104 protein-coding genes and 6 pseudogenes (1 of these 110 running past the window's edge) are annotated in these 115,343 nt (G+C 46.0%); 43 read left to right on the top strand and 67 right to left on the bottom strand.

The window, feature by feature from the left end; genetic code table 11:
• Nucleotides 1-67: the beginning of a GNAT family N-acetyltransferase gene (locus tag BBG47_RS00545; protein ID WP_065290082.1), read on the bottom strand. 824 nt of this gene lie to the left of the window's left edge; only the first 67 of its 891 coding nucleotides appear in the window; its start codon is at nt 65-67; its stop codon lies off the left edge, out of view.
• A gap of 166 nt (nt 68-233) precedes the next feature.
• Nucleotides 234-989, bottom strand: a complete 756-nt coding sequence (locus tag BBG47_RS00540; protein ID WP_094183109.1) for a cyclase family protein — start codon at nt 987-989, stop codon at nt 234-236.
• A 272-nt stretch (nt 990-1,261) separates the two neighbouring features.
• On the opposite strand from BBG47_RS00540, the gene BBG47_RS00535 reads away from it, so the two are divergent.
• Nucleotides 1,262-1,735: a GNAT family N-acetyltransferase gene (locus tag BBG47_RS00535; protein WP_021254129.1), complete on the top strand. Its 474-nt coding sequence runs from the start codon at nt 1,262-1,264 to the stop codon at nt 1,733-1,735.
• 451 nt (nt 1,736-2,186) lie between these two features.
• Nucleotides 2,187-4,229: an ATP-binding protein gene (locus BBG47_RS00530; RefSeq protein WP_065290080.1), complete on the top strand. Its 2,043-nt coding sequence runs from the start codon at nt 2,187-2,189 to the stop codon at nt 4,227-4,229.
• Between the two features lie 28 nt (nt 4,230-4,257).
• Here the strand turns inward: BBG47_RS00530 and BBG47_RS29365 are convergent, their stop codons facing one another.
• On the bottom strand, nt 4,258-4,455 hold the full coding sequence (locus tag BBG47_RS29365) for a hypothetical protein (protein ID WP_139070660.1): 198 nt from the start codon (nt 4,453-4,455) through the stop codon (nt 4,258-4,260).
• Nucleotides 4,456-4,668: 213 nt separating this feature from the next.
• Here BBG47_RS29365 and BBG47_RS00525 point away from each other — a divergent pair, with 213 nt between their 5' ends.
• From BBG47_RS00525 to BBG47_RS00510, 4 genes are read left to right on the top strand one after another with little or no spacing between them, the layout of a single operon-like run.
• Nucleotides 4,669-5,586 (top strand): ABC transporter ATP-binding protein, encoded by a 918-nt coding sequence (locus tag BBG47_RS00525; protein ID WP_065290079.1) that lies wholly within the window; start codon nt 4,669-4,671, stop codon nt 5,584-5,586.
• The gene (locus BBG47_RS00520; RefSeq protein ID WP_065290078.1) at nt 5,583-6,332 is read left to right on the top strand and encodes an ABC transporter permease; all 750 of its coding nucleotides are present in this window, start codon (nt 5,583-5,585) and stop codon (nt 6,330-6,332) included. The genes BBG47_RS00525 and BBG47_RS00520 overlap by 4 nt, the downstream gene beginning before the upstream one ends.
• Before the next feature lie 13 nt (nt 6,333-6,345).
• Nucleotides 6,346-7,077: an ABC transporter permease gene (locus tag BBG47_RS00515; RefSeq protein WP_065290077.1), complete on the top strand. Its 732-nt coding sequence runs from the start codon at nt 6,346-6,348 to the stop codon at nt 7,075-7,077.
• A gap of 24 nt (nt 7,078-7,101) precedes the next feature.
• Nucleotides 7,102-7,455: a YxeA family protein gene (locus BBG47_RS00510; protein ID WP_065290076.1), complete on the top strand. Its 354-nt coding sequence runs from the start codon at nt 7,102-7,104 to the stop codon at nt 7,453-7,455.
• Between the two features lie 200 nt (nt 7,456-7,655).
• Here BBG47_RS00510 and BBG47_RS00505 read toward each other — a convergent pair whose 3' ends face one another.
• From BBG47_RS00505 to BBG47_RS00490, 4 genes are all read right to left on the bottom strand, one after another.
• Nucleotides 7,656-9,056: a sensor histidine kinase gene (locus tag BBG47_RS00505; RefSeq protein WP_065290075.1), complete on the bottom strand. Its 1,401-nt coding sequence runs from the start codon at nt 9,054-9,056 to the stop codon at nt 7,656-7,658.
• Nucleotides 9,057-9,060: 4 nt separating this feature from the next.
• A complete protein-coding gene (locus BBG47_RS00500; protein WP_065290074.1) occupies nt 9,061-9,786 on the bottom strand; it encodes a response regulator transcription factor in 726 nt (241 codons plus the stop codon).
• Between the two features lie 220 nt (nt 9,787-10,006).
• On the bottom strand, nt 10,007-11,479 hold the full coding sequence (locus tag BBG47_RS00495; protein ID WP_083189010.1) for a stalk domain-containing protein: 1,473 nt from the start codon (nt 11,477-11,479) through the stop codon (nt 10,007-10,009).
• Between the two features lie 194 nt (nt 11,480-11,673).
• Complete coding sequence (locus BBG47_RS00490) at nt 11,674-12,060, bottom strand: winged helix-turn-helix transcriptional regulator (protein ID WP_065290073.1); 387 nt, start codon at nt 12,058-12,060, stop codon at nt 11,674-11,676.
• 147 nt (nt 12,061-12,207) lie between these two features.
• Here BBG47_RS00490 and BBG47_RS00485 point away from each other — a divergent pair, with 147 nt between their 5' ends.
• Nucleotides 12,208-13,020, top strand: a complete 813-nt coding sequence (locus BBG47_RS00485) for an alpha/beta fold hydrolase (protein WP_065290072.1) — start codon at nt 12,208-12,210, stop codon at nt 13,018-13,020.
• A gap of 87 nt (nt 13,021-13,107) precedes the next feature.
• Here BBG47_RS00485 and BBG47_RS00480 read toward each other — a convergent pair whose 3' ends face one another.
• The 4 genes and pseudogenes from BBG47_RS00480 to BBG47_RS00465 form a co-directional block, all read right to left on the bottom strand.
• Nucleotides 13,108-15,471 carry a fibronectin type III domain-containing protein gene (locus BBG47_RS00480; protein WP_254659708.1) on the bottom strand — a complete coding sequence of 788 codons (2,364 nt, stop codon included), beginning with the start codon at nt 15,469-15,471 and terminating at the stop codon, nt 13,108-13,110.
• A 217-nt stretch (nt 15,472-15,688) separates the two neighbouring features.
• Nucleotides 15,689-18,209, bottom strand: a pseudogene (locus BBG47_RS00475) (AAA family ATPase).
• Nucleotides 18,210-18,213: 4 nt separating this feature from the next.
• Nucleotides 18,214-19,485, bottom strand: coding sequence for a class I SAM-dependent methyltransferase (locus tag BBG47_RS00470; RefSeq protein WP_065290070.1), 1,272 nt, complete (start codon nt 19,483-19,485; stop codon nt 18,214-18,216).
• A complete protein-coding gene (locus BBG47_RS00465) occupies nt 19,485-20,282 on the bottom strand; it encodes a nucleotidyltransferase domain-containing protein (RefSeq protein WP_065290069.1) in 798 nt (265 codons plus the stop codon). Before BBG47_RS00465 ends, BBG47_RS00470 begins: the two co-directional genes overlap by 1 nt.
• 303 nt (nt 20,283-20,585) lie before the next feature.
• On the opposite strand from BBG47_RS00465, the gene BBG47_RS00460 reads away from it, so the two are divergent.
• On the top strand, nt 20,586-21,896 hold the full coding sequence (locus BBG47_RS00460; RefSeq protein WP_065290068.1) for a helix-turn-helix transcriptional regulator: 1,311 nt from the start codon (nt 20,586-20,588) through the stop codon (nt 21,894-21,896).
• Nucleotides 21,883-22,689 carry a WYL domain-containing protein gene (locus BBG47_RS00455; RefSeq protein ID WP_065290067.1) on the top strand — a complete coding sequence of 269 codons (807 nt, stop codon included), beginning with the start codon at nt 21,883-21,885 and terminating at the stop codon, nt 22,687-22,689. The genes BBG47_RS00460 and BBG47_RS00455 overlap by 14 nt, the downstream gene beginning before the upstream one ends.
• 112 nt (nt 22,690-22,801) lie before the next feature.
• On the opposite strand, the gene BBG47_RS00450 is transcribed toward BBG47_RS00455, so the two are convergent.
• The 5 genes from BBG47_RS00450 to BBG47_RS00425 all read right to left on the bottom strand — a co-directional run bounded on the left by BBG47_RS00450 (nt 22,802) and on the right by BBG47_RS00425 (nt 26,250).
• Entirely contained in the window at nt 22,802-23,626 is an 825-nt protein-coding gene (locus tag BBG47_RS00450; protein WP_065290066.1) for an ABC transporter permease subunit, read from the bottom strand.
• Nucleotides 23,619-24,524: an ABC transporter ATP-binding protein gene (locus tag BBG47_RS00445; RefSeq protein ID WP_065290065.1), complete on the bottom strand. Its 906-nt coding sequence runs from the start codon at nt 24,522-24,524 to the stop codon at nt 23,619-23,621. Before BBG47_RS00445 ends, BBG47_RS00450 begins: the two co-directional genes overlap by 8 nt.
• Before the next feature lie 38 nt (nt 24,525-24,562).
• Nucleotides 24,563-24,889 (bottom strand): LytTR family DNA-binding domain-containing protein, encoded by a 327-nt coding sequence (locus BBG47_RS00440; RefSeq protein ID WP_065290064.1) that lies wholly within the window; start codon nt 24,887-24,889, stop codon nt 24,563-24,565.
• Between the two features lie 40 nt (nt 24,890-24,929).
• Entirely contained in the window at nt 24,930-25,454 is a 525-nt protein-coding gene (locus tag BBG47_RS00435; RefSeq protein WP_065290063.1) for a tubby C-terminal domain-like protein, read from the bottom strand.
• Between the two features lie 565 nt (nt 25,455-26,019).
• Nucleotides 26,020-26,250, bottom strand: coding sequence for a TM2 domain-containing protein (locus BBG47_RS00425; protein ID WP_065290061.1), 231 nt, complete (start codon nt 26,248-26,250; stop codon nt 26,020-26,022).
• A 302-nt stretch (nt 26,251-26,552) separates the two neighbouring features.
• Here BBG47_RS00425 and BBG47_RS00420 point away from each other — a divergent pair, with 302 nt between their 5' ends.
• Nucleotides 26,553-26,837, top strand: a complete 285-nt coding sequence (locus tag BBG47_RS00420; RefSeq protein WP_065290060.1) for a hypothetical protein — start codon at nt 26,553-26,555, stop codon at nt 26,835-26,837.
• 635 nt (nt 26,838-27,472) lie between these two features.
• On the opposite strand, the gene BBG47_RS00415 is transcribed toward BBG47_RS00420, so the two are convergent.
• Both BBG47_RS00415 and BBG47_RS00410 read right to left on the bottom strand, forming a co-directional pair.
• Entirely contained in the window at nt 27,473-28,855 is a 1,383-nt protein-coding gene (locus tag BBG47_RS00415; RefSeq protein ID WP_065290059.1) for a methyl-accepting chemotaxis protein, read from the bottom strand.
• Between the two features lie 18 nt (nt 28,856-28,873).
• Nucleotides 28,874-29,464 carry a cache domain-containing protein gene (locus BBG47_RS00410; protein WP_065290058.1) on the bottom strand — a complete coding sequence of 197 codons (591 nt, stop codon included), beginning with the start codon at nt 29,462-29,464 and terminating at the stop codon, nt 28,874-28,876.
• Nucleotides 29,465-29,999: 535 nt separating this feature from the next.
• On the opposite strand from BBG47_RS00410, the gene BBG47_RS00405 reads away from it, so the two are divergent.
• From BBG47_RS00405 to BBG47_RS00385, 5 genes are read left to right on the top strand one after another with little or no spacing between them, the layout of a single operon-like run.
• Nucleotides 30,000-31,262, top strand: coding sequence for a threonine synthase (locus tag BBG47_RS00405; RefSeq protein WP_065290057.1), 1,263 nt, complete (start codon nt 30,000-30,002; stop codon nt 31,260-31,262).
• Nucleotide 31,263: 1 nt separating this feature from the next.
• On the top strand, nt 31,264-31,929 hold the full coding sequence (locus BBG47_RS00400) for an amino acid ABC transporter permease (RefSeq protein WP_065290056.1): 666 nt from the start codon (nt 31,264-31,266) through the stop codon (nt 31,927-31,929).
• Nucleotides 31,910-32,566, top strand: a complete 657-nt coding sequence (locus tag BBG47_RS00395) for an amino acid ABC transporter permease (RefSeq protein WP_065290055.1) — start codon at nt 31,910-31,912, stop codon at nt 32,564-32,566. The genes BBG47_RS00400 and BBG47_RS00395 overlap by 20 nt, the downstream gene beginning before the upstream one ends.
• A gap of 50 nt (nt 32,567-32,616) precedes the next feature.
• Nucleotides 32,617-33,384, top strand: coding sequence for an amino acid ABC transporter ATP-binding protein (locus BBG47_RS00390; RefSeq protein ID WP_065290054.1), 768 nt, complete (start codon nt 32,617-32,619; stop codon nt 33,382-33,384).
• Entirely contained in the window at nt 33,381-34,304 is a 924-nt protein-coding gene (locus BBG47_RS00385; protein WP_065290053.1) for a transporter substrate-binding domain-containing protein, read from the top strand. Before BBG47_RS00390 ends, BBG47_RS00385 begins: the two co-directional genes overlap by 4 nt.
• Before the next feature lie 93 nt (nt 34,305-34,397).
• Here BBG47_RS00385 and BBG47_RS00380 read toward each other — a convergent pair whose 3' ends face one another.
• The 5 genes from BBG47_RS00380 to BBG47_RS00360 form a co-directional block, all read right to left on the bottom strand.
• Complete coding sequence (locus BBG47_RS00380; protein WP_083189007.1) at nt 34,398-35,144, bottom strand: Fic family protein; 747 nt, start codon at nt 35,142-35,144, stop codon at nt 34,398-34,400.
• Between the two features lie 75 nt (nt 35,145-35,219).
• Complete coding sequence (locus BBG47_RS00375; protein ID WP_065290052.1) at nt 35,220-35,912, bottom strand: YjjG family noncanonical pyrimidine nucleotidase; 693 nt, start codon at nt 35,910-35,912, stop codon at nt 35,220-35,222.
• Between the two features lie 105 nt (nt 35,913-36,017).
• A complete protein-coding gene (locus BBG47_RS00370; protein WP_065290051.1) occupies nt 36,018-36,509 on the bottom strand; it encodes a DMT family transporter in 492 nt (163 codons plus the stop codon).
• A 13-nt stretch (nt 36,510-36,522) separates the two neighbouring features.
• A complete protein-coding gene (locus BBG47_RS00365; RefSeq protein WP_065290050.1) occupies nt 36,523-37,224 on the bottom strand; it encodes a Crp/Fnr family transcriptional regulator in 702 nt (233 codons plus the stop codon).
• 28 nt (nt 37,225-37,252) lie between these two features.
• Complete coding sequence (locus BBG47_RS00360) at nt 37,253-37,678, bottom strand: DMT family transporter (RefSeq protein ID WP_065290049.1); 426 nt, start codon at nt 37,676-37,678, stop codon at nt 37,253-37,255.
• Between the two features lie 397 nt (nt 37,679-38,075).
• Here BBG47_RS00360 and BBG47_RS00355 point away from each other — a divergent pair, with 397 nt between their 5' ends.
• Together BBG47_RS00355 and BBG47_RS00350 are read left to right on the top strand one after the other, a co-directional pair.
• Nucleotides 38,076-38,789: a winged helix-turn-helix domain-containing protein gene (locus BBG47_RS00355; RefSeq protein ID WP_139070659.1), complete on the top strand. Its 714-nt coding sequence runs from the start codon at nt 38,076-38,078 to the stop codon at nt 38,787-38,789.
• Between the two features lie 31 nt (nt 38,790-38,820).
• Nucleotides 38,821-39,654 carry an MBL fold metallo-hydrolase gene (locus tag BBG47_RS00350; protein WP_065290048.1) on the top strand — a complete coding sequence of 278 codons (834 nt, stop codon included), beginning with the start codon at nt 38,821-38,823 and terminating at the stop codon, nt 39,652-39,654.
• Nucleotides 39,655-39,718: 64 nt separating this feature from the next.
• Here the strand turns inward: BBG47_RS00350 and BBG47_RS00345 are convergent, their stop codons facing one another.
• From BBG47_RS00345 to BBG47_RS00335, 3 genes and pseudogenes are all read right to left on the bottom strand, one after another.
• The gene (locus BBG47_RS00345) at nt 39,719-40,144 is read right to left on the bottom strand and encodes a GNAT family N-acetyltransferase (protein ID WP_065290047.1); all 426 of its coding nucleotides are present in this window, start codon (nt 40,142-40,144) and stop codon (nt 39,719-39,721) included.
• Between the two features lie 168 nt (nt 40,145-40,312).
• A pseudogene (locus BBG47_RS00340) lies at nt 40,313-40,588 on the bottom strand (pentapeptide repeat-containing protein); the annotation flags it as partial.
• 231 nt (nt 40,589-40,819) lie between these two features.
• Complete coding sequence (locus tag BBG47_RS00335) at nt 40,820-41,470, bottom strand: MBL fold metallo-hydrolase (RefSeq protein ID WP_065290045.1); 651 nt, start codon at nt 41,468-41,470, stop codon at nt 40,820-40,822.
• Nucleotides 41,471-41,901: 431 nt separating this feature from the next.
• Here BBG47_RS00335 and BBG47_RS00330 point away from each other — a divergent pair, with 431 nt between their 5' ends.
• A complete protein-coding gene (locus BBG47_RS00330; protein WP_065290044.1) occupies nt 41,902-43,038 on the top strand; it encodes an amidohydrolase family protein in 1,137 nt (378 codons plus the stop codon).
• Nucleotides 43,039-43,288: 250 nt separating this feature from the next.
• Here the strand turns inward: BBG47_RS00330 and BBG47_RS00325 are convergent, their stop codons facing one another.
• The 7 genes and pseudogenes from BBG47_RS00325 to BBG47_RS00295 all read right to left on the bottom strand — a co-directional run bounded on the left by BBG47_RS00325 (nt 43,289) and on the right by BBG47_RS00295 (nt 47,933).
• Nucleotides 43,289-44,203, bottom strand: a complete 915-nt coding sequence (locus tag BBG47_RS00325; protein WP_065290043.1) for a DMT family transporter — start codon at nt 44,201-44,203, stop codon at nt 43,289-43,291.
• A gap of 299 nt (nt 44,204-44,502) precedes the next feature.
• A complete protein-coding gene (locus tag BBG47_RS00320; protein WP_065290042.1) occupies nt 44,503-44,964 on the bottom strand; it encodes a hypothetical protein in 462 nt (153 codons plus the stop codon).
• Between the two features lie 234 nt (nt 44,965-45,198).
• Entirely contained in the window at nt 45,199-45,426 is a 228-nt protein-coding gene (locus tag BBG47_RS30560; RefSeq protein ID WP_065290041.1) for a hypothetical protein, read from the bottom strand.
• A 131-nt stretch (nt 45,427-45,557) separates the two neighbouring features.
• Nucleotides 45,558-46,285: pseudogene (locus BBG47_RS00310) on the bottom strand (ABC transporter permease).
• A gap of 11 nt (nt 46,286-46,296) precedes the next feature.
• Nucleotides 46,297-47,010 carry an ABC transporter ATP-binding protein gene (locus BBG47_RS00305; protein ID WP_065290040.1) on the bottom strand — a complete coding sequence of 238 codons (714 nt, stop codon included), beginning with the start codon at nt 47,008-47,010 and terminating at the stop codon, nt 46,297-46,299.
• Entirely contained in the window at nt 47,011-47,481 is a 471-nt protein-coding gene (locus tag BBG47_RS00300) for a DUF3021 domain-containing protein (protein ID WP_083189006.1), read from the bottom strand.
• 11 nt (nt 47,482-47,492) lie between these two features.
• Nucleotides 47,493-47,933, bottom strand: coding sequence for a LytTR family DNA-binding domain-containing protein (locus BBG47_RS00295; protein ID WP_065290038.1), 441 nt, complete (start codon nt 47,931-47,933; stop codon nt 47,493-47,495).
• Nucleotides 47,934-48,521: 588 nt separating this feature from the next.
• Here BBG47_RS00295 and BBG47_RS00290 point away from each other — a divergent pair.
• Nucleotides 48,522-48,923: a RidA family protein gene (locus tag BBG47_RS00290; protein ID WP_021254084.1), complete on the top strand. Its 402-nt coding sequence runs from the start codon at nt 48,522-48,524 to the stop codon at nt 48,921-48,923.
• Between the two features lie 172 nt (nt 48,924-49,095).
• Here BBG47_RS00290 and BBG47_RS00285 read toward each other — a convergent pair whose 3' ends face one another.
• The 10 genes and pseudogenes from BBG47_RS00285 to BBG47_RS00240 form a co-directional block, all read right to left on the bottom strand.
• Nucleotides 49,096-49,719 (bottom strand): response regulator transcription factor, encoded by a 624-nt coding sequence (locus tag BBG47_RS00285; RefSeq protein WP_065290037.1) that lies wholly within the window; start codon nt 49,717-49,719, stop codon nt 49,096-49,098.
• A complete protein-coding gene (locus BBG47_RS00280) occupies nt 49,709-50,167 on the bottom strand; it encodes a sensor histidine kinase (RefSeq protein ID WP_065290036.1) in 459 nt (152 codons plus the stop codon). Before BBG47_RS00280 ends, BBG47_RS00285 begins: the two co-directional genes overlap by 11 nt.
• The gene (locus BBG47_RS00275) at nt 50,139-51,860 is read right to left on the bottom strand and encodes a PDZ domain-containing protein (RefSeq protein WP_175400456.1); all 1,722 of its coding nucleotides are present in this window, start codon (nt 51,858-51,860) and stop codon (nt 50,139-50,141) included. The genes BBG47_RS00280 and BBG47_RS00275 overlap by 29 nt, the downstream gene beginning before the upstream one ends.
• Nucleotides 51,861-52,043: 183 nt before the next feature.
• A complete protein-coding gene (locus tag BBG47_RS00270) occupies nt 52,044-52,844 on the bottom strand; it encodes a CPBP family intramembrane glutamic endopeptidase (RefSeq protein ID WP_065290034.1) in 801 nt (266 codons plus the stop codon).
• A 404-nt stretch (nt 52,845-53,248) separates the two neighbouring features.
• Nucleotides 53,249-54,535: an imidazolonepropionase gene (gene hutI / locus BBG47_RS00265; protein ID WP_065290033.1), complete on the bottom strand. Its 1,287-nt coding sequence runs from the start codon at nt 54,533-54,535 to the stop codon at nt 53,249-53,251.
• A 124-nt stretch (nt 54,536-54,659) separates the two neighbouring features.
• Nucleotides 54,660-56,324 (bottom strand): urocanate hydratase, encoded by a 1,665-nt coding sequence (hutU, locus tag BBG47_RS00260; protein ID WP_065290032.1) that lies wholly within the window; start codon nt 56,322-56,324, stop codon nt 54,660-54,662.
• Nucleotides 56,325-56,377: 53 nt separating this feature from the next.
• Nucleotides 56,378-57,945, bottom strand: a pseudogene (gene hutH, locus BBG47_RS00255) (histidine ammonia-lyase).
• 220 nt (nt 57,946-58,165) lie between these two features.
• The gene (locus tag BBG47_RS00250) at nt 58,166-59,113 is read right to left on the bottom strand and encodes an alpha/beta hydrolase (protein WP_065290031.1); all 948 of its coding nucleotides are present in this window, start codon (nt 59,111-59,113) and stop codon (nt 58,166-58,168) included.
• Between the two features lie 66 nt (nt 59,114-59,179).
• Nucleotides 59,180-60,241: pseudogene (locus BBG47_RS00245) on the bottom strand (LLM class flavin-dependent oxidoreductase).
• 171 nt (nt 60,242-60,412) lie between these two features.
• Nucleotides 60,413-61,675: an MFS transporter gene (locus tag BBG47_RS00240; RefSeq protein ID WP_065290132.1), complete on the bottom strand. Its 1,263-nt coding sequence runs from the start codon at nt 61,673-61,675 to the stop codon at nt 60,413-60,415.
• 250 nt (nt 61,676-61,925) lie between these two features.
• Between BBG47_RS00240 and BBG47_RS00235 the strand changes: the two genes are divergently transcribed.
• Complete coding sequence (locus tag BBG47_RS00235) at nt 61,926-62,507, top strand: TetR/AcrR family transcriptional regulator (protein WP_065290030.1); 582 nt, start codon at nt 61,926-61,928, stop codon at nt 62,505-62,507.
• Between the two features lie 145 nt (nt 62,508-62,652).
• Here BBG47_RS00235 and BBG47_RS00230 read toward each other — a convergent pair whose 3' ends face one another.
• The 4 genes from BBG47_RS00230 to nadB all read right to left on the bottom strand — a co-directional run bounded on the left by BBG47_RS00230 (nt 62,653) and on the right by nadB (nt 67,144).
• Nucleotides 62,653-63,309: a DJ-1/PfpI family protein gene (locus BBG47_RS00230; RefSeq protein WP_065290029.1), complete on the bottom strand. Its 657-nt coding sequence runs from the start codon at nt 63,307-63,309 to the stop codon at nt 62,653-62,655.
• 202 nt (nt 63,310-63,511) lie between these two features.
• On the bottom strand, nt 63,512-64,609 hold the full coding sequence (gene nadA / locus BBG47_RS00225; RefSeq protein ID WP_065290028.1) for a quinolinate synthase NadA: 1,098 nt from the start codon (nt 64,607-64,609) through the stop codon (nt 63,512-63,514).
• Between the two features lie 22 nt (nt 64,610-64,631).
• A complete protein-coding gene (nadC, locus tag BBG47_RS00220; protein ID WP_065290027.1) occupies nt 64,632-65,465 on the bottom strand; it encodes a carboxylating nicotinate-nucleotide diphosphorylase in 834 nt (277 codons plus the stop codon).
• Entirely contained in the window at nt 65,447-67,144 is a 1,698-nt protein-coding gene (gene nadB / locus BBG47_RS00215) for an L-aspartate oxidase (protein ID WP_065290026.1), read from the bottom strand. Before nadB ends, nadC begins: the two co-directional genes overlap by 19 nt.
• Nucleotides 67,145-67,380: 236 nt before the next feature.
• On the opposite strand from nadB, the gene BBG47_RS00210 reads away from it, so the two are divergent.
• Nucleotides 67,381-68,526 (top strand): IscS subfamily cysteine desulfurase, encoded by a 1,146-nt coding sequence (locus BBG47_RS00210; protein ID WP_065290025.1) that lies wholly within the window; start codon nt 67,381-67,383, stop codon nt 68,524-68,526.
• The gene (locus BBG47_RS00205; protein ID WP_021259883.1) at nt 68,516-69,058 is read left to right on the top strand and encodes a transcription repressor NadR; all 543 of its coding nucleotides are present in this window, start codon (nt 68,516-68,518) and stop codon (nt 69,056-69,058) included. The genes BBG47_RS00210 and BBG47_RS00205 overlap by 11 nt, the downstream gene beginning before the upstream one ends.
• 243 nt (nt 69,059-69,301) lie before the next feature.
• Here BBG47_RS00205 and BBG47_RS00200 read toward each other — a convergent pair whose 3' ends face one another.
• From BBG47_RS00200 to BBG47_RS00155, 11 genes are all read right to left on the bottom strand, one after another.
• Nucleotides 69,302-70,465, bottom strand: a complete 1,164-nt coding sequence (locus BBG47_RS00200) for an Ig-like domain-containing protein (protein ID WP_065290024.1) — start codon at nt 70,463-70,465, stop codon at nt 69,302-69,304.
• A gap of 312 nt (nt 70,466-70,777) precedes the next feature.
• On the bottom strand, nt 70,778-71,377 hold the full coding sequence (locus tag BBG47_RS00195) for a nitroreductase family protein (RefSeq protein ID WP_065290023.1): 600 nt from the start codon (nt 71,375-71,377) through the stop codon (nt 70,778-70,780).
• A 344-nt stretch (nt 71,378-71,721) separates the two neighbouring features.
• Nucleotides 71,722-72,189, bottom strand: a complete 468-nt coding sequence (locus BBG47_RS00190; RefSeq protein ID WP_065290022.1) for a hypothetical protein — start codon at nt 72,187-72,189, stop codon at nt 71,722-71,724.
• A gap of 164 nt (nt 72,190-72,353) precedes the next feature.
• On the bottom strand, nt 72,354-72,524 hold the full coding sequence (locus BBG47_RS31165; RefSeq protein WP_175400455.1) for a hypothetical protein: 171 nt from the start codon (nt 72,522-72,524) through the stop codon (nt 72,354-72,356).
• 98 nt (nt 72,525-72,622) lie between these two features.
• Nucleotides 72,623-72,877 (bottom strand): hypothetical protein, encoded by a 255-nt coding sequence (locus BBG47_RS29360; RefSeq protein WP_065290021.1) that lies wholly within the window; start codon nt 72,875-72,877, stop codon nt 72,623-72,625.
• Nucleotides 72,878-73,115: 238 nt separating this feature from the next.
• Complete coding sequence (locus BBG47_RS00180; RefSeq protein ID WP_065290020.1) at nt 73,116-74,570, bottom strand: alpha/beta hydrolase family protein; 1,455 nt, start codon at nt 74,568-74,570, stop codon at nt 73,116-73,118.
• Between the two features lie 94 nt (nt 74,571-74,664).
• The gene (locus tag BBG47_RS00175; RefSeq protein ID WP_065290019.1) at nt 74,665-75,645 is read right to left on the bottom strand and encodes an alpha/beta hydrolase; all 981 of its coding nucleotides are present in this window, start codon (nt 75,643-75,645) and stop codon (nt 74,665-74,667) included.
• Nucleotides 75,646-75,858: 213 nt separating this feature from the next.
• The gene (locus tag BBG47_RS00170; RefSeq protein WP_021259891.1) at nt 75,859-77,226 is read right to left on the bottom strand and encodes a sensor histidine kinase; all 1,368 of its coding nucleotides are present in this window, start codon (nt 77,224-77,226) and stop codon (nt 75,859-75,861) included.
• A complete protein-coding gene (locus tag BBG47_RS00165; RefSeq protein ID WP_065290018.1) occupies nt 77,223-77,897 on the bottom strand; it encodes a response regulator transcription factor in 675 nt (224 codons plus the stop codon). Before BBG47_RS00165 ends, BBG47_RS00170 begins: the two co-directional genes overlap by 4 nt.
• 147 nt (nt 77,898-78,044) lie before the next feature.
• Entirely contained in the window at nt 78,045-79,853 is a 1,809-nt protein-coding gene (locus tag BBG47_RS00160; RefSeq protein WP_065290017.1) for a helix-turn-helix transcriptional regulator, read from the bottom strand.
• 157 nt (nt 79,854-80,010) lie between these two features.
• On the bottom strand, nt 80,011-81,369 hold the full coding sequence (locus tag BBG47_RS00155; protein WP_065290016.1) for an erythromycin esterase family protein: 1,359 nt from the start codon (nt 81,367-81,369) through the stop codon (nt 80,011-80,013).
• A gap of 263 nt (nt 81,370-81,632) precedes the next feature.
• On the opposite strand from BBG47_RS00155, the gene BBG47_RS00150 reads away from it, so the two are divergent.
• From BBG47_RS00150 to BBG47_RS00110, 9 genes are all read left to right on the top strand, one after another.
• Nucleotides 81,633-82,526, top strand: coding sequence for a CPBP family intramembrane glutamic endopeptidase (locus tag BBG47_RS00150; RefSeq protein WP_065290015.1), 894 nt, complete (start codon nt 81,633-81,635; stop codon nt 82,524-82,526).
• 262 nt (nt 82,527-82,788) lie between these two features.
• Nucleotides 82,789-84,150: an FAD-dependent oxidoreductase gene (locus tag BBG47_RS00145; RefSeq protein ID WP_065290014.1), complete on the top strand. Its 1,362-nt coding sequence runs from the start codon at nt 82,789-82,791 to the stop codon at nt 84,148-84,150.
• A gap of 543 nt (nt 84,151-84,693) precedes the next feature.
• A complete protein-coding gene (locus BBG47_RS00140) occupies nt 84,694-85,689 on the top strand; it encodes a beta-ketoacyl-ACP synthase III (RefSeq protein WP_065290013.1) in 996 nt (331 codons plus the stop codon).
• Nucleotides 85,679-86,992, top strand: a complete 1,314-nt coding sequence (locus tag BBG47_RS00135) for an ATP-grasp domain-containing protein (protein ID WP_065290012.1) — start codon at nt 85,679-85,681, stop codon at nt 86,990-86,992. The genes BBG47_RS00140 and BBG47_RS00135 overlap by 11 nt, the downstream gene beginning before the upstream one ends.
• The gene (locus BBG47_RS00130; RefSeq protein ID WP_065290011.1) at nt 86,989-88,005 is read left to right on the top strand and encodes an NAD-dependent epimerase/dehydratase family protein; all 1,017 of its coding nucleotides are present in this window, start codon (nt 86,989-86,991) and stop codon (nt 88,003-88,005) included. The genes BBG47_RS00135 and BBG47_RS00130 overlap by 4 nt, the downstream gene beginning before the upstream one ends.
• The gene (locus BBG47_RS00125) at nt 87,996-88,886 is read left to right on the top strand and encodes an MBL fold metallo-hydrolase (RefSeq protein ID WP_065290010.1); all 891 of its coding nucleotides are present in this window, start codon (nt 87,996-87,998) and stop codon (nt 88,884-88,886) included. Before BBG47_RS00130 ends, BBG47_RS00125 begins: the two co-directional genes overlap by 10 nt.
• On the top strand, nt 88,879-90,198 hold the full coding sequence (locus BBG47_RS00120; protein ID WP_094183108.1) for a F390 synthetase-related protein: 1,320 nt from the start codon (nt 88,879-88,881) through the stop codon (nt 90,196-90,198). Before BBG47_RS00125 ends, BBG47_RS00120 begins: the two co-directional genes overlap by 8 nt.
• A complete protein-coding gene (locus BBG47_RS00115) occupies nt 90,195-91,352 on the top strand; it encodes a hypothetical protein (RefSeq protein WP_065290009.1) in 1,158 nt (385 codons plus the stop codon). The genes BBG47_RS00120 and BBG47_RS00115 overlap by 4 nt, the downstream gene beginning before the upstream one ends.
• A 25-nt stretch (nt 91,353-91,377) precedes the next feature.
• Nucleotides 91,378-92,259 carry an SDR family oxidoreductase gene (locus tag BBG47_RS00110; protein WP_065290008.1) on the top strand — a complete coding sequence of 294 codons (882 nt, stop codon included), beginning with the start codon at nt 91,378-91,380 and terminating at the stop codon, nt 92,257-92,259.
• Between the two features lie 88 nt (nt 92,260-92,347).
• Here the strand turns inward: BBG47_RS00110 and BBG47_RS00105 are convergent, their stop codons facing one another.
• Nucleotides 92,348-93,214 (bottom strand): AraC family transcriptional regulator, encoded by an 867-nt coding sequence (locus BBG47_RS00105; RefSeq protein ID WP_065290007.1) that lies wholly within the window; start codon nt 93,212-93,214, stop codon nt 92,348-92,350.
• 192 nt (nt 93,215-93,406) lie between these two features.
• The gene (locus tag BBG47_RS00100; RefSeq protein WP_065290006.1) at nt 93,407-94,435 is read right to left on the bottom strand and encodes an alpha/beta fold hydrolase; all 1,029 of its coding nucleotides are present in this window, start codon (nt 94,433-94,435) and stop codon (nt 93,407-93,409) included.
• A 553-nt stretch (nt 94,436-94,988) separates the two neighbouring features.
• Between BBG47_RS00100 and BBG47_RS00095 the strand changes: the two genes are divergently transcribed.
• Together BBG47_RS00095 and BBG47_RS00090 are read left to right on the top strand one after the other, a co-directional pair.
• Nucleotides 94,989-96,068: an LLM class flavin-dependent oxidoreductase gene (locus tag BBG47_RS00095; RefSeq protein ID WP_065290005.1), complete on the top strand. Its 1,080-nt coding sequence runs from the start codon at nt 94,989-94,991 to the stop codon at nt 96,066-96,068.
• A gap of 756 nt (nt 96,069-96,824) precedes the next feature.
• Nucleotides 96,825-97,727, top strand: coding sequence for an MBL fold metallo-hydrolase (locus tag BBG47_RS00090; protein WP_254659714.1), 903 nt, complete (start codon nt 96,825-96,827; stop codon nt 97,725-97,727).
• 113 nt (nt 97,728-97,840) lie between these two features.
• On the opposite strand, the gene BBG47_RS00085 is transcribed toward BBG47_RS00090, so the two are convergent.
• Nucleotides 97,841-98,284, bottom strand: coding sequence for a hypothetical protein (locus tag BBG47_RS00085; RefSeq protein WP_065290004.1), 444 nt, complete (start codon nt 98,282-98,284; stop codon nt 97,841-97,843).
• 207 nt (nt 98,285-98,491) lie between these two features.
• Between BBG47_RS00085 and BBG47_RS00080 the strand changes: the two genes are divergently transcribed.
• Both BBG47_RS00080 and BBG47_RS00075 read left to right on the top strand, forming a co-directional pair.
• A complete protein-coding gene (locus BBG47_RS00080; RefSeq protein ID WP_044354195.1) occupies nt 98,492-99,007 on the top strand; it encodes an RNA polymerase sigma factor in 516 nt (171 codons plus the stop codon).
• Nucleotides 98,988-100,028, top strand: a complete 1,041-nt coding sequence (locus BBG47_RS00075) for a DUF4179 domain-containing protein (protein WP_065290003.1) — start codon at nt 98,988-98,990, stop codon at nt 100,026-100,028. Before BBG47_RS00080 ends, BBG47_RS00075 begins: the two co-directional genes overlap by 20 nt.
• A gap of 121 nt (nt 100,029-100,149) precedes the next feature.
• Here the strand turns inward: BBG47_RS00075 and BBG47_RS00070 are convergent, their stop codons facing one another.
• Both BBG47_RS00070 and BBG47_RS00065 read right to left on the bottom strand, forming a co-directional pair.
• The gene (locus BBG47_RS00070) at nt 100,150-101,745 is read right to left on the bottom strand and encodes a basic secretory protein-like protein (protein ID WP_065290002.1); all 1,596 of its coding nucleotides are present in this window, start codon (nt 101,743-101,745) and stop codon (nt 100,150-100,152) included.
• A gap of 258 nt (nt 101,746-102,003) precedes the next feature.
• A complete protein-coding gene (locus tag BBG47_RS00065) occupies nt 102,004-102,525 on the bottom strand; it encodes a GNAT family N-acetyltransferase (RefSeq protein ID WP_065290001.1) in 522 nt (173 codons plus the stop codon).
• 131 nt (nt 102,526-102,656) lie between these two features.
• On the opposite strand from BBG47_RS00065, the gene BBG47_RS00060 reads away from it, so the two are divergent.
• Nucleotides 102,657-103,514: a LysR family transcriptional regulator gene (locus BBG47_RS00060; protein WP_065290000.1), complete on the top strand. Its 858-nt coding sequence runs from the start codon at nt 102,657-102,659 to the stop codon at nt 103,512-103,514.
• 62 nt (nt 103,515-103,576) lie between these two features.
• On the opposite strand, the gene BBG47_RS00055 is transcribed toward BBG47_RS00060, so the two are convergent.
• Complete coding sequence (locus BBG47_RS00055) at nt 103,577-103,948, bottom strand: iron chaperone (protein ID WP_065289999.1); 372 nt, start codon at nt 103,946-103,948, stop codon at nt 103,577-103,579.
• A 259-nt stretch (nt 103,949-104,207) separates the two neighbouring features.
• Here BBG47_RS00055 and BBG47_RS00050 point away from each other — a divergent pair, with 259 nt between their 5' ends.
• The 5 genes from BBG47_RS00050 to BBG47_RS00030 all read left to right on the top strand — a co-directional run bounded on the left by BBG47_RS00050 (nt 104,208) and on the right by BBG47_RS00030 (nt 110,050).
• Entirely contained in the window at nt 104,208-104,705 is a 498-nt protein-coding gene (locus BBG47_RS00050; RefSeq protein ID WP_065289998.1) for a DinB family protein, read from the top strand.
• 271 nt (nt 104,706-104,976) lie between these two features.
• A complete protein-coding gene (locus BBG47_RS00045) occupies nt 104,977-105,207 on the top strand; it encodes a hypothetical protein (RefSeq protein WP_021254037.1) in 231 nt (76 codons plus the stop codon).
• A gap of 6 nt (nt 105,208-105,213) precedes the next feature.
• Nucleotides 105,214-106,821, top strand: coding sequence for a malate synthase A (aceB, locus tag BBG47_RS00040; RefSeq protein WP_483310689.1), 1,608 nt, complete (start codon nt 105,214-105,216; stop codon nt 106,819-106,821).
• A gap of 19 nt (nt 106,822-106,840) precedes the next feature.
• Nucleotides 106,841-108,124: an isocitrate lyase gene (gene aceA / locus BBG47_RS00035; RefSeq protein WP_065290128.1), complete on the top strand. Its 1,284-nt coding sequence runs from the start codon at nt 106,841-106,843 to the stop codon at nt 108,122-108,124.
• A 636-nt stretch (nt 108,125-108,760) separates the two neighbouring features.
• Nucleotides 108,761-110,050, top strand: coding sequence for an esterase/lipase family protein (locus BBG47_RS00030; protein ID WP_065289997.1), 1,290 nt, complete (start codon nt 108,761-108,763; stop codon nt 110,048-110,050).
• Nucleotides 110,051-110,346: 296 nt separating this feature from the next.
• Here the strand turns inward: BBG47_RS00030 and mle are convergent, their stop codons facing one another.
• The 3 genes from mle to BBG47_RS00015 form a co-directional block, all read right to left on the bottom strand.
• Nucleotides 110,347-111,201 carry an alpha/beta fold macrolide esterase gene (mle, locus tag BBG47_RS00025; RefSeq protein ID WP_065290127.1) on the bottom strand — a complete coding sequence of 285 codons (855 nt, stop codon included), beginning with the start codon at nt 111,199-111,201 and terminating at the stop codon, nt 110,347-110,349.
• A gap of 29 nt (nt 111,202-111,230) precedes the next feature.
• Entirely contained in the window at nt 111,231-112,676 is a 1,446-nt protein-coding gene (locus BBG47_RS00020) for a PQQ-dependent sugar dehydrogenase (RefSeq protein ID WP_065289996.1), read from the bottom strand.
• A 185-nt stretch (nt 112,677-112,861) separates the two neighbouring features.
• The gene (locus BBG47_RS00015) at nt 112,862-113,233 is read right to left on the bottom strand and encodes a winged helix-turn-helix transcriptional regulator (RefSeq protein ID WP_065289995.1); all 372 of its coding nucleotides are present in this window, start codon (nt 113,231-113,233) and stop codon (nt 112,862-112,864) included.
• A 241-nt stretch (nt 113,234-113,474) separates the two neighbouring features.
• Between BBG47_RS00015 and BBG47_RS00010 the strand changes: the two genes are divergently transcribed.
• Entirely contained in the window at nt 113,475-114,668 is a 1,194-nt protein-coding gene (locus BBG47_RS00010) for an MFS transporter (RefSeq protein ID WP_065289994.1), read from the top strand.
• A gap of 24 nt (nt 114,669-114,692) precedes the next feature.
• Nucleotides 114,693-115,079 (top strand): annotated as a pseudogene (locus BBG47_RS00005) (aldo/keto reductase); the annotation flags it as partial.
• Between the last annotated feature and the right edge of the window lie 264 nt (nt 115,080-115,343).

Raw genomic sequence — 115,343 nt, 5'->3', positions numbered from 1 at the left:
ATCGAGCGATAAAGACAGCTAATTCTTTGATACGTTCATATGAAATGGTATGAATTATGATCGACATGAAGTAATATTCTCCTTATCATCTATCGTAATGCTCCAGCACCGTGCCCATTCCCCACGCGACATAATATCGGTCGGTAAGGTCTGTATTCAAAAGCCCAGTAGTGGAATGAAACTGCGATCTCCTGAACCTCTTATATGTAATCCGATTCTAGTCTCGTTGCCGTTCATTCGAAAATAGCAACCGGACGCGCCCAGCCTGCGCTCGCCTTTTCAACTTTTACCGGGAAGCAGCACACCTTAAAACCGAACGGCTTCGGCAGCTGTTCCAGATTCGCCAGCTTCTCAATCTGGCAATATTCCTGTTCTTGGCCGACAAAGTGAGCCGCCCATAACACTCCATCCTTCGGTTCACGCTTATACGCCTCAGCTTGAAGGTTCAATGGAATATCCCAGCCCCAGCCATCTGTACCTACTACCTTAATGCCCTGCTCAATCAGCCAACGAGTCGCTTCCGCAGATACCCCAGCGTGCAGAAAGGCATAATGCTCCTCATAGAGGCGCTTGTCCGCATCGGTACGAATAAGCACAATGTCATAAGGTTTCAGCGTGTAGCCGATCCGTGCCAGCTGAGCAACCAAATCATCCGTCGTAATCTCATAGCCGGTCGGCTTCTTGCTGAAATCAAACAGCACACCATCAGAGAAGAACCATTCCAGCGGGAGCTCGTCGATCGTTCTTGCCGGCTTGCCCTCCGAGGTTGGCCAGTAGTGCCACGGCGCGTCAACATGTGTACCGGCATGCGTGTTCAAGGTCACCGTTTCGGTAGCCCAGGCTTGGCTCTCTGGGAAATCATCTGGCTTAAGTCCAAGAATGGCGGCTGCCTGCTGAGCGCCTTCCTTGTGACTGGAATATTCAATCTTAGCCGGGAGCGGCTCGCAAATGCGCGGACTAATCGATACGCTTAAGTCTATCATCTTCATCTTCATTCCATCTCCTTCGAATGATCGGATATATCGAATGTTAGATGCAGCACGACTCGCAACGAGACGGAGCTCTATAACCAACAACTCTTGTCCTTACATTCAACAGAATGGGAATAGTATCCTCCATATATCAAAAAGGTTCATATTTCATCGGAGATGAATAGCTTCCTTGATTCAGGTTTTTATTGATAACACACATCCTAATTGCTACACTATTCCAAAAAGGGTTCTATCCCCATTCTTGTAAAAACAGAGGTGAAATCGAGAAGATGAACCAGCTTACAGTAGAACTGCAATTTTACAAGCCTGCATATTTGGAGGCACTCCAATCCTATCAACTCCCTGCGGAGCAAAAACAGTTTGCTGCAATGCCGAATCAACGATTGGATACCTCTGATGGTCAGCACCCTATCGTCATAACAGCTGGCAATCAGCCGGTAGGTTTTTTTGTATTGAATAAGAATGCAAGAGTTCAGGAATATTCCGAGAATCCACATGCGCTGCTGCTTACGTCCTTCTCTATCGATTATGCGAAGCAGGGGCAGGGATATGCTTCAACAGGGCTAGAGCTTTTGAAGAGCTTTATACCTGAACATTTTCCGGATTGCAACGAAATTGTACTGGCTGTGAATCATAAAAATATCCCTGCACAACGGTTGTACATCAAAACCGGATTCACCGACACTGGACAAAGATGCGAGGTCACCATTGACGAGCAATACATTTTCTGTTTATCAATATAATCTCCTCCTTCCCTAGCACGCGATCCGCGGCATGCAGTATGCTCGAACGCGTGCAGTTACTTTCATGTGGCATCTTCTTCTAATCTCCGAATATAACGATGAGTTTGCTAAGCAAAAAAGAGGTAAACAGGATAATTCCCGTTCACCTCTCGATTCATTAAAAAGGGAGACTATTCTTGAATACTCGTTACTACACCGTCATCCAGATAAATATATTTAAAACCATTATAGACCCACTGTTCATGAATATAATAAAAAGAACCGAGGATGCTCAGGAAATACTCCTGATACCGCTCGGTTCTACACAGTTATGATGTTAAAGCTAATCGATAATATACTCCTCAAGTATGCTCTCTACACAAGCAGTCTGTTGTCTTATCAATATTGCCAGATGAGAAGGGAATCGTTAACATGAGATATAAATGAATCACAAGGAGGCGCAGCCGATACCGTGCAGCTCCATTGGTTGGAACATACCAAACCATTCATCGGGCGCAGCAAAGAAATGAGTCACGTCATCGACTGGCTCGACGATCCCCAAGCCCCTTCCCGTATTCTATACATATCTGGCATGGGCGGCATAGGCAAGAGCTCGCTCATGACGGAGATGATGCTTGCCGTTCAGCAACGACATTGGACGAGCATCTGGCTGGACGGACGCTCATGCTTGACAACGCCCGTAGGATTTTTCGAATACTTAGCGTCCGCCATTCAATTAGAACGATATAATCGTCAGCCTGTCGATCCGCTCGAAGTACTTATTTCTGCTCACGCTTCCCATCGCATCGCTATCTTTATTGACAATTCCGAGCATATATCACTGCTGGAAGGCTGGATTATGAATGCATTTTGGCCAAAGATGTCGTCACAGGGTGTCCTCCTCGTATTCGCCTCACGCTCCCCTATCCCACTTGTATGGAAAACGAATCCGCACAGGGGGAGACACATTACCGAATTGCCGCTGGCCCATTTTTCGTTTGCGGAGACGATGGACTATATTTCACACACAGGTGCATTCTCGAAGGAGATAAGCGGGGAAATTGCTCGGAGCTCAGATGGCCACCCGCTCGGTCTGGCACTTGCAGTAGAAGCTGTTCAAAAGAAACAAGTGCTGTCGAACAAGGATACGAGTATTGTCTCCCAGACGATCAGCGCCCATTTACTGCGTGAACTCACAACCGATGAAGTTCAGCCATGCGTCGATGCATTGATCGTGCTGCAGCAAGCCAACCAAGAGATGCTCTCGAAGTTCCTGGGGCGCCCTGTCACGATTCAGCAATATCGGCTGCTGCAGAGCATGTCTTTTATTCGAACCGTTCCTGATGGCATTGCTCTGCATGATATTGCCCGTATGCATCTGCATCGGGATTTCCGAGCAAGAGAGCCCGAGCGATTGGAAGAGCTTCGAACGAAGGCAGCCAAGCTTCTCTATCAGCAATTTCGCCATGTAGATCTTCATCATAGGCGCGAAATAGCGGCTAAGCTGCTCTATTTGTGCAAGGATACCCTCCAATCTGATCGCCTGTATGCAGACTGGACGGTAGACTCGCCTGACTCGCCGCTCGAAATTGTGACCGAAGCCGATCTGCCTGTGCTGTATGAACTGCTGGATCAGTGGTGCGACTACAGCATCGATCCATGGCAGCGTAGCATCTACCATCAATTTATGGATGAACTCGTTGAACAATTTCCAGAGAGTATTGTGGTTCTGCGCGAAGCGGATGGCAAGCCTATCGGCATGTTCATGTTGCTGCTTATGCATCGGGATACAAGCCGACTGATGGAACAATACATACCTTCCGAACTTCATGAATGCTTCACGCAAGAGGAACTAGCCTACAGCGCAGATCAGGCGGATACGTACTACGCTGTCTTAGCAGCAGCTACAGACAAGCATCCCATGTTCACTCGAGAAGAGATCGTCGGCCTGCTTACCCGAGATCGGCTCTCCTTACTTGGTCAAGGCTCACGCGCAGTGCTGGTTGCCACCAATCCGAATTTGAAGACATTCCTGCAGCAGGTTGGGTTCCAGCTTCGTCCCACACGTACAAGGAATTGTGATACTTCATACGCAAGAGCGGATATTTTGGAGCTTGATCTAAGACAAGAACGATTCGGGGAATGGATCATGTCCTTCTTCACGGAGCAGACAAGCAATTCCAGCGAGCAAGGAAGCACGATCACCGTACAAGATGTTCGGAAAATGCTATCCTGCCTGCACGAGCCCGGCAAACTAAATCACTATACCCGCTTCTTTCCTACAATTGCGAACGGAGTCGCTCTGCAAGCACGCTTGCTATCTATCCTTGAGCACAACACATACCGCCTTCAAGAGCAGGATCTGCTTCTCCTAAATACGGCCTACAACTTGCATCCTCATAATCACATCGCTGCTTCGCTTGCCTGCAATATGAGCCGCGCCACCTATTATCGCTATTTAAACAAGGCTGTTCAAAATATGACCGAGATGATGAAAAGCAAGGGACTTCATTAACAGCACAGCAGGGCCTTGGGCTGATGATTCAATACATCTCAGCCTTAAGGCCCTCCTTATGTATCTTGACCTCTTCCCGCAATTCCTGCAGAACGGCCTCCTCATCTAACCCTAACTGCTCGATAATGTCCTCGACACGAACGACCACTTGTTTTATCGACATTGAACTCATATCTACTCCTCCATCTCCCATATCTGTTCCATCTGTTCCATCTGTTCCTCTCATCTTCAACCTCGTACATTCGAGAGTACTTTCTTGTTGCCTTTACTATAATTCAGAAGCCCGGTTCCTTCGTCTCAACTTTTTCTCATCTTTCTTACATACACCATCATTTAAGGTTGGCGTAAGGTAAATTTCAGCCTTATGAAAGGTTCGGGACTTACAGTTGAAGCATGAAATCATAATTTGAATGATACGAAATGGAGTTGAAGATACTCGATGAATACCCAACCCGTCGTTGCTACTTGCGGCCTTTCGAAATTTTATAACCATGTATGTCGGGTGAACAAAATTGACCTTGAGGTTCCTGAAGGCGAAATATACGGCTTCCTCGGCCCGAATGGGGCGGGAAAATCCACAACCTTGAAGATGCTGCTTGGTCTTGCCAAGCCCACCGATGGCCGCATTACCCTATTCGGTCAGGAGCTCGGCAAACATCGGCGTTCTATCCTTAATCAGATCGGTTCCTTGATTGAATCTCCTTCTTATTACAGTCATTTGACTGGACTTGAAAATATGAGGGTCATGCAGACATTACGCGGGGTTCCAAGAAAAAATATAGATGAGGCACTGAAGATTGTCCGACTTGAAAACCAGAAAAACAAAAAAGTAGAGCATTACTCACTCGGCATGAAGCAACGGCTGGGTATAGCTATGGCTCTTATCTCCTACCCCAAGCTGCTCATATTGGATGAGCCTACAAACGGGTTAGACCCTGCAGGCATCGGGGAGATTCGCGAGCTGATCAAATCAATGCCGCAGCAGTACGGAATCACCGTGCTTCTGTCCAGTCACCTGCTCTCTGAAATTGAGCAGATCGCCACCTCCGTTGGCATTATTAATGACGGCAATCTACTCTTCCAAGCGAAAATGGAGACGCTGCAGGAGCGAAATAGATCGTCACTCGCAATTCGAACGGGCAATAATGCCGCAGCCGCAGCATGGATGCAAACTCAGGGCTATATGGCCAGCCTGCAGGACGAATGCTTACAGATCGAGCATATGAGCGATCAACAAGTGGCGAGACTGAATAAGGAACTCGTGCTGAACGGTATTGATGTTCTTCGTATCGAAGAACGCAAAAGAACACTGGAGGATATATTCTTGGAGCTTACCGGAAGGGAGAGGAGCTTATGATTAGAGCTTTGTCCCTAGAATATTTCAAGCTTCGCCGCAAGCGTATCTTCGCAATGGCAGCCTTATTTCTGGGTGCTCAAATGCTATGGGCGTTGGTATCAACAACGATGTCGATCGCTCGTAATCCCAGCAGCGCGGACTGGAAAACGATAATTGCAACAACATCTTCCATGAACGGCTTATTTCTCCCGATTATCTCGGCTATCGTCGTATCGCGCTTGTGCGACATGGAGCACAAAGGAAACACATGGAAGCTGCTAATGGCAACGCATATGAATCGGAACAGCATCTATGCTGCCAAATTCATATGCGCTGCATCGATTCTCTTCCTTTACCTCGTCCTGCAGGCTGGCATTATTTTCGCGTTCGGCATGATGAACGGTTTCGATTCGATCCCGCTGCGGCTGCTCATTTTGCATATTGGAGGAGCACTTCTGACAAGCATAGCCATCATTGCCTTGCAGCAATGGATTTCCCTTATCGTAAAGAATCAATCCTTTGCCCTGTGCCTAGGCATGATTGGCGGTTTTATTGGCATGACAGCGGATCTATTTCCTGCATTCGTACGCCGGATATTTATATGGTCTTACTATTCCGGACTGTCTCCTGTCTCCTATCTATATACAGAGAAAACCGCAACATACGTGATGCAGCCGCCAAGTCCCATTCTGATAGCTGCGGTGCTGCTCATCGCTGCCGCATGTTACGCGGCAGGCAATATACATGTTTCTCGCAAGGAAGTATAGGAGGTTAATCGATATGTTACGAAGCGTTTCCGCCGAAGTTCTGAAGCTGCGGCATTCTCGAATTTGGATCATTCTTGTTGTTCTTCCCGTTATTAGTCTTGTAATTGGCTGTGCGAATTATTATTTCAATCGAGAGGTTCTGCAGCAGGAATGGTACAGCTTGTGGACGCAAGCTGCTCTCTTTTATGGCATGTTCTTCCTCCCTGTGCTAATCGCTATCTGTTGTGCCTATGCATGCAGATTAGAGCATATGAACCGGAACTGGAATGCTGTACTGACGGCCCCTGTATCCATTGCCAGCGTCATCATAGCCAAGCTGATTGTTGTTGGAGCGCTCCTGTTTTTTGTTCAGTTGATATTTTTCACTCTATATTTCGGTACGGGGTATTTGCTTGGTATCTCCTCGGCCTTTCCTCCCGATGCGATAGGATGGATATTTCGAGGATGGATATCCTCTCTCGCGATAGCTGCCATCCAGCTTGTGCTCTCGCTGCGAATCCGCAGCTTTGCGGCGCCGATCGGCATCTGCTTATGCGCTGTTTTCCTTGGGTTGGGGCTGTATGTCGCGAAGTTCGGCATGCTGCTGCCGTATTCCATGCTGACGATTGGTATGGGTGTAATCAGTCAGGAAAGTCTAAATAGTGCGGAGCTTATCCAATTCTATATGATCAGTGGCATTTATATTGTTCTATTCACTAGTCTCGCCATTCGCAGCCTGCAGAGGAATGATGTCATACAAGCCTAATTCGCTCCAGAAAGGGAATCTGAAATGAAAAAAATAATTCTTATCGCCGTGCTGTTGTTCGCAGCCGTCGTAGCATTCGGTATATTCTTCCTTGCTCCGGAAAGACTAGCGCCGGACAACCCGGAAGGGAAGACGATATATTATGTACAAATCAACAGTAACGAAGCGATGAAAAACAAGAACGGCAGATATGAATACAGCCTCCTCGCTTTTGATAGCCAAGGGAGTCAAAAACAACTGGACTTTACCACCAGCAAGCAATTACGTGAAGGAGCTTATCTGGAGCTGTATACGACAAGGCTTCGAGGTGTTACCTATTGGCATGAAGTTCCCTATGACACTCTTCCCGAGAACATAAGGAGAACCTATAAGCCATAGTAGTTTTATTCAACCAAGGGCCGCTCTCTGGATCATACGCTGATCAGAGAACGGCCCTTTTCGTGATTGCTTAACTGAGTAGCATATTAGCATATTCATTGATCAAGAACGTTGAACGTCATGATGTATATTCCATAAATACTAGAACACCATTATACAATTCTACTAACTGTCTATGTTCGTCTTTATGTTAGCTTAGATTAGCTACTAGCTGCCTTAGCCGAACAGCTTGGCAGCTCAATTGTAGCGCACATGCCCTGCCCCGTGTCACTCTCCAGCAGCAGCTGTCCGCGATGTGCTTCGGCAATTCTAGCCACCATAGGAAGTCCCAAGCCATGTCCGTTCTGTCGCAAGTTCTGCCTCTCCGAGGAGTATGGCAGCTTCAACAGATCCTCCAGCGCTTCACGCTGAACTCCTACTCCGTTATCCATTACCGTAAACTGACAAGCCGAACCATCAGCTGATTGATTGACAAGGAGCGAAATGCCGCAGCCATCGGGATTATGGTCGATGCAATTCTGCACCAGATTCGTGATGGCACGAAGCATCAGCTTGCGATCGACTTCAGCCTGAATATGCTCTTCCTTGATCTGCAATTCAATCGCATACCGCTCATCCAGCCCTTGATTCAGAAAGTCCACAGCAACCTGTCTGGCTAGTGCCGCCAATCGCATAGGCGCCATGTTCAAGGGCTGCATCTCATACTCCAGCTTAGAGACCAGATTCAAGTCACTGACGAGAGACCGCAGCTTCTCGCCCTGCTTGCGAATGATCGCCGCCTGCTGCCTCTGCTCCTCAGGCATCTCAGCATGTTCTTCCAAAGCACTTGCATACCCAAGAATCATGGACAGAGGCGTGCGAATGTCATGGGAAATTCCCGCAATCCAATTCGACCGCGCCTCATTGCGAGTACGAAGAGCCGCCTGCCTTACTCGCAGCATCTCAGAGGTATCATTGATGCTTCGCGCAAGATTGCCGAATATCCCCTTCTCTTCTGCACGGACGGCCTCTTCCTTGCCTAGCGCGTTAACAACGCCTGTGAGCGGCTTCAATGATCGGGCAAGCCGAGTACCAATTATGATAGCCAGCACGCAGCCGAGTACGATGTTTGCTAGCAACAGGAATAAGGCTTTCTGGGGTAAAGAACGTATCCATGGCACGAGAAAGTCGAAATGATACTTCGCATAGCTATCCTTCGGATAACCAAGTACGACCAGTCCATCTGTATGTTCCCATACGTATACCGGATGCTCCTGCAAAAAATGACGGGTGAACTTGGCAACCTCGGTTAAGGAATACGCACGCGGGACGTCTTCAGGCAGCTTGTAATCCCATATGACTTGGCCGCCTTCATCAAGCAGCATCGCCCATGCCTCGGTATCCTCCAGCATCTGGCGGGAGGATATGTCTAATACATGTGACTGTCCATTCCGCTGCAAATGATTCGCAACATACTCCACGGCATGCTGTGGAGATTGTCCGGCGTTAATCTCTTTGAACACGAAGAAACCGAGCATAACCAAATTCAAAGTAATAATTCCGGCAAAAATGACAAACGTAACGCCCGTAAACCGGCGAATAAGTCGGATAATATTATCCATCGTCCTATGGCTCCTTCACCATAAGCTTATATCCGAGCCCTCTAACCGTTAGAAGACTACAAGGCTTGGAAGGATCCACCTCGATCTTCTCCCGAATTCGCCGGATATGCACCATTAACGTATTTTCATAACTGGCGCCATCATCGCCCCAACCGGCCTGGAACAATGCATCAGTCGTCACAATACGTCCTCTATTCTCATATAGCTTCATAAGAATGGCATGCTCCTTGGCCGTAAGCGGCTGCTCGCGTTCTCTATCCCCATCAGTCTCTCGATACACTACAGCGCTCTCTAAATCCACTGTACATCCTTCCAAGTGGAAGGTCGGCAACCTCTCCTCCTGATGCGTCTGGTACACTCGCTTCAAAATGCCGTTCAGACGAAGAATCAGCTCCCTTGGCAAAAAAGGCTTCACAATATAATCATCGGCTCCTAGACCTAATCCGAGCAGCCGATCCTCATCCTCGCCCCTCGCAGACAAGAACAGCGCCGGCATGCTGGAGAATTGGCGGATGGCCGTCAGTAGCGCGAAGCCGTCCTGATCTGGAAGCATTACATCCAAGATGGCTATGTCAGGCTTGTCCCTGCGGCACGCGGCTAGTGCAGATTTGCTGTCGGATGCCGTATAAATTCGATAATATCCCTCTTTGCGCAGCAGCATATCGATCATGGTTCGAATATCAGGTTCATCGTCCACAATAAGTATTTTTTTGCTCTTTAGATTGTCCACACTGCTCCCCTGCCTTTTCTTACGATAAGTAGTTCGTTAAGCATATCATTGGGTTGGAATCGACCGAGGGAAAATAATATCTTCGACAAGAAGATGTATATAACCTGCATAACAGAGACTACTCCAAGGGATCGAGATGAAGCTTGAGAACACTCATTTTATTAAAAAAGAGCCTTGCCCGGTATTTGTCATAACCGGAGCAAGACTCTATTCATACTCCCTATTTCATCGTAATCGAAATTTTATCTTCCTTTTGCACCCATTCTGCCTTCGCTCCCAGCTTCTCGCTAATGAAGCGAAGCGGCAAATAAGAGGTTCCTTTAATCGCAAAAGGCTTGTTGTCCAACTGAACTTCCTTGCCGTTCAGCGTCATTGTCCCCGACTTATAGTTGACATCAATGGTCAATTCCGCGCTGCCAGTACCCGCATTGGAGCGGCTGACCGTGACAACCTTGCTTAGTATATCAAACTTGATCGTGGCACCCAGCTTCTCGAATATCGAACGAATCGGCACGAAGGCTTGACCGTTGCGAATAACAACGCCGTTGTTCATCTTAACAGTCTCTCCATTCAACACAAGCGATACCGCACGGTGTACCGGCACGGCCTGCGCATGCATAAACTCATAGTCCCCGTTTCCCAAATCCGCATCATTGTTAACGCCCCAGCCCCATAGAGAGCCGTCTGCCTTCTGCATGATGATATGTCTCCAGCCAGCCTTTACCGAGCTGATATTCGAAGCAATAAGTTCAAACTTGGCGCCGCTTGACATCGATTCGGTTTCAATAGACGCTTGATATACGTTTCCGCCATTCGTGAGCGCAATGATTGAACGTTCCACAACATACGCTTCTTTCACATCAGAGATATTCTTCAACTGAATCGGCTTCGGATTGTCATGAACCGTCGTTACGTCGGACACCCCCGTCCACGTACCACCCCAAAACCAGAGGCGAGATGCAGAGTCGATTGCCAGATTCGCTTCTCTATTTGAATAGATGGATCGGATCGCAGCCAAACCATCAACTTGCGAAGGAGCTGGGGTGCTTCCCGCCGGAAATTGAAGCGGCCAGCTCCACACCGTGCCGTCCTTTTTAAGCACCAGCCCGCTCGCCACGGACTTCACCTGAGGTAAGGAAGCAACCTTCTCAAACGAAGTTAATTTATTCGTTCCCTCCCATACAGTACCGTCCTTCTTCAGGAAAAACCATCGTTCCGGGTTCGGATGTTCAGGGGAGTACGCAGCTATTTTTTCAACCTGATCGATGCCGGACAGCTCCTTGAATTGAGCATTGTCTTCGTCTGCAACAATATAAACTTTTCCATCTGCATCAATAGCTAAATCGCCATTCCAGAAAACCATATCATTTATGCCGCTTACGGGGTGAATCTTAATTTCTGGCGATATCGCGCTACCTTTCAAATACCATACCTTCTTGTCATCCGTCACCACATAAGGGCCAACGATCCGTGTTACTGGGCCAACTCCATGCAATTGAGTCGGCACAGCCTGATAATTTCCCCACACCCAATAGGTTTTGTCTTTCTTAATTAACGAGTTCGATCCATATTCTTGAATTGCGTTGCTTGATTTCTGCTCTGCCGATACGACGGATGCATTGGATACTCCAATTATCCCTAAGCTCAATACCGCCGCCAGCATCCATTTTCCCGCATTTATAACGTTTTTCATGTATACGATTCCTTTCTCTATGAAATTGAAAGTTCTCTATCCATCACTAGACCATATTCTACCATCACCTCGGCGTGATTTTCCACAGACTTTATGGCACAATTTCATGAAGCTCCGCCTACTATATCTGTAAAGGAGCCAAAGTATCCTGGCATTCTTACATTTTGCCTCTCTCTCTCGATCGCCACATGGCACTAAAGGTCAGTTACCATGTTATTCTCTGCTGGGATCCCCTCTCGCGGATTGGACAGCTGGAATAGCTCCCCCCACTCCTGCAATTGATCGATGATTGGCTTTAATTTCATCCCAAGCTCAGTTAATTCGTACTCTACCTTAGGCGGAACTTCAGGATACGCATGACGATGGATGATTCCCGCAGACTCTAACTCCTTAAGCTGTTCCGCAAGCATTTTATGATTAATGCCAACAATCCCTTTCTTCAGTTCCCCATAACGATGCTTGCCTGCAAACAGTTTGCAAATAATAGTCGGCTTCCAGCGCCCCGAAATGATAGAGACTGCCAACTCGATTGCACACTGGTACTGCTTTCCGTTCATTTCATACATAGACGGACTTGTCATCTCATACTCTCCTTACGGTAAGTATTTCACCAAAAAGTGCGTACTTACATTAATTACGTTCATAAATTATGATTAGCATCGAAAAGATAAGCGCCAATCAAAATGATCAGTCGACAGTCTCAATATATCATATGGGCGGTGGATGAAATGGATAAAATTGTGAAGAAGGATTCTGTAGAGGTGTTATATTCCGTTGAAGGCAGCGGATCAGGCTTATTGCTCATCCATGGGACAGGAGCAACCCATCAATTGTGGGAAGAATTAAGTCATACCCTGTCCTCCCACTTCACCGTCATGTCACCCAACTACGGTCAGTTGGGAACAAACTCACGCCTGGAGCTGGACGATGTGGTGGAACAGCATCTTGCCGTCGCTTCCCAGGAAGGATTCGAGCAATTTCATGTCATTGGCTACTCGCTAGGAGCAGAGATTGCCGCAGCTCTGGCAGCCAAATACCCAATGCGCATACAGTCGCTTACGCTGGTTGCAGGATGGGTAGAGTCAGACGTGTCGGTACATTTCCAATTCGATTTATGGCACAAACTACTCAATTCCGATCGTACCGCATTCGCACAATTCCTAATGCATACCGGCTACAGCTCCGATTATTTGCATCGGTATACCATTCATGAGTTGCTGGCGATGGCGGATGATCTTGCTCAAAATCTTGCGCCGGAGATGAACCATCACATCGAACTTGATACCCGCATCAATCTGCGTCCGCTCCTAGGCAGTATTACCGCTCCAACTCTCGTTATTGGATTGACCCATGACCGCATGGTGCCTGTTGAGCAGACGAAAGAACTTGCTGCCCTGATCTCCGGTTCACAGTACCGTGAAATTGCTTCTGGACATTTGATCGTCACGGAGAATGGCGTCGCTTTGCTAGAAGAACTGCTGCTCTTCCTCGCTCAAGTAGATGGGCGGCTTAGATCAGTGCTTGACGGTATTGTGCATTAAAACAACCCACTTCTAACAAAAACGATAATGGAATGAAAAAAGATGACCTCTGAGTAAATTCAGAAGTCATCTCTGTTTTGAGTGTGATTAATATTCTTCTTTTGGATTAGAGTGGTTCTCATCTCCACTATTACTAGTAGAGCCACCATCCGCATCATATCCATTCACTTCGAAGGTAATGATTTTGTCAAAGAATACATATTCCTTACGGTTCTTAAATGGCCCTTTATTATTATTATGCTTGTCAAATGCAAACATCACGGAGCCATTTCCAGAAGCTCGACCTTCATACCATGCAATAAATGCGTTTACTTCCTTCATAGAAAGATCGAATTCTTTTGATATCCCATTGTTTAAAACAATATTTAATAGAGCGCGATTCCCATACTGATCTTCGTCAGTCCCTGGTGGTGTAACTTCAACTGAGTTCGGAGTAGCAGATGCTTCATTGGACTGCCCAATCTCACCTTGTGGACTAACAGCAGTTACTACATAATAGTATATAGTACCGTTGGTTACTAATGAATCGACGTAGTCATAAGTGCTCCCTGTAACAGTTGCAATTGTCTTGTATGAGCCTCCTGCAACAGTGCTCCGCATGATGTTATAACTAGGTGCACTATTAGTGCTATTCCAATGTAGTGATACTTTTTTATTACCACCCGTCGCAGTTAATTGAATGGAAGCAGGATTTGGTTGTTCTGCTGATTCTCCAAACACATTCCATTCCATAATTCGCGTACCGGACGAGTACTTCAATACTACTGTTGTAACATTTTTAATTTTTTCAGGAAGTGTTTCCACTTTATCATTTACTAAAGGTTTATACGAATACAACAAATTATTATTTACATCATAAAATTCCATATTACCTAGAGCATTTGCATGTAAAATAACAGCCGAAACTTCTACCGGTGAAGCAAAGGAGTACCATGCCATCTCTCCATTAGCGATGTACGATCCAGTTGAGGGGTCATTATCCGTATACTCGCGAACCGTCTTTTTGGGTTTAGTTAGTACATCGCCAACATTGATGTGGACTCCGTCCAATAACCCACCCGTATACTTCGTTGCATTCGGCGTGACGCTTATTTCTTTAGAATCCCCACTTTCCCCTACTTCATTAACTGCAGATACAACGTAATAATAGGTTGTGCCGTTATCTACTGTTCTGTCAGTAAATGATGTACCAGATACCCCCGAAGCAATCGTGAAATACTTACCTCCTGAAGAGTTGGATCGTTTTACATTATATGATTTCGCCCCAGATTGAACCCACTCTATTAAAACGAGTTTGTCCCTGCCTTCTTTCCATGTAATGGATGTAGGAGAGGGAGCGGCAGAAGGAACGGAATAGACATTCCATTCTTTTACTTGTTTGACCCCACTACTATTAGGCCCCGGTTTCAGAACAACTGTGGAAACATTTTGAATCACGGATGGAAGTGACTGAATGCCATCGTTATTTGCCAATGGAACAGACTTCAATAGCTTGTTGTTGGCATCATAAAACTCCACCACGTTATTTAACCCTCCGTCCACAAGAACGGATGATATCTCCTCCGGAGATGCAAACGTATACCATGCTGTGCTCTCAGTTCTAAAATATTTACTCGTTGAAGCATTATTATCCGTCATACTGCGTTCAGTTGATGTAGGACTAGCTAGTGAATTCCCCACACTAATCGGTAAACCGTCCAACAATCCGCCCGTATACTTCGTTGCATTCGGCGTGGCGCTACTTTTATCGGCGGAATTTACGCTTTCCCCCGCTTCGTTTACAGATGACACGGCATAATAATATGTAGTTCCGTTGTTAACCGATTTATCTGTATAAAAAGTATCCGTAACATTAGAAGCAATTACCTCAAAGGAGCCACTTGGAGACGGTGAACGTTTAACAGTGTATGTCTTTGCTCCAGTAGAAGCCCACTCCAAATATACAAATTTATCACCGCCCTGAATCCAAGTGATATTTGTAGGTGAAGGTGCAGCAGAAGGCTTAGTAAATACATTCCATTCCTTTATACCGCTGCCTTTTTCCGGTTTCAATACTACAGTGGATACGTTATGAATGACTGATGGTAGAGACTGAATTCCATTATTGTTTACGGCGTTGTATGTAAGTAATAATTGGTTGCTGGAATCGTAAAATTCCATAGTATTATTTTTTTGGGTGCTGTAGACGACAACAGCTGAAATTTCTTGTGGCGTTGAGAAAGTATACCAAGCCACACTCTCATTTCTAAAATATGTTGTTGACGATGTATCATTATCCGTCATTTTTGAGTCGGCTGTTCCTGAAGATGGTCCAACAATCGTACCGATTTGAATAGGTACATCGTCCAATAATCCACCTCTAAACGGGCTTGATGCAGCATTTGCCGGACTAATTGCAATCATGCCCAACATAATCATAAGCATCATAAAAGATAGACCTAATTTTTTCACTTTTTAGTTCCCCCTAGAATATTCTTTACTTTTCGAGCTGCTCTAGAGGTTAAATTATCATCAAATTGCATTTATGTCTAAACATAAAATTGAAAATATTGTAAGTATACACATTTAATTTAATTTATTTTTATGTGACAAACTAAACTGGCAAATAGGCAAACCGTCCAGTTCCTCCAATGAGACTGAACGGCGATCACCTAATCAAATATGCGACTTACAATCTTGGATCAAGCTCTTTCTCTCTGCCTACTTCAAATAATAGGTTTGCAACCAGTTCCTTATACTCCGCATGCTGAGGTGTTATCTCATCAAGCTTTACAGCAAGCATTCGCTGTCCCAGACGATACTCATTGAGCGATGTCTTCAGCTTCTGGCGCACGTTTTTCTGCTTGATCAGCTTATTGTACTTATGCGGAAATTGATAATCATAGCCGTAAACAAGAGACAAATAATCTGCGTTTCTGACCTTCATATAAGGTACGGCATTGTTTACCGTACACTCTGGTTTCATGACGACACCCTCCATATGTTTCTCCGTTGTCAGCTTAGAGAAATAGCGCTCTGCTTGCTCAACACAATCTGGCTGTGTTAGATCCACAATTACGTATTCGTCGTCAGACAAGAAGCTAAAGATCGCAGATGTATTCTCAGTTGGAATCCGTTCCTCGCCCGACTCATCAATCACTTTAAGCAGGCCAAACGGTTTATATTCCAATTCCCCGTCCTCCGCGTACAGTCCCAGCTGCTTCTGATAAGTCTCGTATGCTTCCTCATGCTCGCTCAGCGTGACATGCGTCTTGAGCGCATCGTGAACATGCTTATAGCTCTGATAGATAGGACTGCCGTACTTTTCACTAAGAACCGCTTTCGACATATGATACTGGTCTTTTTCAAATTCCGTACTCCGATACGTCTCCGCAAGCTTCCCCCATGCAGTTTCAAAACCTTGCTGCTGTAAAAACTCAAGCTCGCTCTCCAAGGCAGCAGCTCACCGTCCAACAGAAGCATCGCGATCTGGTTCTCTTCCATAAAAGCCCGGAATCTGTGAAGCAGTTGCTCGTATACGTCTGTTAGATCCACTTGCTTGACTCTATATCCGTTCCGGCTCACTGCGAAACATTGCTCAACGTCACGATACAGATAAATATTACATCTCGATCCCATATATTTAGGCTGCAACACTACCTTCTCTACTTGATGTTCTGCAAAATAATCCAATCCCCGCTTCAACGATTCCAGCTCATGCGCATCTACATCTTTATCCGAAGGCGACATCGTTCCAGATATGAAATTAATCTGATTCCGTGTACAGTAATGCAGCCTCCGTACTTCCTCATCGTTTAGATCCTGCAGAGATACTTTCCGCTGAACTTCGAACAGTGTCGACAGCTCATCTTCCATAATCGCTTGCTTGGCAGGATGCGATTTGTAGAATGGCTTGTAGGAGATACTTACAGCGGTCAATCGATTGCCATGCACACTGCCCGTGTCTACGTGAATTTTGTTCTTGATTCGGAAGGCTGTCTTGGCCGCCACATGGCCGAATATATGATAGGGCTGATTGCTAACCGCTTCTTCTTGAATAAAGCGCAGCTGTTCTTCGAGCGGTGCATCCCGATCAATGCGGAAATTACGCTGACGACGAACGGCCTTCCCATCCAGCTTCCCAATATACTTGTTCCTGCAAGGTGCGTGGGTCACATAGAACGATGGCGCATGAGGTGAACGATATTGATAGAACGGCTGCGATAGGGACACCAAGTGATTAAATTTATCCGACAGTTCTCGATCCCCCATTAACACCTGAATCGAATCAAAATACGTGCGTACCAGCTCCTGTTCAACACCACTAACCTCCCCCTGCAAGTACTTGTATACGAAGTTCTCATGGTTTCCGAGCACGAACCGGAAGTGCTCCCGATTGTCATATAAAAAGTCGATGGTTGCTTTGGTCGCTTTGCCTTTATCAATCCAGTCTCCTACCAAAATGATGTCCATATCCTGCACCCGCTCCGTGGCGCTGAGCTTGCCGTCCTCAATTCGGTAGCCGCAGCTGCGCAGCAGCCCTTGCAAGTCATGAATGCATTCATGCACATCGCCGACAATCGTATAATTGCGTTCATTCGGCAGGAATGTAGCTGCATATTCGCCGCGATTTTGAACAGTGACGCGGTATTCCGGATGAGCAGCCCCCTGTTCAAGTAAGTAAAAGTCCTTGCTGCGCACCCGATGGATATTGGCATATCCTTCACGCGCAAGAGAACCGAGCACATCCTTTTTCAACCGATTCATATGGTTCGTGATCAGTCTCTTCGAACGCTCTGATGCATAATAGTCCTCGCGCTTGCGGTAGTCGAAGAGGATGACCTCTACGTGGTAGTGATTGCGGTCAGCAATCTCTCGAACCTTGGCCCTGAAATCCTCGGCTAGTCCGGTCGTATCCAAAATCACGAACTCGGCATTCACCGGAAAAGAAGTGACCATGTCCAGCTTCGTATATAGCAGATTGAAAGCTTGGGCGCTGGCCTCCAGCATTGATCATATTTATCATAGTCGTGACCGAGTATTTCTTGCCGCATGCTGTCCGAGGACAAATATTGCACATTCATTTGCATGGCCCCTGATGCATCTCCACTTAACTGCGGCATCAGCACTTCCTTGGCAAACGTCGTCTTGCCGCACTCCGTCGGCCCAATCATCATATAGATCGTATGAACGTTAGTGACAAGCTCCACATTCTTACCCTCCCTTCCTGATAACGACGCCTTGTGTTGTCGGTATTCCATTCACGCGATCCCCGATCGCTACGAACTCGTATGTGTATGCCGCTCCATAAGCGCTCATCGCTTCAGCAAACCAAGCTTCGAATTCCTCTCTTCCCATTTCCCAGCGGTGGTCAAGGTGCCGGAACTCCGTCAGTTCGTAGTAGACGTTAAAGTCTGCATTCGGCGTCGTAATGACGAAATGTTCAAAATCAATATTCGTGCAAATCGACTGAATCAGATGCTTCGCTTCTTCCTTACTCATATGCTCAATCACTTCTGTCAACATCACATCGACCTGCTCCCCGTTGTAATGCTCCATGAAGTGCTCAAGCGACGGATAGGTTACAATGTTATCCCGCTCCTTGGACTCGGCCTTCCGTTGTACAACCGCAAGCAAATCTTCATTAATATCGATAGCGTAGTAGCTGCTGCTCTCCACTTTCGAAGCGTATGGTATTGCATAGAATCCCTCGCCGCAGCCAACATCGAGAATCGATTTGTTGAAGGGCAGCATGCCTGCAATGAAATTTCTCCGCTGCATTGCAGTTCCGCCGTACTCGAACTGGATCGCATAACGATCGTTGCGTTCCAGTTCCACTTTATGTTTGCGGAAATCCTGCTTCGAGGACAAGAAGATGCGTGCGAACAGACTGCGAATATAGTACGGGGCATCGATAATGTTCATGCTCTTCACATATTTCACGATCATACTGTCCGAAATATCAAGACTCTCATTGCCGAACATAGACAAGAATAAGCACAGCACACTCACGACATGAAGCAGTTCGTGCAGGCTTCGCTGTGTCGTTATCTTGATAGAATAGCTCTTATCCGTCCTGTGATATAGGTCGAAGGTATATGCTGTTACATGTTTTTGAAAAAAGTGAATGTACTGCATGCGATCCACATGAATCATGTTGATGGTAAAGGAGTGCTTATAACCCGCAACATCCTCTTCACTCTGCGCCTTGAAGGGTGCCGAGAAAAATTCGCCAATCGCATGCAGCGGGAAAATCGGCGTATTATAGCGGGATACGTTCAAATATTCAAAAACTTCATCCTTATGCTGCTTATAGGAAACCTCATTGTCCGCATCCTTGAAATAAACGTTATACTTCGCTGCATCGCTGTACCAGCCGTATGCCATCCCCTTGCGAATCTGTCGCAAGATCATTCCGTTATGCGGATTTTTCCGAATGAGAAATGAAAACTGTGGATGCGTTGACGATAATTGCACGATTGCCATTATGCTTCTTCTCTCCTTACATCTGCGGTTGTAATCGACCTGCGGAATAATTCATCAAGCCGTGCATCATATCCGCCTGCTGCAACAGGCTGTTGTGCGGCAATCCGTTCATAGTATCCGATGGATTGTTCGATAAAGGCATTGATGACTTCGATTCTAGGCTCCATATTCAACTCTTCTCCCGCGATCTTGCGTGCAAGCAATTGTTGAATAGCGGCATGAAGTTCGCTGTTCGCCGGCACAAGCCGATCTACCAGCACTGGGAATTCAATAGGTGGCATCTCGTGATAACGCTCAATCCACTGGCAGGCCAGCAGCGGGCGCAGCACGTAAAAGTACTTTTTGATCTTCACGGACTCCCTCTGCAAATACTCCCTGTAGTTTCCTGTGGCCATGTGCAAATAGTGATACATACAGGCTCTCGGAGAAAAGGTATAGGAAGATAGAACACGTATCTGCTCCACTACATCCGATTCTTCCGCATATACAATTGGAGATTGCAGCCATTCAAGCAACGGCGGATTCGACTTGCGGAATAAGGATAATGCTTTCTTCATATCCCAACCATTGATATCCAACATATTGCTGATCGGCCGCTCAATCACGTCTCGTTTTTCGAATAAGGATAGATAGCTGTCCATAGGCCTTACATAGATGAATCGAACATCATAATCGCTATCCCTCGATGGAAATCCCCAAGCCCTGCTGCCTGATTCGCAAGCATATACTATTCGTACCTGTTCTTCTGTCTCGATATTTCGTAACGCATCTATAATTTGCTGCCGTATATTTTCCATATAGGTTTGACTCCTTCCCTATCAAAACTATCCCTTTGCAAGCTGCTCTTTTCGGTGTATCACTGCTTCGATTGATTTCCATCCTTCAACGCATGGTACTTAGGGTTTCCAGCATTTTAGCCATTCCCTAACCGTTGAACGGATACGCATTGCTTTGTGCATTCATCATCTCTTATTTCCGGTTTTGCGAACATGGCGAAAGTATTACGACCTACCGAGATTATTTCGTGCTTCCGCAAATGTTTACCTGATACAATAAAAGAGAACTGCATGGGTTACTTGGGAGAAGGAAGGAGATTCGACGTGGCTAAGGAGAGTTTCGATAAGGAGATTCAGTATTTGCGCACGCTCATGCTGATGAGAGGGGCGTTCAATAGACAGCAGCTTGCAGATCGGCTGGGCATTTCCGTACATACATTGGACAAAACGGCTCGACGCTTGAAAGAAGTTGCCGCTGCCTCAGAGGTGCAATCTAAGCATGCCTCAGAAATGGAGCTGGCAGAAGCTGTTCATCAACGTAATGACGATTCATCCGATCCTGCCCTATTGTTCTTGTTTCGAGCCAAGTCATTGAAGGAATCCGAATCGGTTCGGATATCGACTATTTTGGAGGCGCTTCAGGAGCAATCTATGTCCGCTATGGAGCTTATGGATGAATGCTGCGGCAGAACGCCGGAAGAGCTGCCGATGCCCGATGAGAAGACAATTCGAAGCGACCTGAAATATTTGGAGTCGGTTGGCGTCATACGCAAAGCGAATGCATCCCGTCCATATCGCTATCGCTTGAACGATGAGCTCATACAGCAACTATCGGATGAGGAGCTGCTTGATTTATACGATTTCGTGGATGTAATGGCGAACACGCAAGTGCCTTCTGTCCATGGCTATTTGCTGCGGGACAGCTTGAAGAAGCAATTGCTGCTTGATCATGAGGGGCAATATCTTACTGACACCTTTTTATATAAATATCACTATCATTTTCGCATATTGGATGAGGCCCATCTGTTTACCTTATTAGGCGCGATCAACAAGCGATGCAGAGTGCAATTCCAATACTTCACGCCCAAGGCAGAGAAGAGCTATGCCGCGCAGCAGACGAATCCGCGCTTCGAGAGGGAAGGCGTAGGAACTTGGCATAAGGCTCTGCCCTTAAAGATTGTATATGACCATCAATATGGAAGATGGTATATGCTTAGCAGCGATAGAGAGGGTATCCGCAAGTTCCGCATGGAGGGCATGACCCACATTGAAGAAGTGGAGGATGTATCCGAGGACGTATTTCAGATGAAGACAGCGGCGCTCATGGAGAAGCTTCAGTACAGCTGGCTTATCGATACCGGACGGCCCGTGAAGGTGCGTGCCCGCTTCTTCAGTCCTCGCCCAGGAGAACCGGACTTCATTAAGCAGCGGGTACTGCTGCAAGGGCAGTGGGGGGAAATTGTTGAGGAAGATGATCAATCCTTCCTATACGAAATTACGGTGAATGGAATTATGGAGATTAAGCCTTGGCTGCGCAGCTTCGGATCGAGCTGCGAAGTGCTTGAACCCAGACATCTACGCCGTGAGCTGATAGAGGAATGGAAGGAGATTGCTGCTTACTATGAACCCATTTGAGAAAATCTTTGGCTATCAAATTCTATCCCGACTCGAAGATGCAGGTACATTCGTGGTCACCTCCCATGAACGGGCATGGTTGAAGACGATGCTCGCGCATCCAGCAGCGAGCGAGGCCTTCTCGGAAGATACGATAACCAAATTACATGAAATCCTGTCTTCAGAGAACCTCATGGATACCTCCCATAATCTTATTGAGAAGGCCAAAAGCAAGGAAAAGCATGTCTATCATCCGATGCTGCGGCCGCTCCGCAGGTACATCTCTTCCGGAACAGGGATACGCATCAGCTACGCAATCAAGGGCGGTCGCATCAACGAGGAGCATGAGGGCCTTCCATATAAATTAGAGTATTCCATTATTAAGCGAGAATGGTACCTGCTCTGGTACCATCGTCAGCACCGTGGTCTCATGAACACCAAGCTGCGCAATATTACATCATTGACGGCAGAATCGATCCCGCCTGCGGAAGCGGAGTACATTCTAACGAAGCTTGCCCGCTTGCGCGATCGTCGCAAATCTGAGGTTGTGATTGAGGTCATCCGTGAATATAACCGCGAGCTGTCGCGCATCTTGTATGCCTTCTCCTGCTTCGAGACGGAGGTGATGTACGATGAGGAACAGCGCAGCTACCAGATTCGAATCCGACTGCCGTGGAATGAGCATGAGTTCCTCTTGTCCAAGATACGCTTTCTCGGCAAGCGCGTCCGTGTGAAGGATAGCGCATACCTGCAGAAGCGCATGCGCGAGACGGCCGCCATGGCACTGGCGAGGTATGAAGAAAACAGTGTATAGACCTAAGATGGTGTGGGGTGGGCTCTCGCCAATCCTACACCAGAAGGTGTTCGTTTGTATAAATAAGCTGTTCTACTGTTGGATATAATGCTGGAAAGCCACCTTTAAATACTTAGATGCTTCTTTTTTTAAAAATATATAGAGAAATTATTAGAAAAAAGAAACTATAAACGAATATAATCATAACAGAAAAAAATTCGTTCCCCCCTATTGTTGGAGCACCACCTTGCACATATTTAGCTAAGTCTGTGTTGGTAAAAAGTATGTATTTTGCATAAGGATACTTATTGATAACAGAAGCTATCATTCCGCCTAAAATAGAGGTGATGATTGACAAAGTAGAAGCTAATCCACCGGACTTTAATAAGGTAGATACCATAATAGATAAAGAAATATAGGGAATATTCGAGATAAAATGGTATAGATAAAGCTTCAGTGTAATGTAATATAGTTTTTCCCCCGCTACTTGAGTTTCAAAGCCATGAATGATTATACCAACTAAATAAGAATAACTTATTATAATCATATAAAACAAAATATTAAGAATAATAATTGTGGAAAATTTAGCAATTAAAATTTTCTCTCGTTTAAACGGTCGTACAGCTAAATATTTTATAGTCCCCCAAGAATATTCGTTGGAAATGATACTACTGGCCATAATAATCATTACGATATTAATAACCCAAGTTATGGATATACTTTTTTTTACAAACCCCAAGACTGAATGTATTTCCGGGGATGAAATACTATTATGCATAAAATCCTGATATACTGCTGTTGAACTACGTAGAACCTGTTGTTGTGTTTCCAGATCCCCCAAAGTCTTTGCTCCTGAAATCGTCACTAGGCATATAATAAATATAAAAAAAAACCACAGTTTTCTATTCTTGATGGTTTTATATAACTCACCCTTTACAAGAAGACCTACATTACTCAATGATATTCCCTCCAACCACCGCCATGAACCTCTCTTCTAAAGAATTTCTTTCCCGTTTCACCTCGAACACCTTAATTTGGTTTTTCAATAGATATGCTAATAAATTTGGAACGGAGTCTCGTTTCATCAGTACTGTAAGTTTACGATCATGGGGATTAATTAATATATTATGATTCTCCGGAGGAAGAAGTCTTAGCACATTATCAATACTATCTACGTAGAAACTTGTTCTAACAGGCGCATCCTCTATTCCGCTCAAGTTAAAGTCGTCTTTCACTTCTCCGTTTTTCATGATAACTACTCTGTCACAAAATAATTCAATTTCAGAAATCAAATGGCTAGAAATTAGAATGGCTACTCCTGTATGTGTAGAAAGTTCTCGCAACAATACCCTAACTGATTTTATCCCTTCCGGATCCAAACCATTAAAAGGTTCATCTAAAATAAGTATGGATGGTTTATGCATTAATGCTTGAGCGATTCCCAATCGTTGTTTCATACCAAGTGAATAGTGTTTCACTTTTTTTTGCAGCACCTGAGTTAATCCTAATTTGGAGGCAACTTCCTCAACATCTTTAATTGGAATCTTAGATAGTTGGGCAAAATATATTAAATTTTCTTTTGCTGTAAGTGAGGGGTAAAAACATGGGGTTTCGATAACGCATCCGATATTTTTTATAGAGTCTTCAAAATAAGAAGTGATAGGTTTACCATGTATCGTTACTTCGCCGCTCTGAAAAGAAGTTAATCCTACAATCATTTTCATCGTGGTCGTCTTTCCTGCACCGTTCGGACCTAATAAACCAACAATTTCTCCGGACATTACTTGAAAGGAAACGTCTTTGACTATATCTTTGGATTTTATTGATTTTGTTAGATGATTTACTTTTAAAGTCATGAAAACCTCCCTGCAGTAAATAATAAAGTGTATTTTCCTTATAAAAAGCTCTCTAAATGCTCCTTTACAACCAATGCCTGTTTATCATTTGGAAAATTTGCCTCATAAGTTTTTTCGTTTAATAGTTTTAACCCTTCAAGATAATCTTTATTTATGATAAAGGAACGATGTGATCTTATGAAATTTGGAGGGAGTAAAGATTCAAGTTTACTAAGAGGTATGTTTGTAATGATTTCATCTTTATCGTTAATAATAATATACGTTCTATTATTAAATCGCTCAATAAAGAGTACTTTGGACAAGTCAATTATTTTGATAGTTCTCTTTTTTCTTATCACCAGTTTCCCATTATTTATTCGAAACATTTTGGTTTAACCTCCCTTCTATTATCATTTGAATAATTTTTCAATCCCTCAGCGAAAATAAATAGTAGATACATGACAAAGTATAGACATCAATTTCATCATCTAAAAGGTCGATCGTAATCGTCCGAGGTGGAACAACCTTATCGTAAGTAATCAAAGCTATATCTTTGTCAGATGAATTTTTTAACTTAGTTGTGCGATCCATAAAGTCCTTTTTTAACGAGTAAACCCTGTTATGGATAACGAACTCCATGCAAGGATTTGTTTTAACCATTGTTTTATCTTTCAGTACAAATTCTCCGTAATTTTTAGAATCTACGTTCCATTCCGACCTAATCATCGTCTTGAGTGACCAAACTTCAACAGCCTTGCTCATAGACATTCCTTCCTTATTAAAAACTTCAACATTAACTAAATAATCACTAAAAATATTATCTGCAAAATAATGAAACGTACTATTATAGTGTCTTTGAATATCACCTACTCGATTGCCACTAGCATCAGTTAAAGCGAATTTTTTCCTACTCTTACGATAAATCGGGGTTACATAATGAAAACGAGTCATTAGATCACCACTTTATAGGTTTATGTATATCTGCAACTCATAACAATATCTGGATTAAAAAATTCGATATGTACACTTCAAGAAATGCACTAATTAGAAGAAACAGGATTACAGTTGGAATTACGTATTGAAGGGTTCTCTTATAGAAATACAATAAATGAATTTTCGTGGCTCTACCAGTAACGTATTTAACATATAAACTTACGTGACTTATCGTATAGCTCAGAAGAATACAGCCGATGAGCATTTCACAGAATCCATGAGTGAAGGAAGAAAAATAATATACGATAGGGGAAATTCCTGCTGATGCTGGCCCCATTGCAATGATGATCGGAATTTTAATAATGAATATAATGGACAGTCCGACGCACGACAACATGAAGCCCAAAAGAGTATAAAGCAAGTTGTTGAGGAAAATAAATACAAACTCTTGCGCCCCCATATTTACTATTTGATGCGACATCGACGAAGAAGTAAGGGGCGTAAAATAATTATATCCGACAATAAAAATACAGGAGAACATCGCATAAATGAAAATGAAATTTCTGTCATGTCTCATAATCTATTACACCGGAAAGTTATTTGCATTAATTCGATCTGCTGTCTTAAGAGCATCAATAATAGCATACATCCAGACAAAAACCATAGCGAATAAACCAATAATAATGGACGACAACATAATAGCAATACCATTCAACAGTAAAAGAATGATTCCCTTCTGTACTCTCCCCAAATATAAATGACCTAGGCCAGGAAGAATAAAAGACAGCACACCTGCCAACCATTTCTTCTTCATAACTACTCTATCATCTCCTTTAGATAAATTTTCAGAGACTAGTACTTAAATTGACTTGACTCTAGTTTATTATACCCAAAATATAACTTATTTGTTAATAGTACTAAAGTAACATTTCAAATATTAACCATTTTAATTATAATCATCCTTTTTCATAAGTTGAATCTTGTCGTTCATCATCAGTTTCCTTACTTTTAGACATGTAAACCGTACTTTAAGTGCTTAAATGATTTTTTCTAAAATTCCCATATTACAATTTGTTTTGACGACGTCAACTACCATTTGTGAGAGGAGTCTTTTGAATGCTGTATAACTTTTTCGTTTCTGGAACAGGTGAAGTAGGTGTTGCACAATCTATCATTGGTGTCCTCAAGAAGCGTTTTGATATCGCAGGAGATGTAACTCGTCTTCTTGATAATCTGATTTGGAAACTCAAAACAATTTATCGTTCTTTTGACGGCAATTTCTCTTGGGCCGATCTTGGTGGTGCACTTCTTGATTTGGGTCAATTAATTTTGACCTTTGTTCCTTCTACTAAAGTTTGGAATATCGTTCAGGCCCTCTGGGATATTTCCTCAATTTTGTAAGCAGAACAATATGTAGCTGAATTCGATTGACGTCGTCGTTTCCTGACAAATTGCGGTAAGTAACAATAGTAAAGCGACTCTGACAATAGAGTCGCTTTTTTATGTATTGTCTTTACAAAGTACAGTTCATTTTATTACTTATCCATATTCCCAATCAATTTGACATAGACATATATGAACTGATTTGATGTAAATATAGCTACGCAATTACAAATCATACTTTAGAGAAGGGATTTATTTACTCTGTCACTACTCAAGGCTTGATGTCAAGAAACGTAGGTTGATATGGTTGATACCGCTCTATGGCATCGAGTTGGACTTAGGTGTGTCGTTAGAGATATTATACGGAGCTAGCTCATTTCATAACTGCGATGAATGAGCTTCTTTGCCCGCTCCAACTGATCATCATGATAGTGCCTTTAATATCCCCTACTCGATTCCTGTTTGCATCTGTTAATGTGAATTTTTTTCAGATAATGACCTTTTCAAATCACTAACCATGTTCCTTCTCGTAATTCTCTAATCATCTCCATTCAACGAATTGACAGGCCTAAGACTGCTGCCCCAATAAAAAACGGCGGCAGCCGAGTCCATAAGGATCCCAGCATACCGCCGCGTAACACCACAATGATAGCTTATATTTTGAATCTCTTCACTAGCAATTCCAATTCGCTGCTGGACCGGCTTAAATCTTCCGCCGACTGCGAGACCGTATCGATTGCTTTCAACTGATCCTGCGTCGAAGCGCTGACTTCTTCCGCGGCGGCTGCGGATTCCTCCGAGATCGCGGACAGATTTACGATGGACTGAACCACATTTTCTTTCAGCTCGGACGCCGTCTGTATTTTGTCCGACATTTCCTTAATCGCCTCGATCACTTGCTGCATCAAGCTTTGAATGCTTGTAAATGCAATCTCTGTCGACTGCACGGCCTCATTTTGTTCCGAGGTGATTTCCTTTGTCCGGCTCATCGCGCGGGTGGCATTCGCAGCCTCTTCTATAATGCCCTGAATGGTGCTGCTAATTTGCTCTGTCGAACTAGCGGATTGTTCTGCAAGCTTACGCACTTCTGTGGCGACGACTGAAAATCCCTTGCCAGCCTCTCCCGCTCTGGCCGCTTCGATCGACGCATTTAAAGCAAGCAGATTGGTTTGAGCTGAAATCGCTTTGATCATTTCGGCCACAGCCTGAATGTCGTTGATTTTGGTCACGAGCAGGTTCAATACTTGTTCGATCGATTGAATTTCACGGAACGATTCATCGGAACGCGCTTGCAGCACAGCCAACGTCTCTCTTCCATCGATGCTTGCCTGCTGCGTCTGGTTTGACTTCGCCTGCATGGAGGACATCGTTTCTTCCACCGATCTAAACTGCGAGTCCAGCTTGCTTGTGACCTCCTGCATATGATCCAGATTTGTTGCGCTTTCGGCAGAACCTTGCGCGACATCCGACATGGCGTGGGCAATTTCTTCGCTTGCCGCTTTTGTTTCTTCCGATACGGCACTCAGATTTTCAGCCGACTCCGTGAGCTGTTCAGAGGAACCAATCACGCGGGACAAGACTTCCCGCATGCTTTGTACCATATGATTAAAGTGGCCTGTTAATTGGCCAATCTCGTCCTTCGAACTTACCTTCCCTTCCACGGTCAAGTCTCCATCAGCCATTAGCTGCACCTGCTTCGTCAATTGAACGATCGGCTTCGTAAAGAAGCGGGCGACAAAGTAGACAATAATATTTGAAACAACGATGGCACACAAGGTTATGATGATGTTCATGTATTTAATATGATTCGTGAGCTTTAACAGTTCGTCTTCTTGATAGACAGCACCGATTTTCCACCCTGTAAGACCGGACGTCCTATAATACAGAACTTCCGCTTCGCCTTTATCCGTGTAGCTGACCTTTCCTGCACTCTCATTTGAAGTGTAAATTTCGTCAACATATGATCTTTCCCGCTGATTTTTCCCGGCTGCATCTTCTGTATCCGGCAGTACTACCGAGTTTCCTTCTGCATCCAAAATAAATCCAAACCCATTCTATACTACATTCGTTTCACTGATTTGCTTTGTCAATTGTTCCAGGTTCACATCAAGCGAAATAACCCCGAGAACCTTGTTGTTTTCCACAACGGCCTTAGAGATCGCTATTTTCATTTTCTGACTGACACTATCCTTATACGGAGGGCTGAATTTCACTTTATCCTTATCATCGTTAGCCAATTTATACCACAGCCGAGTATGGGGATCATAATCTTCTTTGTATACATTAGACTCGGGATCAAACATCTGCTTCGATGAGTTCCCCATATAAATAGCCGATATCTCAGGGTTGATTTTTGTATAAGATTTCATCACTTGAATCATGTTAGGAGTTAGCTTGTCTCTGTTTTTAACAATGTCTTTGATCTCCGGATTTTCACTAAAATGCAAAATATCATTTGCATAATTATTTAGACGCAAATCCGTAACTTGCATTAAGGCCTCCGCTTCTTCGCTTCCTAACTCGTCCAGCTCTTCTTTAAAGCTGTTCGTCATCTGCAAGTTAGTTGTCAATTGCAGAATGACCAAGGAGGAAACCAGCAATACTGCAAAAATTAACATAAGCTTGTTCTGTAACTTTTTAAACATGATGTCGACCCCCTATGAATTGTAAACGTTACAAAACTCATACTGGGATCTGAATAAAAACCCCAGATTAGACGTTATAACGTCTTTAACGTGGAAATTTTAGCACATGTTTAATATGTATAAAATGATATAATTCCGAACGATTATGCGGAATTATACAAAATTATTGATAATTTTACGGCGTATTTACTAGAAGTAGATACGGATCTCCCAGCTCCAATAGTATCGAGAAATTATTCCTGTATATTAATATTTCGGTTCGTTTCATTTAAACTATAAGCACTTCATGAAATTCTACTAATTTTTTATTAATTCCAGAAACTCCGATAATTTATAACACAAGAACAAAAGCATAAAATTTCATGTACTAGAGTACGAGTTTCAATTTCTCAGTTGACAAATTGGATTACTCAAATTTATTATTAATTTATCGTGTTACATATTTTGGATGTTAGTCAAAGTTTCATCATTCCGCTGACCGTACCGACGGAGGCCCCTATTATCATCGCTGCATGTGCAGAAAGGGGAGCATACCGTGTCATTCAGTTATATCTCTCATTTGCATTGCCCGAAATGCAGAACAAGTTATTCCCCGCACAAGCAGGCGCATCTATGTGCTTGCGGTTCCCCATTACTTGTAGCCTATCGGTTGGATGAACTGAAGGAAACCGTCCAACGCTCCGAACTGGCTGCAAGAGAACCAAGCCTGTGGCGCTATCATGAGCTGCTCCCTATCGAGTTGGGGCAGAATGTGATTTCTTTAGGAGAAGGCCTTACCCCTCTCCTCCCCCTGCCCAAGCTTGGACACCGAATTGGTATTCCCCAGTTGTATATGAAGGATGATGGGCTTCTGCCGACCGGCTCATTCAAGGCCCGTGGCGCGGCTGTTGGTGTATCCAAGGCCAAGGAGCTCGGCGTTCAGGAATTAGCATTGCCGACCAATGGCAATGCAGGTGCAGCCTGGGCACTTTATGCGGCTCGTGCGGGCATACGCTCCACGGTTGTCATGCCTGTAGATGCGCCGGCCATTACACGCAGCGAATGTGCGATTGCAGGAGCCCAGCTCCATCTGGTCAATGGCTTAATTAGTGACGCTGGCAAAATTGTCTCCCAAGCGATCAGCGACGATGACAGCCTATATGATGCTTCTACTCTTAAAGAGCCTTACCGGATCGAGGGCAAGAAGACGATTGGCTTCGAAATAGCCGAGCAATTAGGCTGGAAGCTGCCCGATGTCATCCTGTATCCAACAGGAGGCGGTGTCGGCCTCATCGGCATTTATAAGGCATTGACGGAAATGCTTGCACTAGGCTGGGTTCAAGGCAAACTCCCTCGGTTCGTCGCCGTCCAATCTGCTGGATGTGCCCCCATCGTCGAGGCATGGAAGAACAAGCACACCGAGTCGATACCTTGGCCAAATGCTTCTACCCTTGCTTTCGGCATCAATGTACCGAAGGCACTAGGAGACTTTCTAATATTGGAAGCCATCTACCGAACTGAGGGCTGTGCGATTGCGGTAGATGATCGCGCTCTGCTGGGCGAGCAGCGCCTTATTGCTGAGCTCGAAGGAGCCTTCATCTGCCCGGAAGGCGCATCTACATTCGTCGCCGCACGCCGATTGCGGGATAGCGGCTGGATCCAGGACAACGACACCGTCGTTGCAATCAATACCGGGCTCGGCTTGAAATACCCGCATGTCGTCCAGACCAGCATCCCTGTCTTGGAGCCTGGTGATTACCTAAACAGAAGGAGCACTATCTCCGGCAGGCAGTCCATTTCAAGGGAGGAAACTGGCTAACATGACACTCGATACCTCCTTCATGCTTGAGCATGTGCCCGACTTCGTACACGCAGCCCTTGTCACGATCGGAATTGCTGGTGCGGCCATCGCTGCTTCTCTGCTCGTTGCCGTGTTCAACTCGATTCTCTTGTATTTCCGAGTACTGATATTAACTGCCATTGTACGTGCCTACATCGAAGTAGCTCGCAATACACCCTTGTTGATTCAATTGTTCTTCCTGTACTTTGCACTGCCGAGTATCGGAATTCGAATGTCCAGCTACACCACAGCCTTATTAGCGATGACGTTTCTCGGCGGCGGATATTTGACTGAAGTGTTCCGCGCTGGAATCGAAGCCGTCCCCAAGTCTCAGTTGGAGTCAGGATTGGCACTCGGGCTGTCTCGTTGGCAGTTGTTTCGTGACATCGTCCTACCGCAAGCGCTGCGAATTGCTACGCCGTCCTTATTTGCCAACTTTATTTTTCTACTGAAAGAGACGACGGTTGTATCTGCAGTTGCCGTGCCGGAAATTTTGTACACGACTACGAACTACATTGCTCTTTACTACAAAACTTATGAAATGCTGCTCATGATGACGGTCTTATACTTGCTGTTGTTCCTGCCATTATCCTTTGTGCTTTCTTGGCTGGAAAGGAGGTTCCAGCATGGCCAGTTCGGGACTTGATTTGCTTGTCGTATCACTTCCCCAGCTTGCTAAGGGGTTGTATCAGACAGGGCTTATCGCCATCTGGAGCATCGCGCTAAGCACGATTGGCGGCCTTCTATTCGGTGCCCTGCGTACCTCTGGTAGTCCGTGGCTGCGGCTGATTACCCGTACTTATCTGGAATTGTTTCGCTCTATCCCGATTTTGGTATGGCTGTTCTTTTTCTTCTTCGGGCTTCCGATCTTCTTCGGTCTGGATGTTCCAAGCTCTGTATGTGCAGTACTGGTGTTGTCACTCTGGGGAATCACTGAAGTTGGAGAGGTTGCACGAGGTGCCCTTATCTCATTGCCGCAAGGTCAACGAGAAGCTGGCATGGCGATTGGACTCAGTACCCTGCAATTGTACGCATACATTCTGCTCCCACTAGCGCTGCGACGCATGATCCCGCCTACGATTAATGTGTACACGCGCATCATCAAGACGACATCACTGACTGTTCTTATCGGCGTCACCGATGTGATCAAGACGGGGCAGCAAATTATAGAGCGCACAGGAGAGGCCGTTCTTATTTACGGTTCATTATTTCTGCTCTATTTCATACTGTGCTATCCGTTATCGGCCTTATCAAGAAGGCTGGAGCACAAGCTGCTATCCTAATATCCCACTGCTAATATCCCACTGATTGAATAGAAAGGAGGAAGCATTCAATGCCCGACGCATTGCTTGAACTATCCAATGTCGGCAAGTCGTTCGGCAATCATTGGGTACTGCGGGACATCAACCTGCAAATTGCTCAAGCGGAAGTGACCGTTATACTCGGGCCAAGCGGCTGCGGCAAGAGCACGCTGCTTCGGTGCCTGAATGGACTTGAGTCAACGCAGAACGGCAGCATTCGGTTCCACGGTCAAGAATTGACCAGTCCAGCAATGCACTGGCAGCACATTCGCCAACAGATTGGAATGGTGTTTCAAAGCTATCATCTATTCCCCCATCTGACGGTACTCGATAATATCCTCCTCGGGCCAATCAAAGCCCAGCGGCGCCCCCGTGTAGAAGTGATCGTCCAAGCCGAGAAGCTGCTGGAGCGCGTCGGCTTGCTAGACAAGAAGGATGCATATCCCCGCCAACTGTCGGGCGGCCAGCAGCAGCGAATCGCGATCGTGCGGGCACTATGCATGAATCCTGAGGTCATCCTCTTCGACGAAGTGACGGCTGCGCTTGATCCCGAGATGGTGCGCGAGGTGCTGGAAGTCATGCTTGCCTTGGCGGAACAAGGCATGACGATGGTTATCGTGACCCATGAGATGGGGTTCGCCCGAGCTGTAGCCGACCGGATTGTGTTTATGGATGAAGGCCGAATATGCGAGACAGGAGCGCCGGATGCTTTCTTTGCAGATCCCAGAACCGAACGAGCCCGTCGCTTTCTGGATAAATTTTTGGACATTGAAACATGGAAAAGGAGAGAAATGGGATGAAGAACAAATTGGGGTTCACATTATTAATGGTACTGCTCACGGTCGGGTTATTGTCCGCATGCGGCTCAAGCAACACCAGCGGAAGCGATACAGGCCGTGGAGCGAAGGAACAACCAACTACGGCAAAGCAACAAGAGAGCGGAAAATCATCGAGTGCCGATACCGGTGCCCTTAGCAAAATTAAAGAACGCGGCAAAATTCTCGTAGGTGTGTTCTCCGATAAGCCCCCGTTCGGCTTCACGAATGAGAAAGGTGATTTAGTTGGCTTCGATAATGACTTAGCAAGACGCTTCGCAAAGGATCTGCTTGGGGACGAAAGCAAAATCGAGTTCGTCGTCGTGGAGCCAGCAGGTCGTATCCCGTATTTGCAAAGCGATAAGGTAGATCTGATTGTGGCCAACATGACCGTGACCGATGAGCGCAAGGAAATTGTTGATTTTACAAATCCAAATTTGAAGGTGACTACACAGGTACTCGTAAACGATAAGAGCGGGATTAAGTCGTTGGCTGATTTGAAAGGAAAGAAGGTTATCGTAACGAAGGGAACGACAGCCGATATATTCTTCACCAAAAATTATCCTGACGTTGAACTGGTCAAATTCGAGAAAAACACCGAATCCCTCCAAGCGTTGAAGGATGGACGCGGCGACGGATACGCACAGGATAATTTCATTCTACTTGCTTGGGCGCGGAAAAATCCTGGCTTCTCCCTTATTCCAGAGAAGCTTGAGAAAGAGGCGCCGATCGCACCAGCTGTCAAGAAAGGCAATACCGAGCTGCGCGATTGGGTGAATCAAGAGCTGGAGGCGCTGGGAAAAGAGAAATTTCTGCTGCAGCTGTACGATAAATACGTGAAAGAAGAACTCGGCCCAGATGTCTCTCCAGACGATATTATCGTGGAAGGCGGACACTGGAAGTAACACAAGCGCCGTACAATACAATAGCATCCGAACATAGAACGAGGCTGTCTTGCCGTCATGATTAACATGACCGCAAGACAGCCTCGTTTTTTATTATTCCACAGCGAATAAATATGCCTGGAGACTATCTGCAACACACTCCATAATCAATTGAATAAAAGGCTTCAATTGACCTTGGACGCTTGCTTCCTCCAACGTCTCATAATATCGCATTCTGACAGCATCCGCCGCCTTCACAATGGCAGGAGGATATCCGTGCTTCATCAGAATTAGATTCATAAGGAGTCTTGCAGTTCGGCCGTTTCCATCTGAGAAAGGATGAATAAATACAAATCTAAAATGGAATTCCGCAGCCAGCATCACTGGATGCATCAATCCTTGTTGATTCTCGTACCATTTCATGAGCTCTTCCATCTTCTCAGGAACAACCGTATAATGGGGCGGAACATGCTGTGAACCTGATATACGGACATTGACCATTCGATATCGTCCTGCGTCGTCCGCAATATTTTTAAGAACAAGATGATGAATTGATTTCACCACATACCCAGTTAGCTCCTGATCCTGACGAATGATCTCTTGAATGTAGGCAATCGCTTCAGCGTGGTTAATAACTTCAAAGTGCTCCCGAAGCTTTTTCCCACCGATCGTTAACCCCTGTTCGAGCACAAGCTTCGTTTCAAGCAGCGTCAGTGTATTTCCTTCAATCGCATTCGAGTTATACGTCCATTCAACACGGTATACTTCCTCTAAATTCCGAACGGCTTCGGCAGGTAGTGGTCGCAGCGAATCCAATCTATTCTTTAACTCATCTATCAAAGTAAGATCCACACCTATCACCTACCTTTTCCCTCTCTATTACTAGTATTATAACAAGTCTATTGCGTTTCTAGACATTCATTTATTCCAATACCCTCACTTCACCCCCAATATCTGATACAGCTCCTGAAGCGTACGAATCTCATAGGTTGGAACAATATCTGTTTCATTTGCTTTCCCCTCGGGATTGAACCAACAGGTATCCAGACCCGCCAGCTGCCCGCCCTTCATATCCGAGCTTAACGAATCCCCGATAATCAATGTCTGCTGCGGGTCAAAATGTGGAATGCGTGCGAACACAAAATCAAAAAATTCCTTCATCGGCTTCTGGTACCCTGTATCCTCCGATACGAAAATGCTAGTAAACATCGGATGTAGACCGGAATCACGCAGCCTTCGATCCTGTGTCTTAGACACACCATTCGTCACAATGTGCAGATCATACGCACCGTGTAGTTCCGTAATTACTTCCATAGCTCCGTCAATGTGCTGATGTCCCTGTTCCAAATAGCCCCGATATTTTTGCTCCATCAGAACGCCATCCACTTCATGCCCGTACTCCTTCAATAATAGAGAAAATCGCGTATTTACAGCCTCATCGCGATCGATGCGCCCCTCTTCAAAAGCTCTCCATAACCCCTGATTCATCTGCTTATAATGAGCTTCGACCTCCTCCGTCAGCTCAATCTGCTGTTCCTCGAACAGCAAGCGCAGTGCCAGCCTCTCAGCTGCCTTAAAATCCAACAATGTATCATCTACGTCAAATAATAATGTCCGATACGTTTTCATCGTTATCCTCTCCACTGCATCTTCTGACTTTAGCTTCACTTCATTTCTACTTAAGCGTAAGCGATATGCGATGTCCTTGATATCCAGATCTGCGCAACATATGCCTTATACACCTTTCGAAGCAGCCTGCTGGCTCGGAACCACCTTGCGCGCATCGCTGCGCTTCCCGCCTGTCTTAAATACGATAATTCCGCCAACAATGATCAGAACTCCAATTGCTTGTTTCCCCGTAAAAGGAACCTTATCTAGGCCGAGCAAGCCCAATGAGTCAAACAACAGAGCAAAACTAATCTGGGACGCCATCACAATCGAGATGGCAAACGTCGGGCCAAGCCGCTTCACTCCCTGTACCACACTAAGCACGACACCGACCCCGATGATGCCGCTGAACCAGTACCATGTCTTCATATTAGGCAAATCGAATAGCTGCTTGCCTTCCACGGCCAAGCCAATCGTAAATGAAGCCAGAAACCCCATGCCCAGTACAATGACCGTAGTCGTCCACGTTCCGATGCCCTCGTTTGCTCTGCTGTTGAATATATTTTGGATGCCCACAAGCGAGCCGGCTATGAGCGCCAGTACTAAGCCTGTAATCATATGCATCCTCCTCTCACTTTTCGTATATATTATGGCCTGCTAATGCGCGCAATTGTTCCCTGTCCTTTATCGAAATGAATCCTCGATTGCGCTCAACCAAACCTGCTTCGCAAAACTTGTGAATGACCCGATTTAGATGCCTATAGCTGGTGCCGATGAAATTGGCCACATCCCGCAAACTTACGGTACGAAGCTGACCATTAAATCGCGGATCCGATTCATCATATGTGATGGACAAAAGATAACTCGCCAAGCGTGCTTCCACCGGATACATCAAATTAAAGCTCAAAGAATCGGATTTCATGCAAAACTTCGTCGTAATGAGCTTCAACAAAAATTGAAGTAGCTTTGCGTCTTCTTTCGCATACTGATGCAGCCAGCGGTAATGGACGATAATCATATGAACCGGCGACACCGCCTCAACCGTATTCATAAAGTCAATGCCTTGCACATATTCAATGTCCCCGACCGCTTCTAATGCGGTTTTGAACGACACGATCAGTGCTTTGCCCTCTGCCGAGGTGTTATACACCTTAACCTTTCCCTTCACAAGCACGGATAAATACTCGGCTGGATCACCCTGCGAACAGATGAGTTCACCTTGCTCATAAGTGTACAATGTCAAATGCGGCATTATCTGTGCATTAAATATTGATGCTATCTGATGAATCTCCAAATAATGAGCCAGTTGTTCACGATCCTTGATCTCTTTCATAGCGCACCTTCACCCCTGCCGCAAAAATTTACAGCTTCAATATAATTACTCCAGCGATCATCATCCCAATGCCGATGAACTGTGCCAGCTTCATCTTCTGCTTCGCTACGCCGAACCACCCTTTGCTATCGATGATAAAGGTTACGCTGAGCTGAGCAATCAACACAACAGCGATCGTCAAGGTAACACCGACGTGATGAATGGACGTAATATTGCTGGAAATGATGATGGCCGCCAAGGCTCCACTCGTCAAATAGAGCGGCTTCACTTGCTTAATCTTTCGCCATTGACTGTCGCGAACAAGCAGGAGAAGAACGAAGGCCAATACGAATCCGGTAAACTGGGTAATCGTTGCTGCTTGCCACGTGCCAATATCTTGACTGATTCGGGAGTTCGCCACGCCTTGCAGCGTAATGAACGCTCCGCCTAACCATGCAAATAGGATTCCTGCCATTTTTCCCGCTCCCCTAAACTCGGATTTCGATTTCCTTATTATTTAAAATCAGACCCATGCCTCCGGGGAAGGACATATGTCCCAAGTGTATCAAAAAAGTAAAAAACAGCGTAGAGGCGGACTATTGCATCAGCATCCGCGTTCACGCTGTTTAGGTAAACAAATCGCTATTGTATGTATGTCTTGCCGCCTACTGATGTACGATGCGTAGAAGTATTTTGCTTTAGAGCTGATCCTAGTTACGCACCATGTGTCTCAATTCCTCTATTTCTCTATGCCTGAATCATAGTTTCTCATATCCAAAATGGAACGATTGTCCAATTGTGTAACTCGTGTTAATATAAACACACCAAACAGTAAATTATATTTTACCGGTAAATTGTAGTGAGGTGTTTCGATGACTGTGACTAGCGTATATAAAATTCAGACTCATGAGCAGCTAAAAGCAATTGCCGATCCGCTCCGGACGAAGATACTTATGAACCTTGTCAAGCAAGAGTATACCGGGCAGCAGCTTGCCGAAATGCTGGGTATTACGCGGAATAATATTTACTTTCATTTGAAGGAACTAGAGAAGCATCAAGTGATCCATGTTGTACGCAAAGAAGAAAAAAACGGCATCGTTCAGAAGTATTATCGAGCCGTTGCAAGCCGCTTCATCCCCGAAGATCATCTTCTTCCGAGCATGGATCTGATCGAGACGTCGCGACAAGTGTTCATGGAGACCGTCGAGGTCACTCGGACTAAAGTTGAACGCGCACCAGCGGAATCGTTCGCCTTGGACAGCAGCAATCTGGATCAGCGCAAAAACATTGCCGCCACCTATCAGCTGCAGGCATCCGAGAAGAATTTCCACAACTTCGTTGAGGAGTTCAAACTGCTGCTGGATAAGCATTTTACGAAGCATGAGAAGTATGACGAGCATGAGAAGAGTGTGAAGCAAGAGAAAAATCAGAATAATGGGATAAATGAAGGAAATAAGGATCAAAATTGCAAGCAGGATGAGCGTAAACAACATGCTAAGCAAACAGAAGAAACGCAAGAACAGAAAAGCTACTATTTGTCCTTAATCGCCTTTCAAGATGACAGCGAAGATATTGCCATTCAATGATTACATTCTTCACTTCCTGGAGGGATACCGCATGCAATCTAACACAGCTAATCGTGAGCAGCACGCAACAAAATATCCTATTGTTATAGACGATCCCTGGTTCACCGTCTCGAAGCTTGACGACTCCACGTTTGCAATTAGCGAATACGGCCATTGGGAGAGAGTTCATTCTTATCTGCTCATCGGCAGTGAACGAGCCGCTCTCATCGACACAGGCCTTGGTATCGATGATATTACGCGAATGACTAGACAACTAACTAGTCTGCCCATCACGGTGCTTACCACCCATGTTCACTGGGATCATATTGGCAGCCATGGCAAGCTCGAGCGGATTTACGTCCACGAACTGGAAGAAGATTGGCTCATTAATGGCATTAAGGGATTGCCGATTGAGCAGATTCGCAAAGATGTGTCGCGTGATATTACGAGACCCTTACCGCCTACCTTCGATCCTGTTGCCTATACTCCCTATCAAGGCAAGCCAACTGGTCTGCTGCAAGATGGAGATACCATCGATTTAGGGAATCGTAAACTCTTCGTTTATCATACGCCCGGCCATTCCCCCGGACATATCGCCGTGCACGATACAAGCAGAGGCTACTTATTTACTGGCGATCTGCTGTACGATGAAACACCAATCTATGCATTCTATCCTACGACGAGTCCAGAAGACCTTGTGGCCTCCTGGCAGAAAATTTCGGGGATTGAGGGTATTGTACAAGTATTCGGCTCCCATAATCGGCTTGGGCTGGAGCCCGAATTATTAGGTGCGTTGAAAGAAGCGGCTGCAGAGCTGCTTGAGAAGGATCTTGTCCGCTTCGGAACTGGCGTTCACCAATTCCGTGGCTTTTCAGTTCAGTTCTAAGGCGCTGGTCGACCTTCTTATGCAAAAAACGCTTGGGCATCTGCCCAAGCGTTAGCGTTTTTATTTACCTCGCCTCTATTTCCTTCTGCTTCCCAGCTTGCATGCGATAATTTCGGAATATCATTCCGTTCGCCTTCATCATGCCGAAATGTTCATAATAGGGAACCAGGTCATCGTCGCAGCATAAATCAATCATATAGATGTCATCCAACGCTTTCATCATTTGACTGACTAATTCTTTGCCGATCCCCTTGCCTTTATATGCTGGCAGCACTTCAAGCAGTGGAATATAGGCAGACAGTACACCGTCACTTATCGCCGTGATAAATCCTACGACCTGACCCGTTTGTTCATCCATCGCCAGAACCACTTTGCTGCTGTTCTTCAATAACCGCAGGTGAGTTTCCGGGCTTGGCGGATTCGGCCAATCTACAAAAAAGCCTTCCAGCATTTCATCTGTAATCCCGTCGACTGAGTGCTTGTATATCATATTCGATCATCTCCTCATGTAATTGTTCTGAGGTAGATCGACAATATCAATAGTAAAGTAACAAACCAATACCCTCCGTATCATCAAAAGAAGCACTATACACCATAATACGGAAGATTCATATATTCCACAACCATAATTTTCTTTCTCCAGCCTGCCTTCTGCTGGCTATGCTGTCCAATGGGCCGGTCGAGACAGCCTTCCCGGCAGTTGAGTATGCGAATCTCCCTTCGCTGCGTTAATCTGTACCTGAGTCAGAAAAATACTGTCTCTCAAATCCGCGCCGCGAATATCTGCATCGCGCAAGTCCGCTCCGATGAGGTCGGCTGCGCGCAAATTCGCATGCTGCAAGTCAGCCGCGATCAGATAGGCTCCTCTTAAATCTGCCCCTCTGAGATCAGCTGCTTTTAATTTCGCACCCATGAGATCGGCTCCGCGGTAATTCTTCCGTCTCTCCTTCGAATTTGCAAGCAATTCTCGCAATCCGCCCGCAGGTCGGCCCAATGTATATTCTTACGTACATGAGAGTGATCTCGGTTTTCCTCTAGCAAGTAGAGCACCTCCGATGTGCTAATAATCTGAGACGATTATAACGGATGTGCTTGGTACTTTCTAGAAAAATGATAATGGTGTCATTTCTACATTACCGTCAAGTTCGTTCATACTCCACTGCCCTCAATATTGCATGATGGCTACGCCCGCGGCTTGAGACAAACTGTCTTGTGTAATATCCAGCTCTTTATAGCTTCTAACCTGCTGACCGGATGCTGCGAGAAATTTATCTACCTTATCAAAAATCAGAAATCCTAGCGGACGGAGCGCCTTCGTACGGTAATGCATCGGAATGGTTATCGTTGCCCGCAATTGATGCATCAGTTGAGCCGCTTCATCTCCGTTAATGGTCATTCTTCCGCCTACCGGAGCCATAAGAATGTCTACCTTGCCGATTGCTTGGCTTTGCTCTTCAGACAATAGATGACCCAGATCCCCACAATGACAGATAGTCAGGCCATCGACTTGGATGCGGAAAACAATATTATCACCCTTTTTCGCACCGTTCACTTTATCATGAAAGGTCTTAAAGCCGCTGATCAGCACCTCACCGTCACCATAGTTGTATTCCTTCGGCTCATTCACAAGCAAGTAATCGCCAACCGCTACCTGAATCTGATTATGATCGCGATGTTCATGCGTAACCAGAACAATATCCGCTTCTACCTCAGGCATTCGATAACCAAGCAGACGTCCGTATGGATCAATCAAGATCCTTGTTCCTGCCTGCGAAGTCAATAAAAAAGCCGATTGCCCGAACCATTTGATTCGCATAAACATACCACCTTTCATTATAGAAACCGCGTCCGTCCTTATTGATCTGTTATATTCTTAAGATATTTCCCTACCCTGTCAAAGTCAACTGGACTCTCTCGTATGCAATCCCTTCCATGCCGTGATTGCCCGATAGCAATATATATGCGCGTCTCCCCTTCGGCACAAACCGATTGGAACATCTTCCTCTTCCTGCTAAATGTGATAAGCTGAATACCGAATAAATAGTACAAAATGTTATCCTGGATTCAAGTGAGTCGCCATCCAACTCTTCCAATGTGTCTGAGGCTGTGAAACAGGGTTGCTAGGCTCTATGCAAGTACATGATCCAATATAGTTAGCAATAAAAAAGCAACTTCCTCATAGGCACTGTTCTACAAAAGAGAGCTATCAACTAGTAGATAAGAGATCAACGTACAGGGAGGATCAACATGACCAAGCAAAGTAAAATTCGCACGGCATTCCTTATTGCAATACTCGTTCTGATCTTAGCAGCTTTATTCATGTATGGGTCTACACAACAAGAAGAACCAGCCGCCACTTCAAGTGCCCCTCAAGACGATATAAAAGAAGCAGCTTCTGTACCACCGACCAAGACATTAGTAGATTGGGCGCAACAATATAAGGATATAAAACTAGTAGATGCTCACAATCATAGCGCGTCAAATCGGGCATACGATTGGAAACTAGATATGATGTGGAATAAATACGGCGTGGATCGTATTGTCCTATTTGGAAATGTATCCGAACCAGGTGCTGTCGGAACAGATAAAATCGCATGGAAGGCTTATCAGCAGCATCCTGAACGGTTCATCCCTTTCGCCTCAGGCATTCATTTATTAGAACCATCTGGCTTGAAGGCGGCAAAAGATTATCTGGAGCAGGGCTTTTTCGGATTAGGAGAACTTGCAATCGCATCTTCCTACTCAGAAGTACTCGCACATTCCATATGGAAGACAGAGCATCCGATGGATGGTATTTTGCCTGACCTCTATGCATTATGCGCCGAATACAAGGCTCCTATATTGATGCATATTGATCCTCCCGAAGGCATCCCTATGCTGAAACTGGAGGAAGCGGCCAAGAAATACCCTGACACTATATTTATCTTTGGACATGCAAATGCCTACAATTCTCCCGAAAATATACGCTCGCTGCTAAGAGAACATCCGAATGTCTATGCAGATTTTTTCGCAGGCTTTACGGCATTTAACCCGTCCAGTGCCTATAAGCTGGAGGATTTCGTTCCTATCATCAAGGAGTTTCCGGATCGCTTTTTGCTAAGCACGGATTCAGGTTACGGCCTCTCGAGCGAAGAAAACGCAATTCAAGCCATGTACATGCTGCTTGACGCATTAGATGATCCAGAGTTAATCAACAAAATTGCTTTCGGCAATATCGAACGGCTCATTCGTGACCAGCCTATCACATACACCCAGCTTGCCGCAGTACGGCAACTAGAAAACATGACAGGCAAAAAATACGACACTGCGAATCTGTCCAAAGAAGATGCCAGCAAGCTATTGCTCGAAGCAGGTCAATCGTTACCAGGAACTGGAGATGAGTAGACGATTTCAAGCATTCCTTTGCTCCCTTACCCCCATGATGGCAGGTAAGGGAGCTTTATTTGTAGTTGTCGACTACCGCTAAAATTAGGTAGTATATTCCTAGATAAATCAAACTTTAGCCATGCATCATAGTCTGAAATAGTACCACTATAAAAAAACTGCATCCCTTTGTTAGACATTATCTAACATGGGAGATGCAGTTTATTTGTCCCTACAGCATTTACAATAGATCATTCATACTCTTTTCGATCTATGCCCCGATATCCTTGCGATTTGTCTGCTGCTCGTTTACCTTTCGTTGCTGCAACAAGAACATAGCAAGTCCAATTAAAATGAGTGCAATGCCAATGCCTTGCTGTACCGTGATAACCTCATCCAAAATGAAATAAGCAAGGATGCACGTCCCGACCGTCTCTCCGAGTATACTCATGGAAATGACTGACGTACTGAGCCATTTCAGCAGCCAATTGAATAACGTCTGACCTAAAATCGTTGCAATGAAGGCGAGTCCGATAAAGGACCACCAGGTGTTCGTGGAATAGTCGAAGAAGGAAGCTTTCTGAACTAAGGAAAAGAGACTTAACAAGAGCGCACTGCTTGCATAGCCAATGATGGAATAAGGAATGAGTGACAACTGTTTGCGAACATGCTGGCCAACAAAGAAGTAAGCCGTAATGACTCCTGCCGCAATAAAGGCAAGAATATCGCCGAACAGCGCCTGCCCGCTAATCTGGAAGTCCTGCCACCCGATGACGAAGCTTCCTGCAATCGCTACGATACAACCGAGTATGGCCCCCATACGGAAGCGTTCTTTAAACAAAAAGTAGCCTCCCGCCATGGAAAAGAGCGGCTGCAAGGTCACGATCACCGTTGAGCTTGCGACTGACGTGTAATTCAATGACTCAAACCAGAGCACATAGTGCGTGGCTAGAAATAAGCCTGACAGCAGTCCATACCCCCATTGCTTCTTCGACAATGAACGTATTTCTCGCATGCTCTCTTTGTCCGCGAGAAGAAACGGCAGCAGCATAACCGCTGCAAAAAACATCCGATAAAACGCCGTAATGCCAGCAGGCGCATCTGCTAACTTCACGAAGATAGCTGAAGTCGATAATGCCAACACCCCGAGAAATAAAGTCGCATAAGACATAAGCGGTGATTTCAATACTGCTCCCCCTAAACAATGTGTTAATCAGCCATACAACGTTCTACCATATACACATGTAAGTATAATTAGAAGGGCGCATAAAAAATAGTAGGGAATGATTCTTTTAAGCATAATATAATGCTGCAGCCTTTGGTCATTACCGTAAGCGTTTCCTGAATAGACGCGGCAGCCTCTGAGTGGAATACATCATGAATAGTAAAATCATCATTTCGAGGATTTCTTTCTACACCACAAAGAAAAATCCCGATGAATAAATCATTCATCGGGATAACGAGTCGACATTTTTGATGTTGCGATTAGTTTTGTTTATCAATATATATTAAATACTCATAAGATTTGCTGTGAGTGCTCTCGACTTTCAGATAATACTTATTACCTTTGACCACTTTCTCAGTAAATTTCAATTCGTTTCTTGAATTCACCTTTTTGCTTCTTATTTTATTTTTATCTTCGTCATAAAGAGTAACAACTGCCTCCCCTGCAGGAAGAATACGGTTTACAGCGCCAAAATCAAACTGAAAATCCCCTGTTTCAGGTGCAGCAAATCGATAAAAGTCTTGATCCCCCTTCAAAATGCTGCCATTAATAATAACATTATCTGTCAAGTGGAACGTCTGAGCATCTGCAAATGTATCATTTAAGCTTTCTCCTTTTTTTTCATGCTCATAGACATAATAAGAATTTGCTGCAAACGCTGATGTTGACATGCCTGCTACCATCGCAAGTGCCAAAATACCTGCGGCAATCTTTTTTTTCATAAATTAATACCCTCCTAAAATAGTTTGAAACGCAAGGAATCTGGGGTGTCGTTCTATCTATCATTTTACGATTCAAACATGCTGCCCACTAGGGTAGCGACATGACATGATTCACTGAATAAATTTACTTCTTTTATGAAATGAGTAAACTCAAACAAAGCAAAGAATATGTAAGCCCGAAGCTCGTCATGAGACGAAATCGACCGGCAAATGCCAAGCTCCGGGTCCATCAAGTTATATCAATGCAATAGCGAGTAATGTGAATAAGCTTAAGGTTATGATATCGTTATTAACGAAAGGAAAGAAACCTGACGTTCTTACGGCTCCATAATTCGCTTCGGGACGCAAATAGACATTTTGATGATCTACCTTAACAACCGTCCCTCGGTATTCTTTGCGATCCATTGTCAGGATACGAACTTTTTTGTTCATACAGTACAAGCAATTATGATAGGCTTCCATTGTTGTTCCCCCCCTCCCTATTCATCACCATATGACACAAATCCAGTTGGGACACGGCGAATATACATCCTAGCGAGGGGATTTTGTCTGCCTAGCAGCATCTCCTTACCATTTTCAACCCATGAATGAAGTCATTGTCCCTTCATTTTCTTCTTAAAGCTTACCACCGCGATAGCAAAAATGAAGACCGAATAGCCTGCAACCCAAATAAAAGGAACAACTGCCTTGCTGTATTCGCCCGCCAACGCATATCGTGCAGCATCTACCGCATGAGCGAACGGCAATACATAGGCGATCGACTGGAATGCACCACCGATCATATCCAGTGCAAACCATGTTCCGCTAAGCCATGCGGATAGGTTGACGAAGATTGCGAAAATCCCTCCAACTTGCTTATCAGTGAAATATGTACCCAGCAGCAGTCCAAACCCAATATACAGCAGCGCCATCATCAAGAGCAGAATAATAGCTACCAGCACATGCAAATTGATTGAAAGTCCTAAGAAAAGGCTGTAATCAAGCACACAACAATTTGCAAAGTAGCAATAGGCAATAGAGGAAGTGCATATCCAATGATATAATCGGATGCCGACATGGGTGAAGCGAAGATCCGCAGTAGAAATGAGCTGCTTCTATCCTTCCCGACCAGCATTCCTGAGAATAACGTAATGAATGAAAAGCTAAAAACGATCACACCTGGCGTTATATTCTCGATTTGAAATAGAGCAACGGGCATGTTCTTCTGCATGAGTGAAAAAAGAAAGATCATGATTACCGGAAGCCCCATTCCAAAGAGAAGGGTCAATGGATCTCGTAAAACCTCCTTACGATTGCGTGAAGCAAATGCGAAGTATTTCATAATCAGGCCTCCTATTCCGTCAATGCGAGGAATATTTCTTCTAGCGAAGATTTTCCGGTTTTTACTTTTAGCTCCTCAACTGTTCCGAGCGCATGTAATATACCGCCATGCATAATACCGACTCGATCCGCAAGCGCCTCTACTTCTTCTAAATAGTGCGTCGTTACGATAATCGTGATCTTGCCTTTCAACTCAAGTAAGATCTCCCATAGATCACGTCTAGCTCGAATATCCAGCCCTAACGTCGGCTCATCCAAGAAGATAATTTTCGGATCTGAAATAAGTGCCATCGCGATGCTTAACCGACGCTGAAGCCCGCCTGATAATGTCTTGGCTTTGCTTCCCGCCCGCTCTGTAAGCCCGAACCTATCCATCAGATCCACCGATTTATGCTTGGCCTCGCGCTGGTTATATCCATAAATGCTCGCAATGAATTCCAGATTCTCCCTCACTGTAAGATTCGGGGCGACTGCCGTTTCCTGCGGCGAGAGGTTTATGTTCTGCTTTACTGCCATCGGATTGGTGACAATACTATTGCCTGCCATCCATGCATTGCCGCTCGTAGGGGGAAGCAGGCAGCTCAGCATTTTAATCGTGGTCGTCTTTCCGGCACCATTTTGACCAAGCAGTGCAAAGAATTCTCCCTGTTCGATCGTCAGCGATAGATGATCGACAGCATTGCGCCCTGCATATGTTTTGGATAGATTCTTGACTACAATGCTCATTTATTCCTCGCCTCCCTCTTTGAATCGCTTCAACTGAATTGCGGCATTAATCTGTTTGATGTCATTTTTCGATATGACGTATTGTGTTGCCCAGGTAATGATATAGGTACCTAGAAAGCTAAGCAGGAACACAAGCACATTACGAGACGTCTGCGGCATCCACAGCAGCATAACAATCGGAATCCATACAGCTGCCGTGATGCAGAAATGAATGAAATATTGCTTCAATAATCCCCACTTCGCAACATCGAACACGAGTGAGCTAGTTGCGAAGGTGATCCCTATGAATCCGGTCAGCAGATTCTGCACGATAACGGCTATCGTTCCATTATGGAAATAAGATCGAAATTGTTCGACAACCGGCATATATTCTCCCTGACCTACGGAGAACGAAATAATGATCTGTACGATTTGTCCAATGATTACGCCGATAATGAAGCCACCGGCAATGCGATTAAATAGAGTTTTCACGATGATTCACCTCATATACCGAACAGTTTCTTGATTTTTGCAACATAACGCCGAGAAGCATAGGTTTTCACATTTCCAGCGAGCGACACGCCAATCGTTCCCGTCATGCTTATATCCATGTTCCGAATCATCTTGATGTTCACAATCTCGGAATTCGAAATGCGGACGAAGCACTGGCTATCGAGCTTCTCTTCTAATTCATACAGCCTAGAACGAACAGTATAGATACCGGCCTTCGTTTGAAGAAACACCTTCTGTTTCTCCGCGTAAATTCGGATAATATGTTTGCAATCGACGATTTCAACGCCGCGATCTGAAAATACAGGCAAGGCATCCATATAAGTCTCTGACAGCCGCTTCATGATTTCTGATATTTCATCCGTCATTTTATCGGTTAGGATGATGATTTTCGGCTCTGTACACGATGGATCAATCGATACTTCGAATTTCACGTCATCTCATCCCCTTCTCTCGGTTCTAACTATAGGAAGAATCTCCTCCCCTGTAAATGAAATCGCGATAGACGGTCGAATTCGGATGATAACTGGTTGCAATTTAACCGTACTCTTTGTACGGCAGCACTTACGCCAGACAAAAAACACACGGAGAAAGAGCTCCGTGTGCCGATTCTATATCTATTTGTTCATCATCTTCTTCGTTCTATTGTATGTCGGTCGTGGCAGTCAATTGTTCAACTTCTCAATGGTTGCTATCTTGATACATAGGCATACGATCATGATTGCCAGTTCAAGCTCATGTATGGTTCGGAATGAAGGCGCTATTCGAAAGTCTGTCATCCAACCAAGTGAACATTCCCTAGTATTTCAACAGATCTAATGCTATAATTTAGGTGTTTTACATCAATTGATTAACTTTTAAATGGGAAGGAGTGAATACCTGATGAAAAAGAGATCTTTGAGAAGTCTGTCCTCCGGTATCGGGTATTCTACTGCTGTTTTCTTCTAGAATTCATAAGGACGGGATACGTCTGTCCATTTTGAAGGAAATGAACGAAAACCATTTAAAAGGAGATATTAGTAATGACACAAACCAATCCTATCGTTTCCAGATATAATCCTGAATCAATTGCCAAGCCGGTTGGACACTACAGCCATGTAACCAAAATTAGCAGAGATGCGGAGCTGTATGTTTTTTCTGGTCAAATTGGAATCGATCCAAACAATCACATTCCCACTGACTTCAACGAACAAGTAACGAACACGATGAGCAACATTGTTGCCCTCCTTGCTTCTCAGAAGCTAACGCCTGATCATGTCGTGAAAGTGAATATTTGGGCGACGGAAGAAATTGACTGGGATCATTTCGATGCGGAGTGGAATCACGTATTCGGCGCTCCCTCTCCTTCCATGACGATTGCCTATGTTGCTGGATTAGGTCTTCCTGAATTGAAAATTGAATTGGATGTATGGGCCGCAGGCTAATAGACGGCTCACATCATGTTGATATGAAAGTATGAAAATCCCCCTCATTGAGGGGGACTTTCTTTTGATAAGGCTGGATAGTTCTCGTAGAGATTTTGCCTTCTATATAATTTCCCTCGCGCTCATGGGGATTACAGGGGATGCCAAATGGATCAGAACCTTATCCGCCATTCTACTTGGTTTGATTTATTAGCAAACCGGATTCGTAGCCCTTTACAACAGCACCAATGCGCGTCTTAACTCCAAGCTTATCAATAATAGATGCAATGTGATATTCAACGGTTCGCTTGCTCATCGTTAGAATAACAGCGATCTCTTGATTGCTCTTTTCTTGAGCAATTAGTTTAAGCACTTCCCTCTCCATAGCGGACAATTGATCTTGCTTTAGACCGCTTAGAACTTTCTCCGGTATTAGGATATGGCCTAATACACTTTGCCTAATCGCATTAATGATTTCCTGGTAAGTGGCCTGTTTGGATAAATAAGCATGGACTCCAATATCATACGCTTTTTGGTAGAACTCCTCATAAGTGTAGCCGGACAACATAATAATTTTCATAGCTAGCCCGAATTTCTCTTTGCATAGCTTTGCCACTTCGAAGCCATCCATATGCGGCATTGAAATATCCATAACGAATACATCTGGCTTTACATGATCCAGCTCTTGAACACCCTCGCGTGGATCCGTGAAAGTTCCGATTACATGAATATCATTCTCTTCGTTTATTCGGTTTTTCAATCCTTCCATGACTAAAGGATGGTCATCCAGCAGCATCACTTTAATTTTATCCAACATGGCAATGATCCTCCATTACTGGCACACAAATATGAACATCTACGCCTGTCCCTATTGAAGAATGAATATTCATTACACCGCCCAAATAAGTGACCTGATGATGAATGGATACAAGACCAAAGTGACGTTGATCAGAGTTATGTCGGCCCAGTTCCGCGACGTCAAATCCTGCTCCATTATCCTGCACCCTACATTGAAGTACACGCCCAGTATTCCAAATCGCTAGGACTACCTTTGAAGCATTGGCATGTTTGACTGCGTTCGTAAGCAATTCCCGGATGATTCTAAAAATATTGGTTTTCACTAACGGTTGCAGCACCAGATCGGGCAAAAGCTTGTATTGAAATTCGATTTCAAGCTCCGCTCTCTCCTTCGTTGAACGAATCAGCCATTGCACAGCGTCCTTTAAATCGGTTTTATCAACAATATGCGAAATGAAGGCGGTCACATAACAGGCGAATCTCACTCTGTGAGTCATAGATACAATGAAGCCAGAGCTTCACTTTCTGTTTATTGATCACTTTGGAATCATACAGCTCTTCTAAATCACGGGAAAGAAAAATGAGGTTTTGCAAGATTTGATCATGTAAAAAATAAGAGGTCTGTATTCGCTCGGATTCCTGTGCCTCCAATATTACATAATTCATCTTGTTGTTAGGATTGGCTGCCTCTTTGGTATCATCACCATCTTGAACTTTTGCCGATAGATAGTTTTTTTGCATGTTGGAGAGTAATTGGGCATTCCTTAACAGCCGAAACACTTCCATATGTATTTTTTCTAAAAACTGAAGTTCCTCTGCCGAGAAAAACGTATCATTGCTCTTATGCCCAAGGCATAAATAATCCTTCTCCCCGACACGTAACACTTCACTAAAATGATATTTTTGCCTTAAATCCAGCTCGCTACAATCCTCCATGATTAACTGTTCTTCCAGCTCTTCGAATACACCTACGCAATAGGCATGTTGTTGAACGCCGTCTCTCCATATGACACAGATGCCTTCTACGTCGATTACTTCTTGGATCATCTCCACCAGCATCATCATTAAATCACGGTTATTCTTCTTCTCCGTAAGTTGAATCGAGAGTTTAAGTTTCTCCTTCTCTAGCCATAGCTTTCTACCGTTCACTTTGTCGTTAGCCCATTTCAAAGCCCACTGATAACTTCCTGTATAGGCGAATAAGAAAAAAATATAAATCATAGGTGACCACTTAAATGAAATCGAGCATAAATAAACAAAGAACAGTCCGGCAACAAACAACGTATGGATAGATAGCCGGGAAATATAAAGTTGCATATCAACCATTCTCTGTTTAATCAAAATGTACATAATCGTGGAGGAGAAAGGGATAAGCCCAATCATCGCATATTCTGGTGCTAACATGTACCGTAATCCCACTACATTCGGGATCGCATATAAAAATAAAAAGGGGAGAAAGCTGAGAGAAATTCCAGTGACAAGGATCAACAAATAGTTCTTTCTTATTCGATCAAAACGACTCCAATGAAGTCTCCCCAAAACTAATATAATCCCAATAACAATCATAAATTGAATAAGTGTAATATCCCTGATCCAATCGGGAATTCTGCCAATCGTGATGGTGAATGAGGCATAGAGGGTAAAAACAACGAGCACAGCTTTAGCGCAGGTAAATAAACTTTGCACCACAGGTCTTACCTTTGTAAAAATCAATTGAAGGAACATGTCGAGCATCATGTAAGGAATCCAGATCGAGCATGCGGCCAAGATTACATTCGCTATGATCAATTCAGTCGCATAAATCGTCAAAATGATGAACGCCAACACAATATTCATTTTGAAAAAATCGCGTATCAGATGTGATTCAGGCTTCCTGAAGTAAGTAAAGCTTCCGATTCCGACGAGTATCAATTCAACTCCAATCGCAAAGATCTGTTTAAAAAAATCCCGCTGATCCGCCTTGCCTTGTATTTCTGTGCCGTGATGGAGGAACGTATACGTCTTCACTTGTTTCATATCGATAATCTTGCTGTGTGGCCAATCGATTAATCTCTTTCCATCCAAGGCTATGAGCTCGCCGCCTGGTTCGATTCCTATTTCTTCTGCTTTCCCGCCAGGATCAATCCCTGTCACGAACCATTTTTCATTCTTATTCTCCAATTTAACGCCTATATATGGGTATTCAAAAGACTGCCAATGAATATAGAATGCAGCGAATAAAAAAGAAACAAAGATAGATATACGAAATACTGATGTTTGCCCCTTACATTTTTCATTACATTCACCTTGGTTGACATTTAATATTAGTAATATTAGTCGTGTAGCATAGATTCTTTACTCATTTTACACTCCAACTAGTTTAAAAGTAATGATACCCCAAATCGTATTCACAAAAAGATGAAGCAAAATGGCACCATAAATATTTTTCCGGAGTTTGACTAATATCTCTTCGGGAATAAATATGGATAGAGGAATGAACGCCCAGTTCTGCGGTGCTTGCCACATATGATAAATTTGAAATAACACTGCAATAATTAACCAATCAAACTTAAGCGAGCCCACTTTTCTGAGCAAGTAACCACGAAAATAGATTTCTTCTCCCACAAAATTTCCGAACACCCCAATCACCAACAAGTACCACGGAAAATCATAATAACCTTGCTGCCAAATATGCCACTCTCCCATGTGGAAATACGGGAGGCTATTTAAATATTCATGCAAAGGCGGAAAAATAAACCTCATATAGGGAAGGGAGATCAACGTAAACAGAATCACAATTACTGGAAACACAATAATAAGCCCTTTTATATCCAGTCTTGTAAAGCCTAAATATCGAAGGGATTCTTTAAAGGAGAGCTTATCAGCATATCGTAACATTGCAAATGGAAAAAATACATGCCAGACCGATGCCATAATAGCCAAGATGAAAAACTGCGTGTTGTGACTAGATAAACCCGTCAAATCCATAAACGGCTCACGGAAAAAATAGATAAGAATATAAGTCAGTACCCCTGGAATGAGAGCAAGCATTAAATAGAATGTAATTTGCTTCTTCCCTCTTGCTTCATACTTTCGCAGAAAATCAACATAGTCTGGATCCTGTAAATTAAAGAAATTTTTCAGCCTCTGATAAAATACCGTCATCTGTATTCACTCCAATCTATTGAACTTCAATGGTTTTTAAAAATATCATGAAGCCATAGATTGGCGAATCTGTATGTAGCGCATGATTTGCATGCAACGACGCAAATATTTTTGCGTGATCTCGCAAATAATGATGCTCCTTTCTTATATTCCATTCAACTTCATGTCAGGGAGCGAAATGGAATTAAAAAAGACACTGCCCCGCTTTTGCGTCAGGCAGCATCCATCTTGTAGACGATTTTTTAGATGATTTGTAGATATGGAAGGTCGGCAATTATAGTATTACGGTCGCTTCACCATACCGCGCCCCGAATAGGCTGCCTTCATTTCCGGTTAATCACGGAAGGCAGCTTCTTCCGCTACACGCAGATGAGGAATGCAAGTATTCATCGCACACCTCCTAATTACACTACTTGCGTCTTCAGGGTACGATTCCACACGACCTGCGTTCCGTTCTTGATTACACCGAATGTATGATTAATGCCGAAATGATATGGCAAGTAAGCTAGGTTAGGCGCATCAAAAATGGTCAAGTCCGCCCGCTTGCCGACTTCGATAGAGCCGATGTCTGCTGCGCGTCCGATCGCAGCAGCTGCATTCAACGTGCATGCTGTCAAAATCTCTTCAGGCTGCATTTTCAGATTCAAGGATGCCAGCATGATGATGAGTTGGATCGATTCCGTCGGGCATGATCCCGGATTGTAGTCGGTCGAGAGAGCGACAGGCAGCTGGAACTTGTCGATCATATCGCGGGCACGGGCATGCTGGGATAGACCAAGGTTGAAGGTCGTTCCCGGAAGCAGAACCGGAACTACCTTCCCTGCGGCCAGACTAGCTAATCCTTGATCAGTTGTCATTACCAGATGCTCAGCTGAGATCGCTCCCACCTCTTGCGCCAGTTCAGAGCCGCCTAGTGCAACAATTTCATCTGCATGGAGTTTCGGAATAAGTCCATGGTGTCTGCCCTCCATCAAGATAACGCGGGATTGCTCCACGTCAAATACGCCTTCTTCGCAGAAGATGTCGCAAAATTCCGCTAACCCTTCTGCTGCAACGGCCGGAAGCATTTTCTCAATAATCACGGCCACGAATTCCTCAGTCCGTCCTTTATACTCTTCGGGTACAGCGTGTGCACCCATAAAGGTAGAGGCGATGTCCACCGGATGCGTATCATGAAGTCGACGCGAGACACGCAACTGCTTCAGTTCTGTCTCCAAGTTCAGGCCATAGCCGCTCTTCGCCTCTATCGTCGTCACCCCTTGGAGCAGCATTTCATTTAGGCTTCGATAAGCCTTGTCGTATAGCTCTTGCTCGCTCCATTGCCGAGTCGATTTGACCGTGCTTAGAATTCCGCCGCCCTTCGCCAGAATATCAAGGTAGGGTACTCCTGAACGCTTCATCGCTAACTCGTGCTCACGGGAGCCGCCATGAACGAGATGCGTATGCGGATCGACTAACCCAGGCGTCACGATGCGGCCTCCGACATCAATCGTCTCGCGAATAGCTGCTCCTTCCAAGGCAGCCATCACTTCATCCTTATGTCCTACCAATACGATCTTTCCTTTATTTATGGCGACAGCTGCATCCTTAATTTCCCGAATCTGTCCCATCTCATCCCCATATCTGGGCCCGTTACCTTCGGGGGTGTATAAGCATCCTATGCCTATTAGAAGCAAATCAATCTGTTCCAAATAAAAGCAACCTCCCTCGCTGTGTATTAAGATAAGGAAATATTCCGTTGGTACTTCGCCGTACTATCGGCAATTTCCCGTGCTGTCAGGACTGCTGGCGCATTGCAATGTTGATTCCGTGCTCTCAGGACTGTTGACGCATTGGAATACAGATTCCATGCTGATCCGCGGTCGCAACCGCTTCATCATATCCTGCGTCTACGTGGCGGATAACCCCCATCCCCGGATCAGTCGTCAAGACGCAGCGCAGGCGTTCCGCAGCTTCATCCGTGCCGTCGGCAACGACGACCATACCGGCATGCAAGGAATATCCCATGCCAACGCCGCCGCCGTGATGGACAGATACCCATGAGGCACCTGCCGATGTATTAATAAGTGCATTCAAGATTGCCCAGTCGCCTACTGCGTCGGAGCCGTCCTTCATTGCCTCCGTCTCGCGGTTCGGGGAAGCAACGGAGCCGCAGTCGAGATGATCGCGACCAATAACGATCGGAGCGCTTAACTCGCCTGACTTCACCATCTCATTAATCGCCAAGCCGAACTTGGCGCGATCTCCATATCCGAGCCAGCAAATACGGGCCGGCAGACCTTGGAAGGACACCCTCTCTTGGGCCATCGTAATCCAGCGGCGCAAATGATCATTATCGGGGAACAGCTTCAATACGAGTTCATCTGTCTTGCGAATATCTTCTGGATCGCCCGATAAGGCGGCCCAGCGGAATGGCCCCTTGCCCTCGCAGAAGAGCGGACGAATATAAGCCGGAACAAAGCCCGGAAATGCGAACGCGTCTTGCACGCCTTGATCGAATGCCACTTGGCGAATGTTGTTGCCGTAATCGAACACAACAGATCCGAGCTTCTGCAGGTCCAGCATCGCCTGCACATGAACTGTCATACTGGCCTTCGCCAGCTCGATATAATGCTTCGGATCACGGACGCGAAGGGCAGCCGCTTCTTCCAAACTGTATCCAGCCGGGATGTAACCGTTGAGCGGATCATGAGCAGAAGTCTGATCGGTTACGAAGTCGGGCTTGATGCCGCGGCGCACAAATTCAGGGAACAGCTCTGCCGCATTGCCAAGCAATCCGATCGATAACGGCCTCTGCTCATTGATTGATTGATGTGCGAGTTCCAATGCTTCATCTAGGGTCTCGGCCAATACATCACAGTAACGCGTTTCAATTCGGCGTTCAATCCGAGAACGATCTGCCTCGACTGCAATCACAACGCCATCGTTCATCGTCACAGCAAGAGGCTGGGCACCACCCATGCCGCCAAGACCGGCCGTTAATGTAAGCGTGCCGCGAAGCGACCCTCCTGCATGCTGACGAGCAGCTTCAGCGAACGTTTCATATGTGCCTTGGAGAATGCCTTGCGTCCCAATATAAATCCAGCTTCCCGCAGTCATCTGGCCATACATCATCAGCCCTTTGCGTTCGAGCTCACGGAAGTGATCCCAGTTCGCCCAATTCGGTACGAGCACAGAGTTCGACAAGAGCACGCGGGGTGCCCGTTCGTGTGTGCGGAATACACCGACCGGCTTGCCGGATTGAATAAGCAGCGTCTCATCGCTCTCCAGCCGCTGCAGTTCACGGACAATGGCCTCGTAGGAAGGCCAGTTGCGTGCCGCCTTGCCAATCCCGCCATAGACCACCAAGTCTTCTGGTCGTTCCGCCACTTCTGGATCCAAATTGTTCATCAGCATGCGCATGGCTGCTTCCTGAACCCACCCCTTGCATGTCAATTCATTACCGCGCGGTGCACGAATGCTTCTCTTTACCTGATTCATCTTGTTACGCCTCCTTTTCATATGAAACCTGATGTTCTCTTCTTGAAGTCGACTTAATATAATCGGCCTGCTACTTCCTCTACGGCATGAAGGAACTCCCCTCTGCTAAGCGCAGATGCAACGGCTTCAATCTCCTTGCTTAAAGAGCGATCCGTCGTTACCGGCGGTACAAGCTTGCGCACCAAGTCGAAGAGCGCACGCGTCGAAGGAGCCAGCTTCTCTGCGCCTCGGAACTCGGCGGCTTCTGCCGCACAGATCAGCTCAATAGCCAGAACCTTGGACACATTGTCTACCACTTGTGCCGCATGGCGGGCAGCCGTCGTGCCCATCGATACATGATCCTCCTGATTGGCGGAGGAAGGGATCGAATCGACGCTCGCCGGATGAGCCAGTACTTTGTTCTCCGAGACGAGCGATGCGCTCACGTACTGCGGAATCATCATGCCAGACGCCATACCAGGCTGATGGCTAAGGAAAGCGGGCAGCCCGCCAGACAATGCCGGATTGACTAGCCGCTCCGTGCGCCGCTCCGCTATGTTGGCTAGCTCGCTCATCCCTATTTTCAAGAAATCCATCGCAAACGCCATCGGCTGTCCATGGAAATTCCCGCCCGAGATGACTGTGCCCTGTTCCAAAAACAAGAGCGGATTATCGGTCGCTGCGTTCATCTCCACATTCAACTTATCCTCCACATAAGCAAGCACCTGTCGCGATGCGCCATGAACCTGAGGCAAGCAGCGCAGGGAATAGGCATCCTGCACACGAATGTCGCCTTGCTTCGTCGTCAACTGACTGCCGCTCAGCAGTGTTCTTAGATTGGCAGCGACGCCAATCTGCTCTGGATAAGGCCGGACGCGCTGAAGCTCATCCGCGAACGCATCCGTAATCCCATGCAAGCACTCCACCGTCAGAGCCGCGATCGCATCCGCCGTCTTGGCAAGCCGCAGTGCATGCACATAAGTCAGTGCACCGATTGCTGTCATAATCTGTGTGCCATTGATGAGCGACAATCCTTCCTTGGCCTGCAGTTGTACGGGCTTGAGTCCTGCCGATGCCAATGCATCATGACCGGACATGCGCGTTCCATGATAGACAGCTTCCCCTTCACCCATAAGAACAAGCGCCAAGTGCGACAATGGGGCCAAATCTCCGCTCGCGCCAAGTGATCCCTGCTCAGGGATCACCGGATGAACGCCCCGATTTAGACAGTCAATAAGCAATTGAAGCGTTTCCAGACGAATGCCGGAGAAGCCTTTAGCAAGGGCGTTCGCCCGCAGCAGCATGATCGTGCGCACCGCTGCCACTGGCAAGGAAGAACCAACGGCACAGGCATGACTCCGAATTAAGTTGGCTTGCAATTCTGCCGAATCCTCTGGCGAAATCATGACATCGCTGAATTTGCCGAATCCAGTAGTCACCCCATATACCACTTTATTCGCATCCACAAATTCTCGACCATTTCACGGCATCGCATGAAGCGCTGTACGGCGTCGGACGCGAGAACAACTGGAGCGTAACCATAGGCAATCGCAGTCAGTTGACCTAGTGTCAATTGTCCTCCGTCCAGCGTGATTGGCCCCGTATGCTCTTTCTGTTGCAAATGTTTAACTGCCACAACCATCCCTCTCCTTTCTTGCTTTACCAAAAGAAAGAGGCTGTGCGGAAGTCGTTAGCTTCCACACAGCCTCTTGTTCAAAAGGGCCGACCTATGAAATTGCTCATCCCAGTAACAATGATGAACGCGCATCACTCTGCATCGCCCTTTCATTTGAATTAGATAGGCAAATATATCCATTTCATTTACTATTACATGTGTATTCATTTCTGTCAAGTATGGTGCATCAGCAGACTGACGGATTAAGCGCCTTGGCCATCGCATCCACATAGCCCTGGCTTGCGCGTCGGCTCACTTCCGCGTCGGGGACGAACACTTCGAAGCCATGATAGCTTCCAGGATACAGATGGAACTCAACATCTACCCCCGCTTCCGCAAGTCGAGTCACATAATCGATCGTCTCATCTCGGAACAGATCGAGCTGACCAATACACGTATAGGTCGGCGGCAGCCCCGCCAAACTTTCTGCGCTCGACGGCACCGCATATGGGGATACTTCGCGAGTGTCGCTAGCATCTCCCAAGTACATGCTCCAGGCTGCTACGTTATTCGTCCGGTTCCAGGTTGCGTTGTCGGCCATAACTTCATAGCTTGATGCCGACTTATTTCGGTTGTCGAGCATCGGATACAGCGGCATTTGGAAGATAAGGGCCGGACCGCCTTTGTCGCGAGCCATTAAGGCAAGCGCTGCGGTTAGACCGCCGCCTCCACTCGCACCAGCTATCGCGACTCGATCTACATCAATGCCTAACGATTCGGCTTCATTCGTCATCCATATCAGGCCGGCATAACAATCATCGATTGCAGCTGGGTAGGGATGCTCGGGAGCAAGTCGGTAATCGACCGATACAACGATGCAATTCGCTGCCTGCACGAAGCGTTCGCACAAGGTATCGTCCTTATCCGGATGTCCCATTACATAGCCTCCTCCATGAATCCACAGCATGGCTGGAAGCTTGGCGCCCGTTCGCGAGGCAGGTTCGTATACTTTGGCCAACATCTCGCCTGCTGCCCCCGGAATCATCTGGCTTGTCGTATGTACATGCTCTGACTTCTCAATCGGAGGATTCGACAACAAGCTTCTGCTCCACGCTAATTTCTCCTCTAGTTGAAAACCTGGAAATTGTGCTAATGCCGCTCTTAATTCCGGCAATACCCGACTTTCAAAATTCATGTAAGCTCCTCCCATACTGAGATGTAGTTTCGAAGCACTTGTTCTATTATCTATAACAACTTTGCATTACGCTTGAATTCCCGCTTCAGCTTCCCACTTGCTAATTTCTTCCCGAACTCGTGGCGCAACCTCCGTCCCTAACAGCTCAATCGCTCTCATTACTTGGTCATGCGGCATCGTACTTAAGGGCACATACATCATAAAGCGTGTAATGCCTATGTGCTTGCGAAGGTGTATGATCTTGTGAGCAACCGTGTCCGGATCGCCAACATATAGCGCTCCTTCAAAGCTGCGGGCGGCGTCGAAGCTGGAACGGTCATAATACGCCCAGCCCCGCTCCTTGCCGAGTTTATTCATGCCTGCCTGGGTAGACGGGAAATACATATCAGCTGCTGATACCGTATCCTCTGCAACAAATCCTATCGAATGTGAACCGACCTGCAGCCTTGATTCATCATGACCAGCATGCGCGGCCGCTTTCTTATACAGCTGCACAAGCGGTGCAAAGTTCATCGGACTTCCACCAATGATCGCCAGCATCAGCGGCAGCCCTAGCAGACCTGCACGGATAGCGGACTCATGATTCCCCCCGCTCCCAATCCATACCGGCAATGGATCTTGAACCGAACGCGGATACACGCCCAGATTGCGATTCGCTGGCCGATGCCGCCCTGACCAGGTAACCCTCTCAGACTCTCTTATGTGGAGAAGCAATTCCAAATGTTCTTCAAATAACTAATCATAATCGTTCAAATCATAGCCAAACAGGGGAAAAGATTCGACAAAGGAACCCCGGCCCGCCATAATTTCAGCACGTCCATTTGAAATCCCATCAAGCGCAGCAAAATCCTGATAAACGCGTACTGGATCTGCTGAAGAAAGTACCGTCACCGCACTCGTCAGCCGAATGCGCGACGTCCGTGAGGCAGCCGCTGCCAACACGATTGCAGGTGAAGATGCCGCATAGTCCTCGCGATGATGCTCCCCTATGCCGAACACATCAAGTCCCACCTGATCAGCAAGTACAATTTCCTCTACGACTTCGCGCAGTCGCTGTGCGTGACTGATCACTTCACCAGTCTGAATATCCGGCTTTGTTTCTACAAACGAAGTAATACCAATCTCCACGGACAATCTCTCCTTATCGTATCGTTCACAGCATATCGAGTAGGCTTGAGAACATTTATTTAACGTCGTATACATCTTCATTTCGAGTGATTATTCAATTCTGTTGAGTGAGGTGGTAAGCAATCCGATTCATGATGCTGAATCTGTAGATCATAGGACGCCAGCTTACCTTCATGCAGCAGCACCAACGCGTCTGGTTATTGTCCAAAAAAGGAGAGCTGCTGCACTGACAGAGGCTCCGAGCAAGCATACGCCTCCCCAGCCATAATGTGCATAGACATGGGTTGAAGCAATTGAGCCGCTTGCGCTGCCGATCGAATAGAACACCATGTATCCGGCAGTTAGTCGACTTCGCGCCTCTGCGCGCAAAGGAAGAATCATCGTCTGATTCGTGACGTGTACGGCTTGCACCGCCAAGTCCAGCAGAACTATGCCAATCATTAATGCGAACAAGGACTGCTCCGTATAGCGGATGAACAACCATGAGAGCAGCAGTAGAACCAGGGAAAAGCCCGTCGTTCTCTGTCCATAGCCTCGATCAGCCAGCTTCCCAGCCCGTGCTGCCGCTAACGCTCCGGCAACACCTGCCAGTCCAAACGCCCCGATAGCACTGTGTGAGAGCGATAGCGGCGGCGCACTGAGCGGCAGTACGAGTGAAGTCCACAAAATGCTGAAATCAGCAAAAATCAGCAGCGCCAGGACAGAGCGGATACGCAGCATCCGTTCTTGTACAAACAACGTAATCACGGATCCGAGCAGCTGAGGATAGGACAATGATTTGACCTCACGCTCCATATGGGGCAGCACTCTAGCAAACATACAAACGATAAATAGCAGCAGCGCGGCGGAGACTAGATATACGGCACGCCAACCTGCAAGATCCGTTACAATACCAGCAATGGATCGGGCAAGCAGAATGCCTATGACAATTCCGCTTGTGACAATGCCAACGACGCGTCCTCGTTCAGCGGGAGCAGCCATCGTTGCCGCAAGCGCCACAAGCGTCTGCGTCACTACGGCAAGCAGTCCCACCAATGCCATGCCAACAAATAGAACGGTGCTGGTAGGAGCCGTTCCCACGATAACGAGAGCGATCATGGACAATAGCATCTGTCCAATAATTAACCGACGTTGGTTCAACATATCTCCAAGTGGTACCAGCAGAAGCAAACCCAGTCCATAAAAGATCTGAGTGATCGTAATCACGATGCCAATGAGCGAATGCTCAATACCAAACTCAACCGACAGCTGATCGAGCAGTGGCTGGGCGAAGTAGATATTGGCGACAGACATGCCGCAAGCAGCCGCAAACAACAGAATCACATAACGAGACATCGTCGTGCGCTGATCAGAATCAAGCGTAAGCTGTGATTCCTGTGCGGAATTTCCCTTGGAATGGGCATGAATCGCCGCCTTTTCTAGAACCTCCTCCATGTTGGACACACTTTACCTCCATTCGCTTAACTTAGTGATTATCATACTGTACCGATCGGTATGTTATAATTCCCAGTAAATATATCTGACGCCAACTCCTATTGTCAACAAGTATATTTGAATTCATTAGCGTTTGTTGAAATGTCCATCCTCTCTCAATTAGGATAGTCCGACCTATATTTGACTAAAAGAACAGCAAATCATAAAATAATAGCATACTGGTCAGTACGTAAAAAGAGAGGTATGTATTGTGGCAAGAACTCGTGAATTTGACGAAAGCAAAGTATTAGATGCGGCTATGCAGCTATTTTGGGAGAAGGGTTATGAGGCTACCTCGTTAAGCGATTTAACCTCCAGAATGGGTATTCAGCGCCCTAGCATATACGCTGCCTTTGGAGACAAAAAAGAATTGTTCGAAACTGCGCTGCGCAAATACATGATGTCCCGGGCTTCTGAGACACGTGACAAGCTTCAAAGCCACTCTTCTGTCAAAGAAGCATTTGCTGCGTTTTTTGCAGATGTGGTTACTGAGGAATATGCAGGTGATTGCAGTCGGGGTTGTTTTTGCATTAATACCATGGTCGAACTTGCGCCTCATGATGAGAAATTCGAAATTCTAACAAGAGAACATCAAATGTACTTGTCTGTCATTTTTCAAGAAACGATAGAACGCGGGATTCAATCAAGCGAGCTCGATGCTCATATAGAAGCGAAGGCTTTGTCACAAGCGCTCATCATCTCGCTAATTGGACTGACTGTTATGTTAAAGTCTCGTCCACAGCAATCATTTATTGATAATGCGATCAGAGCGACGCTTGCGTTGCTGAAGTAATGTAATGTAGGTCGTCTAGGAAATGAAAAAGCAGCAGTCTAGCACCCGAATAAAGTCCTAGACTGCTGCTTTCTATTTTCAGCTGCTGGTAACTCACTCTACTCTTATCCACCCCTGTATCCAGACCTGATAGACTTAATGCAATTTATAAATTCGGCTCCTGCTGTGAGAACTGTTGAAGCATTCCTCTTATCTGTTCTACCAATGGCGCCGGCGCTTTATGGGGCGAACCTGCATCAAACGGAGGCTGAGGATCATATTCCAAAATCAACTGCACTCCTTTGCTCATCTCTTCACCCATTTCCCAGGCTACCAATTGGAGTGCCATGTCGATACCGGAAGAGATGCCAGCCGCTGTGACAATTTTTCCATCGCGAACCACTCTCTCCTCTGTTGGAATGGCTCCAAGAGAGCGAAGTAGTTCGAAAGATCCCCAATGACTCGTTGCCTTGGCACCATTCAACAAGCCCGCAGCACTCAATATCAAGGAACCGTTGCACACCGATGTTGTCCAAGTCGTGGTCTCATGCAATTGGCGTATCCAATTCAACGTCGCTTCATCATTCATCGGAGCTTTATAGTTTGGTGGGCTGCACCCAGGCACGACAAGAATATCAGCTGAAGTAATCTCCGAAAAGCTGTAATCGGCATGCATATAGCCCATTTTCGAATCTAATTTAATCAACCCTTTTTCTTTGGCGACAAACTTCACTTTGCATTTCATTGTAGCCGCAAATACTTCATAGGGCCCAATTTCGTATAAGGCTGTGATTCCATCGTATAGCATGATTGCGATTTCCATCCAAGACCTCTCCCTTACGCATGGTGTTTGATTCGTATTGACACCAGTATACCACCCCCCCCTATAGCATACTGGTGTCAATACTGTGAAACCATTGCTGGGTATAATGGAAAATAGCGTGTACATTCTCTATGCACCTGCGGCTCTCAATCAGCAATATATAGTTATCTCCAAAAATGCGCTCGCCTCTAATAGCTCTTACCTAAATCTGCAGCATTCGATCCAGCGCCTTAACAGCATCGACCTTGATCGATTCCGGCACCGTAATAATGCCTACCGGCTTGCCTTGGTCAATCTGCTCCAATGACCAGAGCAAATGAGGCAGGTCGATCCGATTCATCGTTAAGCATGGGCACATATTCGGATTGAGCGATTCAATCTGCTTATCCGGGTGAGTTTGAATGATACGGTTCACGAGATTCATTTCCGTTCCGATGGCCCACTTCGTTCCGGGTTCCGCGGCATTGATCGTATCAATGATATACTTCGTGGATCCTGCATAATCCGATAACGCAACGACTTCACGCGAGCATTCAGGGTGAACGATAATCTGAAGCTCCGAATCCCGCTCCCGAACACTGCGAATATTGTCTACCGTGAACTTCTCATGTACTGAGCAATGCCCCTTCCACAAGATAACCTGAATGCCTTGCACATCCTCACGATCTGTTACCAGCTCGCTCAGCTCTGGATCCCACAACGCCATGTCGCGCAGCGGAATGCCCAGATCATAAGCCGTATTCCGCCCTAGATGCTGATCCGGCAGGAAGAGAATTCGCTCCTTCTGCTTGAACGCCCATGCCAATACTTCCTTCGCGTTAGATGAGGTTACCGTCGCGCCTCCATGTCGGCCAACGAAGGCCTTAATCTCAGCCGATGAATTGACATAGGTTAACGGAACAATGGTGTCTCCATACACTGCCTGCAGACGTTCCCACGCCACCTCGGTCTGCTGCATATTTGCCATATCCGCCATCGAACAGCCAGCACGCACATCTGGGAGCACAACGACTTGACTCGGAGATGACAGCATGTCAGCCGTCTCTGCCATGAAGTGAACACCACAAAAGACAATAAACTCTGCATCTGTAATTCGCTGAGCAAGCTGCAGCGAGTCCCCTGTAATGTCGGCAAACTGAATGACCTCATCCTTCTGATAATGGTGGCCGGGAATCAACAATCTCGAGCCGAATCGCTGCTTGATATCACGCACCCGCTGCTCCATCTCTTCCACACTCAGCCGCTTATAGTGCTCAGGCATCATGCCATGTTCGCCTCTCATCACTTCCAATATGGACATCGTCTCTCTCCTCCTCTGTTCCTTAACGAAGTTCTACATCCATGCTAATGTCTAAACTGTGTACCGAATGAGTCAAAAATCCGAGCGATATATAATTCACACCTGTTCCCCGATACTGGTGAAGAGTATTAAACGTAATGCCGCCTGATGCCTCAGTTATGATGCTTCCTGGTGTTAATGACGCGAAGTGCTTCACTTCTTCCGGTGAGCGGTTATCGAACATAATGACATCTGCCTGCGCGGCAATAGCCTCCAACAGCTGTGCCTCCGATTCAATCTCTACCTCAATCCGAATCATGTGGCCAGCATAAGATCGCGCTCGTCTAACCGCCTCTGTGATCGAGCCGCAAGCCGCAATATGATTGTCCTTGATCATAATGCCGTCATATAGACCGAAGCGATGATTATAGCCGCCGCCTACACGCACCGCATACTTGTCGAGCATGCGCAGACCCGGCATCGTCTTGCGCGTATCACAAATTCGGGTATGCTCGTCATCGAGCAGCCGAATCGCTTGTCGCGTCTGAGTCGCAATCGCAGACATGCGCTGCAGCAAGTTCAGGACAACGCGCTCTCCAGTCAGCATTGCTCCCGCAGGTCCCTGTAAGACTGCTATTGGTTCTCCCTTAGATAGAGAGTCCCCATCTCGCTTCTGTAAGGAAATCTGAATCCCCTCTGACATCAGCCGAAAGCCCTCTGTAATGACATCCGTCCCTGCAAGCAATCCAGCAGCCTTACTTTTAATAACCGCTTCGCACTGTTCGCCGTCAAATAGAAATGACGATGTCTGATCCCCGCTTCCGATATCCTCCGCATAGAAGGATTCCAGCAGCCGTCTTAACTGAAAACGTTCCATGATGGCACAATCCTTTCGTTACGCACAATTTGAATTCCTGTCAGGGAATGGACAATTTGTCTACTTCCCCAATTATGATAATCACGATTCGGACAATCGCTCCGGTAATGAGCCCCGCGGCTCTCCTCCCGCAGCAAAGCAGACTCGGTAACAAGCTGTGCCAGCTGCCACAAGTTCGCAAGCTCCAGCTGTTCCCTTGTGATTTTTTGCACTTTCAAGGCCTGTGTCGGCATCTCCATTAACCACTGCTTCATGCCCTGCAATTGTTCCCGATTCCGTTCAATTGCTGCTGCCGCCGTCATTCTACGCTGAAGCTCAGCAAGCGACGTCTGCGGAACCTGTATCGAAATGGAGTGCTGCACATTACCATCAACTATTTCAGCCTCGACTTCTTTAGCCATGCCTACTTCGCCAGTAATTGCTGCTTCACCCGTGAATGCTTCAGTCGCTCTGGCTCCTCTGACAACGTTTGCTTCAGACTTGTCGGCCCATGATCCCAGTTTCCCGAGTTCACTCGCACGAATTCGCATTGCCGCCCTGCGCCCTGTAACTAGTGCTTCCAGCAATGAATTGCTCGCTAGGCGATTAGCTCCATGGAGTCCGTTGCAGCCGGCTTCCCCAATCGCAAATAATCCGTGAATACTGCTCTCTGCCCATTCATTAACTTGAATGCCCCCCATGAGGAAGTGCATGCCCGGGGCTACTGGAATCCGTCCCTTCTCCAGATCTACACCAGCTTCTTCACAAAGTCGTGTAATACTCGGGAAGCGACTTCGAAACTCTAGACATGCTTGAATATCTATATACACCGCATGCCCTTGCTGCATCTCTTCATGAATTACACGAGCTACGACATCACGTGGAGCCAAATCCTTAAGTTCATGTCTGCCTTCCATAATCCGGCGGCCATGCTCGTCAATTAACACACCGCCTTCCCCGCGCACCGCTTCGGACACTAGTCCATAGCTGCGGTCATCCTTCACAAGCAGCGTCGGATGGAACTGCATGAATTCTAGATCCGTTAGATGCGCTCCTGCACGATAGGCCAGCATCAGCCCATCGCCGGTTGCAATCTGATGATTGCTGTGATGGCGATACAGGCTGCCACATCCACCTGTGGCTAACACGACATGATCAGCATGAAGCATCTCGATCTGCCCTTCCTTGCTTCGGAGAACAACACCATTACAGTGTCCTTTCTCCACAAGAAGATCTATTACAGTAACAAATTCACGTATATGAACATGTCTTGGGATCCGTTGCAGCAAATACTCCACCAGCATCCTGCCAGATGCATCGCCACCAGCATGAAAGATCCGATTCGCACGATGAGCACCTTCACGTCCCAGCATTAGCCTGCCATCGCGATCACGGTCAAAAGGAAACTGAGCCTCTACAAGCTCAAGCATAATTTCCTTGCCCTCCCGAATGACCATCTGCACCATGTTCAGGTCGTTATGCCCCGCTCCGGCTTCAAGTGTATCTGCGATATGACTAAGCATCGTATCATCGGGCAAGTAAGAGGTAGCAATCCCCCCTTGTGCCAGAATTGAGTTGCTGTCTGACACCTTTCCCTTGGTTAATACAGTTGCGTGTATATGTGGAGGCAGCGAGGATAATAACGACAATGCCGCGACTCCAGAACCCACAACAATAACGGAGTGTTCTCCCTTTTCCATATCTCTTCACTTCTTTATTTCGAAAATAAGTGCATGAACTTTACAAACAGACAATCATATAATATACATGTGTCTTTACACCTGTATTGACAGTAAATCTGATACAACATTACAATAAGCTCAGTTACTTTGCAAGCAAGGATTTTGATAAAGGCAACTCATCCCTGCGATAGACATAGGAAACATGACTGCATGACGAGTAACAAATATCAAGGATATAAAGGGGACTTTCACCGTTGATATATTTGGATTACGCCGCTGCTGCACCTATGGATGAACGGGCGCTGCACCTACTAACCGAATTGAGCCGCGAAGCATACGGCAATAGTCACAGCCTTCATGACACAGGCGGCCGTGCAGCAAATGTGCTGGAATACTGCCGAGAGAAGCTTGCAAGTATGATAGGTGGAGTTAAGGAAGGCATGTATTTTACGAGCGGAGGATCAGAGTCAAATCTATTGACGATTCAATCCATTCTGAACGGGTTGCCAGAGGGGAGAAAGCATCTTGTCACAACGGTAATGGAGCACGCCTCCATCCGTAATGCCATTCCCTATCTGGAACGGCTAGGATACCGGGTGACGCTCATTGAGCCAAATACGAGAGGTATCATTACGAAGGAAATTCTTAAACAAGCACTTGAACCGGACACAGGCTTAGTATCCATTCAGCATGCCAATTCCGAGACAGGAATTGTGCAGCCGTTGGCAGAGCTGTCGCCTCTACTCAGAGCACGAGGCATTTTCCTGCATAGTGATATGGTTCAGACATTTGGCAAGCTCCCGATTGATATCCGCCAGCTGGGAGTGGATGCCTGCTCGTTGTCCAGCCACAAAGTGTATGGCCCCAAAGGGGTGGGAGCCGCCTTCCTTCACCCACGCGTCCCTTGGCAGCCTGTCCTTCCAGGAACCAATCATGAACGCGGATTTCGTGCGGGCACAGTCAATGTTCCCGGTATTGGCGCCTTCGTGACCGCAGCCGAACATTGCGTAGAGAATCAAGCCGAGCTGTTCTCACACTTCCGGCAGCTTCATACTTATTTGTTCACCCAAGCTGGGCGGCTTGGAATTCCACTTACCCCTGCTGTTAGCGAACAAAACGCCGAAGTTGCTCCACATATTGCCGGGTGCCTCTTTGACGGGATGGAGGGCCAATATGTTATGCTAGAATGTAATCGCAACGGAATCTGCATTTCGACCGGAACGGCCTGTGCAGCAGGCCATCAGGAGCATTCCCCCTCTCTTGCCGCTATTGGACTTTGCAAGGAGGAAGCGCTTCGGTTTATCCGCATTTCCTTCGGCAGATCCACAACTACTGAGCATCTGGACAGCCTATTAACATTGCTGGCGTCCTTGAAAGGAGCAAATCCAATTGGCGACTAACATCAAGCTGACAGGCGAAGAGCGCCGAACGAAGCTGCTGGATTGGCTGAAGTCCTCCTCCCCACTCACGGGAACCGAGTTGGCCCAACGAGCCAATGTATCACGCCAAGTAATCGTGCAAGATATGACCTTGCTAAAGGCGCGCAATGAACCCATTCTCGCGACTAGCCAAGGATACGTATACATGGATCAAAGCACAAAAGAAAACGCCTCGTTGTTCGAGCGAGTAATTGCTGTTCAGCACGCACCCGAGCAAAGTGAGGAAGAACTGCTGCTTATCGTCGATTATGGCGTAGGCGTCAAGGATGTTATCGTGGAACACCCCATATACGGGCAAATCTCGGCACAAATCCGCGTCAATACCCGCAAAGAGGTATATGATTTCATGAACAATATCCGCAGCAGCGGAGCAGCCTTCATCTCAGAGCTTACGAACGGAATTCATCTCCATACCTTGACCTCCCCAAGCGAAGAGCGATTGGATGAAGTATGCGAAGCACTCAAAAAGGTCGGGTTCCTTATTACGGACTAAGCACGGGCACATTCTTACGGATAGAGGTCTAATTGACGTCTACATTGTTGCTGTGAGACAACGAGATTCTCGATAATGGCAAATGAAAAGCGGCAGTATCAGGAATGACGAATCCTGAGCTGCCGCTTTCCGATATATACATCTTCATGACGCTAACATCACGAGCAACACGAACATCATGCTTTACTTCTACAGGTCATCAACCTGTGCAGGCCTTGTATAGAACTAGAACTCAAGATCATCCTACTCTACTGTGATACGCAGAGATACTTGTTTGCCGCCATATGAAAAGGTAAGGACAGCCTTCCCTTTACTTACTGCAGTGATCATCCCTTGATTGGCAGTCGCCTTGCCATTCGACTTCGACTTGGCAAGTGACGTGACATCAGACGTGTTACCGCTGCTGTATACGGCCTGTACTCGATAGCTCGTCGACTGATGAGGCGCAAGCTTCGCCGTCGATGCCACAACGGTCAGCTTTTTCAACTTTGGTGTGACTTGAACCGGGATTTCAAACGTACGATCACCGTACACGCCCACAATTCTCGTGGTTCCCTCCGTAAGTCCTTTTACGCCGGAAACGGTCACTTTGGCAATTTGATCATTGCCGGACTTCCATGCTATCTTGCCAGCAAGCGACACCTTTTTGCCGCTGGATAAAGTGCCGATTACTTTAATGGGCTTCGCAGCTCCCGCTTCCACAACGAGAGACGTAGGCTGAACCTCAATACTCACCAAGTTTTCCTGTAGTACAACGGGAAGAGTTACACCTTTCCCTCCATAATACAGTTTTACGCTGACGCTCCCCTTTGGCTGCCCCACCGCCGTAACGACACCACTGCCAACGTCGATGCCCTGACCTGACGCTTTCGCCGTCACCTGTGAAGTTACATCTCTTGTGCTCCCGCCCGCATAGACCGCCTGAACGGAAAAAGCCGCAGACTTCCCGGGAGACAGCACCACCTTCGTAGGAGTTACAATTAGTTTTTTAATCGTAGCAGTAACGTGTACGGAAATATCAAACCTTTGTGATCCATATACGCCTGTAACGATCGTACTTCCTTCCGCCACGCCCTTGATCGTTGCGCCGCTCATTTTCACAACTTGCTCGTTGCCTGACTGCCACTGCACCTTCGATCCAAGCGATACTTTTTTTCCATTGGATTCATATCCGTATACTTTAATCGACTTGGAGGAACCCGCACCTAATGTGACAGAATTAGATGGACTCACGTCATATTTCACAAACTCCTTAACGGAACCTGGCTGATTGCCGTATGTCACCGATACCGCGTCGCTCTGGGCATATAAACTTGTTGGGCATGATAAGGCCAGGATAAGCATCGAACAAACGATGAGCCACCCAATGCCGATGCGGCCTTTTCTAACTTCAATTACTGACTTCATAATTTCTCCTCTCTCGACAATTAGGTTCTCTGTGTATAGTTAACGATTAGACTATGGTGGAATCAAAAAAGTTCACCTGTCCAATTATTTACTATATTATTTATTAACGGCTTATCGTGAGAAAAAGTGAACATCTCGCACGCGGTATAAGGTTTCCTTCTCAATCCTCCAGCTAGGTTATGTAAGAAACTACTGCAAAGAAAATCAATCTTGATGAAGATTACTCATTGGCACAAAAAAAGAATCCATTTTGAATAATGAAAAATCAAAATGGATTCTTTGTATTGAACGTTCCGTTTACATAGTACTTAATTACTTATGAAACATTACACGCTCTTCTAACGGTTTGAATTGCTTTTCACCTGGTGCAGCTGTTGGATTACCAAATGGCATTTGCGCAATAAGTTTCCAATTAGCAGGGATATTCCATTCTTTTTTCACTTCATCATCAATCAGTGGATTGTAATGCTGCAAAGATGCTCCCAATCCCTCTGCTTCCAATCCTGTCCACACCACTAATTGGTGCATACCTGATGCTTGGTTTGACCAAATTGGGAAGTTGTCAGCATATGCAGTAAATTGTTCTTGAAGTGATTTCACTACAGCCTCATCTTCAAAGAATAATACAGTACCATAACCTGCTTTGAAGGAATCCATTTTTTGTTGTGTTCCTGAAAAGTCTCCATCACCAACTACTTTTCTCAATGTTTCCGTTGTAATGTCCCATAATTTATTATGTGCCTCACCAGACAATACAACCAAACGCGAAGATTGTGAATTGAACGCTGACGGAGTGTGTTTCACAGCAAATTCGACGATTTCTTTGATTCTCTCATCTGATACTTTGACCTCTTTATTGATTCCGTAGTAAGTACGTCTTTCTTTAAGTGCAGTGTAGAAATCTTTTGCCATCGTTTTCTTCCTCCTAAATTCGAATATCCTTTAAATCGATATATGTTGTGGAAACATGTGTAAATAAATTAATTGCATCATTTTCAATACTTTTTCATCCATCCTCAATTAATCTATCCTGCCTGTTTCGCATTTATACAAATAGGAGCAACAGCTATTTGGGATGGCACAACTTTATCTTGGACTAGAGTATCTCTAATTCGAGATAATTATATAAAATAAAATGAGTATAGTCAACAAGAAAGAAAATGACTTTTGAATTTGAATTTTTAGGTTCTAACGTCTTGCAAAAGCGGGATACAAAAAGACATCTCAAGAACGAGATGCCTTTTTGATAAAAGTATCTATTCGCCGACCCAGTCGAGTTTCACTTTTCCGTTGGTGATTTTACCACTTGGAGCACCGTTATACCACAATTGAACTCGGTAGGTACCCGCTTTAAGTTTAGTGTACGTGTGTGCCTTAATATTGTCGGTGAAAATGTCCTCTTTAACCATATCCCAAGAGCTTCCATTCTTTTTTTGAAGCTGCATGTAGAGTAAAGTGTCTTTTGGATATGTTGCGTAAGCTGTCACAGCTACATACTTACCCTCATCAACAATCATATTTTTTTTGACGAGGAGATTAGTAGATATTGAATCAAATGTTCCTTCGTAATGCATGTTTGTTGATGCTGAAATCGTTGGATTGTTACTAGGTGTTGAAGCATATGATGCATTTACTTGAGACGATACTTGTTCTGCATTTGCAGCAGGCACAATAGATATAACCGAGAGAGCCGCCAATAAAGCTAAGAATGGAATTTTCTTCATAATAATCGCTCCATTTATAATTTTTGGCGATGCTGTCTGGACAACGACGGAACTACTTTATAGAAATAATAGAATATATTGTATTCTTTGGCAAGTGAAATTAATAATGAATATAAATTACCTTACTAGGCGTATCCGCATTGTTCTATAAATGATGAAATAAATTAACTTTCTAATGAAATCTCAAATGTAGAGCCAATTTCTCCAGCAAATACAATTCTACCGTTTTCCGGCAACACAACTTGATTCTTGCCGCTGACCACGGTGTGATTGATACATATCCCCGCCTGTTCATAGACAGCAAAGGAACTATTCGAAGGCATGGTAACCGTCATGACCTTTCCTGCAGCTGCCGTTGGGATTGAGAACCATTTCGTATAGCCGTCCGCTTCAATCGTTGTCGAAGATTCTTTACCTGATTAGAGTGGTTTTACTAGCTCCTCACCGGCGTACAAGCCGCACCATGATCGATAAGCGCATATTGCAGACTTGTTGTGCCGTATGTTTCGGTGAGTAACTTGGCTTTCTCAGCAACTATTTTTTTGGTCGCATCAAAAGCAAGATCACTGCTGTTACTCGTAGCTGGTGCGGCCATTGCAGACATTGGCGCCAACATGGTTAACACAAGGGTTAACGCGGCGATTAAAGTTCGTTTTTTAGCTATTTTCTTGCCCACTCTCATTACCATTCGCATCTTCTCCTGTCCTTATCTGTTTATTGGCGATCCACTACTCGCCAATAAAGATAGCTTATACGACGACGATGTACTCCTTATGACGACAATATGAACGGAGTATGAACAGGAAAAAATGCTATAGCGTCACATGGAGAATACGGGTAGCAGTGTTTAGAGAATCCGAATGGACAAATTGACACCATCGTTACATCCAACGACGAATTCACTCAACGCAGTCGGACATTATCGGTTAAAAGTCTCCCGGACCTATAAATTTCACCTCTGGATACAAGTCATTCGGTCCCTGAATCAGATTTCCACCCGTTCCTTTCAGATGCTTATTAAAGAAATCGAGTACATATTGATTTACGATCCATGATCCTCTTTTACCATCCATATTTCCTGTTATCCCAGTCAGTTTAATCAACGGAGAATAGAATTGAAGATCCGTAAAATTGAAGTGTTCGGTTCCTTCTACATAAATCGCACTTCCCCCCTGATTGATAACATTTTTAATAATGTGCAGCTCATCTGAAAGTTGTTTATTTATTTCGTTATCCAGATTTTTATCCTTTTTAAAATCTACTAACCAGTCTTTAAAACTTCCCGATCTTATGAACATAAACGGCTTGTTTATAACATCTCTATTTTTCACTTCATAGAGTGACCCGTCCATATTGATCCCGGCCTTGATTCTATGATCTAAATAAGTTGCATTAAACGCCGTTGCACCCCCAAAAGAATGCCCCATCGCGCCTATGTTATTTAAATCTATTTTCCCTTTAAATTGACTTTCGATTGCCCCTGAATTTAGCTTTTCAATTTGATTAATTACAAACTCTACGTCTTGTGTCCATATATCCCCAATCTTTCTACGCTCATCTGTTGTTTTCATCTTTGTTTTATAGTCCGTTACACGGCCATCCGGAAAAATGGTAGCAAAGGTGCTATACGTATGATCGATTGTGACCACGATAAACCCATGACTGGCCAGATTCTCGGCTTGTGATGCATGTAGAACTCTACTGGTTCCCATACCATGAGATAGCAATACCAAGGGATAAGGACTTGTAGAAGGCAATATTTCTACATTTTCATAAGAATTGGTTCTACTATACTTCCAGTAATCGAATACAAAATCGGGAAGGTTTAAAGAATTAGAGTATGTCTGAATATATTTTTTGAACATTTCTTTATCTTTTGGAAAAAGCGCTTCACTCTTGTTGTTATTTTTATTTTCCGTAGGATACCAAACTTGAACCATTAGCTCCCGCTTATCGCTTTGATCTTCAGTTAAGACTTCATCTCTATTCTGATCTGTAAAATGAAATGTTTGAGTACCCACTTTCTCTGGACCATCAAGCTTCGGCAAATGAAAGACAGGCAAGTATACAGACAAGCTGGTAGATACAACAAGTAAAATAACGATGATGGAAGATAAACTATATTTCGGCAGCTTCCCTAATTTTATATTTACCATCTTTCTTGAATGCCTGAATAACACGATGAGTAGGAATAGAGCCGTCATCATATATACCAAAAGCAACTGCCATCTGTACCCCTCAACCAACAATTGAACTGCGAATATAACGCTACTTCCTATACACAAACCCAATCCTGTTTTCTGTGCGCTTCTTTTAATAAACAACAAATCTAGTAGTAAAGCCAAACAGGATAGAACTACAAGGATTTCAAATAATCTCATACGCATCCCCCTCTTTCATCAATTGACCCAGACACAGGCCGAATTGGATAAACTGTGGAAACCGTCCTTTGGGACGGTCTTCCATTCGTTCTATTTATTTTGCTTCTTTCATAAAGGTTCTAACGTTCTCCGCGATTTCTTTGAATTTGGTGTGGTGTAAATAATGGGAGCCTTCCATAATGACGACTTTTCCATGCACCGAGTCTTTGATCTGCCCTTCATGCAGAGGAATCCATCCGGGTACACCTTGATTATCCGCTTGTACAAAGAGTAGAAGTGGAAGGTCTTTACGGAATGTTAAGCCTTGAGCCCCTTTGAAATTAGAGGAGATATGATCCATTTCATTTAACATCGTGGAACTATTCGAGTTTTTATTCGACAGCATGGTCATCTGCTCTACGGTGCGATCATCAAATGCGAGTTCACCATAGGGGCTGCCACCAAATTTGACCGCCAATCTTTGGAGACCTGATTTTTTAAGAAATGCAAACGTTTTCAATGGGAATTTTACATCCACACCTGGTTGTGTTGGAACACTGCTATCGATTCCGACAAATGCAATCACCTCGTTAGGATACTTGTTCACATAATCAATACCGTAAATTCCTGTAATGGAGTGGCCCATGAGCATGTATCGGTTAATGTTAAGCTGCTGAAGCGCTTCATGAACCTCACTTACGATGTTCTCTGTAGTTCGATCTTTTTCAGTTCCATCACTTAACCCATAACCGAAAGGCTCAACTGCAACAACTTTGTAGTTTGGAGATAGTTCATCGATGAGCAGCTTAAAATCAAGCGCTGGTGCAGCTGTTCCATAACCAGGCAGAAGCACGATCGTTTCCTTGCCATCGCCTTGAATTAACACATTCATATTTTTACCGTCCACAGACACGTGTTGACCATAGGGCTCTATTTGTTTTTTCTCCGAATTCGTACTTATCACATTCATGATATAAACAATCCCTAGAAAAAGAACAATAACGATAACGATTGCTGCTATGATTTTAAGTAAAATGCTTCGCATTTTCTTAAATTTCGTTCCATTCCCCGTTTTCTTTTCCTCTGTTTGTGTCACTCTCATCTACTCCTGTCCTGATCTGTTTATTCAGTTACCTTAACAGTGCGACTTATGAAAGTTTAACCAACAAAAATGTACTCCTCATGACGACAATATGAACTGAATATGAACAAGTAAAAATGCTGCGGCCTACATACAAGGAAGCTTGCATGTGGGCCGCAGCATGGAGAACGCGGTCCAGTCAATCCGATGGATACCCTATGAATCTAACTAATCTGTTGGCGTAGTAATAGGCAAGGTGACAATGAAGGTCGTTCCTTCACCTGGTTCGCTCTCCACTCGGATGTCGCCTTGATGAAGCGATACGATCTGCTTTACGATGGCAAGCCCCATACCGCTGCCGCCATACTTACGGCTATGGGAACGATCGGCCTTGAAAAACCGTTCGAATATACGCTTCTGATCCTCCAAGGAAATACCAATGCCCGTGTCGGATATGCGGACGATCGCGTTTTTGGCATCTTGTTTGATGCTGACGTCAATCATGCCGCCATCCCTCGAAAATTTAATGCTATTTCCAATTATGTTCGTCCATACCTGATTTAACAAATCATGATCAGCCGTTAGGCGAATGGCCTTTAAGTTGAGCTCGAAATGGATGCTGCGAGCAGACCATTGCGGTTGGAGCGCCACGATTACTCGTCTGATCTGTTCATCAAGGCTAAGTGTAGACAAACGAAGTTGCTGTGACTGCGCTTCAAGCAAACTCAGCTTGAGCAGGCTGTCGCTCATCTTGGACATCCGCTTCGCTTCAGCGATGATAATATCAAGATAACGACTTCTTTCGTGATCTGCTAGGTCTACTTGCTTGAGTGCGAGCGCATAACCGGAAATCGAGGTGAGCGGAGATTGAACCTCGTGCGACACATTCGTTACGAATTCCCTACGCATCTTCTCCAGTTGCTGCAAATCGTGCATCATTTCTTCGAAGCTGCGAGCCAAAGTACCCAGCTCACCCGTTTGCTTAATATTCAGCTTGACGTTGAAATCACCAGCGGCTATACGCTTGGTCGCCTTTGTCAGCTTTTTGATCGGTCTTACCAAAAATATGGAGGCAACCAGAATCAATAAGCTTCCTGCAATCAACGAACAGGTTGCAAAGATCGATGCCCACATGGTGACAAAGGAGGTGGAAGGGGGGGCGAGCATCTCCAAGAACATCGCTTTTGTTCCCAGTTCCGTTTTCAATGGCAGCCCTAAGAGAACCTTGCCAATACCATTCGGATTGTCTTGAACAACTCCTCCAGCTAATACTTTCTTTAATTGCTCCTTCGTCACAATGGCAGGTTTGTGTTCGTTAACTCTTCCGTACGATTGGAACTGACCCGTTGCTTCGTAAATCCGAATATGATAGGAATCCAGCATCTTCATTTCACTTACGAACGAATCCGCTTCACTTAACGGAAGAGTCTTGTAAATCCGGACAATATCTTGGCCAAAGTTACGAATGTTGATTTGTGCGTTCTCGTTTAATTTTCCTTCAAATATCCAAGTGGACACAAAAAAAGAAATGATCGTACCCGCGATAACAGACACTAAAAATGTCAGGACAACACGTATATATAAGGACCTGATCATTCGTAAACCTCAAGCCGGTACCCAAGCCCACGTACCGTTTCGATACGAAAATCGGGTGTAGTTGCGAACCGTTCGCGCAGGCGTTTAATATGTACGTCTACCGTTCGATCATCTCCTGCATAATCAATACCCCAAATTTGATCGATCAACTGCTCGCGTGTATAGACTTGTCCAGGTGTTCCAGCGAGCTTATATAACAATTCGAATTCCTTGAGCGGCAGCGTAAGCGACTCCGTCCCTCTCAACACCTTATAGGTCTGTCGATCAAGCGTGACATTGCCGAACTGGATGGTCTGCGTGGAGCCAATCCGATATCGTTTCAGTAATGCTCTAACACGAACCGTCAACTCTAGCGGATCGAATGGTTTCGTCAAATAATCGTCCGTCCCAAGATCGAAACCTTTCACTTTCTCCCATGTTTCGCCTCTCGCAGTCAGCATAAGCAAGGGTAGATCAGGATTCGCTCTTCTGAGCTCCTTGCATAACGTCCAGCCGTCCATTACCGGCATCATAATATCAAGAACGACAAGATCGACATGCGTTGAGGCATAGACGGCCAGTGCTTCCTTACCGTCCGCGGCTTCAACTGTTGTGAACCCATCTTTGCGTAAAAATAAACATACAAGTTCGCGAATGTTCGCATCATCATCAGCAACTAGTATAGTAGGCATCCGTTCCCTCTTTTCCCAGTTTTTCATCTATGCTGTTAATAGTTCATTATACTATAAATGGATTTAAGGCATAAAAACAGTCCGTGAATTTCACGGACTTATTTGGAGAAGTTGATTATTGCCACTAATCTATCAAAGCTCCCTCTTCTAACTAATCAACCCTTCTTCCTTCGCCTTGTCCACTGCATCTTGCCTGTTATTTACGCCTAGCTTGGAATAGAGGATAGATATATAATTGCGGATCGTTCCTTCTGAAAGATTCATGCTAGCGGCGATAGCTTTGTAACGTGATCCACGGTGCAGCAGATCCAACAACTCGAACTCGCGTTTAATTAATCCATATGGATTATCCCAAATGATATTTCCACGTTCCTTGAGCTTCACCCGCTGCTGCTTCATCTCTTCGAATACTTGCTCCGCGATCTCCTGGGTGATGGACATGCCTCCAGCATGAATGAGGCGAATCGTGTCGATTAACTCCTTGGGCTGTATGGATTTCAACAAATACCCCACTGCCCCGTACTGAAGTGCGGTCACCGCTTGTTCTACATCACTGAAGGTACTCATTACGATCACTTGTAGATCAGGCCACTTTTCCTTAATCACTTGTAAAGCTTCGATTCCATCCATTTCAGGCATACGGACATCCAGCAAGATAACATCTGGATGAACCTGCTCGCACAACTCAACAGCTAATTTTCCATTTCCGGCCGTTCCTACTACCTGCAGATCCTGTTGATTATCAAGTATCATGCTAAGACTATCGACAATCAACTGCTGATCGTCGACGATAACAAGCCGTATTTTGCTTTGAACAATTTCATATCTAGGCACTGTACAGAGCACGACCGTCCCTTCATCACGATGAGAGTGGACTGATAAGTGGCCTGACAACTCTAGCAAGCGCTCCTTCATCGTAGAAAGCCCAAAGCCTGGCTGCAACTGCTCATTACCTACCCCATTATCTTGAATTTGCAAACGCAATTGATTCGCTTCGAAATGCAAATGAACCTCGATGGCCGTTGCTTGTCCGTGACGAGCCGCATTCGTCAATGCCTCTTGTAGACAACGGTACAATGTTAATTTGATCGGATTAGGCACGGCATACTCCTCACCTAATGTTCGATACTTAACTTCAATCCTTGTTGTATCCTTGAATTTGCTAACCAGCTTTTGTAGAGAAGTCGCAAAAGATGCAGGTAGGGTAGATGACGACATCTGATGCAAGTGAGTTCGAACTTCTTCTAGTCCACTGCGAGCAGAGCGCAGAAGAGCATCAATGCGTTCAGTTTGATCGCCTGTTGCCGCCTGACGCAGCGACTCCATTCCCATAATGAGTGAAGTCAACGTATGGCCGATCGTATCGTGCAGTTCCTTAGATAGTCGATTTCGCTCCTCGACTAACGTCATCTGTTCAACCTGAGTCACATGTTGTTCCAAAATCCGATTTTGCTCCTTGATCACTTGCCCCTGCCTATGCGTAAGTACCGCTAATTGAAAGGCATATCCCAAGGCAAATACAATCCCATAATGCAAAATGACGTCTACGATGATATCAATCCAACTCATTTTACTTACCCAGCCGAGAATAAACGGGATGACACCAGAAGATAGAATCGCTGTCCATCGGTAAGTAGGATTACTGCTTAGAAAGCCAATGACAAATACAATCGGGGCATATTGCCATACATTCGATATCCCATACAGATTTAAGAAAATAACAAAACTCCCCGACAACACAATTTCAGCAATCAAATACCACTGCAAATGATACTGTTGAAGCCAAAGCGGGATGAATAATGGAACAAAGGAGAGCCCTATAGCTGCCCAAAGTGGTATCGGCAATCCTCGCTCATGCAATATGCATAGACTAATCACGAGCGTGATCCACCATGAGATCCGTATACATAACATGACCCAATCTGACCACAACCATCGCTTCATCCATTCTTTCATAGGAATACCTCAATCCTTCATCAGATATCTACAAGTTACACCACATACATCCTAATTGAGAACCATTAATTTCTGAAATGATTGAACCTTCGTGCGGAGTAAGGTCTAGTATAAGAAGAAAGAGCAACCGTATCCCGATTGCTCTAGAAATGATTTCCTACTTTTGTACTTGTAACATATGGGATGGGCTTGTGTTACGAATATGGACAAGAATGTCAAACCGTTCCCGCAGGGGCACATTGAAATATGGCGGCAGGCCCGGTATTATCCGCGCCCCTAAGCTGAGGAACGGCTGCTTTTCCTTCACCCATCGCCCTGCCTCTCCCTTCAGATGGCGAGCGTCCAATAGGAACCTCTCGTAAGATACTTTTCCGAACATATCGTTCGTACTGTTTTTCTGCTGCGGTATTGCATCTGTCTTAATCTTTCCGCCGCCACTCATGTCAAACTCGTATGTTGTAAAATGTCCTTCCGTCATCGAGGTTCCTATAACGACGTATTGATCACCTACACGTTCCTTCAGGAACTCCCCAGCTGGCTTCGGATACCATTCTTTATCGATAACACCCTTAGCTACGTGAATATTATGGCCCCAGACCATCGTTTTCCCACCAAGTGTTTCTTTCGTCCATACGGCAAGGTCTGCCAAATATTGCTCGTGGAGGGTGACAAAAGACGGATACTCTTCAGGAATCATCATGGTTGTATAATGCTTGATTGCCTTCGCCGTCCCTTTCACCCACGTAAGCTCATTTGAATTAGCCTTCTTCTTGTCTTTTACGGCTACTTTCTCAAGCAATTGGACAACTCTCTCCGCATTCGCTTGGAACCGGGCTTTCTCCTCATAAGTCAGCTTCATATACTCCTGCAAATTGACAGTTACCGCTGGCATATCTTTATAGTTCTGCACGACTTCAGACAGCATATCGGGATGATGCTTCTTCACATAGTTAATGACTGTATCGTAGACGTCTTTATCCAATGACTTTAGATCGAGCCCGATAAATTGAATCTTTTTCTTGTTCTTTGGATTAGCATTGTAATCCTTCATCCACTCCACCATAGCGACGATCTCATCAGTTGGATATAACAGCTTCAAAAATTGCTTGGGATCTCCTTTGCCTGTGTGGATATATTCATTTAATTTCAAACCATTCCCCCAATCCTCCTCCATCCCGAAGTTCGTAAATCCCATCTCCGTAACTAAATATTTCACGAGGCGAAATTTCATCGTAAACAATTCAGAGCTACCATGAGTTTCCTCTCCTAATCCTACATAATGAGCATCCCCGATCATCTTCTTAAGCGGCTTTAAATCTGCAAACGATTGAGTCGGATCAATCGTCTTCAATGGAAAAACCTGTGATTTAAAGGATTTCACAATATCATTCTGCACCGTTTGTACGGAACGAGTCACTTCTGTTGACCGTGCACCAGCATTCCCAACTCCTCCAGCAACCAACAGCGCTGTGCTAACTACTGCAGCCATGCCACTAACCATCATTTTCTTATTCATGTTATTCCACCTCAATTGAGTTATTTGATGAGCGCAATGAACCGCAAGCAAGGCTATGCGTCAATCGCTCAACCCGATTGTCATTCATCCCATATCACTTTTCCTAGTTACTCTCTATCATCATTTTTGATGACACATACCTCATGTCATTTCGTTACAAGCCTCACTATGAACAATGACGCCCCATTGGCCATACTGAGTTTGCGAAAGATTGAGGTCATCAATATAAAACATTTCTATGAATCGAAAGGAAGGATGTAATTTTGAAATCGCGTGGAAACAAAAACGCTTCGGATTTTGGGGAGGTGAAAGTACAACATGCCAGAAAAAGCCTTACGTTCTTTCTTGGTTTCTTATTCGTGTTGTCACTGATCGTAAATACGGTTGTCATCATGTCGGGAAATATTCTGCTTATTGTTGTGTACATGTTCGTACCGGCAATCGCTTCGATTCTAACCCGTCTCCTCTTGCGGGAAGGTTTTGCAGATGTATCCTTTCAGTTGGGCAGTGTAAAAGTATGGAGAGGGATCGGACTGGGCCTGCTCATTCCTATGCTCATCTGCGGAATCACCTACTCCACTGCCTGGATGAGTGGTATAGCCTCGTTCCAGCTTCCTGTGGGAGGTACCTTCGAAACGTACTATCATGCTCTTGGTCTGCAGTACTTGCCTACGCCGCTGAGCTTCGTGCTTATGGTCGTAGTGGCTGGCATTGCAGGAAGTATCATCAACCTTATCCCCGTTATGGGGGAAGAAGTCGGCTGGCGGGGATATATGTTGACACGTTTAGTTGAGGCCAAGGCTCCGCGTCCTATTTTGCTTAGCGGATTGATCTGGGCAACTTGGCATATTCCGATTGTCATATCTGGTATGTATGTGGCTGGACCATCTGTCCTTCTCTCTGTCCTAGGCATCTACCTGTGTATCATTCCGTTCAGTTATATTACCGCCCAATTGCGATTAGCCACTGGCAGCGTCTGGCCTTCTGTCATTATCCATACCTCATGGAATTCTGTAATCCAAGGTCCTTTCACTCGTGCAACAACAGGGGAGTTTTCCGATGTCTGGATCGGTGAGTCGGGTCTCCTTACGGCAATTATCATTATCATTGCAGCAATTATAGTGTCACGAACAGTAAAAGTCCTAGAGTTGACGTGACTAGAAATGAAGCTTTCTACTCATTCTCATTGACGAAAAAGAGAGTAACGAATTGGATTGATCATAAATCCTCCTTAGCACTAAGGGGGATTTTATGTTGTGTCCAGCCGACATCTACTATTTTTGTAAAAAAAAGAACAAGTTAGCTATTGACTTGTGAAATAAATCACAGTACACTGTGGTTGTGAAATAAGTCACATTAATCACATTAAAATTCAACCTTTTTGGTTTACCTATATTTTATTTTCGAGGAGGAAATACAATGAAAATTGCAGTGATTGGTTGTACGCATGCGGGAACAGCAGCAGTGGTGAATGCCGCCAAGCTATACCCCGAAGCCCAGATTACCGTTTACGAACGCAACGACAATATATCGTTCTTATCTTGCGGGATCGCATTGTATGTGGGCGGTGTCGTGAAAGAGCCGGAAGGACTCTTCTACTCCTCGCCGCAGCACTTGGCGAATTTAGGTGTCATTACTCACATGCGCCACGAGGTTCTCACTGTTGATACGGATGCGAAAACGATGCAGGTGCGCAACCTGCTGACCGGAGAAGAATTCAATGATTGCTTCGATAAGCTGATTGTCACGACGGGATCTTGGCCGATCATTCCACAGCTTCCAGGCATGGAGCTGGACAACATTCTGCTGTGCAAAAATTACGAACATGCGAACAACATCATCGACAAAGGTAAACAGGCAGACCACATCACAGTGGTCGGTGCGGGATATATCGGTGTAGAGCTTGTGGAGGCGTTCCAGCAGAGCGGTAAGCAGGTAACGTTGATTGATAGCGAAGACCGAATTCTTAACCGTTACCTGGATGCTGATTTCAGTAGTCAAATTGAGGAAGCGTTCCGCGGCAAAGGCATCGAGCTTGCGCTTGAGCAAACCGTGAAGGGGTTTGAAGGCAAGGAGGGCATCGTAAACAAGGTCATCACTGACAAGGGTGAAGTAGAAACAGATATGGTCATTCTTTGTATCGGTTTCCGCCCGAATACCCAACTGCTTAATGGTCAAGTGGATATGCTGCCAAATGGCGCGATCATCGTCGATTCCTATATGCAAACCAGCAAGCAGGACGTGTTCGCCGCCGGCGATAGCTGTGCTGTGCATTACAATCCGACCGGCAGAGCTGCCTACATTCCGCTGGCTACCAATGCGGTACGGATGGGGATGCTGGTAGCCCGCAATCTGATGGGACCAACGACAAAATATGTAGGCACCCAAGGGACATCGGGTCTCAAAATATACGATATCAATCTAGCTTCGACGGGTCTCACCGAGGTTGCATGCGCAGATGAGAATATCGATGCCGAAGCAGTTACGGTAATCGACGCCTACCGGCCTGAATTTATGCCATCGGCAGAGACCGTAACCTTGAAGGTTGTGTATGAGAAAGAAAGCCGCCGCCTGTTGGGAGCGCAAATCATGTCCAAAGTTGACTTGACCCAAGCGATGAACACCTTGTCGGTATGCATTCAAAATGGGATGACCATCGACGAGTTGGCCTTCATCGACTTCTTCTTCCAGCCTCACTTTAACAAGCCTTGGAACTTTTTGAATACGGCCGGCATTGCCGCACTTCCCCAGTTCGTAGACGGAGAACTGCAGCACGCTTAAAAGCACTGCCATGAAGGGAGTGTCCCAATAGTCATTGAATATGACGAAGGACACTCCCCTTTCATGGGATTTACCTTCATGACCACCTTTGTTTCTGACATCTGTATGAAATGAAACAAGGAGGCTATTGATTCTCTATCAATAGTTTCTCCTATATGCATCACTCCTCTTATTAAACAAACACTTCGGTTAGTATCCTTTTGAGAATAGCGATAGTTTGGCTACTCTCCCCTTTTTGCCAGATCTTCTTGAGCCCAACCTTTTTTCGCTCAACAAACTACATTTTTATTACGTAACAACAGCAACACATCTGGATAGGAACGTAATGGCATTTTTAATCGTAAGGTTTTTTTACAATTTTTTTTGCAAGACAGATTATCACGCCAATGTAAAAGTACTCCGATATAATAGAAGAATCAACCGAACGAGTAAATTGATGGAACCACCAAGAGAATGTGCATTACAATAGAGGGAGCTTTTGGGTAATAAGCAAGAGCTTCACGTCATGATCGAAATCAACAAGAGGAACGAGGCCATGGGAGTATGGAGAGAAAAGTGAAAATTATCGGCACGGGGGTATATTTACCGAAGCAGCGCGTTACCTCGGATGAAATGGATCGGAAGCTTGGCGTACCCGCCGGGTGGTCCCTGAAAAAGTCGGAGGTTCGCGTACGATATTTTGTTGAAAATGAAACAGCCGCCGAGATGGGGGCATTCGCTGCACAAGCCGCACTGCAGGATGCGGGGCTCACCTTCGCTGACATCGACTGCATCGTATGCGCAAGCGGTACAATGCAACAGCCGATTCCATGCACAGCGGCTTTGATACAGCAAGCAATGGGGAAAGAGGATTCTGGGGTACCTTCCTTTGACATAAATTCGACTTGCCTTAGCTTCCTGGTTGCGCTGGACGTCATGTCATATCTGATTGCCGCTGGACGCTATCAACGTATCCTCATCGTCTCGACAGAGGTAGCCTCGGTAGGCCTGAACTGGGAGCACAAAGAAAGCGCGGTTCTATTCGGCGATGGCGCCGCTGCCGTGATCGTAGGCCAAGCGGCAGCATACGAGCACTCTCGTATCGCAGCCTCATTAATAGAAACCTATAGTACCGGAGCCTCATACTCCGAGATACGCGGTGGAGGTACGGGGCTGCACGCTAAATATTACGATGATGCTCGAATGAGCGACTATATGTTCCATATGGATGGTCAGCCGATTTATAAATTGGCGTCCAAGCTTCTGCCTGACTTCCTTGAACGGCTGCTTGGATCGGGAAATACGGCAATGTCGCAATTCCCGCTTATCATTCCACACCAAGGCAGCGCTATGGCGATGCGCCTGATTAGCCGCAAGCTGGGCATTGCTCCAGAGCAGCTCATGAACATTACATCGGATCACGGCAATACGATTGCCGCCTCGATTCCGATGGGATTACATGAGGCCATTCACCAAGGGCAGGTGCAGCGGGGAGACCGTATTCTGCTGCTTGGAACTTCTGCCGGGCTGTCATTGGGAGGGCTGGTGCTTGAATATTAGCAGTTCTAGCAGTTCTAGCAGTCCGTCCAATGATATACCGCCGGATGGGAGGCGAACTGTCCTAATTACCGGCAGCCGCGCCCCCGTCTCCTTGGAGCTGGCGCGGCTATTGGGTGGTGCTGGGCACCGGATCATCATGGCTGATAGCTTGCTCGTCACAATAGGCTCGGCCTCCCGCTTTGTCATCCGTCATTACTGTTATCCGCCTCCCCGCCATGAACAAGAGCGGTTCCTAGCTATGATAGAGCGTATCGTGATAGACGAGCAGGTGGATTGCGTAATTCCGACCTGCGAGGAAGTGTTCTATCTAGTACAGAGACAGCGGGCATGGCCCAATGGATGCGAGCTATTTGCTCCTCCGTGGGAGATACTCAAGCAGCTTCATCATAAGGGACAATTCATCGAATTGATCCGGCAAGCTGGCTTGCTCGCACCTTCGACACAGCTGCTGACATCACGAGCGGAAGCTGACGACTACATACGGACGCTTGGGGCGGATGCTGCCATACTGAAGCCGGCCTACTCGCGCTTCGCGAGCCGTGTATTATTCGTACGGGCTGACTATGCCCTGCCGGACGATATCCTAATCACCCCGGTCTATCCTTGGGTCGGGCAGCAATATATTCACGGTACATTGTACTGTACGTACAGCATTGTCCGCGATGGCGCTGTACGTGCTCATGCCTGCTACCCCTCCGAATTCACTGCTGGTGCAGGAGCAAGCATCGCCTTCAAGCACGAGACACGGGCCGATTTGCTGGCATGGGTGCAGCGATTTGTCGCCCCGCTTCGATATACGGGGCAGATTGCGTTTGACTTTATCGTCACGCCGGAACAGAATATCTACCCGATCGAGTGCAATCCCCGTGCAACAAGCGGCGTCCACTGCTTTACCGCATCCGATCAGTTGGACAAGGCGTTCTTCGAGATGAATGGCGGGATAAATGGCGACAAAGAGGTCGGCATAGACGGCTGCACAATTAACACTGCTAATCAAGATACATATCTTGATGCAAATCTTGGCGCGCATCATGCGAGAGCCTACCCCATCGAGCCAACATCCACCCGCCCTGCCATGTTGACGCTCGCCATGCTGGCGTACGGCTGGAGGAGTCCTCGGCGGGGCTATTGGTTGAGGGAGCTATGGAAAGGACGAGATGTCATCTTCCGCTGGCAGGATCCGAAGCCGTTTGTCGCGCAGGCCGTTATGCTATACCGCTTCTGGCGAGAGAGCAAAAAGCGCTCCGTCTCACTAATAGAGGCCACTACATCAGATATAGAATGGAATGGTGAATCATCATGAGCAGACGAGCATTAGTGACGGGAGGAACTGGATTCCTAGGGCAGCGGTTGGCATTAAGATTGGTCGAAGAAGGCTATACCGTCAGCGCCATCGGCCGCAATACGCATGTAGGCCATGAACTGGAACGGATGGGTGTCCGATTTATTCCGCTTGAGTTAGGCGATGCCGAGCGGATTAAGGAGATATGCCACGGTCAAGATACCGTCTTCCACTGCGCAGCACTGTCTGCTCCATGGGGCGCATATGCCGACTTCTACGCCAGCAACGTCATCGGCACACGCCATGTCGTGCAAGGATGCGTAAGCGGAGGAGCGCGGCTCGTGCATGTGTCAACGCCGAGCATTTACTGGAATTGGCGTGATCGACTGAATATTAAAGAATCCGATCCGCTGCCTTCCAAACAAGCGAATGCCTACGCCGCCACCAAGCTGCTCGCTGAGCGGGAGGTGGATCAGGCCGTAGAAGAGGCTGGGCTGCACGCCATTACGCTGCGGCCCCGCGCGATCTACGGTCCGGGTGATCGCGCTATTCTCCCGCGCCTCATAGAGGCGAACCGAGGCGGCTATATGCCGCTCATTCGCGGCGGCCGGTCGATGCTCGACGTTACGTATGTCGACAACGTGGTCGATGCGCTGCTGCTAGCCGCCGAAGCTTACCCGGCTGCGCTTGGCGGCAAGTACAATATTACGAACGGCGAGCCTAGGCTGCTGAGCGATTTGCTGGCTAGGCTGTTCGCCCTGCTAGAAATGCCGTTCCGCCCCATCCCGCTCGCTTACCAGATCGCTTCGGCGGCGGCCGGGATGCTGGAGCTTAACGCCCGCTGGTTTGCCAGAGGCAAGGAGCCGAAGCTTACCCGGTATTCGGTTGGACTAATCGGACGGAGTCAGACGCTCGACATTACGGCTGCCCGCGAGATGTTGGGTTATAAGCCTAGAATCGGTATCGAGGAAGGCATGAAGCGATTTGCTGAAGCATGGGTACAAGAAGGAGGCTCGTCAGCTCCATGGACGTGAACAAGGGAGCCATAACAGAAGTTTCCGTGAACTTGATGACCGCAGGGTACTGCACGCACCGGGAATGGCTTACGATTCAAGGCGGGAGCGGCGCTTCCGTGCGCTTTCCGGCCATGTTCGCCTATATCGAGCACCCGCGGCTCGGACCAGTCCTGTTCGACACCGGCTATTCCACGCGTTTTTTTCAGGCTACATCGTCCTTTCCCGCGAGGCTGTATCGGTGGACGACGCCGGTCTATATCGGCGAAGAAGAGAGTGCAGCCAATCAACTGCGCAATCTTGGCGTAATGCCAGAGGACGTGCGGACGATTATTTTGTCGCACTTTCACGCAGATCATATCGGCGGTGTGCGCGACTTCGCGAATGCCGAGTTTTATTATTTGCGCGAGGCTTATCGTCCCCTGCAGGACATGTCTCCTTTCCAAGCTACGAAAGCCGGCTTTCTGCCTGGGCTATTGCCGGGTCGATTCGGTGATCGGTCCCGTCTTATTGAGGAGACATGCAGCAAAATAAGCTTGGACGAGGGATATGCGCCCTTCACAGAGGGATACGATCTGTTCGGGGACGGTAGCATCATCGGCATCAACCTATCGGGGCATGCGCTGGGTCAGCTTGGCCTGCTTCTGCGCTCTGCAGGGCATGAATACTTCCTCTGCGCCGACGCTGCTTGGTCAACGGCAGCCTATGCATCGCATCGGCGACCGAAGTCCATCGTCAAGTTGATCAAAGCGGATTGGCAGCAATATAAGGATAACCTTCATCGATTACATATCCTGCATCGTAGGCGACCGGATCTTCACATCATCCCAACGCACTGCCGGGAGGCCGAACAGAGGTACGTAACAAGCCCTAAGGTTCAAGGAGGTGCTCAGCGTGGATAAAGGTATGATGATCGCTGCCCGGGAATATATCCGCACGAAGTACGGACGAAGCTGGAGTAGCAGGGAAGCACTGGAGCAGTGGCAGCAGCGTCAAGTGATGAAGCATCTAGGGCGAATCAGGCAGCGCTCCCCCTTCTTGCGCGAGCGCATGGGCGAGCTCCCCGTCGAGCAGTGGCGCGGCATGCCAGTCATGGACAAGTCGCTGATGATGGAGCATTTCGATGCCCTTAATACCGCTGGCGTACGAAAGGAGGAAGCGTTCGCCATGGCACTGGCAGCTGAGGAGAGCCGCGACTTCACTCCAGAATGGAATGGTATTACCGTCGGTATGTCCTCGGGGACGTCAGGCAATCGCGGCCTCTTCCTCGTCAGCCCACAGGAGAGCATGGCATGGGCCGGAGCGATGCTCGCCAAGGCCCTGCCTGGATCCGTACTGGCACGGGAGCGCATTGCGCTCTTCCTGCGTGCCAACAGTAACCTGTACGGGAGCGTGAGCAAGCGGCTGCTGCAATTCGCCTACTTCGACCTGCTCGACCCGTTGGAGGAGCAGGTCAAGCGACTGAACACTTACGCCCCTACCCTGCTCGTCGCACCGCCGTCTATGCTTCGCATGCTTGCAGAACAGCTGGAGCAGGGCCTGCTCGCGATACGTCCGCGAAAGATTTTTTCCGTGGCTGAAGTCCTTGATCCGCTCGATGAAGCGATAATTAGCGCGGCGTTCCAGCAGCCCGTGCACCAAATCTATCAATGCACGGAAGGCTTTCTCGGCATTACGTGCATACACGGGACGCTCCACTTGAACGAAGACCTCGTCTTCATAGAGAAAGAGTGGCTAGACAAGCGGGAACGAAAATTCACACCGATTATTACTGACTTCCGGCGTATGACCCAGCCGATCATTCGTTATCGGCTGGACGATGTCTTGACAGAGAGAAACGAGCCTTGTCCGTGCGGTTCTCCCTTCACTGCGCTGGAGCGCATCGAAGGGCGGCACGATGATATGTTCTATATGCCCTCACTAAGAGACGGCACACTTACGACTGTATTTCCCGATTTTATTCGCCGTGCAATTCTGTCCGCCTCATCGAAGATTGAACACTATGCGGCGGTGCAGTATTCGCCAACGCACATCACGGTGGCGCTGCAAGTGCCTACGCAATATCGGGCAGCATGTGAACAGGACATTGTGCTCGAACTGCATAAGCTGTGTGCAATCGTTCAGTGTGCAGCGCCTGACATTCAATTTACCGAGTGGAAGCCGCAGCCTGCCGGGCACAAGCTGCGCCGGATCGAGAGGAAGTTTACGGTATGAGTATCGCAGTTCTATATGATGCAGCTAATATCGATCGGCTGCCTTGGCCGAACGATGAGGAAGGACAGGCGGCTAAGGCATGGATAGAGCCATGGATACGACATGGGCCGGAACGCGACGTGGATAATATTCAGACCCGGATGATGGTGATCGTCATCGACGACCAATATGTGCTGCCGATTACCGTTAATGAACAAGAGTACGACAACGCATATGTATGCTCGCCTTATACGCACTATGTTACTTATGCGAAGCAAGAGCTCGGCATGCTGAAGCAGCCGCTGCTGGAACCGCCGCTTGCGTGGCTGTTAAGCGGAATCGGATTCGGAATGAAGCTTGCGCGGTGCAATCGCGTCGTGCATGTGAACAATTATCTGCTATCTACGAATCTGTATCCACGTATGACGGCAGAGCACGTATCAGCGATCATCGCCCTGCTGCAAGCTCGGTTCCCCGATCACTCGATCGTGTTCCGTTCGTTAAATCGCCATTATTACCCGGAGCTGTGCCGCAGCTTGGAGGAGGCCGGATGCGCACTTGTGCCTAGCCGCCAAATCTATTGCTTGGATACCCGCGATTCCAGAACTCAGAATGCCAAGGCGAGATGGTTAATCAAGCGTGATGAAGGACTGCTTGCGAAGCATGAATACGAGATCGTTCGGCATGAAGAGCTGGTACCGGCCGATGTTCCCCGCATGGTTCAACTGTACAACTTGCTCTATATCGATAAATATTCACCGTGCAATCCGCAGTTTAATGAGCGCTTCTTCGAACATGCACTGGCGGCGAAGACACTGCGCTTCGTCGCTCTGCGCACATCGAGGGGACGAATAGACGGAATCATGGGTTACTTCTGCCGCAACGGTATACTGACGACGCCAATTTTCGGTTACGACACCGCACTTCCGCTGGAAACAGGCCTGTACCGCATGCTCTCTGCTGTCCTGTTCCGTGAGGTGCAGCGACTTGGCATGCAATGGAACGAGAGCTCGGGCGCAGCGCAGTTCAAACGCAACCGGGGAGCTACCGGGCATTGGGAATATTCCGCCATCATGGATCGGCATCTGCCTGTGTACCGCCGTAGCTGCTGGTCATTCATTTCCTTGGCCGCCAATCGAATCGGCGTTCCGCTAATGGAACGACATAAATTATGAGGATACAGACGAGAAAGGAGGATTCATGTTGACATCACCACATACGAAGCCGCAGCATTCTATTGCTTCTCCTTCGCGGCCAATCGCCGTCGTGACCGGTACGTCCAGCGGCTTCGGGCTCTACACGAGTGTCGCGCTGGCGAGCGCAGGATATGATGTCGTAGCGACGATGCGTAATACGGCCAAGCAAGGTAAGCTGCTTGCTGAAGCACAGACATGCGGCGTCTCCGCATACATTCATGTGCTCTCCCTAGATGTTACGAATCAGGAGAGTATTGAAGCTGCATTCGTGCATATTCGCGAGCAGTACGGCAGGGTCGATTTGCTCGTGAACAATGCGGGCTATGCCGCAGGTGGATACGTTGAGGAAGTGGACATGGACGCTTGGCGCGCCCAACTGGAGACAAATTTTTTCGGCACGGTCGCCGTGACGCGCAAAGCGCTGCCTATTATGCGGGAACAAGGCAGTGGAACCATCGTGAATGTGAGCAGCATTAGCGGTCGATATGCTTTTCCAGGCTATGCCCCATATGCCGCCTCCAAGTTCGCCGTCGAAGGCTTTACAGAGGCACTGCGGCTTGAGATGCTGCCATTTGGCGTATATGCCGTACTGATCGAACCCGGCTCCTACAAAACGGATATATGGGAAAAGGGATTCTCTTCTATCCAAAAACGCGAGAATTCGCCGTACAGCAAACTGCTTCAAGCGGTTCTGCAATTCTCGAAGCGAAGCTCTGAAACAGCTCCTCCTCCGCAGGAGGTGGCGCGTCACATCGTCAAGATTTCGCGCACGCCAAGACCGAAGCTGCGCTATTTCATGGGTCGAGGGGCGATGCCCTTGCGCCTTATCCGTCTATTGCCATGGAAGTGCTATGAGAAGCTCGTACTGTGGGCTTTACGACGATAGACAAGGAGGCTGTGCCCAGTGTACATGTTGGGCCAGCCTCCTTTTTTTAACAGGTAATTGATGTACCGTCAATTCTTACTCTTCGTATTTATTTCTTTATAACCGGAATCCACACTTCGCAGCGATATTCTTCGGATGTCGTATCTCCCGGTGGATACAGCTCGAAATCAGGGATTTCGGCTTGCTCATAATCTGTAGCTGGGAACCACTCCTGATAGATGCGGTTCCATACTTCTTGAATGGCACCAGGCATCGGACCAATAGAGGTAAATACGGCCCACGTCGCAGCTGGAACTTGAATAAATTCAAACCCATCTTCTGATTCCGTCCGATCCGTCTCTACTGCAATCGCGTAGTTAAAGACCTCTCCACCCTGCTGCGCGCCATAGCAAACGCCTAGAATATCTCGATTTTTTCCCAGTGCAGAAATGCTTGCGCCGGTTCCATCTGCGTAAGTATCGCGCCAAAACTTCGGAATCTCGATCGAATTTTCTCCCTCTTTCGTGGTCGTCTGGATCGACTTTCCTACAACGGTAAACGCCTCTCTCTGTACAATTCTATAATCCATTTCTTTGTCTCCCTTCAATGATAGGTGGAAGGAAATGCGCGGAAAGGCCTTCAGCTGGACACCCGAATTTCGAGCCTCGGAGGGCGAGATGCCGTGCAGCTTGCGGAACGCCTTAGAGAACGATTCTGGCGAATCGTAGCAATACTTCATCGCGACATCGATCACTTTAGAGCCACTCATTGCTAACTCTTGAGCCGCCAAGGTTAAGCGCCGTTTCCGTACATACTCAGCTACTGTCATACCAGTCAGCATATAGAACATCCGCTGAAAGTGATGGGGAGAAGAATACGCTGCCTTCGCAAGCTCCGCCATATCCAATGGCTCCAGCATCTTCGCCTCGATTACGTCGAGCGCCGACATCATTCGGTTCAGCCATTCCATTCGCATTTGCTCCTCTCTGCGTACATCTTATCAAGGCTGCCGCTTGCCAACCTGTCATTCTGTGCGATCATGTGACAGACCTATCATCTGTTCGTATCATCGTCCCCGCTTATTCTTATCTATTCAACCCATACAATGCCTGAATCATCGAATTAGCATCAGCTATGAACTAAAGTTCGACTATAGCCCTGCAATCCATCATTTTGCGAACGAGTCCACCATCCATTGCGAGAACTTCTCTTTTTCTTCAAATTGCGGATAGTGAGCGGATTGATCATATGTGATAAATTCCTTTTTAGCTGCATCGATTTGATCAAAATACGTTTTGGCTGCTTTCGCAGATGTCATGTAATCGTACTGTCCCATAATGAAATAGACCGGCACTTCCAGCTTGGTAACAAATGTAGGCAATGGTTTCTTCAATGCCTGCCCTATCAATACTTCTTGTGCATTCGAGACGCTGCGATAAAAACGGATGCGATCCAGCAAGTTATACTCCGGTCCGAACAAGCCTCTATCCATGTCAGCATTCACATTAATCAATCTTGCCGCACCGCCATATTTGCGCACATAATTGCGTGGAGTTAATTGTTCTCCGCTTTGCACTTTTTCCGTTAACCCTTGCAAGTACTCCACATCGGTTGTGTTGCCGCCCAATTTTGCTTGATCAATCGTAAACTGCAATGCATCCTTTTCACTTTCCGTAACGTTAGACATCTGTCCGATGCCAATATAGGCTTTATATTTCTCAGGTGCTTGCTGTGCAGCTTGTATGCCAATATAAGTTCCGAAGGAATGGCCCGCTAATATGACCTTCTCTTGATGAAAACGAGCCGATATGTAATCTGTCAAAGCCAGTACATCTTTCACTAATAAATCAGTAGACAGATTGGAATAATCCTCTCCAAAGTGATACGACTTTCCTCCAGCTCTCTGATCGTAACGAACAACCGTGAAATGCTTTTCCAATATGTCTTGGTATTTGGTTACATAGGGGATTTCCGATACAGCCGGTCCACCGTGTAAGAAAATGACAACTGGATTGTTCTTATCCTGTCCCCGTATCATCAATTCATGGCCCGTTCCATTAATTTCGACTTCCTCAAGTACGCTTATGCTGTCAGCGCCGTCTATGCTCGGAGTCCATGTGGGAAAAACCAATGCTACCCCAACTAATAAAAGAATGGTAACTCCAATATAAATGAACGCTTTTCTAATCTTTTTCACAGTTTCAGCTCCCTAGTCTTGATAGACGCTCTCATTCTAACATCGATGATCCATGCGAATGATGCTCTTCCATCATTGTAGTCGAGGAAAAATTTGAGAGAGTCGTACGATCGTCGGGATTTATACTGGACTAGGGTCGGGGAAAAGGGACAACATCGGCACCCGCTTCCCCATTCCTTATATTCCACTTCAATACGACTAGGTTAGTCTAGAATTCCGTTGAAAAGGAGTCCTTCTCCTTTTATTTTTATGATTTTTAGACGCTTCGTGTTTTTAATAAATGGTTACCCTTTCATTCTAACAATAAGCACTTCTCATAATCTAGACTCAGTCTTAGATAATCCTATAGCCATGTTCGCCATTAATGAGTCGCTATCTGTAATCAAATCATAGACGGATGGGAATGCGGATGGGCGGGCAAGATTGAAATGAGCGACTGACAGAGGTAACAGGCAACCGACAAACGGGACATCTTTTTGTTGTCCTTTCAAACTAACTATAGTTATGTTACTATATATTATAAAGCGACATCTAAATAAAGGAGGCGAACACGATGACCGATGAAGCGGTTGTTGATCTGGAAATTGGAATCAGTACGTTTTTGGAGGCTTCGACGGATCCGGTGACAGGCGAGCGCATTAGCCATACCGAGCGAATTCGTCGGTCGGTAGAAGAGATTGTTCTAGCTGATCAGGTCGGACTTGACGTCTACGGCATCGGCGAGCACCACCGGTATGAGTATGCTTCTTCGGCCCCAGCGGTCATCCTGGCGGCAGCGGCGGCACAAACGAAACATATTCGGCTGACCAGCGCCGTGACTGTCCTGTCCTCGGATGATCCGGTACGCGTCTATCAACAGTTTGCGACGCTGGATGCCATCTCGAACGGACGCGCCGAGATTATGGCGGGCCGCGGCTCGTTCATTGAATCCTTCCCGCTGTTCGGCTACAACTTGAATGATTACGATCAATTGTATGAAGAGAATCTGGAGCTTCTGCTCGCTATCCGGGAGTCAGAGAAGGTAAGCTGGCGAGGCAGTCGTCATCGTGCGGCTATTGACAATCTTGGCGTGTACCCACGGGCCGTTCAGGAACCGCTTCCCGTCTGGATTGCCACCGGCGGTAACGCAGAATCTTCCGTCCGGGCCGGCAGACTCGGCTTGCCGGTTGCTTATGCGATCATTGGCGGCATGCCGGAGCGCTTTGCGCCGCTTGTCGAGCTCTATAAGAGATCCGCGGCTAAGGCTGGACACGATGTCAACAAGCTGCAAATTGCAACCCACTCACATGGCATTGTAGCCGATACCGCCGAGAAGGCGGCAGATCTTCTGTTCCCAGGGACACAAGCCATGATGAACAAGCTCGGACGTGAGCGTGGCTGGGGAGCTCAGTACACACGCGCAACCTTCGATGAGGACAGCAAGTTGCGAGGCTGTCTCTATGTCGGCGATCCAGAGCATGTCGCTGAGAAAATCGTATTACTCCACCGCAACTTGGGCGTGACGCGCTTCTTCCTGCACTGTGACATTGGTTCTATTCCGCACCGTGATATCATGCGCTCGATTGAACTGCTCGGCACCAAGGTCGCCCCGCTAGTACGGAAAGAGCTGGCTCGCAGCGAGGGTAACGCATAAGACATATTTTAGATGATCCATTCACAATCGATCTATATTGAAATAAAAACACCTCCAAAGACAGATATCCATCTGCGCTTTGGAGGTGTTGCATTTTCTCCTTCATGCGACAACCATTTCACTTCGTTCCCGAAGTTGAACTGGATTTGGTATGGCCTCTTCCCCTCATCATTATGACCTTAATTAACCCGCCAAATAAAGAACAAGGAACTCCCTATTCATTTCCAATCCACATCTCTCATGAGACGAAATCAGGTAATTCATAACATTTCAAAGAATTGTCTTGACGATTTTCACTGGTTGTAACTATAATGGTTACAACCAGTGAGTGCTACAAACAGAAACCTTCCCTACGCGATTTGCATTTTTCGCTGCTTGTCCCAACCAAGGTGCACACTTTATGTTCGAACATTTTCAATATGTAATAGTAAGTCCATTTTTTTTGGAATAGTTGTAACTATTACAGTTACAACAAGAGTCTCATTTTCCACGCCCATCGTTGACGAAGTATGCAGCCAAACATAGGGAATACAGAATGTACATGAACTCATTCGGGCATACTTTACCTACTTTGGGGATCAATTTGAACTGGTGACATTAGTGGTGAAGGTCAGATTTGGAATGCGTTTAATTGCTTAGGTGAATAAGAGGGGAAGCTTGCGCTGGATAGCATTACGTTGCGGTTTCAATAATCGTAATCAATACAAGAAAGAGGGAGATTTTAAGATGTTTCAAAAAAAATCATCTATAGGAGTTATGTTATTGCTTTGTTTCACACTAGTGCTGAGTGCATGCGCCGGTAAAGCGAACACGACAAACAACGAGAGCAAAGAAGAACCTAAGAAGCAGGCGGCTGAACTGAAGATCACGCCATTCAATCCTGGAGAAAACGGCCTCTTCTCCGTCAGTTCAAGCCTAATTGAAGGGCCGAAAGAGGTAGTACTCGTCGATGCACAGTTCGAAAAGAGCAACGCCGAAAAGCTGGTCAAAATGATCCAAGACACTGGAAAGAAGCTGACTACGGTCTATGTCAGCCATAAGGATCCAGATTTCTACTTCGGCCTGTCGGCAATCCGCAAGGCATTTCCAGACGTAAATATCGTTGCTACTCCGGCAACCGTGGAAGGAATTAAGGCAACCATCAAGATTAAAAATGACTTCTGGAGCCCAATCCTGAAAGAAAACGCTCCGACAGAGCTGATTGTCCCTGATGTCCTAGACGGTGATAAGCTGACAGTCGATGGTGAAACCGTGCAAGTGGTTGGTCTTAACGGTTCTGATCCGTCTCACACCGTCCTTTGGGTTCCGTCGAAAAAAACTATCTTGGGCGGCGTGCCTATCTACGAGAACCTGCATGTCTGGATGGCAGATAACCAGACCCCAGAGAGCCGTGACCACTGGCGTGAAATTTTGAAGCAGATTCTTGACCTGAAACCGGAACGGGTTATCCCGGGCCATTACCTTGGCAAGAGCTCCGAGAATACATCCAGTGTGACCTTCACTCGTGACTATATTGCAAAATTTGAAGAAGCGGCTAAACAGTCCAAAAATTCTACTGAACTAATTGCAGCGATGAAGAAAGACTATCCGAACTTCAAGAATACAAGTGATCTGGAAATGGGCGCCCAAGTAATAAAAGGCGAGCGTTCATGGCCTTGATTTAACGTTTGTTTCATATAATATAAGGCCGTCATGCCGTCTTCGTTCGGAGCATTCCACCATCAGGTTAGCTCCATTGCAGCGGTATGGCGGCCCTTTTTTATGTAGTCCATTCACGAATCTGTCAGTTCAAAATACCACTCGAGGAAGGAATTAAAGCTTTTCCATTGCGAATCCAGTTTACCAGCATAAAAATCCTCCATTTGCTGACCCAATCCTAAGCCTATCACTTCGTCTGTGTTCATATTATAAAAAAAACCGTATTCCCCTTCAAAGCTATCTAACGGAATATATTCTTCAGGCAGTTTTAAAACGGCATGAGCATTCTCCATTGCTAACATATAATCCGAAGAATTGATCATAAACCAACAAATCTGATAGATTTCATATCGTCTATTATAGAAAGTCGGCCCTTCCTCTGCATGCAAATAAAACGCAGCAAAATCTGAACCCAGATCAATGCCTAAATTTACTAATGCGTTTTTATACTCCTCATCAATGTCTTCAAACCACCAGTTTTTGCTTCTGCAATAATTGACCACTTTTTCCGACAGCATCTCGACTACTCCTCCGATATAAAAATAAACTATCTAAAATATTCCTCCGAGTATATCATATTTCCTTTCCTTATCGTTGTTCGCGGTTACCTAGTTGTACTTCATAAGCAAGGCAGGTACAGTCGATAAAATTGATAACTGTTAAAAATTTTATCGGAATGGGATATTTTCGAGCTCCCGATCGTGTTGTATATAGGAGGCGAAAAAATGGAAAGCAATTCTTTATTGCGTACGGATAAGGAATTGGCCGAACTCTATCAACGGCATGTAGATGTAGTTTACAGGCTGAGCTATATCTATTTGAAAAATCCCGCTGATGCAGAAGACGCTGTTCAATCTGTATTTATAAAACTTATTCAATCTCAGGTGGTATTCAATGACCATGAACACGAAAAGGCTTGGTTTTTGGTAACCACCCGAAATTACTGTAAAGACGTATTAAAGCATTGGTGGAAATCCCGGCGCGTCGATGCAAAGTCCCTACCGGAGATTTCCTCTTGGAATGGTCAGGAGGCATCTGGAAAAATGCTCGCAAGGCTGCTGTCACTTCCCGAAAAATACAAAACCGTGCTGTACCTTTATTATTACGAGACGTACTCGATAAAGGAAATATCAGAGTTGATAGGATACAAGGAAAGCACGATTCAAACACAGCTAGCCAGAGGCCGGAAGCTCCTTAAAGCGGACTTGGGAGGGAATTATCTTGAGCGACAAACAGATTAATCGGCTATTTGAGGCTCTTGCGCCGACATCGGAGCAAAAAGAGAAAATGTTTCATAACATTGTCGTACATAGCCAGAACGAAGCGAAAAGACAGAGCAGGTTTACTCCTGCGAGACGTTTAAGACCCGCGCTGCTGTGTGCCATCCTGATAGGCTGCTTGACGACAACAGCTTTGGCAGCGGCCTATATCGGGTTGGATGATGCATTTTTAAAATTCCTGAAGCCCGCAAACCAGGAGCAGGCACAATTTTTATCAAATGGCGCCTATGTCATCGATAAGCAAATAAAAAACGAGAATGGCACGCTTACGATGAAACAAGTCGTCGGCGACAGTAATCGAACCTTTATCCTCATGAATTTTACTGCTCCAGAAGGTACTGTGTTAGATGCAGATGAATACCGTTTTGAAAGTACCTATCTTCGCTATGATAGGTCGGGGAAAGATAGGTTCGGATATAGTTCGGGATTCGATGTGCTAGATGACGGACATCCGGATGACAATAACATCAGCTTGATCATGAAAATCACGACTAAAAACTCATTAGCCGGACGAACATTTGATTTCGAATTCGAGAACTTGCAAATCAGAAATCCCCTCACGAAAGATTTTGAAACGATCATACCAGGAACTTGGAAAACCACAGTTAAGCTGGATTTCAAAGAATATTCCAACGTGTATCAGATCGACCAAGACATCGATATGTATGGTTATAAGGCCGTATTAAAAACGATATCCATCTCGCCAATTTCAATTACGCTAAAGCTTGAGAGTAATTCGCTAGAGGAGATTTCCAATAACCCTGACAGAGGAGTAATTGACAGTAAATCTTTGGATAACTTCCCTATCACGATAAACTATAAAGATGGCACCTCAGAGACGACAAACTTTTTTACCGGATCAGTTAGTATGGATCTTATAACTGGGCAAATGTTTACGAACAAAACTTTTAAAAATGTGATAAATGATAAGGGAATCAAATCTATTGTATTCTTTAATAAAGAATTTCCAATCAACGACTAAAATTCCCCGTCAGATCAATTCATAAAATTAACCCCCTTGACATTCAAGGGGGCATTTTTTTAATGATATGAATTTCGCAATATTGCATCAATCCGACTTTGCATGTGTATTTGGCTAAGACCTAATTAGGAAGTGTCGCTTGATACTGTGACCAAAGTGTCTGCACGTCTGTTCCGGTAATCAACTTAATTTGACGTTCCTTCCACAATCTTTTTTCATTTTCTCCTCCAATGTTGTAAGGGATCTGGGTCGCATTTAGTTCACGAATGAAGCCTCGTTTTTTCGTATCCTCTATCCAGCGAAGGAAATTCGCTGTCCCATGCGTCTCCCAGCTTCCTCCCTTTCTCGCGCTATAACGATCATGGTATCCCGCTCTATAGCGCAAGCTATCGGCTATTGCCTCTACATCAAAATTACTATATTGATAAACATGACCGATTTCATGATAAAGGATTCCAATAATTTCGTCGCGCAGCGATTTGGCAGGGCTCTCTACAAACTTTTGCAGATACTGCGCACTGAAGCCTACTGTCTTCTGCGTAGCATCTCCCGATGTCCAGGCTACACCTTCAGGAGAGTCTACTATCGTAACTAATATTTTTTTGACATCTACAGGCGCATCGGCTGGACTCTTGTATAACATCTCATGTACTTTACGTGCGACTGCCAATATTTCTTTTTCTGCATTGGGAAGAGCTTTCTTGAATATTTTACCTATTCCCTTTGAATCAAGGATCTGTACTTCGATTTTCGGGTTGATGGCATGTCCGATATCATTCGAACGCGAGAATTCGACCTCACCCAATTGCATAGAGTTTCCGCTATGATTTTTCATATTGCTGAGTCTATAGTATTGATAAGCTGCGGTATTGTTATCTAGGAGATAATACATACGCTGATGTCGAACCTTGAAAATCTCATTGCTTTTCTTGTCTATACTAGTCCAGTTCTTATTATCGTTCGATCCTTGAAGAACCCAACTTTTAGGGTCGCGTTCAGGTCTATCATCAGCTGCCGTAAGCGAGTAACCATCGATCGTCACCGACTTGCCGAAATCGAATGTGAGCCATGCGGTATTATCTTTTGTTAACCATTTTGTAACGCTAGTCCCGTCCACCAGATTCTCTTTGGTATTGTTAGGCTTATTTTCTCCGCTGGCCGCAACCTCAGGCTTGGTCGTACTCCATTCCTTTGAGCTCCCATCATATAGCTTGATTTCGGATACCTGCAGCATTCCGCTTCCATTTTGATTATGAAAGTTATCGAATTTCACAAATTTATACGCTGTCTTATTGGAAAATGAATAGGTCTTCATTTGATGCCGAGAGGTGAAGCTTTGATTCTGCTGCACGTCCAGTTGGGTCCAGCTTGTCCCGTCATTGGAGCCTTTTAACACCCAGCTTTTTGGGTCTCTATATGGCTCGTCCTCCGCAGAAGTAATCGAGTATGAGGTTACGACTTTCGCGTCAGGAAACTCGTATTGCAGCCATGCCGGGCTGTTGAACGTCAACCATTTTGAAAAAATATCTTGATCGAATGCCTTATCCTTACCTTGATGTGGCGCGTACTCTCCGCTGGCCGTTGCCTTCCCGCCTAAAGCCAAATTCGTTGGGATTTTGATTGAAGTTTGTTCCGCTGCCGCTGCCTGAATATGTACACTGTTGCTGAAGCCTGCCCCTAAGGTAGCAGCTAAAATAAGAATGCCAAATCTCTTCATGCTTCGCCATCTCCTCTTTACTTTGCTTTGGAATTGGACCGAAATGAGATGGTTATAATTGCTAATTATACATCAAAAACACATACTGGTAAAATATACAATTCAGTCATCCGTATTACCAAACCTATTCCATTTCACATGATGCTACTATCATGAACAAAATAAAAAGAGAGCATAAAATAACCCCCTTGGCATTCAAGGGGGGGGGAATATTGTTATCTATAGAGATAAATCCGCCGCTTATTTCTTCGTCCATACTTAGGCATTCAGTTCAAGTAGCTTGTAATAAAGAACCGTCGCATCGAGATTTCCATTTGCCGATCTCGCATAGGATGGGATTATTCCCGCCTGTTGATATCCGATAGAACGATACAATAGGTTTGACGGGTCTCCTTCTCGCGTATCGAGTACGAGCAACGTGCGGCCATCGTTCCATGCTGCTGCTTCCACTGTACGCATAAGTGCACGACCAACTCCCGTTCTCCTAGCTTGTGGCCGCGTCATCAATTTTGCAATTTCCGCGCGATGATTACCATTCGGTTTACCGCAGAGATGGAGCTGCACAGTACCTACCACATGTTCATGCTGCACAGCAATCCATAACTTTATGTCCGGATTCAAGAGGTTAGCCCAATAATCCCGAGCCTCACGATGCAAGATCGGTGGTAAGAAGCCAATTGAAGCTCCGTCTTCTACAACTTGTACGAGAAGGTCTGCAAGCTCCTCGATATAATCGTCAATATTGTTCACTAGTTCAATATGTAACAACGCATCTTTCATTATTTATGGCCTCCTATACCAAGTATTCTTTGCAATAAATATCTTGTAATAGAAGTATAGTTTGCCTAGAATGATTTGTATAACAAATCTTAAGCGTTGCAGTAATAAATAAATCGAATCGAGGAACGCGAATGGATCCTTCTCATTTGGAAGCGTTTATTGCAGTTTGTCAAACGCTCAACTTTACCATCGCTGCCAAACATCTGCACATCTCCCAATCCGCTGTGACGGCGAGAATTCGGGCGTTGGAACAATCTACTGGCAAGCGTCTGTTTGATCGCGACAATCGATCCGTGAGGCTGACGCGATCTGGTACCACTTTTCTCCCCTACGCTGAACGTATGCTCCAGCTCATTCAAGAAAGCAAATTGTCACTGTCCGAACAATATCGGGAACATATCGTGGTGAGTGGCCCTGGCTCCGTATGGCACTACCGATACTTGAATCGGATTCTCGACTTCAGAGATAAGAATCCGCATGTCGCGGTCAAATTTTTGAGCTATATCGACCCGAGTTATATGATTCGTGATTTGCTGCTTGATGGGACTGTCAACCTTGCAATCAAGCTGGATCCACCCGACCATCAAAGCATTTCGAAACGGTTGCTTTTCGAAGACGAAATAATCCTTGTATCTGCTGATGGATCGGCTGAGCTCCGAGAACCCAATTTTTCCGCGCCGACTTATTGCCACATCGATTGGGGCAAGCCTTTCACGGGATGGTTCGCCTCCCTTGTTGAGCCAAGTTTTATTCCGGCTCTTCAAACAGACCATTCGTCCATTATGCTCACGATGCTATTGAGCAATTCTGTTTTCGGTTTTTTGCCGAAATCGATGGCTGATCCGTATCTCCAGTCGAATAGGCTGTATCAAATCCCTCTGCCTGTCGAGTTACCAATTATCAAGGGCTACGCCTGTTTTTTAACTGAGAAGTGCGAGCAACCCCACATCCGGCTGGCGTTGGAACTGCTCGGGGCCGATACAACTTGATTTTGACTTGGAGCTAAAAAAAGGACGCTCCCTCGCCTTCGCTTGGGTTGCGTCCTCTTCCTTTATTTTCGCCAAAAGGTTGAGCAGTTTGCCTTATCCAAAATATTGAACGCAATCATTTTCTCAAGTAATGAGAAAGGAACCGGACTACTCCACGGAATACGAAACAACTGCTTCGTCTGTTCATAGCCAGCCTGCTCAATTTCATCAGAAAAATGAATAATCCCAGCCCTTTCGGGGCCAACAGCTAAATGATTTTTGGATACACTAAAACCAATAATAAATGTGCCATGATCGGTAAACATAGGCTGATTCCACGCGATTTTGGGCCTTAAATTCGGAAATTTCTGAATGATCCAAGCCAAAACCTCTTCTGTTCGATCACGATGCTGTGGGTGCTCAATCTTCTCTAAAAATTCCGCAAAAACTTCCATGTCACTCTCTCCTAAAATGAAAACTTATTTTTACATAACATTATTGTCACTGTACACCAATTCCTATCCTTCAATGCTTTAGTGGCGTCCATTTATCAACTGTAGGGATTATTGTTCTATTACACTAGAAACGCTCTGCTGGATAATCATATCCAACAAGTTTTGATGTTGCAAATGTATGTCAAAATGCTTTCAGGGGATCTTTTCCATTCGACTGGTTGTATAGTATTCTAGCCATAGAAGGAGTGAGGAAAAATCCATGGTAAAACAATTAATCGTCGGAGATGCCTTGCAAGAACTGGCCATTACGCGCCGCATACTGGAGCGCTTACCCGAAGAGCATTTGACGTGGAAGCCGCATGTGAAATCGATGTCGTTAGGCGGGCTAGCCACGCACCTGATTAACCTGCTGAATTGGCAAATCGCAATTTTTCGTTACCCGGAATTCGATCTTTCAACCGTGCCGAATCGTCGAGAAGCTTTGGAAAAACGTGAAGACGTGCTGAAGGAATTCGATGCAAATGTCGTGGAGCTTGAAAGGTTGTTAGCTGAATGTGACGAGAACGCGCTTGGCCAGGAATGGACTTTGCGAAACGGTGACCATATCATCCTGCGCCAGCCGCGGGCGATCGCGCTTCGCACATTCGGAATAAGCCACATGATCCATCATCGAGCACAGCTCGGGGTTTATTTGCGGTTACTCGATATTCCGCTGCCAGGCCTCTATGGTCCCTCGGCCGATGAGGAAGGAAAATAAATAAAAAATATACCAAAAGGTCGCAGAGAATCGGCAAACCGCCGGGTACTCTGCGACCTTTTTTTGAGAATAGAATTTTTGCCGGGCAGGTGGAAATAAAAAATATTTTTTGCAGCAAAAAGCCGCACCCCTATTGGGATTGACCTTTGTTTATGGAAAATTTTCTTAAAAAAGGGGGTTTTCATTCTCAGAAGCTCTGTTATAATACAGATCAACGAATGATAAATCTGTATTATAACAGATAAATTTAATGACTCAGGAGGCGTTTGGAATGGACTGCTACTACTGTCATGGCAATGGAGAAATGGAATGTTTGGAATGCGAAGGACACGGAAAACAGGAGAGCGGCCACCAATGTGGCTCATGCCAAGGGCATGGCATCACGCCTTGCCTGCGCTGCAACGGAAGCGGCAGCCTGGATTACGAATTCAATGAACAAGACTCGATCACGAATATTTTGCAAGCCGCCTATTTGAGTCCGGCTTTCAGCAGAGGGAGGTAATTAGTCATGTCCAAAATGCCCGCTAACAATTGCAAGGAAATTGTTGTACTCGGTCACATGCCTGAACCGTACGCCGAGATTTTGACGCCTGGGGCACTCGAGTTCCTCGGAAAGCTCCATGAACGGTTCAATGCCCGCAGATTAGAGCTTCTCTCTGACCGTGCCGAGCGCCAACGCCGACTGGATGCCGGCGAACTCCCCGACTTCCTGCCGGAGACGAGGCACATTCGGGACGGTGAGTGGAGCGTCGCCCCTGTGCCTTCCGATCTCCAAGACCGACGGGTGGAAATAACTGGCCCCTCCGGGGATGCAAAAATGGTCATCAATGCGCTCAATTCCGGCGCCAAAGGCTTCATGGCCGACTTCGAAGATGCCAATTCCCCGACATGGGACAATTCGATCCGCGGCCAAATCAATATGCGCGATGCCATCCGCCGCACGATCACCTTTACGAGCCCAGAGGGCAAAGCCTACCGCCTGAACGAACAAACCGCTTACCTGTTAATTCGTCCTCGCGGCTGGCATTTGGAGGAGAAACACATTCGCATAGGCGAAGAAAATGCCTCAGGCAGCCTTGTCGACTTCGGACTCTATTTCTACCACAATGCTCGTACCCTCATCGAGAATCAATCCGGACCTTATTTCTATCTTCCCAAGCTGGAGTCCCATCAAGAAGCAAAACTATGGAACGATGTATTCGTGTTTGCCCAACAAGAGCTGGGCATCCCTCAAGGAACGATTAAAGCAACCGTGCTCATCGAGACGATTCTGGCCACATTTGAGGCAGATGAAATTTTATACGAGCTGCGGGAGCATAGCGCTGGCTTGAACTGCGGTCGTTGGGACTATATCTTCAGCTTCATTAAACGGCTGAACCGTCATAGACATGCGCTGCTCCCCGATCGTTCACAGGTCACGATGACCGTGCCTTTCATGCGGGCGTACACGCAGTACGTCATCCGTACCTGTCACAAACGCGATGCGCATGCCATGGGCGGCATGGCAGCCCAAATTCCAATTCGGAATGACGCCGAGGCTAACGCGAAGGCAATGGAGCAAGTGCGCGCCGATAAGCAACGCGAAGCAAATGACGGCCATGATGGAACTTGGGTCGCCCATCCTGGACTCGTTCCGATCGCCATGGAAATATTCAATGAACAGATGAAGGGGCCGAACCAGCTTCAGAAAAAGCGCGAAGATGTCCGTGTCACGGCAAGCGACCTGCTCGCTTTACCAGAAGGCACAATTACCGAGCAGGGACTGCGGACGAATATCAGTGTCGGTCTGCAATATATCGAAGCATGGCTGCGGGGATTCGGCGCCGTACCGATCTTCAATCTTATGGAGGATGCAGCAACGGCTGAGATATCGCGCACTCAGGTGTGGCAATGGATTCGTCATCCGGAAGGCCGGCTTACGAATGGAAACGACATCACGCTTGAGCTTGTGTTGAAGCTGACGGAAGAAGAAATGTCCAAGATTGAAGAGTCAATCGGCCAAGATGACTTCGCGGGCCGCAGATTCACTGAGGCGAAGCAATTGTTCGTAAATTTGATTCGCGAAGAAACTTGCAGCGAGTTTTTGACGGTGATGGGCTATGAATTGCTGGGATGAAATCATTGAATATGAGGAGATGGCTGCCGTGACGGATAAGCATACGATTCAACAATTGGAGACGAAATGGAAAGGAGAACGGTGGGAAGGCGTAACGCGTACCTATTCTGCCGATGAAGTGATCCGGCTTCGCGGTTCTGTCCAGGTGGAGCATACGTTAGCCCAGATGGGAGCCGAACGGCTCTGGCATCTGCTGCATACCGAAGAATTCGTGCCCGCGCTTGGAGCATTGACGGGGAATCAAGCCGTGCAGCAGGTAAAAGCTGGCCTGCCCGCCATATACTTAAGCGGATGGCAGGTAGCCGCAGACGCTAACCTGTCGGGTCATATGTATCCCGATCAGAGCTTATATCCGGCCAACAGTGTGCCGCAGGTCGTGAAGCGGATTAATCAAGCCCTCCAGCGGGCCGACCAAATCCAACATGCGGAAGGCAAAAACGAAACCTACTTTTTTGCCCCGATCGTGGCAGATGCCGAAGCAGGATTCGGAGGGTCGCTCAATGTATTCGAGCTCATGAAGGCGATGATTGAAGCAGGAGCCGCAGGCGTACACTTCGAAGATCAACTATCTTCGGAGAAAAAGTGCGGGCATCTCGGCGGCAAGGTGCTCCTGCCTACGCAGCAAGCCATTCGTCATTTGATTGCAGCCCGCTTGGCTGCCGACGTTATGGGTACGGACACCTTGATTATCGCACGTACTGACGCCAATGCGGCCCAACTGCTGACGAGCGATGTCGATCCGTACGATCGGCCATTCCTGACAGGACAGCGTTCTCCGGAGGGCTTCTATTATACGCGTGCTGGGATTGAACAAGCGATTGCACGCGGTCTCGCCTATGCACCATATGCAGATCTCGTCTGGTGCGAGACGTCCGAGCCGAATATCGATGAAGCACGGCTATTTGCCGAGGCGATCCATGCCAAATATCCAGGCAAGCTGCTCGCTTATAATTGCTCGCCTTCCTTCAACTGGAAGAAGAAGCTGGACGATGAGGCAATCGCAGGCTTCCAGCGCGAGCTTGGACGTATGGGATACAAGTTCCAGTTCGTGACGCTAGCCGGTTTCCACGCACTCAATTACAGCATGTTCGAGCTGGCGCAAGGCTACAAGGAGCGCGGCATGGCCGCCTACTCCGACCTGCAGCAGGCTGAATTCGCCTTGGAACAGCTCGGCTATGAAGCGGTTAAGCATCAGCGCGAGGTCGGCACAGGCTACTTCGACGAGGTGGCACAAGCGATTTCGGGCGGTATTTCATCTACAACCGCCTACACAGACTCGACGGAGGCAGAGCAGTTCACGTAAGGGGAACCGTTTCAAACCCATTTTTGAACATAGAGCTAAATTAACTAAACGCCCCAGTTTGGAAATCACTCCCCTTTGCTGCCCGCTGCTCTGCAACCTCACCTTCGCTGCTATAAGCAGCTTTCGTAACACGAAGCTCGCTACGGAAGCGCAAAACCTCAGTTCCACCGCAACCTCCCCGGGGCATACAAGGATGGAGCCGTCTCACAGGTCATTGAACAATGGCATAGAGATGGCTCCATTTTTTCATTCAGCAGCCCCTTTCCCAAATGCATTTGTACCGTTTCCCTATCGTTGCTAGTGGATTCAGCCCATTCTTTACTCCCTTTTATATCTGCTTCTTTCGCACTCCTCGCTAATCAACTCTCCAAAACTATCACTGGATGACAAATGCTTCAAAAAGCTATTTACTAGCAAATATTTAATTTACATAGTTGTAAATAATAGGTTTATATGGTAAATGTAAATGTATAACATCATGCTAGCTGTCCCCCTCAACACGCCATTCCGTCAACACACCACAAAAATCTCCTTTTGTATCTTCATGAATCCAGCAATGCTAGAACAGAAAGAATAGAATAATTTTGAGAGCAACTGTATTTGAAAGCGATTACAAAATTAGATAGGAGGCATTTTATGATCCGTAAACTGTCAAGCTGCATTTTGCTACTCTTTATTCTTTTTTACTCTATTCTTCCTAACAACTTGCCGTCTGTTCACGCGCAGGCCGACGATGCCATTGTCAACAATGCCATTGCTAACAATGACTTCCCTATCGTGCTGGTTCATGGATTTGGAGGCTGGGGAAGAGACGAAATGTTTTCGTTTAAATACTGGGGCGGATTGGGCGATATTCAAGAACAATTAAGGAAACACGGTCATTCCGTATATACAGCTGCGATAGGGACGGTATCGAGCAATTGGGATCGTGCCTGTGAGTTGTATGCACAAATTAAAGGGGGAACCGTAGATTACGGTCAAGCCCACTCGGAACTGTATGGTCACGAGCGATATGGCAGATCGTATGAAGGGATGTATCCATCATGGGGAGAGATCGACCCGAATACGGGGCGTCCGAAGCAAATTCATGTAATTGGACACAGCATGGGAGGACAAACCGCACGCATGCTGATTCATCTAATGGAAAAAGGAGATGCTGCTGAACGTGCTGTCACCGATGCATCTGATCTATCCCCGTTGTTCAGTGATCAACCACTTCCGTATGTTAGCAGCCTCGTTTCCCTCGCCGCGCCGCATGATGGCACCAGCTTCACGCATTTTGTAGAGGGAGTCATACCCTTCATCCACCAGCTGATTGGCTTGATTGCCGCAGCTTCTGGCAATGCAGAGCACCCCCTATATGATTTCAAATTGGATCAATGGGGATTGAAGCGAATGCCCGATGATTCCTTTTTCGATTATTTCCAACGGGTAATTAACAGTAAATTTTGGAGAATATCAAAAGACAGCTCACTGTGGGATTTAAGTCCTGACGGGGCCAAACAGTTCAACGAGCAAATACAGGCAAATCCGAGCGTCTATTATTTCTCGATCGCCACCAACAAATCATATCGTATCCCGCTATCGGGATGGCATGCGCCAAAGCTGATGATGAATCCGTTATTGCTGCCGCCGAGCTATTTTGTCGGTTCCTTTTCGTACGATTCCCCAGGGCATGTAGTCATTGATGAGGAATGGTGGCCAAATGATGGGCTGGTAAATACGATTTCCATGGACGGCCCGAAAAACGGATCAAACGATCAAATCATTACTTACCAAGGAAAGCCGCAGATTGGAAAATGGAACTACTTAGGACTCATGGATTCCTGGGATCATCTCGATATCGTTGGATTGGGCCTAAAAAATACGGGAGATTTTTTTCTCGACTTAGCGGATATGCTGACCGACCTGCCTCCGGCAGGCTGATGAAACAGATGTCTATAGGAAATAAAGTGTTACATTGACTTCAATATAAAACCAGCGGCAGTCTCCAACTGAAAAATACAGTCTTAGGCTGCCGCTATTGCTTTTTATCACTTAAAAATTCCCATAATGTAAAATCAGTCAGCAGGCTCTTGAAGCAGCGACGTTCAGTTCCCCAACCTCTAAAAAAAAGAGTGCCCTAATGAAACAAAAGGACACTCTAAAAGGCACTATCTAGTTACAAACCATGTGTTGCGCTCTATTATTTCGTAAGTTAACAATTTGACTGCCATTCACGATCACGCCAACAATGTATGGTTCGATATTGCTTTAATAATCGTACCCCAATCGTCTAAGTGTACTTCATGCCCCATTCCCTCAACCGTCAACAAGGATGCATTTGGTATTTCATTAGCAAGTGCAACACCATGTTCCAAGGGAAGAATTGTATCACCCGTGCCGTGAATAACCAAAACAGGTACATGGATTTCCTTTAACTTTCCTTCGTATGCATCGTCACCTTTCAGTAGTCCATGATTCAACATACTGACTAGATAATTCGCTCGTTTGATCTCGCGTTTTACTTGCTTATACGCTCTATGCTCATCGAAGCGATGCTTGGTACCGCACATCAGTCGAGAGCCGTTAACCAAGTATGTTGCAACCGCCTCCTCATCCAACCAATCCAGTGTTGCTGCATCTGCATGATGAGCAAGAATCTTCTCATCCATTGGAGGCAACCCCCTGTCGATATCATCAGATCCAAAGATTGTTGAGGCAATCAAAGTTATCGTTAGAACTCTTTGCGGATGTTTTACTGCGATGATCTGTGCAATCATGCCACCTAGTGATAATCCCACGATGTGCGCTTGGTCAATCCCATATGAATCAAGCACCCCGACTGCATCATCAGCCATATCCACCACCGTATATTGGGATTCCCCAGTTGGATAAATAATTGAACGTCCCACATCTCGGTTATCAAATCGAATCACATAACGGCCCGAGTCAGCCAAACCTTGGCAGAACTCATCGTCCCAATAGATCATCGAACACATGCCTCCCATAATCAGCAAGACAGGTGGATGATTCGGATTGCCGAAACTCTCTGTGCATATCTCAACGCCATTGATTTTCCATAGCTTTTCACTCATGAGATAACTCTCCATTTCATTCGAATTCGTTAATGCAACCATAGTGGAACAATCTCAAACACAGTTCCTTGGTGCTGATCAGCCACTTTTACAGAGCCATAAACCCCTAAATAGAGTCTAGATTGACTCAGATTCGTTCCCAAACTAACATAATAAGCGGATTGAGACCCAAAATCATAATCCGTTTCAATAACACTAAAATCGCTTAGTTTACAATCCGTTCTTACCCTGGTATATGCTAAAACTCCTCTAACTGGAGGGGGAGATCCTTCATTTCTGGCGAGATCGGTAAACACAACACTTCCCGTTAAACCGGGGATTGCATTTCCCATATATGGCTGGACTCCAGTAAGGGCAGTTCCTCCAAACTTATCGGTTCGGGGATCTTTATGAAAATAACTAACGAGAGGCGCAAGACGCCGCACTGAAGTTGTGATTGCTTCATCGTAATAAGAAATTGCCTTCTCATCCAAAGCCGGATCTGCAGAACAGCCTGTAATGAACGAAGTAGGAAAAGCGCCTTCCCACCCTCGCCAGCCAAAGTTAATAAATCCTTCTTGGTCAAGTACAGAATTCGTCAAAGTCGAAGAAGCTTGAACAAGCTGAGTAACCGGTATGGGTTTATAATGAATGAATGCAAAAATTGACTCTACGAGATCCTGTCCGACACTTCCTACATATTTGATGTACTGATTATAAGATAATCTTTGAAATGCAATGCCTGGCAGATTGCGGCCCCCTTTGGCCATTACCGTAAGTGTTTCCTGAATAGACATAGGCAGCTCATTAAAACGTGTAACTACGGGCGGATTATCGATAAATGTAGGTTTGGAAATATCAATTTCAATGATTTTACCCGCAATTTCCATATCCGTTTGGCTTAAATTAAATGGATCATAGCCTGATCCGCCATCTCCGGTTGTCAAAATAAGTTTTCCTGTTTCAGGTGAGAAGTTTAAGCTATTGACGCCATTATGATTTAAAAAAGGTCTTCTTATATTCAGTAATGTCCGCCGTTTTTGAGGTTGTCCATACGCATGTAGAATCCATTCCTCAACGGTATCAATATGATCAAAATGCGTTTCTCGATTTAACCACTTTAAGTTTAGGGTTTTAGGATCACACGGGTTGGGCTTAAAAGATTCAAATTCACCTGGAAGAGATCCTGGACCTTGGGTTCCAGCCACTGAATAATGGAGATAAAACAGACCATTAAAATAAAAATCAGGATGAAAGGCTAGCCCTATCAATCCCCGTTCATCATACCCACCATTAGAGGCACCTAATGTTATGATTCGTGAGCGAATATCTAAAAAGGTTCTTATATCCCCGTCCCCTATGTAAAAGATCTCACCTACTTGAGTTGCAATAAATAATCTTTCAATTGATTCACCCGGAAGGATCGCTGTTTTCAAAACAGTGGGCATATTTAACTTGCTTACAATGGGCCGTAAGCCAACCTTAACTTTCATCAAATAACGGAGCACCCCTTCTTATTTTTTATATGAATATGATTCGATCTGTTCTACTAGTACCGAATTAGGGCCTGAAGGTCGGTATACAAAAAGGGCTCTGCCTCCATTGCGGAGCAAAGCCCTTCTCATTTATTGGCTCTTACACATATGTCCTCTATCTACATAACCAAACTCCGTATATCCCCTTACTTAAGCTGTTCATTCAACACACTATCTTCTAAAACAGCAAACTTATCTCCATATACTCTCGTTAAATGCTTTTCACCCCATGCACATAGTGCACTTAGAATCCCTTCTAAGCTCTGTCCATATTCACTAAGCTCGTATTCCACTCTTGGTGGAACTTGATTGTACACGATTCGATTGATGACCCCATCCTCTTCAAGCTCGCGCAGCTGTTGGGTAAGCATTTTTTGTGTGATATTTGGCATGAGGCGCTTTAATTCGCTTGTTCGTTTTTTTCCATGAGTCAGATGACAAAGAATTACACACTTCCACTTCCCACCTATGACTTCTAATGTCGCCTCAACAGAGATATTGTATTTCTTTTTTTGCATCTTGGTTCTCCTCCTTCTTATAGGCACTAAAAAGTACCTATGTTACTTTTAGGTTTCTATACAACTTAAAAGTGCGTACTTTTCTTTATGGATGATATATCTCATAATAACATTTGCCGGCCGATGAATACCATACTTTCTTAAAAATCAATATAACATTTTGAGACGGATGCATTTCAAAATTTATTATTCGCTGGAAAGAAAGTTCCCATTTATATAACAGGTAAAAGGAGGAGATAATATGGAACTAAGTAAAAAGCAAAGCATGTTAGCATTGCTTGCTTTAGCAGTAAGTGCTTTTGCAATCGGGACAACTGAATTCATCAGTGTCGGGTTGCTGCCGCTTATTGCAAATGATTTACGTATTCCCGTAACCACGGCCGGATTAACGGTGTCTTTATATGCGTTAGGCGTAACGTTTGGAGCTCCGATTTTGACATCTCTAACATCGAGTATGTCACGCAAGACATTATTACAATGGATCATGATTGTCTTTATTATTGGTAATACTGTTGCTGCATTCTCAACGACAATTGGGTTATTGCTAGTAGCACGTGTGATCTCCGCATTTTCACATGGGGTCTTCATGTCAATAGGATCGACAATTGCTGCCGATTTAGTTCCCGAAAATCGCAGAGCTAGTGCGATTTCCATTATGTTTACAGGTCTTACCGTAGCTACGGTAACAGGTGTTCCATTCGGAACCTTTATTGGACAGCAGCTAGGTTGGAGAACAGCCTTTATTACCATTGTTATCATTGGTGTTATTGCCTTACTTGCAAATCGCATTCTTGTTCCATCTAATTTGCGTAAAGGAGTAAAAACTTCTTTTCGTGATCAGCTTAAACTAGTGACAAATGGTCGATTATTGCTTTTGTTCATCATTACAGCTTTAGGGTATGGCGGAACATTTGTCGTGTTTACCTACTTATCACCATTGCTTCAAGACATCACTGGGTTTAAAGAAGGAACCGTAGCTGTCATTTTGTTAGCTTACGGTATCGCGATTGCGATTGGGAATATGATTGGAGGTAAGTTATCGAATCAAAACCCAATTGGTGCATTGTTCTATATGTTTATCGTACAAGCAGTTGTCTTATTTATTTTGATGTTTACAGCACCATTTAAAGTTGCTGGATTGATAACGATTCTATTGATGGGACTGTTGGCTTTTATGAATGTGCCGGGCTTACAAGTATATGTTGTGATGCTGGCCGAGCGCTTTGTTCCTAGTGCGGTTGATGTGGCATCGGCAATCAATATTGCTGCATTTAATGCCGGAATTGCGGTAGGTTCCTTTGTAGGCGGTCTTGTGACAGACTCGATAGGGCTTATCTATACGACTTGGATTGGAGCACTTATGGTAGTAGTCGCTACAATTTTAACTGGATTTAGCAGAGCTATGGAACGAAAAGATCAAGCAAGCAAAATATAAAAAGATGTGGAGGTTTTAATTATGATGGCAAAAAATTTGCAAGATTCAACAACTTTGAATAATGGCGTGAAGATGCCTTGGTTTGGACTTGGAGTTTTCAAAGTCGAAGAAGGCCCTGAATTGGTGAACGCAGTAAAAACAGCGATTCAACATGGATACCGCAGTGTAGATACAGCAGCGATCTATGGCAATGAAGAAGGTGTTGGCCAAGGGATCCGAGAAGGCTTGAAGGAAGCGGGCATTTCAAGAGAAGAGCTATTTGTCACTTCTAAGGTTTGGAACGCGGATTTGGGATATGAATCGACGATTGCTGCTTATGAGACAAGCTTACAAGAATTGATGAAGGACGCTGAAATTAAGCCGATGATCAACCAAGTAGAATACCATCCACGATTGACTCAAAAATTTTTAATGGAAAAGAACTAGGATCGAGTTCTCCGCGTGTAGAGAAAGAATACCTCTTTCTCTACACTTTTTTTATGTTGATCAATAAAACAGCGACAGTCTAACTCTTTATTTTCTGCTGACAGTAGCGTTCACGCTTAAGGCGTAAGAGAAAAGGAATAAAATTTCCCTTCCTTATTGATCTTGCCCACGATTGTAGGCTGTTTATCTTTCTTGAATGTGTATTCATTCAATTTAACGGTAACTTTATATCCGGCCAAATTGACATTG

The organism is Paenibacillus sp. KS1, assembly GCF_001680695.1.
In the GTDB taxonomy this organism is placed as follows: domain Bacteria; phylum Bacillota; class Bacilli; order Paenibacillales; family Paenibacillaceae; genus Paenibacillus_B; species Paenibacillus_B suaedae.
Note: the sequence above shows the minus strand (reverse complement) of the source record. Positions and strands in the feature narration are given on the sequence as shown.

What these genes read in the sequence shown, in the direction of transcription:
- BBG47_RS00290 (WP_021254084.1), top strand. Translation starts at nt 48,522, where the DNA reads ATGACACAAACCAATCCTATCGTTTCCAGATATAATCCTGAATCAATT.
- BBG47_RS00335 (WP_065290045.1), bottom strand. Translation starts at nt 41,470, where the DNA reads ATGCGAATCAAATGGTTCGGGCAATCGGCTTTTTTATTGACTTCGCAG.
- BBG47_RS00055 (WP_065289999.1), bottom strand. Translation starts at nt 103,948, where the DNA reads ATGGAAGTTTTTGCGGAATTTTTAGAGAAGATTGAGCACCCACAGCAT.
- BBG47_RS00435 (WP_065290063.1), bottom strand. Translation starts at nt 25,454, where the DNA reads ATGACTCGTTTTCATTATGTAACCCCGATTTATCGTAAGAGTAGGAAA.
- BBG47_RS00110 (WP_065290008.1), top strand. Translation starts at nt 91,378, where the DNA reads ATGTTGACATCACCACATACGAAGCCGCAGCATTCTATTGCTTCTCCT.
- BBG47_RS00420 (WP_065290060.1), top strand. Translation starts at nt 26,553, where the DNA reads ATGCTGTATAACTTTTTCGTTTCTGGAACAGGTGAAGTAGGTGTTGCA.
- BBG47_RS00200 (WP_065290024.1), bottom strand. Translation starts at nt 70,465, where the DNA reads ATGAAGTCAGTAATTGAAGTTAGAAAAGGCCGCATCGGCATTGGGTGG.
- BBG47_RS00445 (WP_065290065.1), bottom strand. Translation starts at nt 24,524, where the DNA reads ATGACTTTAAAAGTAAATCATCTAACAAAATCAATAAAATCCAAAGAT.
- BBG47_RS00470 (WP_065290070.1), bottom strand. Translation starts at nt 19,485, where the DNA reads ATGGCAATCGTGCAATTATCGTCAACGCATCCACAGTTTTCATTTCTC.
- BBG47_RS00330 (WP_065290044.1), top strand. Translation starts at nt 41,902, where the DNA reads ATGACCAAGCAAAGTAAAATTCGCACGGCATTCCTTATTGCAATACTC.
- aceA (WP_065290128.1), top strand. Translation starts at nt 106,841, where the DNA reads ATGGCTGCCGTGACGGATAAGCATACGATTCAACAATTGGAGACGAAA.
- BBG47_RS00305 (WP_065290040.1), bottom strand. Translation starts at nt 47,010, where the DNA reads ATGAGCATTGTAGTCAAGAATCTATCCAAAACATATGCAGGGCGCAAT.
- BBG47_RS00070 (WP_065290002.1), bottom strand. Translation starts at nt 101,745, where the DNA reads ATGAAGAGATTTGGCATTCTTATTTTAGCTGCTACCTTAGGGGCAGGC.
- BBG47_RS00060 (WP_065290000.1), top strand. Translation starts at nt 102,657, where the DNA reads ATGGATCCTTCTCATTTGGAAGCGTTTATTGCAGTTTGTCAAACGCTC.
- BBG47_RS00045 (WP_021254037.1), top strand. Translation starts at nt 104,977, where the DNA reads ATGGACTGCTACTACTGTCATGGCAATGGAGAAATGGAATGTTTGGAA.
- hutU (WP_065290032.1), bottom strand. Translation starts at nt 56,324, where the DNA reads ATGAATCAGGTAAAGAGAAGCATTCGTGCACCGCGCGGTAATGAATTG.
- BBG47_RS30560 (WP_065290041.1), bottom strand. Translation starts at nt 45,426, where the DNA reads ATGGAAGCCTATCATAATTGCTTGTACTGTATGAACAAAAAAGTTCGT.
- mle (WP_065290127.1), bottom strand. Translation starts at nt 111,201, where the DNA reads ATGAGTGAAAAGCTATGGAAAATCAATGGCGTTGAGATATGCACAGAG.
- BBG47_RS00365 (WP_065290050.1), bottom strand. Translation starts at nt 37,224, where the DNA reads ATGAAAGAGATCAAGGATCGTGAACAACTGGCTCATTATTTGGAGATT.
- BBG47_RS00485 (WP_065290072.1), top strand. Translation starts at nt 12,208, where the DNA reads ATGGATAAAATTGTGAAGAAGGATTCTGTAGAGGTGTTATATTCCGTT.
- BBG47_RS00465 (WP_065290069.1), bottom strand. Translation starts at nt 20,282, where the DNA reads ATGGAAAATATACGGCAGCAAATTATAGATGCGTTACGAAATATCGAG.
- BBG47_RS00390 (WP_065290054.1), top strand. Translation starts at nt 32,617, where the DNA reads ATGCCCGACGCATTGCTTGAACTATCCAATGTCGGCAAGTCGTTCGGC.
- BBG47_RS00050 (WP_065289998.1), top strand. Translation starts at nt 104,208, where the DNA reads ATGGTAAAACAATTAATCGTCGGAGATGCCTTGCAAGAACTGGCCATT.
- BBG47_RS00250 (WP_065290031.1), bottom strand. Translation starts at nt 59,113, where the DNA reads ATGAATTTTGAAAGTCGGGTATTGCCGGAATTAAGAGCGGCATTAGCA.
- BBG47_RS00080 (WP_044354195.1), top strand. Translation starts at nt 98,492, where the DNA reads ATGGAAAGCAATTCTTTATTGCGTACGGATAAGGAATTGGCCGAACTC.
- nadA (WP_065290028.1), bottom strand. Translation starts at nt 64,609, where the DNA reads ATGTCCATATTGGAAGTGATGAGAGGCGAACATGGCATGATGCCTGAG.
- BBG47_RS00490 (WP_065290073.1), bottom strand. Translation starts at nt 12,060, where the DNA reads ATGACAAGTCCGTCTATGTATGAAATGAACGGAAAGCAGTACCAGTGT.
- BBG47_RS00065 (WP_065290001.1), bottom strand. Translation starts at nt 102,525, where the DNA reads ATGAAAGATGCGTTGTTACATATTGAACTAGTGAACAATATTGACGAT.
- BBG47_RS00285 (WP_065290037.1), bottom strand. Translation starts at nt 49,719, where the DNA reads ATGTTGGATAAAATTAAAGTGATGCTGCTGGATGACCATCCTTTAGTC.
- BBG47_RS00425 (WP_065290061.1), bottom strand. Translation starts at nt 26,250, where the DNA reads ATGAAGAAGAAATGGTTGGCAGGTGTGCTGTCTTTTATTCTTCCTGGC.
- BBG47_RS00510 (WP_065290076.1), top strand. Translation starts at nt 7,102, where the DNA reads ATGAAAAAAATAATTCTTATCGCCGTGCTGTTGTTCGCAGCCGTCGTA.
- BBG47_RS00155 (WP_065290016.1), bottom strand. Translation starts at nt 81,369, where the DNA reads ATGAATAAGAAAATGATGGTTAGTGGCATGGCTGCAGTAGTTAGCACA.
- BBG47_RS00015 (WP_065289995.1), bottom strand. Translation starts at nt 113,233, where the DNA reads ATGCAAAAAAAGAAATACAATATCTCTGTTGAGGCGACATTAGAAGTC.
- BBG47_RS00495 (WP_083189010.1), bottom strand. Translation starts at nt 11,479, where the DNA reads ATGAAAAACGTTATAAATGCGGGAAAATGGATGCTGGCGGCGGTATTG.
- BBG47_RS29360 (WP_065290021.1), bottom strand. Translation starts at nt 72,877, where the DNA reads ATGGTAATGAGAGTGGGCAAGAAAATAGCTAAAAAACGAACTTTAATC.
- BBG47_RS00515 (WP_065290077.1), top strand. Translation starts at nt 6,346, where the DNA reads ATGTTACGAAGCGTTTCCGCCGAAGTTCTGAAGCTGCGGCATTCTCGA.
- BBG47_RS00190 (WP_065290022.1), bottom strand. Translation starts at nt 72,189, where the DNA reads ATGAAGAAAATTCCATTCTTAGCTTTATTGGCGGCTCTCTCGGTTATA.
- BBG47_RS00030 (WP_065289997.1), top strand. Translation starts at nt 108,761, where the DNA reads ATGATCCGTAAACTGTCAAGCTGCATTTTGCTACTCTTTATTCTTTTT.
- BBG47_RS00395 (WP_065290055.1), top strand. Translation starts at nt 31,910, where the DNA reads ATGGCCAGTTCGGGACTTGATTTGCTTGTCGTATCACTTCCCCAGCTT.
- BBG47_RS00370 (WP_065290051.1), bottom strand. Translation starts at nt 36,509, where the DNA reads ATGATTACAGGCTTAGTACTGGCGCTCATAGCCGGCTCGCTTGTGGGC.
- BBG47_RS00355 (WP_139070659.1), top strand. Translation starts at nt 38,076, where the DNA reads ATGACTGTGACTAGCGTATATAAAATTCAGACTCATGAGCAGCTAAAA.
- BBG47_RS00385 (WP_065290053.1), top strand. Translation starts at nt 33,381, where the DNA reads ATGAAGAACAAATTGGGGTTCACATTATTAATGGTACTGCTCACGGTC.
- BBG47_RS00095 (WP_065290005.1), top strand. Translation starts at nt 94,989, where the DNA reads ATGACCGATGAAGCGGTTGTTGATCTGGAAATTGGAATCAGTACGTTT.
- BBG47_RS00520 (WP_065290078.1), top strand. Translation starts at nt 5,583, where the DNA reads ATGATTAGAGCTTTGTCCCTAGAATATTTCAAGCTTCGCCGCAAGCGT.
- nadB (WP_065290026.1), bottom strand. Translation starts at nt 67,144, where the DNA reads ATGGAAAAGGGAGAACACTCCGTTATTGTTGTGGGTTCTGGAGTCGCG.
- BBG47_RS00125 (WP_065290010.1), top strand. Translation starts at nt 87,996, where the DNA reads ATGGACGTGAACAAGGGAGCCATAACAGAAGTTTCCGTGAACTTGATG.
- BBG47_RS00360 (WP_065290049.1), bottom strand. Translation starts at nt 37,678, where the DNA reads ATGGCAGGAATCCTATTTGCATGGTTAGGCGGAGCGTTCATTACGCTG.
- BBG47_RS00525 (WP_065290079.1), top strand. Translation starts at nt 4,669, where the DNA reads ATGAATACCCAACCCGTCGTTGCTACTTGCGGCCTTTCGAAATTTTAT.
- BBG47_RS00130 (WP_065290011.1), top strand. Translation starts at nt 86,989, where the DNA reads ATGAGCAGACGAGCATTAGTGACGGGAGGAACTGGATTCCTAGGGCAG.
- BBG47_RS00140 (WP_065290013.1), top strand. Translation starts at nt 84,694, where the DNA reads ATGGAGAGAAAAGTGAAAATTATCGGCACGGGGGTATATTTACCGAAG.
- BBG47_RS00195 (WP_065290023.1), bottom strand. Translation starts at nt 71,377, where the DNA reads ATGGCAAAAGATTTCTACACTGCACTTAAAGAAAGACGTACTTACTAC.
- BBG47_RS00440 (WP_065290064.1), bottom strand. Translation starts at nt 24,889, where the DNA reads ATGTTTCGAATAAATAATGGGAAACTGGTGATAAGAAAAAAGAGAACT.
- BBG47_RS00230 (WP_065290029.1), bottom strand. Translation starts at nt 63,309, where the DNA reads ATGGAAATCGCAATCATGCTATACGATGGAATCACAGCCTTATACGAA.
- BBG47_RS29365 (WP_139070660.1), bottom strand. Translation starts at nt 4,455, where the DNA reads ATGAGAGGAACAGATGGAACAGATGGAACAGATATGGGAGATGGAGGA.
- BBG47_RS00085 (WP_065290004.1), bottom strand. Translation starts at nt 98,284, where the DNA reads ATGCTGTCGGAAAAAGTGGTCAATTATTGCAGAAGCAAAAACTGGTGG.
- BBG47_RS00180 (WP_065290020.1), bottom strand. Translation starts at nt 74,570, where the DNA reads ATGAGATTATTTGAAATCCTTGTAGTTCTATCCTGTTTGGCTTTACTA.
- BBG47_RS00090 (WP_254659714.1), top strand. Translation starts at nt 96,825, where the DNA reads ATGTTATTGCTTTGTTTCACACTAGTGCTGAGTGCATGCGCCGGTAAA.
- BBG47_RS00145 (WP_065290014.1), top strand. Translation starts at nt 82,789, where the DNA reads ATGAAAATTGCAGTGATTGGTTGTACGCATGCGGGAACAGCAGCAGTG.
- BBG47_RS00010 (WP_065289994.1), top strand. Translation starts at nt 113,475, where the DNA reads ATGGAACTAAGTAAAAAGCAAAGCATGTTAGCATTGCTTGCTTTAGCA.
- BBG47_RS00350 (WP_065290048.1), top strand. Translation starts at nt 38,821, where the DNA reads ATGCAATCTAACACAGCTAATCGTGAGCAGCACGCAACAAAATATCCT.
- BBG47_RS00115 (WP_065290009.1), top strand. Translation starts at nt 90,195, where the DNA reads ATGAGTATCGCAGTTCTATATGATGCAGCTAATATCGATCGGCTGCCT.
- BBG47_RS00535 (WP_021254129.1), top strand. Translation starts at nt 1,262, where the DNA reads ATGAACCAGCTTACAGTAGAACTGCAATTTTACAAGCCTGCATATTTG.
- BBG47_RS00345 (WP_065290047.1), bottom strand. Translation starts at nt 40,144, where the DNA reads ATGATATACAAGCACTCAGTCGACGGGATTACAGATGAAATGCTGGAA.
- nadC (WP_065290027.1), bottom strand. Translation starts at nt 65,465, where the DNA reads ATGGAACGTTTTCAGTTAAGACGGCTGCTGGAATCCTTCTATGCGGAG.
- BBG47_RS00170 (WP_021259891.1), bottom strand. Translation starts at nt 77,226, where the DNA reads ATGATCAGGTCCTTATATATACGTGTTGTCCTGACATTTTTAGTGTCT.
- BBG47_RS00240 (WP_065290132.1), bottom strand. Translation starts at nt 61,675, where the DNA reads ATGGAGGAGGTTCTAGAAAAGGCGGCGATTCATGCCCATTCCAAGGGA.
- BBG47_RS00165 (WP_065290018.1), bottom strand. Translation starts at nt 77,897, where the DNA reads ATGCCTACTATACTAGTTGCTGATGATGATGCGAACATTCGCGAACTT.
- BBG47_RS00400 (WP_065290056.1), top strand. Translation starts at nt 31,264, where the DNA reads ATGACACTCGATACCTCCTTCATGCTTGAGCATGTGCCCGACTTCGTA.
- BBG47_RS00270 (WP_065290034.1), bottom strand. Translation starts at nt 52,844, where the DNA reads ATGACGGTATTTTATCAGAGGCTGAAAAATTTCTTTAATTTACAGGAT.
- BBG47_RS00375 (WP_065290052.1), bottom strand. Translation starts at nt 35,912, where the DNA reads ATGAAAACGTATCGGACATTATTATTTGACGTAGATGATACATTGTTG.
- aceB (WP_483310689.1), top strand. Translation starts at nt 105,214, where the DNA reads ATGTCCAAAATGCCCGCTAACAATTGCAAGGAAATTGTTGTACTCGGT.
- BBG47_RS00540 (WP_094183109.1), bottom strand. Translation starts at nt 989, where the DNA reads ATGAAGATGATAGACTTAAGCGTATCGATTAGTCCGCGCATTTGCGAG.
- BBG47_RS00505 (WP_065290075.1), bottom strand. Translation starts at nt 9,056, where the DNA reads ATGGATAATATTATCCGACTTATTCGCCGGTTTACGGGCGTTACGTTT.
- BBG47_RS00160 (WP_065290017.1), bottom strand. Translation starts at nt 79,853, where the DNA reads ATGAAAGAATGGATGAAGCGATGGTTGTGGTCAGATTGGGTCATGTTA.
- BBG47_RS00410 (WP_065290058.1), bottom strand. Translation starts at nt 29,464, where the DNA reads ATGTTTAAAAAGTTACAGAACAAGCTTATGTTAATTTTTGCAGTATTG.
- BBG47_RS00105 (WP_065290007.1), bottom strand. Translation starts at nt 93,214, where the DNA reads ATGCGAATGGAATGGCTGAACCGAATGATGTCGGCGCTCGACGTAATC.
- BBG47_RS00455 (WP_065290067.1), top strand. Translation starts at nt 21,883, where the DNA reads ATGAACCCATTTGAGAAAATCTTTGGCTATCAAATTCTATCCCGACTC.
- BBG47_RS31165 (WP_175400455.1), bottom strand. Translation starts at nt 72,524, where the DNA reads ATGACGGTTACCATGCCTTCGAATAGTTCCTTTGCTGTCTATGAACAG.
- BBG47_RS00320 (WP_065290042.1), bottom strand. Translation starts at nt 44,964, where the DNA reads ATGAAAAAAAAGATTGCCGCAGGTATTTTGGCACTTGCGATGGTAGCA.